The organism is Streptomyces sp. NPDC052396, assembly GCF_044593195.1.
Lineage (GTDB): Bacteria > Actinomycetota > Actinomycetes > Streptomycetales > Streptomycetaceae > Streptomyces.
The window spans coordinates 1-112,590 of sequence record NZ_JBIUAW010000015.1 but is presented as its reverse complement, the minus strand read 5'-3'; the positions used below and the strand labels follow the sequence as shown (position 1 = coordinate 112,590).

The following is a 112,590-nucleotide window of genomic DNA, read 5'->3' as shown; positions in this document are numbered from 1 at the left end:
CCTGCCAGCCTGACGGGTGCCGAGGGTCGCGGGGTCGTTGCTGCTCTCGCCCCAGTAGTGGGCGTGGACGAACTTGGACCGATCGGCGAGTTGAAGATCAAAAGGATCGTGGCCATCCACTTCGGCAAGCACGCCTGGTCAGGTCTGAGCTGCATGCGATCTCGCATAGGTCAGCGTGACTTTGCACCGAGGGGTGACCTGGAAACGTGAGCGATGCTACTGACCCCAGAAACAAGGTGGCCCGGACCGGAGTCCGGGCCGTGGGTCGGGACTACTGCCCTGACCACCAGTGCAGCAGGATGCCCGCAAGCATCTTGCCGACGAAGGAGCCGGCAACCTGCTTGAAGAACCCGCTACGGCAGTTCTGGGACTTATTCATGTAGTTAACCTTGGAGATCGGTGGCTACACGGGTGCCGGCTCGGGCCCGCTGGGCGGTGTCACTGAGCCGTGGGGACACGTCCCCTGGGTATAGCCGCTGGATCTCCTCGACCCACACATGACTGTACGCCAAGTGCACTTCGTGCACAGCCGGATGTCCTATGCCGCTGCTACAACACTCGCATGGAGATCAGTACCGTAGCCGGGCCCGGCGACGAGAGCGGCCTCTGCCGCCACGGCAACCCCCGGCTCCTGGATACCCGCTTATGGGGCAAGGAACGCGGCCTGAAGCACCCGTACCCGGTGGTGTGCCACCTCGTGGACACCGGCGCGTACTTCGCGGAACTATGGGGGTCGGTTGTCGGGCCGCGCATGCGTGCCCATGCCGCTCTGGCGTTGGGGTTGTCGGAGACCGATGCCGCCCGAGAGCTGGCCTTCTGGGCCGCATTGCACGACTTGGGGAAGATTTCACCGTCGTACCAGCACTCCATCTCCAACGACATGGGCGCGCGGAAGAAGTACCCGGGGCGCTTCGAGCAGTTACTCGCTGATGGCCGTTACCGGCACGGCACGGGCGGCACCGACAACGGTGCGGGTCCACATAGCCAGATCACACACTGGACCCTGCCTGGGATTCTTGAGCAGCTGGGCTATCCGCCGGGCGCTCCCCATGGGCCGGTCGGCGACCGGGTCGGTCACGCCATCGGGCAGTTGCTCGGCGGGCACCACGGGGTCTTCCACCCGCGGATGGAGCGTCCGCAGCTGAAGCATCCGGCGACGTTCCTGCCGCAGGCCGGGAAGGGCGAATGGCAGGAACAACGCTTCCACCACGTCCGCATGTTGCGCACCCTGATCACGAACGACGGCCCTGTACCGACCGGGACTCTCCCGGCCGAGCTCTCGGTTGTGGTGCTCGGCATGGTGATGGTGGCGGACTGGACGGCCAGCGAGAAGCAGTCGATCGAGACGGTGGAACATCCCGAGGGCGAAGAGTGCTGCTGCCGCGTGGCCCTTGCACAGCACTGGAAGCGCGCCCGGGAGGTGGCCAGGCACGGAGTAGGGCAGCGAGCTCTGGGGCGGTGCGGCTTCGCCGCCCCGCCAGCGGAGGAACTGCTGCGGGCTGCCGGGTTCCCGGACGGCTCCGTGCACGGTCGGCTCGCGCAACGGCTGCTCACAGCGGTCGAGCCCGACCATGCCGGCATGCTGTTGATGAGTGCTCCAGCGGGATCCGCCCGCCGACGGCTCGGGCTGGTCGCGGCCTCGAAGTTGGGCCGGGCGACCGAGGCCCGGGGTATTGCTCTCGCGCTGCCGGGAGAGCTATACCTCGATGAGGGCTCGGAAGACCTGGCGTCCTTGGCGGGCATGCTTCTGGAGGGCTCCGGCGCGCTCGCCCGTCTTCACCCGATGTCCTTGGACGGCGATCCGGAGACGGCCTTCGAGGAAATCCCTGAACTCAGCCTCGACCCGCATGACCAGGCAACCGCGCAGCAGTGGCTCTCACAGCGGCGCCGCGGGCTGTTGGCTCCCCTCGGGGTAGGCGTGCTCGACCAGTTCCTGCCGGCCGTCCTGCCCGTGCCGGACAATGCGGTACGGCTCTTCGCGCTCAGCGAGAAGGTTCTCGTGGTGGACGACGTACGTCCGCAGGAGCCACGGCTGCATCAGCTTCTGTGCCTGCTGGTGGAGTGGCTGGCGGCGCTCGGGGCATCCATGGTCCTGCTGACCGACACTCTGGCCGGGGCGAGTGCCGACCGCCTGGTTCAGGCCTATCAGAGGGGCGCGCGAGCGGCTCGGGGGATGCGGGGCAGAAAAGAGGGAACGTCACCGTCGGGAAAGCTGCCGCAGCCGGGTTGGCTGTACGTCGATGGGCTGGACGGCTCAGTCACCCAGTCCGCGGTCGATCCTCCCGTGGACTCGGTTCGGCGCGTCTCCTTGCTCGAAGTCCGGCCGCGGCCCGGCGGCGCGGGCCCGTACGTGGACGCCGTCATGGACCGGGCCGAGGACAGCGGCTCGACCCTCGTGTGCTGCGACAGCGTGGAGGAGGCCCAGCAGACCTTCACTGCGCTCGCACATCACCGTCGCCGACACGCGATCCCCGGCACAGTCCGGCTACTGCACCAGCGCTTCCCCCGGTATCGCGTCCGCGAACTGGTGGCCGAGTGCACGGCAGCCCACAAGAACCCGGCGCAGGACGGTTCGGTGCTCGTGACGACTCCTCCCTTCGCCGAACATCTCCCGTTCCTCTTCGACCAGGTCGTCACCCTCCTGGCCCCGCTGCCGTCGCTGCTGGCCCGTGTCTCCCGCGGCAGGAATCTGATGCTCCTGGAAAGCGAGGAACGGGTCGGTTCGCCGATGGACCAGGCGCTGAGACAGCGCACGGTCCAGGCGCTCCGATCCCACGGTCCGCAGCTTCGTCTCCCCGGTGACACCGAGCAGTTGATCCGCCAGGTATACGACTCCGACAGCTACCTGGCCGCTCTGGACGACGCATCGGCTGTGCAGCAGCGCCGTCTGGTCGCCGCAGCTGAGGGGCACGAGGCCGGGTTGCTGCACGACGCCAGGATCACCGGCATCCCGAGCCCGGTGAACGTTCACGACGACCTGTACGAGCTGACCCGGGCCGAGCGCGGCCTGACCGAGAAGCGCCTCGCAGCCACGATGGGTTTTGAACAGGCGTATGTCCTGTTCGTCTACCTCCGGGGCAGGACCGCCTTCCTGGATCCCGCGGGAAAGGAGGAGGTGCCGTTCGTCGGGCCCAAGAGGGAGCGCAGTCCGGTCATCGCCGCTCTGGCCCGGCATACGATTGCGGTTCCGCCGCAGTGGGCGCCCGAAGGAGGCATCTCCACGCAGATCGGCCGTGGGCGATTCGACAACATCAAGTACAAGTACTGGGTGGAGCGGACGTGGCTGAACCGGGTGTACCCGGTGGTGCTCAGCAAAACCGGCGATTCCTGTACCGGCCTCCTCGGGAGCATGCGGCTCGAACTCACCGAGACCGGTCTCGTCAGGCTCAGTTGATTCCCCGAAAGGCCCGCGCTGTGGATCGTGACCGCTTACGATCGCTGACAGCCCAGGGTTCCCTCGGTGGGCGCGCCGTTCTGACAGGACGGACCCGCCGTACAGCCCCGCGGAACGGAAGCGAACGGGAGACGGGGAGAACTGTGGAACCGCCACGGGCGATGAATCTCTTCGACGAGCCGTGGATACCCGTGCGCTGGCTCCACGGCCAGGACGGCCCCGCATCCGTGGGCCTGCGGGACCTTCTGGGACGATGCCAGGACATCGAAGCCTTGGACATTCCGCTCGCCGCCGCCCAGTCGGCGCTCCTGCGGGTGCTGTACGCGCTCACCGCACGGGTCACCGGGCTCGACCAGGATCCGGACGGCGACTGGATGCGCCGGCGCGCGGGCATCCTGGAGGACCGCGCGCTGCCGCAGGACGGCATCGAGGGCTACGCATCCCGGTGTCACGACCGGTTCTTTCTCTTCGACGACGTCACCGGCCGCCCGTGGCTGCAGGACCCGCGTCTGGCGGACGAGTGCACCGAGACCAGCGGCGTGAACAAGCTGGTGATGACCCGGCCTTCGGGAAACAACCACTCCTGGTTCGGCCACTTTCGCGACAGCGCCCCGCACTCGCCCCCTGCGGCCACGGCAGTGCTGTACCTGCTCATGTGGCACTACTACGGCGCTCCCGGCAAGTGCACCGCCCGCGCGCTCCACGGGGAGCGGATCTCCGAGGCCAAGCGCGGACCGTTGCGCAGCTCGCTCTCCTACCACCCGGAAGGGGACTCGTTACTGGTCACCCTGCTTGCCGGGCTCGTGCGCCCCGGGGTGGAGGTGCGGCCCGAGGAAGATCTCTGCCCCTGGGAGCGGGACGAGCCAGCAGACCCGGCGGGCGCTCCGCCGGTGCCGGTCGGCCCCTGCGGCTGGTGGACGGACACCTCGCGGCACGCTCTCCTGCTCCAGCCAGATGCTCGCGGAGAGCGCGTCACGGATGCCCGCATTACCTGGGCGTACCGTCTCCCCGGAGTCTTCGACGATCCGTACCTCATATGGGAACGCAGGCTCGTCAAGAAGGAGGAGGGGGAGGAGAGTCGCACCGCCCGGCCGGCGAAGGCGAACCGAGCCCTGTGGAGGGATCTGGACGGCCTGCTGCGGCACCAGCCTCCGGAGGCCCAGGGCGAGGAGACCACGGTGGAGCCGCCGAAAGTGTTCGCGACAGCGGCTGAGCTCACCGACCAACTGCGCGTCCGGGCCCTCGGCTTCGACCAGGTCAAGGCCAAGGACACCCAGTTCGTCAGCGGTCTCACTCCCGCAACCGTGGGCCACCTGACCGATCGGCTCCCTGACACCCAGGTCGCGGTCGGACGACTGCGCAGGCTCGGCGAACGGTACGGGGAGAACCTCACCGCAGCAGTGCGCAAGGCCTGGGCGCTGTACACGAGGGGCGACCCCAAGCAAGCGGGCAAACTCGTTCCACAGGCCGAGGCCCTGTACTGGCCGGCTGCCGAGCGCGAGTTCTGGGCCCGCTTCGACCGCCTCGACCGCACCGGCGAGGACCCCGACGGCGGCTTGGACATCCGCGCCGCGCGCGACGCCTTTCTGCGACTGGCCCGCGAGGCCTACGCGCGCACGACCGACCCGCTCACGCGCACCGTCCGCGGCAACCAGGCCGTGCTCGACGCCCGTGGCTTGTTGTGGATGACGCGCCCCGCGCGCAAGAACAAGTAGTCACCATGCCGACCGGAAGGTGCCCCATGGCAGAGGACCGCGATGCCACAGCGCGAGCGCGCCGCACCGAACATGTGCGTTTCGTGCGGGAGATCCGGCAGCTGTGTGCCGATAGCCCGGGGGCGCACGCACGCCTGCGCCGCGGTCTGGGCAAGGACATCGACCAGGTGGCCGGGATGCACGAGTTCATCGCGCACTGGCTGCCCGAGAAACGGAACCGGGAGCGGGACCGTGCCTACTACGCGGTCGCCGCGCTCATCGCCGACCAGCCTCGGCACGTTGTCCGCAGCCGGTCGGCGAGTGACACGGAGGCGGAGCAGCCGGTCGGCACCTACGGCCCCAGCTTCGGCCGCACCCTCGCCGACTCCGTTCTCAAATCTCCCGCGCAGGAGCGCTCGCGTCGGCGCGACAGCACCCGCAGGCGCCTGGACCTTCTCGTCCGCCAGAGCCCTACCGGGCTGCACCGCTACCTTCCCTCGGTCACCCGCCTCCTGCGCCAGTACGAGACCGAACCCGACTGGGCCCAGTTGCTGAACGACTTGACCCGCTGGCCGTGGAACGCAGCCGACATCGGAAGCCGGTGGCAGCAGGACTACTTCCGCACCCTCCACCACGACGAGTGGAGGAAGCGGGACGAAGCCGACGCCGCCCAGGCCGTGCCCGAGCCTGGATCGCCCGCCGCCTGACCGCCACCCCCGCCCACCACTCCAGAAGGAGTCCTCCGTGCCGACCGCGCACCTGCCTGCCTGCTTCGTGGACGTACACATCCTTCAGAGCATCCCCGTATCCACGCTGAACCGCGACGACCTCAACGCCGTCAAGACGGTGGATTACGGTGGCGTGCGGCGCACCCGCGTCAGCAGCCAGTCGTGGAAGAGGGCGCTGCGCGAGGAGTTCCAGAAGGAGATCGGTCAATTCGCCACCCGAACCCGGCGGATCGGCAAGGCCGTTGCCGACGTCCTCGAGGAGAAGCACGCCTGGGATCATCAGAAGGCACGCCTGGCCGGCGCCCACATCGTGGCGGCCTCCGGCATCAAGTTCGGCATCGAGGGGAAGCCGGATCAAGAGGGATACGAGGCCATCACCAACGGGCTCGTGTACCTGTCCTCTGAGTCGATCGAGGAACTCGCCGACCTCGCTGCCGAGCACCCCGACAAGATCAAGAAAAAGAAGATCGAAAAGGCAACCGACAAGTCGCAGCTCCCCGCGGCCGATGTTCAAGAGATCATCCGTCGAGGCAACGTGGTCATCCACACTTTCGGCCGCATGCTCGCCGAAGTCGACGGCGCGGATGCTGATGGCGCAGTCCAGGTCGCGCACGCTTTTACCACCCACCGCAGCGATGTCCAGGTCGACTACTTCACCGCCGTCGACGATCTGACCGCTGCATGGGGTGAGACCGGCAGCGGCCACCTCAACGAGGCCGAGTTCTCCGCGGGCACCTTCTACCGCTTCGCCACCATCGACTTGCGCGAACTCGTCACCAACATGGGCAAGGTCCATGCTTCCGCAGGTCCCCGCGACATCTCCGAGGACGCCCGTAACGTCGCCGGGGCCTTCCTCTCCTCCTTCATCCGTTCCCTGCCGCAGGCCAAGAAGAACTCCACCGCTCCGCATACCGCACCGGACCTCGTCCACATCAGTGTCCGCAGCGACCGCCCGCTGTCCTTCGCCGCCGCCTTCGAGACCCCCGTGCGCTCCGCGCAGGGCGGCGGACACGGCACCGCCTCCCGCGACCAGCTCGTCGAGTACGCGCAGACCGCCACCACGCTCATGGGCAGCGACCGTATCCTCGCTGCTCATTGGGCCGGTATCGGCCAGGACATCGAAGGTCTGGGTACCCGTGTCAACACCTTCGACTCACTGGTCAAAGCCGGCGTCGAGGCCGCTTTCGCCCCGCTGGAGGGCGGCGCGTGACCGCACCACAGCCGTCACAGGAGCCCGGGCTGCTGCTGCGCCTCGCCGCGCCGCTGCAATCCTGGGGAGAACGTAGTCACTTCACCGAAGAGCGTGACACCGCCGCCTTCCCCACCAAGTCCGGTGTGCTCGGCCTGTTGTCCTGCGCGCTCGGCCGACACCGTGGGCAGGACACCGCCGACCTGCGCCGACTGAAGCTCACCGTGCGCATCGACCGCCCCGGCTACGTGCTGCGCGACCTGCACACCGTCGGCGGCGGCCTCGACCCGAAGGACACCGTCCGAACGGCCAAGGGCGGCACCCGCGGCGCGAAAAGGTCCACCGTCTACGGGCATCGTCTCTACCTTGCCGACGCCGCCTTCGTCTGTGCGCTCACCGGTGAGGAAGAGGCGGTCCTTGACCGCTGCGCCGACGCACTGACCGCCCCGCGCTGGCCCCTGTATCTGGGCCGCCGCGGCTGCCCACCCGAGGGCCCCGTTCTGCTGTCCCACGGCCCGGATGCCTTGGGCAGCCTCCTCCGACTCCCTTTGCCCGCGCAGGCCCCGGCCCCCGCCGTGACGCTGCTCGCGGACCGCCCCCTCGGCTGGCTCCCACGCCATCCCGAAGATCCTGACGATGGCACCCGCCCCAGCTCCGAGGTCCAGGACGAACCAATTGACACCGCCCCTCACCGGCGCACCTTCCGTACTCGCCGGCTCTACCGAGGCTGCTGGCATCCACCTGAGCACCTCTACACCGGTGAACTCGGCACCAACTACCTCAAAGCCCTCGCCGCGCATCTGCACGTCGCCACCGTGACCTCGCCCAATGGCCCGGAGGCCACTGTATGACCACCCGGCTCACCCTCCTGACTCTCGACGCTTCCCGGACCGACGTACGCGAGGAACTGCGCAACGCCGTCGCCATGCACCGGCGCGTGATGTCCCTCTTCCCCGACCTCTCCGAACTCGAAGAGACACGCAAACACTTCGGAGTACTGCACCGGGTCGAGCAGGTCGGGCGACGCGCCGTACTCATGGTCCAGAGCAACAGAGAGGCCGCTCCTGAGCAGTTGCCGGACGGGTACGCGGTTGAGCCTCCCGCAACATTGAGCCGCTCCTGGACGCCCTTGGGCATGGCCGCCGCCTGTCCTACTGCTGCGACGCCAACCCCGTCCGCCGCCCCACGCGGGAGTACAGGAACCTGCCTCCCGTTGTCGCCCTCCATGGCCGCCACGCCGACGACTGGTGGCACCGCCGGGCGGACCTCGCCGGTCTCAAGATTCACACCCATCTCTCCCACCCGCTAGACCGCCGCTGTCGGCCGCCGCGGCAAGGGCAGCGGCGCCCAGAAAGTGCGCCGCCACCGGGTCCGTTTCGAGGGCACTGCGGAAATCGTCGATCTTGCCGAAGCCGCGACGAGGACGGCTGGTAGGCGTCCAAGCGGGGGTGTTCCGCAAAGGGCGGAAACCGAGGCCGCCGTCGCCGTGTCCGTCCCGCAGGCACGAGGGTGTTCCGCCTTCTCGGCTTCCCGGCCCCGCGGAGGGCGTGGTTGCGGCGTCGGTGACGGCATGTTCAGGCAGGTGTGGCAGTTCTGCAGTCTGGGTGGCCCCATCCCTGCGGGCCCTTGGCGATGGGGTCCTTGGCGGCGTAGGAGCGTCCGCAGTGGCACTGGCCGGGGAACTTCGCCTTGATGACGCCGCCTGTGGCGCGCCGGGGTTTTGGTGTCCTGGTCGTGGTCCGGGCCGCAGACTGGGCTGTCCGGTCGGGGACAGGCAGGTCCTGGTCACCGTGTGCCGTGCCGGCCGCCTGCTGGAGGGCAGCGGCGTCGCTGGCGGCCTGGTCCGCGAGCGCGTTGAGGAGGTCGCCGTCTGCGCGGTGCGCCGGAACATATACGAAGTCCACGGTCCGGCCGCTCAGGAGGGCATCGATGCGCATAACGAGCTCCTGATTGGCTACGGGTTTGCCCGCCGCCGTCTTCCATCCGTTGCGCTTCCAGCCAGGCAGCCACTTGGTGACCGCGTTCATGGCGTACTGCGAGTCCATCCGCACTTCGATCGGTCGGGTGGGATCGATGGCCTCCAACAGGCGCTCAAGGGCGGTCAGTTCGGCGACGTTGTTGGTTGCCTTCCCCAAAGGGCCGGACTCCCAGCGCTGCGGCACCTCTTGGGCGTCGGCAACCACGTAGGCCCAGCCGGCCGGCCCGGGGTTCCCTTTACTCGCGCCGTCACACGCGGCGATGATGCGATCAGACATCCTTCGATCATGCCAGCGCCGACCGCACCCCTGGCACCTGGCAGCGGACCGCCCCTCTCCCGCGCAAGGCACGGCTCTGACCCACATGTCGCTGTTCCGCTTCACCCCCTGCCCTCTGCCGTGGCTTTTCTGGTTCCCCGACGCCTGGACACTAGGGAGTGTGCCGAGTTCAGATCTTCATTGGAGGCTGCGGAGCCAGATAACGGCGCCGCGTAAGTGGAGTCCGGCGAGGTAGCTGGTCGGGGTCTTGTCATAGCGGGTGGCGAGGCCCCGCCACTCCTTGATCTTGTTGATGCAGCGTTCCACGGTGTTGCGGTCACGGTAGAGCTCGGTGTCGTGGGAGACGGGCCGCCCGCCCTGGCGTCCCTTCTTCTTACGGTTGGCGGCTTGGTCGGTCTTCTCCGGGATCACCGCCCGGATGTGGCGTCTGCGCAGGTAAGCGCGGTTGGCGCGGGACGAATAGGCCTTGTCGGCGGCGACGGCGTCGGGCCGGGTGCGGGGCCGTCCCACCGGCCCGCGCACCTTGATGCCTTCCAGGACTGCGGTGAAGCGTGGGCTGTCGGCGGCCTGTCCGGGCGTGAGGACGAAGGACAACGGACGGCAGCGGCGGTCCGCCGACAGGTGCACCTTGCTGGTCAACCCGCCACGGGAACGGCCCAGTTCGGCGGCGCGGAGACGGGCCTTGTGGCACCGGCGAAGGCGCCGGCGCTCCTCACGGGCCTCGTCAGGCGCCTCGCCCTGGTCGGCTACCGGCGCGTTTTGCCCCTTCGGAGAAGCCCCTTTTCCTCGGCGACGGCCTTCTCCAGCGTCTCCAGCAGCTCCGGGTCCAGGACCATCCCGGCAGCGTGCTGATGAGCGCGGGCCGACGTGGAGTCCACGCTCACCAGGCCGAGATCCGCCTGCCCGCGCGCGGCGGTCTCGGCGATCACCGCTTCCAGCAGCACCTGGAAGACCCCCGCCCGGGCCCATAGGTGGAACCGCCCATAGACGGTGGACCAAGGCCCGTACCGCTCCGGCATGTCCCGCCACGGACAGCCCGCACGGAACCGCCACATCACACCATTCACCAGCCGCCGCAAGTCAGGAATCGGACCGCGCTCGCCCAGCGGCAGCAACGGCTCAATCACCGCCCACTCGTCATCTGTGAGATCACCCCGGGCCATCCCGCCTGTCTACCGTCCCGGACCCAGCCGGGACAGCAGAACAACCAAACGCGTGATCTCAACTCGGCACACGCCCTAACGGGCCGCTCTTGACCAGCCCGCAGACGGGTTGCCGGTCTGTTCCACGGCGGTCCACACGGTCGGTGACTCGGGCCTGGTCGACGTGCTTGGGCACGGGGTCGACGAGGTGCACGGCGTACCCGCCGCAGGTGAGCCATCGGACGTAGGCACCCGGTCCTCCTGCCACGTCCAGGATGGCAACGGGTAGCGGGAGCAAGCGGGCGCGCAACAGTTCCTGGGCACGCGTGAATTCGAGCATGCTCGCACCGCTGGCTGTGCCTGGTGCGAACCGGTCGGCTTCCTCGTAGCTGTTGGTGTAGTAGGTGATGACCTCCGAGCTGATGGTGGGGATTTCATCTGGGGGCAACAGGTCTGTCCTCTCACTCGGGAGCCGATGGAGGAGGGTTAGAAGGTCGGTGGCCTGCCCGCGTCGGTGAGCCGGGCGACCGTTCGCCAGCTCATCGGCGACCGAGGTCCAGGGTCCTCGCGAAGGCCCTGGCGGAAGCCGGCGAGCGAAGTGCGCAGAGCGTTGTGGTCACGGAAGCGCCACAGGGTGATCAAGGCCCAGGTGGCGAGGTTGAGGGGGATCAGGGGCGTGGGGAGGCTGCGGCGGGCGAGCCAGACGCGGTTGCGTGAGTTAAGCCGGTAAAAGCGTTCGTGGCGTGCCGGGTCCGTTGCGGGGTGATGGACGATGATGTCGGGCTTGTAGAGGCCGGTGCGCCCGTGGTTCCACAGTTGCCAGGCGATGTCGATGCCCCCGTGGAAGAGGAAGAAGTCGCCCGGCCAGCCCCCGGCGAGTTCGAAATCGCGGCGGCGCACCATGACGACGCCTTCGGTCATGACGGTCACGGTGCCCGGCCGTGTGGCGCCAGCAGATCGCAGGCGGGGTACCCAGCGGCGCAGGGTGACGCCTGTGTCGGGGTCGGCGATACGGGGCTGTACGTACGAGAGGTGAGGATCGCGGTCCAGTTCTGCAGTGATCCAGAGCCAGGATTCACGCGTCGCCGACGGGCGAGTAGCCGCTCGGCTTCAGCGCTGAGTAGCACGACGCTTTCCTTGCCCGGTGCCAGTTGGGTGACGACGAGGCGACCGCTGTGTGAGTCGAGGAGGCCCGGTGAAGGCCACTGTATCGGTCGCCACCTCCGCGTTGACGGGGATGCGGTCCAGCGAACTGATGGAGCTGACGGTCGGCTGCCGACGCATGGACGACGCCGTCGGCACCGGCCTGGCCCGGCACCGGCTGGTCAGCAAGGTCGTCAAAGGGCGGCACGAAGCTGATACTCACGCCCCCAGCATCACCACACACGCGTCAGGTACTGAGACAGGTGAGGAACTGCCCCGGTGAGAGACGGGGGTCTGAGTACGAGTACTCAGGCCCCCGTTGCCGTGTCGTGGAAGGGTGAAGTCCATGACGAGCAGCAAGACCCGATGCGCGAAGGGCGTTGTCGTGTCAGCGGTGGCTGCCCATGCCACCTACTGGGCCTGGGCGTCCCTGACAGACCGGGCGTGGAGGGTGAGCGAAGCCCACCCAGACGACGGCTTCGCCGCAGGCTTCGGGGAGTTGGTGGAGGCTCAGCTTGTCTGGGTGTTGCTGATGCCGTTGCTGCTGTGGGCGGGGATGCGGGTACTCGGTGAGAAGGGCAACAGTCGGATGCTTGCGGCTGGTTCAGCCATGTGGCTTCTCATAGGAGGGCGTGTCGAGACGAAGACGGACTGGCTGAACACTGAGGTGTCCCTGGTCCTGTTCGCTCTTCTCTGCGGTCTGCTGTCCCTGAGGCGCGCACCCCCAGCGAGTTGAGAAGAGCAGACAGCGGAGGGGAAGAGCCCGGAGCTCTTGCTGGCCTTCCTGGCCACCAGCGGCGGCTCTGTTCGCACGTTCTTCCAGAGCAACTCACCCTCTGCGTCACCGGCCTCAAGAGCCCACTCGATCCTTTCGTCTCCCGGCACGGTGACCGCCGGCGGCTGAACGGCTGCTCGACCTCGCCGACGCTCTGCTGCCTTCCGTGACATCACGGCAGGCGGTGCCTCTGCTGGCCCGGCTGGCCGGTGCCGACAAGGTACGCGCGGACAACCTCGCGGCCGAGGCCGCGACGATACGCCCGCTGCGCAACCAGACAGCACGTCGCGACGCGACACGGCAGAAGCGTATTGACCGTGCCACCTGGCGCTGAGCCGCGCTGGAGGCCGACGTGAACTGGTTCGGACCTCCAGGCCGAGCGCGGCCTGCTCGCCACCCGGCCGTACGGGGTCGGCACCGAGTACGAGGGGCGCGGCCCGACCGCGCTGCGCTGGCTGGTGCTCGACGACGCTCGGGTGTCGATCGGGTACCGCGTCTACCCCGACCGTGTCGAGGTGCAGGTCGTCTGGATCATCGGCCACCCCTAGCCTGCCGACGGGCAGCCGCCGAAGAGTAGCAAGAAGAAGCCCCCGGGCGCGCCATGGAGGAGCGCCCGGGGGGCTCATGTCGTTCACCGCCGGGAGGGGAGTGGGCGGTAAACGGGACAGTGGGGCTATGCGGTACGGGCGAGGTCGAGCCGGGCGGCGGGGTGCACGCGCAAGACCGGGCCACCGTCGCGGAACCGCAGCACGAGGCGGGGCGCCTCGGGGGCACAGTGGTCGGTGCGGACGGCCGCAACGAGGCGCCGGCGGCCGCCGACTTCGACGACATCGTTGCGGTGGACCGTGCACACGGCTCGCGACGTGATGGCCATGACGGTGCCCTACTCGGAGAGCAGGTTGACGATGTGCTCACACGTACGAGCGATCTCCTGCATGTGCTCCAGGGCCGACACCAGCCCGTCGCCTGCGCTGCGCTTGAGATCGGTGCGGGCCCGGTCCGACAAGGTGTTCCACTGGTGCCAGTCGTACGTGCGGCTCGTGAGCGCATCGCGCCGGGCCTCAACCTCGTCAACCATGACCGCCAGATGCCCGCGCAGCGTGCTGGCGAGCTCGAAGATCTCCTTGTGCGGGGGGATCGACGAACGGCGCACTTGAAGAGCACGGTCCACCGTCGCGCGGATCGTTACCAGATCCAGCGGGTGCGTGTCGCCCACCATCATCGACTCGATCTGCGTCAGGCGGTCGTCGGCGTTCACGTGGGTTCTCCTCGGCCTGGGTAACTGCGAACGGCGTCCAGGACCGTACGGGGGAAGCACCGCCCTGGCCGCCAGCGCCCCCGCAGGCCCGTGCATGCCCCGGGGATACTGACCCCTAGGTAACGGCCGCCGGCCGCGCGGTGGACGCCGTCAACCAGGGCTTAGGGCTCGCAGAGAATCAACGTGTTGCTTCCCGCTCCGACGCTCGTTGATGTGGTATGGACATACCGGAGTCGACGTGTGAACAACTCGCCGTGAAGTTCGCGGTGTTGTTCCCGCATCTGAATGAACGGCAGCGTCGTCTGGTGATGGGGGCCGAGGCCCGCATTCTGGGGCACGGCGGGGTCCGAGCTGTCGCCCTGGCAGCTCAGGCCAGCGAGACCACGGTCCGCAAGGGCGTCGACGAGCTGGAGGCGGGCGAGGCCCCGCTGGGCCGGGTCCGGCGGCCGGGCGGAGGCCGGAAGAAAGCTGCCGAGCTGGACCCGGGCCTGAGACCCGCGCTGCTGGCCCTGGTCGAGCCCGACATGCGGGGCGATCCGATGTCGCCGCTGCGCTGGACGGTGAAGTCCACGAGAACGCTCGCCGCCGAGCTCACCCGCCAGGGCCACCGTGTCTCAGCCGACACGGTCGGCGACCTGCTGCCCGAGGAAGGCTTCAGCCTGCAGGCCAACGCCAAGACCATCGAAGGCACGCAACACCCGGACCGAGACGCCCAGTTCCGCTACCTCAACGAGCAGGCGCGCGACCACAGGGACACCGGAGACCCGGTCATCAGCGTGGACACCAAGAAGAAAGAGCTGATCGGGCAGTACAAGAACGCCGGACGTTCGTGGCAGCCGACTGGCGAGCCAGTGACGGTCAAGACCCACGACTTCCCTGGCCAGGCCGACAAGGCAATTCCATACGGAATCTACGACATGGCCGCGAACACCGGCTGGGTCAACGTCGGCACCGACCACGACACCGCCGCGTTCGCGGTCGCCTCCATCCGCCGATGGTGGCAGGCCCGCGGCCGGCACGACTACCCAGGCGCATGGCGCTTGCTGATCACCGCCGACGCCGGAGGCTCCAACGGCTACCGCACCCGCGGCTGGAAGACCGAACTCGCAGCACTCGCCACCGAGACCGGCCTGGACATCACCGTCTGCCACCTGCCTCCCGGCACATCGAAGTGGAACAAGATCGAGCACCGGCTCTTCTCCCACATCACCATGAACTGGCGCGGAAGACCGCTGACCAGCCACGAAGTCGTCCTCCAGAGCATCACCGCAACCACCACCCGCACTGGCTTGACCGTGCACGCCGAACTCGACACCAGCCAGTACCCCACCGGCATCCACATCAGCGACGAGGCCATCGCCGCCTTGTCGATCACACGCCACCGCTTCCACGGCGACTGGAACTACACCCTTCACTCTCAACTGCCCCTGAACACGACCCCGGTCAGCAGCACAGCGGACCAGGCCCGGCGAGCACACACCCTCGGCTGACGCTACATTCACTGCAGGACCCGGAACTGACTGGCATGCCCCGCCAACAGCTCAGCAAGCTGATCGACACCCTGACACCCCAGCTGGAACTGCAACGTGAGCGAACGCTCCGCATCCGCCGGGGACGCGAGCGCCTGGTGGCTCCCGGCACAGGCGCCAAAGCCAAGCTCACTCCAGCCGACCGGATCCTGGCCACCGTGCTCCACCTGCGCAAGCTCGCCACCATGGACCTCCTCGCTCAGCTCTTCGGCGTCACCGCCATGACCATCAGCCGCGCAAACCAGGAAGTCCGCCCCCTCCTGGACACGCACGGCCATCACATCAAGGCCTCCACAGCCCGGTTCCGCACACCCGCCGACACCGCAACATTCCTTGCCTCCAACCCCACCCAAAGCGAGATCAAGTCAGCATGTTGATTCTCTGCGAGCCCTTAATGTTCGAGCTACCGATATCCTCGCGGACGTGATCTACGAGGGAACGGCGGGCATGACCGAGGGCCCGCCAACGACGGCTCGGTTGCGGGATGTACTGAACCGTGCCGTGCGCGTCTTGATCGTCGAGGGACCGCCGGACCAGGCCGACTCCGCCGATCTGGCGCGGATCGTGGTGACCGGTGCCGAGATCGCCGACTTGGCGCGGGTGCTGGCCATTGTGGACGGTGGGACCGGAGACCAGTGCCGGTGCCACGGCTGGCCGACGATCATGGTTCACGACTCAAACAGCGAACTGATCGCCTGCTGGACGCTGCACCACCAATCCGGCCTCCGCGGGATTGGCAACTGCGATGCCGACCTGCGCGATGGTCCGGCACTCACCGCATGGCTGGCGGAACGAGGCCTGACCAGATCACGGGACATACAGGCAATGCGAGCTGCCCAACAAGCCGAGGCCGAGCGGCGCCGGATGCGCTGGATACAAGCTGCGCCGGCCGGACTGTCCGACGCAGCCGCAGACGTAGCCCAAGAGCGGGAGCGCGACCTTGACGCCTGGCCGCATCCAATGCCAGACGCCGAAGACCGGCTCGCCGCTCTCACACGGCACCACTATCCCGACGCGATCGAGCGCATTCGCCTCCTGCTGGCCTGGGCCGGGATCCCCTCCAGAGAGTCCACCGGCAGCCAGATGTGGTACGACACGGCGGTGCAACGCCAGCTCCTGGCCGAAGACCCTGACGTCGTTCTTGCCGCACTCACTGCGCGGCCTCCGGGCCCGGCTCAGCTCGACGGTGCCGCCGAACTGTTCAGCTCTTTCGAATGGACCAGCGCACACGGCAAGCACCTGCCCGAGCCGCTGCGGTCAGTACTGATCGCCCACATCCAAGCAGACGGCACCGACCCCATGAGGTTCCGGATGCACCACGGCTACTACGGGGCCGAACCAACCGGCTGACGGTATTTCTTGATGGCGCGTGGCCGGACGCTGGACTGTCCCCTGACACCTGCGGCCGAGGCATGACCCTGGCCAGGCTGACGACACCAACGGCCAAGCGGGGTGTTCACAAGTGGGGGGACCTGCAGGGCGGGACGGCTCGCAGAGATCGCTTCCCAGCGGATGAGAGATCGTTTCCCGGTCTTCCGGCCGCGGTGCGGCGGCAGGGCTGGGTCGGTGGAGGCAAACAGCCGGGTGAGAAGATGAGGCTCATGTCCGAGATATCCGCCCTGTGGCAGGTCGCGCCTTCCGCCGAGACCGAATGGCTCGTCGAGCTGTGCGAGGACGAGGGCACCACGGGGTTCCCTCCACCTGGCATGTCGGACGCGGCTTGGGTGCTGAACGCGATGTACGAGCAAGAGCAGGGGCCGGGCCCGGTGTCGCACCATGAGGCGCGGCAGGCCCGGCTGGCGGACGGCAGCATCGAGCCCGCCGTCTTCCACGGCATCGACCTCGAGGTGGGCACGGTCACGGGCGGTGGCCTGGGACGTGCGGAGCATCCGGGCCCTGGCTGGCGGCGGCTGCGCTGGGCGGAGCTTGCGCGCCGCACCGGCGATCCGATCGTCAAGGAGGGGCACTGGCCCTCGTACCGCAGCGCCCCGGACGGCCGCGTAGAGGACCGGAGCTGGCCGGCGGGCATTCAGCCGCCTACGGAGGGCAGCTTGGACAGGGAGACCTGGAACCGGCTGATTGAGATACTGCAGAAGTACAGCCCGGCCGGCCCGGACACTCGCTGCCTCGCTTATTACAACCCGCTGATGATGTGGACCTTCGACTTCGACAATCTGCACGTTCTCTCGGGGCGTCTGGGGGATGCGCAGGCGCTGTACGACGTTGATGAGCCGGACTTCAGTCCGTCCAACCTGTGGCCCGAAGACCGGTCATGGGTCGTCTACACCGACTACGACCTGTGGGGCACCAAGGTCGTCGGGCCCACGGCGCTGATCGACGCCCTGGTCGGTGATACGGAGATCGAAGCCGTGCGGCTGCCCTGGGCCTCCTGAGGGAACGGGAACGGCCCGTGGCCGGGGGATCCGGTACCGTTCCCGTCGGAATCGCCCTGCCGGGCCGGGGCACGGCTGCCATGACTGGCTGAACACCCGCTCGGGAGAGTCGACTTGAACGAATCCTGTGTCGTTGACGGAGGGGATGAAGCAGCTTCTCACTGGCATCCGCCCGGTCGATCATCCCGGCACATGGGCGTTCGCTTCCGGTTGGCTGTGGGCCAAGTGCCAGTCGTGTACTGACCGTTTGGCGCACTCGGGAATCTGGCATTCCCTACGATGTTGGCTGTTGCGCTGTTGCGCTGTTGCGCTGGTGTGAGGGTGGGGTTGGGGAGAGAACCATGGGTGCCATGCAGGCAGATGGGGCGGTTGCGGCACCAGGACTGCGGACCTGCCGCCGACTTCTATGCCGTCAAGGCCGAAAACTCCAGCAGCGTCACAGTGCGCTGGAAGGCGAACTCGCGCAAGTCCAGACGAACTGGCCAAGGCTCGGCGCATGCATGAATCTCTGTCCCGGGCCCTGGAAAAGATCCTGGCCGCAAGCGGAGCACGGTCGACCCATATGGGATCACCACTGCCTGGGCCATCAGCGCGCACAGCGACGCGTTCATCGAAGTGCTGGAGCCGCGCATGCGGCCGTTATCCGAGGCAGGCATAGCGACGCTGATCGCCTGCCTCGCTCGCCACTACGTGATCACGATCCCCGCTTGCCGCGCATGCAGTTCGGAGCGGACGAGTTCGAGGAGACGGCCCGTCCAGTTGCGGCCTCGGCCGGCGTTGTCGCCCCAGAAGGCGGAGTCCATGTCGTCGTAGATCACGGTGGCGTCGTCTGTCGCCAGCAGGATCTCGGCCAGCTCGGGGTGCTGGTCGTACTTGGCGCGCAGCAGGCTGGTCATGACGGCGGTGCGGGCCTGCTCCCAGCCTTCGCGGCGCGGTGTCCCGGCTGCGAGCTTGCGTGCTGCGTAAGCAGTCTCCGCCGTCACGATCGTTGCCCGGACCTCGGGCTGTGCGACCGACAGGGCCCAGTAGGCATGAGCGACGGAAGGGTAGCCGACCCCCTCTACGACGATCGGGGCGGGGTAGTCATTGCGCAGGCCACGCTTGCCGGGGTCGGCCTCCGGCTTGTCCGGATACGACTGGTAGAGGTGGACCGCCGGAGCGTGCGGCGCCGCCGGTCCGTCCGCGGGCACACGTGTGGGCCGCCTGGCGCTCCAACTGGCCCGCTCCTCGAAGTACGCGACCGCACTGTCGTAGGCCTCCTGCGTGATCGGTGGATCGTGCGGCAGATAGGTCTTGCCGCCGGGCCCCACCACCAACACCCGCAGCGGTCCGTCTTTGTAGTCCATGTCGCCCAGCGCGTAGCGGCGCCGCGACACCGGGATGGCCAGGAACGCGGCGCGGGCTGCGGCCCGGTTCTCCTCTGTCCGGTCGGCGAGGAAGGTGTCGACGGCGGCGAGGCAGCGGCCCGTCGAGTCGGGCCGCCCGTTCAACTGGTCGATGGTGTCCCGTATTTCGGCGACCAGCAGGTCAGGGGTGAGCCAGGTGCGTGGCTCACTGAACTTCCAGCCTGCCAGATCGTGCGCGGATGCCTCCGCGCCGTCCGGGAGGCTGGTGGCCACCCAGCCACTGCGGAGCTTCTCCTGGAACTCCTCGATGGTGACCAGGCCCCAGCAGTCGATGAGCCCGTCGGCATAAATGAAGAGGTCGGTCAGGTGGTAGCAGCCGTTGTGAATGAAGGCGTGCCGCCAGGTTCCGGGTATGCGGACGCCGTCCGCGGTGCGATGGATAAGCCGGTTGCCGATCATCCTGTGATTGTGTCGCAGCGGCCGCCGCGGAGACCTTGGTTTTCTCCCGGGCCGACCGCCGGGATGGTCCACGCTGACCAGCGAGCGGCTGGCGCCCGCTGACGACGTGCTTGGCCGTCCAGTGATCGGCTGGCGCCTCAGGATGACCGACACCGAAGTCTGGGAGATCGGGCGGCGCGCTCAACCGCCTTCTGGTCACCACGGTCATACCGCAGTGCGCTGACGGCATTTATGAAGCTCGCGCTGATGCCGTCGTGGATGCGGCATATCGCGGACTTCAATCCGCGCAGCTGAGCCCTGGGGGCGGGACGTTCGGCGACGTCCACCGTCCCGCACCGGGGCGAGGTGGCCGGCCGGGGCGGGGGCGCTGCGGCTGGCCGCGGTGGTGGCGGTCTGGCTGTCCACCTAGTGGGCGGAATCGGCCCGCTGGGCGCGCCGGCGCCATGCCATCAGCCCGGCGCCGCCCGCCGCGCCCAGCAGGGTCGAACCCGCGGCGATCCCGGCCACGGCGCCGGTGCCCAGGCCTTTGGTCGGCGGGGGGTCTTCCTGCGGATCTTCCTCGCTGGTGCGCTCCATGGGCTCGGGGTACTTCCGGGGTTTGGCGCAGTAGTCGCGGTGGGACTGGTCCATCCGCTCCGGCACTGTGAATACGGTGGCGGCCAGCGGTTTGCCGCCGTCGTTGCCGCGCATCACCTCCACCGGGTAATCGCCCGGCTTGGTAGCGCAGTTCACCAGTGCCTCGATCGAGCTGATATCTCCATCCGGTGTGGGCTGGAAGCCGGGCGTCTTGCGTCGCACCGGCCTGACGAAGGCGGGTGACCGCAGGATGAGGTAGTGCTCCCGCTGCCGGGTGCGCAGGTCGGCTCTGATGGTGAATGCCACCCAGGATCCACGCTGTGGATCCTGGGGAGCCTTGTGGGAGAGCTCCACCGCCGCGCCGGGGGCGAGGCGTTCGGTGTCCGAGGCCGTCCTGTCCTTGCAGCGGGGCGCGATGTCGGAGCTCACCTGGAACTTGCCCGGGTCGGTGGGTCTTTTGCGGCCGCTGGTCCGCACGGTCACCGGATAGGTGCCCGGCCTGATGTCGCAGGGCAGATGAACCAGCACATCCGTGCCCTCGTCGCCGTCCTTGTGCTCCTCACCGAAGTACTTATGGTCAACCGGGTAGCCGTGGGGCAGGGCCGGTGACTCGAAGACGACGCGGTGGGGCTTGTCCACTGCCCACGGGATGTCCACACTGAACTGGATGTCACCGCCCCGAGGCACCGTCTGGTCGTCGGCATGAACCTCGATGTGTTCGCCGTCGTCGTCGACCGGAGCGCCGGACGCTAAACCGGCACAGCCCAGCGTGAGGGCGGTGGTAACGGCCAGAGCGGCCACGGGTATTCGGACAGGACGCATGCCGTGACGATACCGGCCGCCTGCCCGGGGGCCCGCTGGCTGGGAGAGTCTCGAACAGTTCGACTGCCCGGGCAGGGCCTTTGTCGAGTGTGGTCATGACCGCGCAGGGAAGTACGGGTACGCGGACGTGACCTTGCTGGGCACCATCTCCATGACCTGGTCGAGCGGTAGTTCGCCGAACTCGCCAACAAGAAGTTCCGCCGCGGTGTCCACCGCTCCATCCAAGCCCTCGAACGGGACATACGGGCCTGGATCGCCAACCGGAACGACAATCCCCGCCCCTGTGTCTGGACCAAGACCGCCGACGAGATCCGCGAATCCCGCGCCGCACAGCCGACGGATCAATGACTCAGGACACTTAGATGCCCATCACGTACCACTGCCTGGGCGATGTGCCACGCAGGTACAAGTGCCGGCCTCGCCCGACAGGGCGTGTGTACCGCTTGAGGGGTGCGCCGTTGGGGAGGGTGAGACAAGCTTCCTCGATCAGCAGGGCCTCGTGCTCTGTCATGCGGCAACGGTGCAGGCGGTCTGGTTGCCGGTTGCCACCGAGCATGATGATCTCGTCTTTGTGGACAGCCATGCCCGCGGGAGCGGTCACGGGGGTCTTCCGGAGCCGAACGTGTCCGTTGGTCCGGGCCTCGAGCAGTGGGAAGGTCGGGTAGTAGTTGGCCCACGCGACGCCATCGTCAACGTTGAAGGCATAGACCGTATCGATGTGTTCGATGCCCTCCAAAGGCTGGTACCCCCATTGGTGGTTGCCGCCGCTGTCCCAGCGCACCAGGCCGGCGGCGCTGATCGGGTCGGTGTAGGTGCCTTCGTCGAAGTAGGCACTCCATAGATGGTGCCGCCGGTCCGCCACCAGGTACTCGACCGCACGCCCCATCACGAAGCTGTGGCGGCGCCGGCCGTCCGGGCCGTAGATCTGCGCGTTCTGATCCACTGTGGCACTGTGGCCCTGCAGGACGAACCGGCCATTGGGCAGTGCATCCAGGTGGGTCACCCGCAAGCTCACTTCGTGCAAGGGCTGTTCCCGGACTGCGCCGTCGCTGTTGATGACGAGAAGCGCGTCGTAAGGACGGGTGCGGGGCTGAGGGTAGGGCCTGCCGTACGAACTGGGCTGGAGTTCCGCATCGGGGCAGATCAACCAGAGGGCTCGTCCCCAGGCGTCCACTGTGGTCGCCAGGACCTTCCGGTGATCGTACTGCCGAGGCAACAGTGCGTGGGGACGCAGTGCCACCTTCCTCAAGAAATCACCTCACGGGCGAATGAACAGGACTCGCCCATGATCGCATCCCTCCAAACCCATCGCCCAGCCGCGCCAACGTTCGGTCGGGCTGTGGACGTTGCACCACCAGGAGCAGCGACTCGCACGCCAGCTCATCGCCGACGAGTGCGCCGTTGCCCTGGCTGTGGACGTCGCGGCGGACGCGCTGCCGTTTGGCAGTCTTGTCCATGAATCGGTAGCGCGCCCACGGGCCCCCTGCACCGCCTACGAACAAACCCGCGTGGGACTCTCGAGACTTCCTGACGGTCTCCCGGGGCGGCGTGGTCAGGCGGGCCATCAGATACCAGTCATGGTCGGGTCATCGGTGCCACGCCCGCCGTAGCGTCCGGTGGCCGCGTTTGAATCACGGCCCGTCGAACTGCCCGGCCCGTAGCCGGTGAATGTCTCCACCCCTACTCGTTCGGCCCGCAACGCCCCACCCTTACACGGCAGATGCTCACTGACCGGGTTGCGGAACTGGCTTTACGGCATGGTTCGCTGGGCCTGAGCGGCGGTAGAGGCCGGAGGGGGCGGATTCAGTGAAATGAAGGGATGGCAGGGCATGGGCGGGGCGAAGCCGGGGGCCATAGGGCTGGCCAAGGCAATTCTTCTTGCTGTGGCCGGGTGTTGGATGCTGGTCGCCGGCCTGCTCGGGCTGGCCGGGAGCATCTTCGCCTTCAGCCCTCTGGTCATGCTGCTCACCTTCCCCAGCTTCATGCTGAGCGGCATCGCGCTCTTCCAGGGCTGGCACCATCCACGGCTGGCCGGGTGGCTCATCGCCTGGGCCATGTGGACTCCCAGCGCCGTGTTCGCCTTCTTTACGCTGTTGTTCTTCAGGGAGGACAGCCTCACCCTGTGTCTCGGCGGCATCGCCGCGGCGCTCGGCACGCTGGGCGCACTGATCGCAGTCTGGGGCTGCTCCATCCAGAACCGGATGCGGCACCTTCCGTAGGGCACGTTCCGCAAGCACCGGCGTGTAGGTCAACCGGGAGTGTGCGGGTAGCGGCTAGCCTCAGTGCGGGCTCGTCGTGCCAAGTGAGCCCGCTTTACTGGTGTCGCGGCTCCTGGTTTCCAGCAGGAGCCGTCACCGTTTCCGGGGATGAGTACGGCTTCGGCAAAGCGGGCCCGGTGGGCTGGGCAAGGGGCTGGCTTCCCCCGGGGTGCAGTGGAGCGAGGACTATGCCCTGGACAACCAGCCGCAGCACGGTGCGGCGGTGGATGTGTCCAGAGTGCGGCAGACGAAGACGCCGCTGGGGCCGTACACCAAGACGCCTCCCGCCCGCAGCTGGACGCCAACGGCAACGGGAGCCCCGTCCACAGCCTCGTGAACTGCTGACCCGGCAGCACTCAGACCAGCTCCGCCCCGGCCACCGCAGGAGCGGACCTTCCTCCACGACGCCGCGATGGCCGGCTCGCCCTGTGGGTGGCTGGTTCGGCCGGGGCCCTACTGTTCATCGGTGATCGCTCACGCTGGTCGAGTCGCGGTCGGCCCACGCCGATGGAGTCCCAGGCCAGCTTGGCTGCGTAGGTTTCAAGCGGGTTCTGGCACAGATCTTGGGGAGCGGTCGCGGAGAGTCATGGCGGTGTTCGATTGCGAGGAGACAGGGTCGCGTGAGACCGCGTACGCCCTGTCGTCCAGCGATCGGGATTGACGCTCCCTCAGGTCCCCGCCGCCCGCTGCTGCAGCTGGTTATGGCCGGTGATGGTGCTGGTCATGCAGACCGATGCAGCGTTCTGGGACTCGCTGGTGTTCGACGGAATCGACGATGTGGATGTCGAGGCGGTCACAGCCGCGTTCGGCACGGTCGAGGTGGCGGCGAGAGGCCGCGCGGTGGGAGCGGCATGTCCGGACTGTGGTCGCTTCTCGGACCGAGTCCACGACCGCTATCAGCGCAGGCTGAAGGATCTTCCGCTCGCTGAACTGGGCTTCGTGATCCGGTTGACGGTCCGGCGCTTCATCTGCGGAGTGACGGACTGCCCGCGCCGGACGTTCGCCGAGCCCTTCTCCCGGCTGGCCGTCCCGCACGCACGGTTCACCACGCGGCTCAACCACGCCCTGGAGCGAGTGGGGCTCGCGCTGGCCCGGCGGGCCGGTGCCCGGCTGGCTGCCCAGCTGGGCTTCGGCGCGGGACGGATGACCTTGTTACGTAGGGTCATGGCATTGCCCGATCCCGCGTTCAGCACGCCGCGGGTGCTGGGCGTGGACGACTTCGCGATCCGTCGCGGCCAGAGCTACTCCACCGTCTTGACCAGCGTCGAAGACTATCGCGTGCTCGATGTGCTCCCGACCCGCGAAGCCGGGCCGCTGGCCGCCTGGCTGATCCAGCACCCAGGCGTGGAGATCATTTGCCGGGACCGAGCCGGCGCATACGCTGAGGGCGCCCGCCGCGGTGCCCCCAACGCTCTGCAGGTCGCCGACCGGTTCCACCTGTGGCAGGGCCTCGGCCGGGCCGTGGAGACCTGCGTCGCCGCCCACCGCGAGTGCCTGCGCAACCCGTCGCCCACCGGCACGCTGCCAGGCGCGACCCGTCCCGACCCCGGTCGGCCGCAGGACGACTCGGCGCCCGTCGGTCGGCGGGCCGAACGGAAGAAGGCAGCACACGCCCTGGTTCACGAGCTCCTTGCCCAAGGCCACTCACGCCGGGCGATTGCCCGGCACCTGGGCTGGGGCCTCAACACCGTGCTCCGGTACGCGAACGCCGCACGCTAGCAGGACACCTTCCGCGAGAACCGGCCCCGATCCAGCAGGCTGGACCCATACAAGCACTACCTGGAGCGGCGATTCGCCGAGGGATGCACCAGCGTCACCCGACTGCACCGCGAAACTCCTTGCCGACAACGCGCCCGTCACCTACCAGATGGTTCGCGCCCACATCGCCACCCTCCGCAGGACTCCGGCCGACGCGGCACCGCGGCCGCCGTCGGTGCGGCAGGTGACCGGCTGGCTCACCCGGCATCCCATGGCCCTGACCGAGGAAGACCGGGCCGGCCTGAAGGATGTCCTGGCCCGTTGCCCCGAACTGGACACGGCCGCCGGACACGTCCGCGACTTCGGCGAGATACTCACCGACCGCCTCGGCTCGACACTCACCACCTGGATCGACGCCGTCGACGCCAGCCAGCTACCCGGCCTCACTGGCTTCGCACTCCACCTGCACCGAGACTTCGACGCTGTGACAGCCGGGCTCACCCTGGACTGGAACTCGGGCAGCACTGAGGGTGCCGTGAACCGCATCAAGAAGATCAAGAGGCAGCTCTACGGCCGAGCCGGATTCGAACTCCTCCGCAAAATGATCTTGCTTCAGTAGTTTTCGCGACGGTGTCGGTCTATCGCTGGTCGGCACGTGAGAGGTCAGAGTTCGGTCGTCCAGATCCCGACAGGGTGCTCACTCGGGGGCAGCCACAACTGAGGCTGAGAATCCCGATGCCTCGCCTCAGCCTGTTCTTCCCAGTGAAAGCGGTCATCCGCGTCAGGCCACACGACTTGCAGCACAGGGAAAGGAGGCCGCCGGTAGAACCCGATGGCCCGCCCGAAGAAGGTCCGGTACCAACGAAGATCGACCTGCCTGAGCGCGACTTGCTGACCATCGACAACGTCAGCATGGCTCTGGCCTCCAGCCAGTACAGCGCCCGCGGCGGACTTCGCTCCGAGCCTGTTGAGCATGCGGTGCATGTCATGGATATCGAGTCCGAACATGGCCAGCTCAGGTGCGCCATGAGTGTGTGACAGGCCGATCGTGTAGGCGAATCCAGGACCGATCTCGTCCTCGGGAACCATCACGACGTGCCATCCGTGCCGCTGCACATTCTCGATGATCGTCAGATCCATGCGGTCCGCTTCGGCTCGGTCGCCGTAGTCATGGCAGAGGACGCAGCGGCACTGGAACGGATCAGCAGTCATACGCGGAGGCTACGAGGTGAGCCTTTGAGCCGGACAGCCGGGCTCGCGACCACCCTTTCAATCGAACGACACTGTCACCCTCTGCGACCGGGCCCCAAGATCTGTGCCAGAACCCGGAACTCGCCTACACAGCCACCAGCTCGATCACGGGGCCTGGCTATGGAGGTTGAATCAACTGTGTGAACGGAAGTCGTTGAGTCTCTGACAGACAAGGCCGTCTTTCAGTCGCCTGCATCGGAGTCCTCACTGATCCGGTGCGCCGCGGTCCTCGGCCACCCACTGCCTGCGGACCTCGCTGCCCTCCTTCGTGAGAGCGACGGCATCGAGGGCGAGTACGGCGATGGGCTCATCTGGTCTGCTGAGCGCATCGCCTCCGAGAATCAGAACCTCCGCGAGACCACTGAACTCGCCACTTTGTATATGCCTTTCGATCCGCTGATCTTCTTCGCGGACGCGGGCAATGGAGACCTGTTCGCGTTTCTCGCCAGGATCGACCGGCCCGATGTCTTCGTCTGGAACCACGAGAACGACAGCCGCACCTGGGCGGCACTGAGCCTGGCCAAGTACGTCGAGTGGTGGCTGGCAGGGCAGATCAAGCTGTAGCACCACGCCTTGTGGCCCGCCGGGTCAGGACGAGACGCTTCGCCGATGCCCGAGCGTTGACGGCTCGCGCCGGTACGGTTTCCGTTACGCGGGCCTCAGGCCGCAGCCGCAGGCTTGGGATCCGTCGCATTGCCGAGGAGCTGATGACGGGTGCTTCTCTCATCGGCCACTCACCCCAGCGGGTGGTGGCCGGCTACTTCGACCACCACGGCGTGCCCGGATCTGGTCGGTGTGGGGGGCCTGGCGCAGGAGTCGGGACAGGATCGAGGCCATCGGGCCCGCGCGGGAAGGGAACCCGCGCGCGGCGACACCCGGGTCGGCCTGGACCACCGTCACTCCGCACCCGTTCCGCAACCCGGCGAACGCCGAGCCCATTCGCCACCCACGGCAAAAGCGAGCCGCTCCGCCCCGCACACAGCCCTGGTCGGCGTCCTCTCGGCCCAGCCCTTCCGTGCCGCCTGGGGGCACTGTCAGTGGTCTGGTGCACGATCAACGTGCCACATCATTTGCCCGGGCAAGAGCGGGGGCAGCATGCCGATCAGGAATCAGCACATAGCCGCGTATTCCTTTCTCCAAGGACTGTACGAAGACGACTACTACCCCGATCATGTGGTGGACCGGGCAAAGATGATCCTGCTCCGGCTGTGCGAGCACATCGAGGCGCACTCACCCGCCGATCTGAGCACGCTCTACACTCTGGCCCAGGCGGCCACCGAGGAATTCAACGACTTGGAGGCCGAGTTCGAGGCCGCCGGCAGCGAGATCGAGACCGTGGCCCGCGACGAGATAGCCAAGGATTTCTGGTTCGTCGCCTGCTCCTACGGCTTCACGAATGCAGACGTGGAAGAGCTGATCGCCACGCGCGAGTGGTGAGCCGGACCACAGACATCAGCGCTTCCGCCACACAAAGGCCCCGTTGCAGAGGGCGCAGCTGCGGGACTGACGCAGCCATAGCGGACGCTGCCACATGGAGCGGCACCTCCGTAAGATCACGGCATGCCCACCGACAAACGCCTGACCCGGTCCTCGTTCTCCGGCCACATCCAGCCGATCTCCACCCGCCGACTGATGCCGCTCCTGCCACGCCGGATCTGGTCAGACAGCGACTGGCAACGCATCCAGCTCGGCTACCGGGCCCCGAGCATGGACCAGAAGTGGGACGTCTTTACCGAGGACAACGTAGCCTTCCTGCACCGGAGTTGGACAGGATTCGGGATCTTCGAAGCGACCTTCTCCCCAGTGGATGGCGGTGGCCGGCAGATCACCGAGGGCGTAGTGGAACGCGACCCCGAGCGCTATCGCGGCCAGGATGACGAGTACGACTGCCTCATAATGGAACTGGTGCTCAGCGCAGTCGTGCTCGGTGAACCAGCGGAAGATCTCCGGGCGACATTTAGGGAGTTCGTCCGCCAAGGCAGAGGCCGCTGATACCCCATCCGCGCTCGTCCAACAGAGCACCGTAGCCCTGCGTTCGGAGTCCTAGCGACTGGTCAGCCCCGCTCGTGCGGGATGGTTTCGCCCGCTGCTCCGGTGTGCAGCATAGCGCTGGCCCCGCGCAGTGGACATGGTCCTGTGGCTTCGCTGCTCCTACCACACGACGATTCCGCCGTCCTCGGCCTTGGCCCGCTGCGCGGCGGCAACAACGTTGTCGAAGCGGGCGGTGATGTAGTCGGCGTCGTAGCCGCCCTGTTCGGCAAGCCGGTCGAGGTGTGGGCGGATGGCCTCACACTCGGTGAGGAAATCATCGATCTCCTCCCGCTCCACGTAGAGATTGCCACCGTCGAGCCGGGGGAAGAACCGGGAGCCCAGGGCCCGGATCGCCTCGGAGCCCCACAGCCGGGTCCGGGTACTTTCGAATCCAGCCAGGGTGTCGCTGTACTCCGGGTCCTCCAGCAAGTCGTGGCCACCGTCGGCACCGTAGACAAAGGTATGCACATTCAGACTCATGGGTCGACTCTGCGGGAGCTGGTACGCCCTGTCGAACGAATTGGCCAAGGTCTGATGCCCCGACAAGGTCTGAGGGCAGGCCACACACGGCGTACACCTGGCCGAGGACGCCGCCGTCGGTCCGGCCCTCCTGGATCGCCCCGGAGTCCGATCCACCACGGGCATCCCGGCCGGCCACGTACGCCGGTACTCCACGCACAGGCCGTCACCGGCCAAGCGGCGCTCGCCAATGACGAGGTACCCAACGTTCATAGAGCTCACCGCCAGCCGGAGTGCCCCCTCACCACTTGATCAAGAAGCCTCCTGGTGGAGAGACTGCACCCATGGAGCTCATAGGCGTGGTCGCCGGCGCACGGATGACCGGTGTTGACGTCGACATCCTGCTTGTGGGGCAGCAGTGAGCGTCGGTCTGCCCTTCTTCCGCTACCACCCCGACCCCGTCGCAAGCGGATCCATCCGCACGAGCGCAGAGACATGCGCTTGCTGCAACCGCAGCACGGGGTGGATCAACACCGCATCCTTCTACACCACCCAGGAGGTCGGCGGGAGGTTCTGCCCCTGGTGCATCGCCGACGGCAGCGCCGCTGAACGATTCGCCGGCGAATTCTCCGACACCTACGGCCTCGACGGCGTCAGCGAGGAGACCGTACGGGAAGTCACTCGCCACACCCCTGGCTTCCACGCCTGGCAGGATCCGCACTGGCTCGTCCACTGCCAGGACGCGGCCGCCTTCCTCGGCGAGGTCGGATACACCGAACTGGCGGCACACCCGGAGGCCCTCGACCAGCTCCGGCTCGACCTGCGTCTGGACGGCTGGCACGACCCATCCCAGCTTGAGCACTTCCTGACCCAGCTCGGCGAAGGGGCAACCGCCATGCTCTTCCGCTGCACGGCCTGCGGCACCCACCTCGCCTACGCCGACGCCTCCTGAGCCACCGGTCAGCCCGTCAGCCGTGATCCTGCGCCGCCCAGCCATCCGGTCTCGCACCGGTATGCCGAAGAGACCGTGCGCTGGTCAGGCCTCGCCGGCAGCAGACGCAGGCCAACGGCCCAGCGTGACCGGGGCGGAGCCGTAAGGCAGTAGCCGTACGGCCACTGCCACCGCCTCAGGCGCCGTGGTGAACCGGGCGGCGTCCTTGCTCGCCATGGTCTCGGCGACCGTGAACCGACCGACGGCTTGGGCGACCAGCACCGGCCCCACGACGGACAGGCGCGGCCGCGTCGTGACCGAGAAACGCAGCGCCCAATGGCTGGTGAAAGGGTAGAGCCCCCGCAGCGCCGGTTCGGCATAGGCCGCCTCGACCAAGGCCTGATACGCCGACCCCCAGGGATACTCCAGCTCGCTGGCCTCGGTGCGCAGGTGCTGCCACTCGCTTTCGGCCAGGCGCGCGGGGTCGTGGTCGGGCACCTCGAAGCGGCCGGACAGGTGCATGAACGGCGCGGCCCGGCAAAGATCGCTCAGCGCTGCCCCGGCGTGCCACGCCCGCGCGGCCTCGGCGATCTCTGCCAGATCGTCCGTCGTACCGTCAACGAGTGCCATGTCCGCGAACGAGTCGGTACCACTGATCGACCACCGCCGCTTGTGGCGCCATGCGCTGACCTGCAAGGGCCCGCGATGAGGAAGCGTGCCGCCGGCTGTGGCTTCGAGCAGCGGATCGGACTCCAAGCTCGTGACAGGAACGGAGGCGAGACGGCCTTTCGCCACGGCCTTGGAGTGCGGCGCCGAGGTTGCCGTGGGCCGCGACGTCGGGATACAAATCGCTCGGATCGGGATGCGTGACCACGGCTGCTGATTATGCCCGCCCGCCGTACCGCCTTCCGCTGAGCGATCACGTCCACGGCGAGGTCCCGCAGGTGTGCGGGCGTGCCGAGCGGCCCGATCACACACCGCTCCAGCGCATACCGCCCCGCATCCTCCCAGGCGTCCTCTACCGGGCCCTCGCGTGCTGACCGTCCACGCAGCCGCTCCTCATCGTGCTTCTTCAACAGCCAGGCGTAGACGGTGTGTTGCCGCGAGGTTCTGCTACGCTCCCGCGCTGGCTGGTCATGTACCCGCCGGGGCCCGGGCCGCCACTATATGGCGTTGCCGCCGCCCTTTCGGCCGTCCGCCTCCCCAGCGCAATGGCCGCCGATCCAATCAATCATCCCTCGCCCCGCTCAGCCTGGCAGAATTCCGCAGGCTCCTGGCAGCTCGGCACCCCGGGACGGCCCACCATCAGCGTCGCCGAGTCGATCGGACACTGAGGTGGTCCTGCTCGCGCCGCCGGCACCAAGCCACCGCCAGGCGCTGCCACTACAAACGCCGCACCGCCGGTCACGAACTCCCGCCACCTGACGGACAGCCAGTCGACTATCACTTAAAAACAGGCCCCTGACCAGCCGCGATAGCGAACTGCAACTGGAGTAAAGTCCTTTCAGCCCCGCCAGTTCCCGCCTGCCCAGCCGTCATCTCGACCTGTCACCATGCCCCCTCCAGCATCGACCCGGGACGGCTCCGTGCACCAACCCGCACACACCATCGCAGACAGGTCGGACAACGCCCCGTTCCCCATGATGCCCCGGAGCCTCACCCGCTCCTCGCGAGGCGGTCGGTGATAGGCAGATGGTGCCCTGGATCGCTCCCGCGGGCGATCGGCCACCCCTTCGCCTGGGCGGGGTCGTTGTGGCGTTGGCCGAGGCAGCTGGTCAGTAGCGGTGGCAGGTGTCGACCGCTTCGCGCCGAGCAGCACAAGGGCGTGGCCGGCAGCGGAGGTTGGCGGGCGAAACTGCCGGTGGTGGGCCGACGAGTCTCTGCCTCACGCCGGGGGCTCGACCTCCAGCCAGCGCTGCCCACGAGCCCCGCGGTACTCCAAGGCCTGCCAACCCATCCGCTTCAGAGCGTCGGCACACCGCTGAAGCGCATCGTGCTGGGCATAGCGCGCCCCGCTGCCCGGCGGGCCCAGCCATTCGACGCGCACCACTGCCCCACACGCGCGCACACAGTATCCGGTGGCCAGGCGCCGGCCGTCGGACCCGACCGCCGACGGCGGGAGTCCAGCGGCTTCGAGAACCAGAGCGACCGCGCGCACCGGCTGGAGTCGCTCCCAGGGAGCCGGCACGCCTTCTGGTTCGGCACGGCCGGTGTTGGTAACACGGCGGATCTGCCTGAGCCCCGCCAAGGCCTGCTTCACGTCGGCCGCACGTTCCTCGGCGTCCCCGGCCCAAGGCCCGTCAGCTCCGGCGGCTACCTGGAAGCCCGTCATGTCACCGATCATTGCGCCCCTCTCTGCCACCAACGGTAGACCGCCGCCACACGCGGCGGGCGGCCGGACCGCATGCTCGCCGGCAGTCCGCACTGCCACGGCATCCTGGCCAAGGCGCCCCACACCCCCAGCCGTTCATCCCGAAGCAGGCATGCTCGCGCGGCGGGGGAGCGGGAGCCTTGATGAAAACTCTCATTCCGCTGGCCATGCCCAGTGTGCGGAACGTCCGGGGAACGCCGAGGCCTGCCTGGAGAAACGAGTTGACCGGCGGGGAGCGTACGAGGGCGACAGCAGCGACCGCACCGTCATCACCCCAGTGGAAACGGCGCGGGTTACGCGGGTCAGATCATCGTGTCGAGTGCGCATTCGAGGCGAGCGAGGGTGCCGAGATCGGGCAGGACCTGGCCGCATAGCACGCGGCTGATCGTCGTATGGGCCGCACCGGCGTCTTCGCCGAGCTGGCGGAGCCCAACTCCACTGCGCTGCATGGCCTTCGCCAGATTGATGGCACCTCCCGAGCGTAAAGAGCACTCACCGGCGCCTCGTCGGCCCGGATCGCCCGCGGCCACTCTCCGGCTACCGTATTCGCGCATCGCACCTGATCGTTGCTGCTCCGAGGCATGGAGCGATCGTCCCACGAGCGAATGCACAGTGGCTTCGGCTCCGTGCCCACAGCAGCTCCCCTTCAGACAGCGGCCGGATTTTCAGCCACGTGCTCATCAAAGCCCGGGGAGCGGCCACAGCGTAAGCGGCCTGACGCGCAGGGAGCAGTCACCAGTTACCCCGAGGTGCCGCGCCCTGGGGTGATCCGTCGGCGCATGGCACCCTGGCTGGTCCTGGACCGATCACGCCGGATACACCGCCCTGCATGCGTGCGGTGCGCAGTTAGGGAGAGACAGTGACCTACTCTTTAGCAACAGCTTCCTCGGGACCTCAGCCGATGTGGTCCCCGCTGGACGAGTACTTGTGGCACTCGTGCGACATCCTCGCCGACGTGCTCGAAGGCCGGCTGAGCCAGCGTCCCTTGGTCGCAACCACCGCCCCGCTCGATCGTGGCGAGCAGGCGCTCGCGGTGGGGCCCGGACAACGTCTGACCTGGCGGGCCGCGGGCGACGGCAGCTACAGCCACAGCGGCGTCGTCGCGTTCGGCAGTCCGGCCTTCGTCATCGGCAGTCTGGTCGGCTCTGCGCTCGGTAACTCCGCCCGACGCCGGCAGGCGGCCCTCGACGCCCAACCGCGGTGGGTATGGGAGGGAGCAGGGGAGGTCACCCTCACAACGCGCGGCGCATACTTCGCACATCCCCAGGCACGGCTCGTCCTGTACTGGCACAGCCTGGATGCAATCGATCTCGCGGCCGCCGATGTCTTCCAGACGAGCTTCGTCAGTACGCGCGAACACTATTGCAGCGTCCGTCTCCACACGCCGTGGGCTTCCTTGATGTTCGCCCTGGCAGCAGTCACCGCGTTTCCCGCCCATCCTCGGCTGCTGAGCCGTGGATGGCTCCCGCCGGACTTCGAGCACAGATGCGCGGCCATAGGGCGCCCATGCCGCCCCGCAGCTCAGCTCGCCGTGGAGGCCGCTGCCCAGTGAAGCTCCAGCCAGGCGACAAGACTTCGTCATGTACAACTACCGTTATTTCAAAGAGAATTGATTGTGGTAACCCGCGAGACGTGGACGGCCCTCCGCTCGTGCGCTGGCACGGTGCGGCACGGCGAGCCCCCCGGCACGGCACAGATGGAGGCTGGGCAGGCGTGCACACCCTTGAAGCCATCGCTCACAATCCCGGACCGTTTCATAAGCCCGTTGCAGACGCCCAGTCACTCGCAACAACCATGAGGCCGTCCAAGCGGCTGGTGGCCGCGTCCTGCCCGGTCGTTACGCTTGGGCGGTCGCGACGTGGCGTGTTGTGGACGGTCTACCGGGTGGTCAGTTGCCAGTCGTAGGAAGCGTGGAGCTCGCTGGGCTGGTAACTGATGTTCATGTGCGAGGGCAGGGTCTGGGCGGTGAATACCGTCTCCAGGCGGGTCGAGCTGCCTTCGGGCACGGTGGCCGGGCCGCCCGGCAAGAGTGAGTAGCCGGGAAGCCATCTGACGCCCGGGTTCGCACCTTTGCGGGCGCCGATGCCGTCGCGCAGTTCCACGGGGGCACCGCTGCGGTTGGTGACGATGACCGGCAGGAGGTAGGTGTGCCCGTCGGCCGCGCCCTCGTCCTTCATACCCGGGTTGGGGGTGATGGCCTGGATGGGGCCGATGGTGACCTGGACGCCATCGTCGTAGGTGATGGCGCCTTCCCGGGCCGGTTGCTCGCCGGCGCCGGTGCGTTTGCGTGCGGTGACACCGTCGTCGCGGTCGTAGCGGATGCAGCCGCCGCTGGTCGACAGCGTGGGGGTGTGCGTGTACTCGTCTAGGTAGATCGCGATGGTGATGCCGTGGTCATCGGTGGTGCTCAGGCCCGGCCAGTTCGGCACCGGACGGCCGGGGGTTGAGCCCTCCGGCGGCGGCGTGTCGTGCACCTTCCAGCCGCGGTGTCCCCAGGCGGTGCGGAGTTTGCCAAGGCCGGCCAGATAGTCGGCTTTGCCGGCGTAGTGGAGATCCCACTCATAGTGGGGCTCATGACGGGTCACGCCATGGCGGTCGCTCCCAAGGTCGTCAACGCACGCGGTACTGCCTTCTGCCCGTACCTGGTCTGCGACGCCGGCCCCCGGGCCTAGACCGATGATGGTCTGTCTCCCGGCCTCCAGGGTGGCGATGTCCCGCTTGCGGAAGTCCGCTGCCGATCGCACGGAGCCCCCGCCGAGGATTCCGAAGAAGCCGGATACGGCCGAGCAAGCCCACACGATGACCCCGGCTGCGGCCAGCGCGATGAGGGAGCGCCGCACGAGTATCGTGCGGCTGGTCCCAGTGGCCGGGGTGGCTGCCGTGGCGATATCCGGTTCCTGGGGCGGGTGTGTGTCCATGAGGTGATCCCACCGCGCCGACCTGGCACACGGTCAGGGGTGAAGTACTCATTCGGAGCTGAGTATGCCTACCCAGGGCGTGCGTCGGCTCTTCCGCGGGAGGCCGCCTGGGACGCTACCGGCGATGACGAGTACCGTCTTGGCAGTTCGGAGAGCTCCGTCTACCTGGCCACCATCATGCCCCTACTCCACCGAGCCGCAGTAGAGCGCACCTCTGAACGGGGCTTCTCAGACACCTAGTGCCGTATCAGGCAACGTTTGCCCTGTAACCGGCTGGGGTGTCATGTGGTGCTGAGTGGTGCGCTTTCCTCGGCGTCGAGCTGGTGGTCCGCCCAGACGTAGCTTTCGGGAAGCAGGTCGGTGACGGGCACCGTTCGGAGGCCGTCGTTTGTCCCGACGATGACCTTGAGGGCTGGGAAGTAGTCAAGAAGGACCTGGCGGCAGCGGCCACATGGGGGCACGACGCCTCGGTTGCGGTCACCCACGGCGACGATGGTGTCCAGGTCATAGGCGCCCTGGACGGCAGCAGCGCCGATGAGCACCAGCTCCGCGCAGGGGCCTCCGGTGAAGTGATAGGCGTTCACCGCGGTGACGATCCGGCCGTCTCGGGCGCGGGCTGCAGCCGCCATGGTGTGGTTGTCGCCCCGGCAGTGTGTGGCCGCGACGTGTGCCGCTGCCCGGATCAGTTCGTGGTCGACACGGTCGGTCTGTGTGGTCATCTTCTCTGCCTTCATGCGGCGTCAGGCCGCGTTGGCCCTGTCCACGACGGCGCGCAGGCGCCGGTCGTCGGCGTGGCGGTTTCGCCAGATGATGTAGCGGCGGATCATGCTGCCCTGCTCCTTGTGGCTGGCATGGTCGGTGCCATCGAGCGTGAAGTAGCGCAGGGCGGTGAACTGGGCTTCTATGCGGTTGAGCCAGGAGTTGTTCGTGGGGGTGTAGACGATCTCGACGTTGTTTGCTGCCGCCCAGGTGTCGACCCGTTGGCACTTCTTCGTGGTCAAATGCGGGGAGAAGTTGTCACAGACGATCGCGATGCGGACCTCAGGCGGATAGAGACCGGCAGAACTCCAGGTGGCGGGCTGATGGCTCCCGCTTTGCTCTTGGCCGGTATGGGGGTCGCGGCCTGCACTCTGGTCACCGGTCCGGCGGCTGCATTGTTGTCGGGGCGAGGCTGGGCCGGTGCCGACGCCGACCCGGCCACTACCGTCATCATCGCCGTCACTCACGGTCCGCAGCAGGCGTGGACGCCAGGCCCGCTGGCATGGCTGTTCTGGACGTTGACGGTGCTGATGTGGGTGCTGCTCGGCTGGGCCGCACTGTGGTTGTGGAAGCGATTCGGCGGCCCGCAGCACGGCGGGGCCCAGTGGGGCGGTGCCCGTGTCGAACGGAAGTTGAAAGTCGCCGAGGACCCTGAGAAACGGCGCAATCAGATCACGGCGGGCCGCGGCCTGCGGACCAAGAAGATCGTGGCGTCGCGCCCGAACATCTCCGCCACGGTCTTCGGGGTGCCCGGCAGCAGCAAAACCACCGGCTTGGTGCTGCCGAATGTCGGCGACGCGCGAATCGTGACCCACCACCGGCGCCGTTGCGTGAGACTGACGAAGAGGTCATCGAACCGGGCCGCGTACTCCTCCAGCGGTCCCGGCGCAGGCGGACACGGACGACGAGCGGTCATCTTCAGCCCCCAGCACGGCGGTTGACTCCCTACCACCGCCCTACGACCAGCCCGCCCGGCCGTCAACCCCAACTACCGCCGGGTTTAACGAACTACCAGTAGTCGTCCCGCATGGCGTTGACCTGCGTGGACTGGATTGGGTGAGACGCGTCGACTCGGTTCGTTGAGACAGACGGTCAGGGCGTTATTCACGCAGAAGCGTGTGTGCTCACGGTCGTTCAGGCTTCGAGCCAGAAAGGTGGCGATCGTCCTCTTCACTCCTTCAGCAGGCTCCTGCAGGAGACGCGCGGTGACGACGAGTCCGGCTTGGTCCAAGAGGGCAACAATCCGGTCCGGCGGCAGCAGATGGGACTCGTAAGACACCGGATGGCCCCCGTCTGCCTGCGTCTGACGCAGGAGCTCGTCGTCTCCCACGTAGTCGGTCATCATCAGGTGGCCGACGGTGTGTTGCCAGCACGTTTGCGGTTTTCGTTACGCCGACCATATGCGTCGGGAGGTAGGACGGGTGCGCAACGCAAAACCGGCTCGCGGGAAAGGTGTATCGCCATGGTGGAGCTCAACCGGCGGAGGGTTGTCTCGGGGATTGGCCTGGCAGCGGCCGCGGCCGCGGTGGCGCCGCTGCTGGGTGCCTCGACAAGCGCGGCGGCGGGGGGTAGCGACCCGGACGCGCTGTTGAAAGCCGGCCGGTTCGACGAGGCCGCCCGCGGTTATGAGGAGATCCTGCGCAAGGATCCGAACGACGCGCACGCGGCGCGGCAGCGCGGATATGTCGCGCTGTTGTCCAACCGGTTCGCTGAGGCGGAGAAGTATCTGCCCTTGGCGGTGCGGCTGGCACCGGATGACAAGCAGGCCAAGCAGTGGCTGGCCGACTGCTACCTGCGGCAGGACAAGTTATCGGCGGTGGTGCCGCTGCTGCGTGCCATCGGCAAGGAGCCGCAGGCCAAGTGGTATGAGGCGGTCCAGGGGCAGCCGTACCAGGTGTCGGTGGGCCCGTCCGGGCGGGTTCCGTGGCTGTCCATGGACCCGCTGCCGGTGGTTGAGGCGTCGGTGAACGGCGGGCCGCCGAAGAAGTTCCTGTGGGACACCGGCAACACCACGGGTGTGGGCTTGTCGGTACGGATGGCCGAGGAGGCCGGACTGCGGGCGGTTTCCCAGACCAAGGTCAACGGCGGCGGGCAGCAGAGCATGGACGTGTTTTTCGGTGTGCTGCCCTCGTTTCAGATGGGTGATGTGGAGGTCCGTAACGTCCCGGTGAGTTGGATGGACATGGAGTCGCCCCACGAGTTGGGTACCGAGCCGAACCCGGGGAGCATCGGCGCTCAGTTGTTCGCCCACTTCGTGACCACGTTGGATTGGGTGAACGAGGCGTTTATCTTTCGGCCACGTACGTCCGGGCAAGCGCGGGCGGTCCGCGCCGAGGCGGCCCGGGCCGGATCCCGGCCGCTGCCGCTGTGGATCGATCACGACATCCCCTACACCCGGGGCAGCGTCAACAACTCCGGTCCGCAGGTGGTGTCCATCAACACCGGCCAGGACGCTGGCAGGGCAGGTGTCATGGCGCTAGAGACCGCCAAGCGGCTGAAGGTGCGCACCGACCTGAGTCGCCCGATGTATGGCGCTACGCACGGGGAGATACACAAGGACTATCCGTGCTACCCAGACGAGACGCGTATCGGCCCGGCCATCGCCCGCGGGATCTACTGGGCGGCCGCGGAGCAGATGGTGGATCCAACGCCCTTCGACATGCTGGCCCACTTCGGGCACACATTCTTCAAGCCGTACGCGGTCACCCTCGACTTCGCTGAGATGAACGTCTACATCACCGGCGGCAAACCTTCCTCCTGAACCGTCCGCTGCAGGGGGTCGGCCCCGCCACATCCATGACGCGGTCGGCCCACGTTCACCGGCTATGCCCCGGCCGGTAGTGATGATGCGCTGCTTCAGCTCGACCAGCGCGCGTACCCATTGTCGACCTGGTGCAACGCCGCGCGGCCGGCCCGGCTCGCCGCTCATCGGCCCTGCCAACCACGCCCGGACCGGCCCCTGGCACCGAGTCCCTGATGTCTCATGAGACACCCGGATTCTGGAGAACACTCGTAGGCGAAGACCACGCGGCAGGAGCGGGAACGCTGACATTCTGGCTTTATTCACGAGTCGTGGTTCTGGTACAGCTTCCGGATGCTGTTGGTGATCTTTGTATCGTGGTCTGAACTCGACGCGGTGCCTGGCCAGTTCCAGTGGCGTGTGCTGTTGTGGAACAGGGGGCCGGGCGGGCATCGGAGCGTGATAGCGATGTCCATGGGAGAGAGTGCGGGACGGGTGATCCCGTCGTTGACGGTGCGGATGGCGAGGGCGAGCAATCCGCGTGGCACGGCGGCGATGTGGGTGCGGGACCGCCTGGACGGGTTGCTCACCGACGCTGACTTCGCCGACTGGTATCCGGCGGACGGGCGGCGGGGGCTCTCGCCGGCCTGGCTGGCTTTGGTGTCGGTCCTGCAGTATGCCGCGAACCTGACGGACCGGCAGGCCGCCGAGGCGGTCCGCTGCCGCCTGGACTGGAAATACTGTCTCGGGCTTGAGCTGGACGACCCGGGGTTCGATCACTCGGTGCTCAGTGAGTTCCGGGGCCGGATGGCCGAAGGCGACCGAGCGGACCGCCTGCTGGCCGTCATGGTCGACCACCTGGTGGCCGCCGGGCTGGTGAAGCGGCGGGGCCGGGTGCGGACGGACTCCACACACGTGCTGGCTGCGGTGCGCCGGCTCAACCGTGTGGAACTGGTCGCCGAAACCCTGCGACTGGCGCTGGAAGAACTCGCCCGCCATGGCGAGGACTGGCTGACAGGCCTGGTCACCGCGGACTGGGCGAACCGTTACGGACGTCCAATCCGCTACGACCGGCTGCCCCGGGGCGGAGAAGCCCTGGCCGAGTACGTGCTGCAGGCCGGCAACGACGGCATGCACATCCTGCACCGCCTCTACCGCGACGACACCCCTTGGCGATTGCGGGGGCTGAGGCAGGTGCAGATCCTCCGGCAGGTGTGGGTGCAGCAGTACTGGTATGACGAGAGGGGCGAGTTGAGGTGGCGGGGGCCGAAGTCCACCCGGGACCGCCAAAGTCGGCGCAAGACCGGACAGCGCAACACCGGCAAAACCTCGGCCGACGGGCGGCCCGATCCCGCAACAGCCCGGGTGCCGTGGTCCGGCATGGAGATCGTCACCCCGCACGACGCCGAAGCCCGCTACAGCCAGAAGATCACGGCATCCGGGCAACGCGACTGGATCGGATACCGGGACCATCAGACCGAAACGTGCGACACGGGGCCGAACGTGATCGTGCAGGTGACGACCAGGCCGGCCCCCGAGCAGGACATCGATGCGCTGGACCTCATCCACCACGGCCTGGCCGTCCAGGACTTCCATCCCGTCGAGCACCTCGTCGACGGCGGCTACGTCACCCCGGACTTCGTCCATCACACCGCCCAGCGGTGGGGCACCGCCCTCACCGGCCCGGTCCGCCAGGACCCGAAGGCCGACGCCCGCCCGGGGTTCGCGACGGAGGACTTCCGCCCCGACTGGGAAGCTCACACGCTCACTTGCCCCAACGGCGTCACCAGCCCGCCCTGGAAACCCACGGTCGGCGACGGACACCCCCGCCTGTCCGTGCTCTTCCCCCGCAAAGCCTGCAGGCAATGCGCCGACCGTCTCAAGTGCACCGGCAATGTCGACGGCAAGGGCCGTCACATCTTCCTGCTGCCTCAGCCCCAACAAGAGATCCAGAACCAAGCCCGGACCGAGCAGCGGACACCGCAATGGCAGCGGCGTTACGCGATGACCGCCGGCTGCGAGGCCACTGTCTCCGAGACAGTCCGGGCCCACGGCCTACGAAACTGCCGCTACCGAGGGCTCGCAAAGACCCATGTCCAGCACGTACTCACCGCCATGGGCGCCAACATCATCCGCCTCAGCGAGTGCTATCCACCAGGCACCGCACCGCCACGGCCCAGCAGGCCGGAGAGCACCTTCCGCCAGCTCTGCCAGACACTGCCAGCAAACCCAGCACCCTGACAGGCAAAGATCACCAACAGCATCACTTCCGTGGTCCGCGCACGCTGAGTGATGGCCGACGGCCGGAGTGGCTCCCGGGAAGTTGCCCGAAAGTGATCGGCAACCCGGCGGGTGTGGCCGAGGTTCGGGGCCGTGCGAGAGGACGTGCTCCGGCTGGAGCACAAGCGTCAGCTGCCCATCGCCCCCTGAGGGCGTGGGGGTACCGCTTCTTCATCGACCGCAACCGCGCGCTTGACGGGTCCTCGTCAAGCGCGCACGCTCGATTCGCACCGTCGAAACCGCACCACTCGTCTGCACGGCCCCCACCGCAGAAGGAGTACGCGTGAGACGTCACCCCCGTACAGCCGCCTTGGCGGCCGGCGCCCTGCTGGCCGTCTGCTCCCTCGCCGCCCCGGGCCTGACGGCCACCGCCGCCGTGCCCACCCCCGCCGAGCACACCGTGACGGCACAGGGCGCCGCGCGGACCGCGGCCTTCTGGACCCCCGAGCGCATGCGCGAGGCCACCCCGCTCGACCTGACCCCGGAGCGCGCGGACGCGGCGTCCGCGCCGGCGACCGGCGGCCGGCACACCGTCGTACCGCCCACCCCCGCCCCCGCGCACCCGGACGGCGCCACCCTCCGCTCCTTCCCCCAGTCCGGAGGCCCCTGGACGGGTGACGGCGCGATCGTGAAGACCTCCGGGCGGGTTTTCTTCACCATGCAGGGCCGCAAGGCCTCCTGCTCCGGCGACGCGGTCACCAGCGGCAACCACAGCACCGTGATCACGGCCGGGCACTGTGTGAAGTACCAGGGCAACTGGCACACCGACTGGACCTTCGTCCCCGGCTACCACGACGGCCAGGCGCCCTACGGCACGTGGTCCGCGACCAAGACGCTCTCCACCCCGCAGTGGACGGCCAGTGAGGACATGAACTACGACGTGGGCGCCGCGGTGGTCGCCCCGCTCGACGGGAAGAAGCTCACCGACGTGGTCGGCGGCCAGGGCCTGGACTTCAACGGCGCCTACGGGCAGGCGATGTACTCCTTCGGCTTCCCCGCGGCCTCCCCCTACGACGGCACCAGGCTCATCCACTGCAGCGGCACCGCCACGCAGGACTTCTTCCTCACCAAGGACCACGGTCTCAGCTGCAACATGACCGGCGGCTCCAGCGGCGGTCCCTGGTTCACCTCGTTCGACGAGTCGACGGGCACGGGCCTCCAGGCGTCCGTGAACAGCTTCGGCTACGTCTTCCTGCCGGACACCATGTTCGGCCCGTACTTCGGCGACGACGCGAAGGCGCTGTACGACAACGCGCAGAACACGTAAGCCCGTTGCTTGCCGGTGGTCAGGGCCCGCAGCGGTGGGACCTGACCACCGGATTGCCGAAAACCGCCTGGCCTACGACGGGTTGCACCGAGGAGTCTCGCTCGCATGAAGAAAATCGGCCGGATGTTCATGGTCGCCGCAACGGCGATGACCTCCGTCACCATCCTGAGCAGTCCCGCACACGCCAGCAACGGCAACTACGTACTTAGGAGCATCCGCACGAACCTGTGCGCCACCTACCAGACCTACGGTGGCGCCATGGTCGTCGACATGGAGACGTGCAACGGCTCCACGTCACAGATATGGCACTGGAACAGTCCCGACAACAACGCGTACGGAGAGTTCAACGCATATACCGCTCCCAGCACCTGCCTCGGCATCAACCCGAACAGCACTCCCCAGGACCCGTCGGTCGGCGCCTGGGTGTGCGGCACGATTCCCACTGATCAGTCTTCGGTGTGGATGCAGAGGGACTCCGCAGGCGGCGGGACAGAACTCTGGAACCAGAACGCCATGAATCAGGGCCGTGACAGATGGCCCAAGCAAATGCTCGCGTTCTGGAGTGCCGAAGACACTTTCCTGACGCTGGCGCCCGCCGACACGCGAGGGGGCCCCACGTCCTGGGATCTCATGGAGACGACGTGAGGTGAAGCCGACGGCACGGACCGGCTTTGTCAGCCTGAAGCCGGCTCCATTGCCTGTCAGTCGTCGCTGAGAGCCTCGTCCAGCAGTGCGCCGCCCACGAGGCCGGTCGCACCGGCGCCGACGACCGCGCCCATGCCGAAGCGGCGGCCCTGCTGCTGTTGCCCGGGGGCGGGCTGCTGCACGCGTGGCCGAACGGGTCGAGACTGCGGCGCGCGCCGGAAGTTCAGCGGCCGGGAAGCGAGGGACGGTCGTGGGTCTGATCACGACCGGGAGCCTTGCCGATGCACGCGGGCTGGCCGAGAACCTGGCCGCCAGCTGGGTGCTGGAGGGCGAGCGGGTCCTGGTCCTGGAGGAGGCCGCCCCCGTTTCCGGCTTCTTGCTCTAAACTCCGCTGCCACCGCGGTGGCGAAAAGCAATTCGCGTGGGCGGTGTTACCTGCTTCTCCTCCGGTTTCGCATCGGGGCCAACCGGGTTCCACAGAGTAGCTATTCGGTGGCCAGACCCGCCGCCTGGCCCATCTCCGTGTCCCGTTCTGCTGAGCTCGGGCGGGCGGGGAGGTCGTCGGTATCGCCGACGAGCCAGTGCAGGAAGGCGATGATGTGCGCGTTCATGTCGGAGCCGACGTCGGCGACGGCCGCCTTGGCCCGTTGCTGGAGGACGGGGTCCGGGCGGTAGACCACGGCCGGGTACCTGTGTTTGCTGGGCATAGGTTTCAGCATGTCACGGTGGCTAGCCACCCGTTCGAATCATCCATAAAATCAAGGTGACTTGCCATCCGGACGCGGGCATGCGCACTGCACGCACACTCGTCCTGCCCACCTCGGGGCCGGCGCCCCCGGAAAGGAGGAGCTCTGATGACTGCTCCCGATCAGGCTCCCGTACTGATCCTTGACGGGCTCGGAACACGGCGGGTGGCCCTGCTGCTGTTCTGGCCGCATCCGCTCGGCGGCCAAGCCCACTGCCTCGCCCGCCTGGTGCTCGGCACGCCCACCGCACCGGCGGTTGCGGTGCTCTCCGAACTCTCCAGCAATCCCGACAGCCGAGGGCTGGTAAGCGACATGCCCGGGGCAGCTCGGGCCTTCGTACAGCGCATGAGCCCCTACGGCGCGCCGGCGCCGGAAAAGGTGGTGTGGCTGGCCCACCACAGCTCGTTCTCCTCGCCGGACGATGACGGTGGACGCGAGACCTACACCCGCGTGCAACTCACCTACCGCGACGGCACCTTCCACGACGACCTCGCCGGGCACCACCTGCTCAGCCCTCAGCAGGTCCAAGAGCAGGTGGTTCCGTTGGGCCTCCACCCGGTGCCCGAAGTGCTCGCCGAGCTGCGCTCGGTGCGGATCTGAGAGGTACGCGCCGCGGCATGGCCCTGCCCCCGACCCGCAATCTGTCCGGTACCACCCTGCTGCGCTCGGTCCGCGAGCGAATAGCCCCCTACCGCGAGGTGATCCAACCACTGAACAAACAGGTGGCGATCATCCGGTTCGGCACCGCGGACGACGACCCTCCCGTGCGGCGCTTACGCATGGAGGCCGCCCGTATCTCCGCCGAGCAGAAGGTCAAAACCTTCTCCTATCTTGGCTTCGCAGTCGACCACCAAGTCCTCGACCCCGCCATCTCCAGCGCTCACTTCGCCGGGCTGCTGGAGCAGTTCAACCAGGACCCGCGCGTAGCCGCGGTGATCGTGCAGTTCCCCCCGCCGCCCCGGCTGACGCCGCTGGTGCAGCGGCTGGACCCGGCCAAGGACATCGACGCACTGCTGGAAGAACGCTCCCTCCAGCCGGCCTGTGCCACAGCCGACGGCGTCACTCGGCTGGTGCTGCCGTTCGCCCAGGACCGTCCCGCCATCGCGGTGGTGGGAGCGCGTGGATTCGTCGGCCGAGGCGTGGTCCGGCTCCTGGCCGCCGAGGGCCTGGCGGTGCGGGAACTCGACGCGGGCGACGATCTGCGGGCCGTGCGCGATGCCGATGTCGTCGTCTCCGCGACCGGGCAGCCGCACCTCCTGACGCCGGAGCACATCCGCCCGCACCACCGGGTGGTCGTCGACTCCGGCTTCATGCCCCGCGAAGACGGCACGGTCGCCGGGGACGTCCACCCCGCCGCCGCTGCCATCCCCCAGTGTCTCACCCCTGTTCCCGGCGGTGTCGGCCCGGTGGAGATGGCGGTACTCATGGACCGCATCGTCCGCCAGGAGGCTGCCCCCGCCCTCAAACCCTGGGCATCACCCGCGGTTTCCTATCTGACGCGCAGTCAGGTTGCCCAGGTCGCCCGCGCTCAGCCCGCCATCCCACGGCCGGCAGCAGCACCCGACGCCCGCCGGCCCTCTCCCCACCAGGACCGGAGCCACGGCAGGAGGTCCCTGTGACCACACACCCGGACGCCCTGGACGGGGCGACGTACAGCACGCTCTCCGCCCGTGCGATCGCCGCCGCCGTCCACGGCGGCCGTCTGTCGGCCCGGGAAATCACAACAGCGGCGCTGGAACGGATTGCCCAATACGACCCGGATGTCAGGGCTTTCCACTGGCCGCCGACACAAGCGCTTGCCGGCGTGCGCCAGCACATCGTCCCAACGGACCCTCTTCCCTCCCACCGTGATGGCGTGCAGGACCCAGCAGCGATCCGGGAAACCCTTCTGAGGCTCGTAGCCCAGGACAGACTCGCCCTGCTCCAAGAACGGACGGATACCACCCAGCGAATCGTCGTCCGGCACAAGTTCCAACGCTTCTCCAGACTTCGGCCATGCATATGACGCTCTGTAAATCAGCCGAGGTTAACAACAAGATCTGGCCCGCTCGGTCAGGCACCCGCTGCGTTGCTTACAGCTTCAGCTCCAGTAGGAGGGCCATGACGCCGGCCAGGGTCGCGCTGCTGACGATCTCTATCTGTCCTTTGAGCGTGATGTCTGCGACACCGTGACTCAATGGCCTGCGGCTCGCAGGAAACAGTTGGCGGCGAGACACCGGTTCTGTGCAGATTGACCTTGCGAGTTCGGCGAGAGGGGGGAACCGATGGCGTCCGGCGGGCATCAAGCTAGTGGCGTGGGCGAAGGTGCCGACGAGGTCCATGAGCGCTGGTTGCGGCTGCTGAATCGCTCCACTGGAGAGCCCGGATATCGGGATGAATGGTTCGACGAGCAGTGCGGCGGATGCCAGTTCTGGATCGCGTTGAGCGGCGAGTTGGGCCTGGACTGGGGGTCTGTGCTCGTGCCGACTCGCTGTTCGATGGGCGGGTGCGCTTCGAGCACGACGGTTGCGAGCGCTTCGCCGTTCGCGAGGATGGAACCTTCGGCTTAACGTCCTCTGGGGGACTGGCGGCCGCACCTCGCTGCTGGCGATCGCTCCGACAGGGCGACTTGGGTGGATGAAGTGCCTATGCTGTCGCTGTGCGCGCTTCTCTCATTGCTGCCCGTGGGCACGACCTCGATGTCTTGGTCAGACTTCTCGCGGATATGGGTGTTCATGACCTTTGGGTGATCAAAAATGTAGCTGGCGACGGGCTGATATTTGATCCCCATCCCGACATAGTCATTGGTGCCCTAGATGTGCAAGATGCGAGTGACTCGGCGAGCTCGCAAGAAGGATTCAATAATTTCGATGTTCTTCTGCGCCTAGGGCAAGCGGTCTCGCGCGGCATCCCCAGTCTCCTTATCGTGCCGCCACCTTTGAAGCCGCCCAGCTGGATCCGAGGGCTATCAGTTGCGCTTTGCGCCCCTGACAATCGCCCTGCGCTTGAGGATCACATTTGGGCGTTGACTGCGAATATCGCGAAAGGGATCGAGCGGAAGGATTCGCTCGATGAATTTACCCCGATTGACGTGCCGCGCTATCTATTGAGGCTTCAGGAGGTTGAGCGAACCTATCACGAGAGTCTGCCGCTCAGTGTTGGAGGCTCGGGAAGGATCGGGCAGGCCTATGCCGAATTTGAGCGTCTAATTTCCGAGTTGCTCGTTGCGTCTGGTGCGGCATTGGCCGAGCGGCCTGAAGGTGTTCGCCGTCATGATTATGCAGACTTCGCCTTTATTCCGTCAGGCGGGTCATCTGTCGTAGTCCTGGCTGAGTGCAAGTTGGTATCGCGCAAGAGGCGGCTTCATGAAGATGAGGCCACCTTGCATCAGAAGGTATCTGCGACCCACTCGCAGCTGGGGCTGCTCATTTATCACTCCATTGACGGAACGGAGCCGGCGCCTTCGCGTTATCCGACGGCCCTAGTTGAGCGCATTTCGGCGACGGCGCTCATCGAGAGGCTTGGGGAGAGCTCGCTCCCAAAGGTGATCTCAGATGCCGTTGCGCAAGCGGCGGCGAGGTACTGAGATGGGTGCTTACTCTAAGCCTGAGATCTCGCGCCTGATTGCCGTTGGCAAGGATAAGTCACTCAGTACGAAGGAGCGGGGGGATGCTCTAGAGTCTTTGGTCTGCTACCTACTCCAAGGGATTCCTGGGGTTCTGACGAGGACTAACGGGATAGATCCTTTTAGGGGTTCCGAAATCGACATATCTGTGGCCAATGCTCAGACCGGCATGTGGATGAATGTACTTCCTTCGCTGTTCTTGGTCGAGTGTAAGAACTGGGATGCACCAGTAGATGTGAAGGCTGTCGGTGCCTTTATTTTGAAACTGCATGAAAAGGGTGTCGAGTTGGGGGTTATGGTTGCGGCGAACGGGGTGACGGGCAACCAAGATAACCTCACTGCCGCCTATATGAAGATCAATCTTGCGCAGCAGGCCGGGCGGCGTGTACTTGTTGTGACGCTCGACGACCTCAAGGCTTTGGGTCATTCGGAGGAATTCTCTAAACTGCTCTGTGAGCGTATGCTGGAATGTGTTGCCGCAGGGCGATTCTAGGCAGTTTGGGGGAATTCTGGCGGTGTCTATCGATTAAGTGTGGGGCTGGAGGCCTCCCTTTGTCGAATGGTTTCTGCCTTCATCTGCTCGTCGATGCGTGCGCTATGCCAGATCACGCCTTCGAACTTCTCGTAGGCCGGGGTCCATGTGCGGGTGAGCACTGCTTTGAGATGGTTGTGGAATAAAAGGTTCCGTCCCGCGTTGCGACGGGTTCGGCTGAACCATAAGGCGCTTTTTTCGTGTCGCTGCTCATGGCCGCGGTGGCGTTCGGAGAGCCGGCCTTGGGTGCGGCCGGGCCTGAATGTCACGAGTGGCTTGGAGGGTGGGCGCCATGCGTCCGTGTCGGCCCAGTGAGCGATGGCGTCGCTATGGTCGTGACTGTCTCTGTAGGGGTAGTTGATGCGCTTGCTGATCTCCCCATAGAAGTGTTCGCGTTCAGCTGGTGTGCTGCTGGCCAAGCGTCTCCAGTGGGGTGAGGCGAGGAGGGCAGCGACGCTGACGGCTTCGGGATAGACGGCGGCGAACAGACGGGAGGCGCTGTACGACTTCTTGACCGTCTCGGGCGGAATGAGGACGTGGGCGCGTTCGTCCCAGGTGTGCCAGACGTGGTGCGGGTTCTCGGGAGGTTCCTTGCCCGTCCAGATGTGCCCGCAGAAGGTGAAAGCGGTCAGCAGCGCGTCGTAGGTGGCGGCCCAGCCGTGCTGGCGCAGGATGCGCAGGTGCTTGCGCTGGGCGCCGACGATTTCTGGCAGGCCGGCCAGACTGACGGAGGGCTGGTCGGCATCGGGCGGACCGATCCAGACGCTGTGGCGGGTGCAGACGTAGCGGTGGTGCGGCAGGAGTCTGGTGACTCTGCCGCCGGGGTGTTTGCTGTCGCAGTGGTGGCAGCCGGGTTGTGGCTGGTGGCGGAACATGGCCCAGTCGGGTTGTGGGGTGCGCAGTTCGGGCAGGGCGCTGGCGAGGGCGTGAACTGTCCGGCCGGTGACGGCGGCGAGCCGTTCGGGAACGACGACACGGCGCATGCCGCCGGAGGCTTCACGTTCGGTGACGTGGCGCCAGAGGGCGTTGATGTCGAGGCCGTGGATGGTCGCCAGGCGGCCGATGTAGGAGGCGGCGATTTCGTGCTGTGCGGGTGGGACGGGGTCCGGCAGGTGGGCGAGCATCAGGCGACGCGCCTCCGGCGCGAGCGGGGCCGTTCGGGGGCGGTGAGGGCCTCGGAGCGTTCGGCGGCGAAGTCGACGGGCACTGTCTCCAGAAGGTCTTCGGTGATGCGCTCGCTGCCGTCCTCGATGGCCAGCACAGCAGCCCCGCGGATGAGCTGTGACAGGCTGCCGATCATGCCGCCGGAGCGGTGGTAGAGGTACTCGCTCAGGCCCGACAGCGTTCCCGGCTGGTGGTCGTGGAGCCGCAGCATGGATTCCAGCGTGCCGACCAGGGACCGCCAGGCGTCCCGGTCCGTGCCGGGGGCGTAGGAGAACGGGACGGCTGGGATGACAGTGAACCGCCCGGCGATCTGGCGGCCGCGGGTGCCTGCAAACGGGCCTTGGTCCTCGACGTCGATGCCCGCGTAGGCGAAGGTGGCAGGCAGCCTTTCGGCGAAGTACTTCAGCTGGTCGGAGGCTTCGGCGCCGGTGCGGGTGGCCAGGTTCAGGTTGTGCAGTTCGTCGACCAGGACGAGATCGACGTGGACGTGTGCGGCGGTGGCGCAGACCGCGTTGACCACGTCGGCGATGTTGAAGCGGGCGGGGAAGTCCAGGCCGAAGAACCGGGCGAACTCCATGGCGAGCATCTTCGGCGTGGCGGTCGGCGGGACGGTGACGTAGATGACCGGGAGCCGGGAGTGGTCGTGCGGGTGGCGCTTGCGGACAGCGATCTCATGAGCCCGCCCGAGCTGGGACAGCGCGGTGGTCTTCCCCGTGCCTGAGGCGCCGCTGATGATCACGCCCCGGCGGGCTGAGATCTGTTGCCGGTTGAGCTGGACCAGGAGCCGTGAGGTGGCGACGACCTTTCGGATGGTCGGAGTGTTCACCAGCGGCAGGTCGGCGTGGTAGTTCCGGCGGTGTTCGTCGTCGTGCAGCTTCTCCTGCCGGGACAGTGCGGCCCGCTGGGCTGCGGTCAGCAGCGCGGGCGGGGGCGCTGCGTGCTTGACGAAGCGGCGCCACCCCTCCTTCGTGGTCAGATGATGATGATCTCCCGTCGGGCGATCATGGCGGGGATGTCGGCGAGCGGGATCCATTCGAGCCGGTCCGACTCGTTGCGTTCCGTGGGCTCACCGATGCGCCGGGCTTTGTCTGCGCGGAAGACGAAGTGCTGGGAGTCGGTGATCCCGGCGGCCGGCTGCGCGTAGATCAGCTCCCGCATGGTCTCCGGGCGCCATCCGGTCCCCTCCTCAAGCCCGCGGGCCGCCGCGTCGGCCGGGCTTTCACCGTCCGCGACCAGGCCCATGGGCAGCTCCCAGGCCCAGGTGTCGGTGACGAAGCGGTGCCGCCACATCATCAGGACGTGCTGCTGGTCGTCGACGGCCGTTGTGACGGCGATGTCCCGCAGCCGCACGACGTGGTAATCGGTGCGGGTGCCGTCCGGTTGCTCCACATCCAGCGAGCGCAGCCGTACCCAAGGGGTGTCGTGGAGAGCGCGTTCGCCGTGGACGGTCCATTGCTTGCCCAGTTTGCTTTCGGCTGTAGAGACAGAGAGTACGGAGACAAAGTGCTGGGCGAGCCGCGGCCTTGCTGCCGATAATGCGCGGTCCTGGTTGGTGAGTTTGGGGCTCGGCTCCGGCTTCGGCCCGTTGCCCTCGACGGCGGTCAACGGGCCGTGGGCGTCGCCGGCCAGTACGGGGAATGCCTGGCGGATCTTGGCGAACAGAGCGCGAAGGCGGGCGGGCCCGTAGGTGGTGGCGGCGGCGAAGAGGGCGTCCAGCGCGGCTTGGAGCGGATCGGGCTCCAGGGCGGCAAAGAGCGCCGGCAGAGCCATGCCCTGCTGTGACATGTCGGGCATGTCTTCGCCGAGCGACGGCACCGTGGTCATCGGTATGCGCTCGTCGTTCAAGAGTCGGTCCCAGACCTGGTCGTGGTCGTCACCGTCGAAGGGCGCCGGCAGGGGTGCGCCCTGCTCGGCTGCCGCCAGGGCCGGTGCGATCCAGTCGACTTCGGCGAGTTGGGCGAGGTCCAGGGCGCGGCGGGCTGCCCAATGGGCCACTTCCCGTTGGGTTTCGGAGGTGGCGTCCGCGATGGCGTCGACGAGGTCGCGGTTCAGCTGCGCCATGGTGCGCGCATTGCCCTCCAGCTGTCGCAGTCGTTCGGTGGGAAGGCGGCCGCCCCACTGTTCGCGCTCCCACTTCTCATCCCGCTCCCGGTTCTGGCGCTCCTCTTCGGCTGCCTGCGCGAGTTGTGCCCGGTACAGCATCTCGACCTGCTCCTCCGGCGAGGGCGGTGGAGGCAGCTTCCGGGCGACACCGTGCCAATAGGCGGCAGGGCCGCTGGTCTGCTTCACCACCTGGTCGGGGGCGGGCTGGGCGGGCCAGAACTGCAGGAGATACCGGTCCAACTGCGGTTCGCAGTCCATCCTGACACTGGCGGTGTCTGCTTCGTCCATGCCAGTGGCGCAGTACCGCACACGGTAGGAACCGGGTACCAGGTCGAGCGGCCAGGAGCCCTCGCCGCCCCACTGGACGAGCAGTGTCTCCTCCGTTGCCGGGGTGAAGGAGACCTCCACGATGTCCTCCCAGGAGTCGTCCAACGGCGGCTCGCTGTCGTGGACTTCGACGGTGAAGCCGACGCTCCCGGTGTGCAGCCCCGTGATGAGGTCGAGCCGGCCAGGCACAGCGGCACCGCAGAGCCCGTTGACTTGCCCGGCCCGTGGCTCGCCCAAGACGTGGTCGTCCGGAAGGTGGGCCGATAGCCGAGCTATCTCTCCACAGATGTCGTCTTCACCTTCGCTTTCCACGGTGAGCTGGTGATAGCAGACGTCCACCTCGCCATCGAAGACCGTTCGCATGACGCTTCCTCCCCGATCGTCGTCACCCGCCGAAGCGGCTCGGGGATCAGTGTGGACGGTGGGTCTGACAGCGAGGGTGCTGTTGGGGCCACCCTCTGCGGTCCGCGGACCATCCACGTGTGCGCGGGGCCGAAACGCTGCTATGAATCCGCATGCAGGCTGACGGCGACCACGGCGCCACTGATGCGCGGATTGTGGCGGCCCCACGGATGACGGTCCTTGCGTACGGGCAGCAGGGTGAGGAACCGGTCGCGGATCGGGTCGGGGATGGATAGTGGACGCCATACACGGATCCCCCGGTGATCATGAGCGTAGAGACCTCCATGACTGGGCGAACCGCGCCTGCCCCGCTGCGACCTCCCCCAACACCGCACCTATTGGCAGACGTCCTAAGCCATCTCCGTGTGGGCAGGGCGGCGCTGCGACGGCGCGGCCTGTCATTCGCCGTTCAGCCCCCAGTCATCGAGGCCGGAGAAGACGAGCGCTGTCCTGGCTATGGGCGCGTCCAGGCACTCGGCCTCCCCACGGTAGATCGCCACGAGTGAGTCTGTGCCACGCCACCATGTGTCGGCCAGGCCCGCTACTTCTGGCACCGGCTTGTAGCCCTCGAGAGCCAGCTCCTCGACCTCGTCACCGGTGCGTTTCGTGATCTGCTTCGCCCACATCGCCGCATGCCGGGCGAGCGCGACGGACTCGACCCATCCTTCTACGCTCCTGTGCAGAGGAACCCACCGATCGGCGTGTATGCCGAACTCGCCCTCGGGGCCGACCATGAAGCTGTAAGGGACAGCACTGCGTTGAGGGCCGGCCTCGAACCACCATCCTTCCGGTGCCGACCCCTCGGGAGCGTCTGGGCAGAAGAACCGGGGGCCCCCGTCGTACTGCGGGGCGGGTGGCAGGGCCAGCCCGCCCCAGCGTCGGCCGAAGGCAGCCGCACGATCGATCGCGAGCTCGTCGATTCCCAGGCCCAGCCAGCGGCTCCGGTACTGCTCGACCTCCACCGCCTGCACACGCAGGCCGTGCACGGCTATGAGGTTTTGAGCCCGTCGGGTAAGGCCGTCCGGCGCAACAGCGCGGTAGCTATCCACAACCCGGAAAGTACACCGGGCGCGGTTGTGGTTCGGAGGGGAGAGCGTGGTCAAGCGGTCGGGCTGTGGTCCCCGTGGCCGGCGTGGGGGCGAAGGTCGGGCAACTGACCACTTCCGCGTGGCGGTCAGCTCTTCCATGTCCGCGTCCGTGAAGCCGTAGGAGTGGGCGCCGGCTATCTCGTCGCCGAGCCATGGTCTCGATCTTGATTGACGGCGGCCGTGCGAAGCTCCTGGTGGGCGGCCAGTTGAGTCCCGGCTGATGGCCACCGGAATTCCCGGTGAGTGGCCAGCGGAGTGTTCCTGATCACGCCTGTACGAGTGCGGCCCCTCCGTCCGGTTTGCTGATATTTGCGTGTATTAGCAGAACCGTCCGGAGATGCCTCGTGACCAAGTCTGACAGAGAGATCATGGAAATCCTTGAGGCACACGACCTCACCCGGACGTTCTGGTCGGCGGCGGAGCCGGCCCGGTGCGACCCGAAGACCGTCCAGCGGTATGTCTACGCCCGAGACGTCGGGCGGAACCCGTTCGAGCGGGCTCCGAGGCCGAAACTGATCGACCCGTTCCTGGAGAAGATCGAGGAGTGGGCCGACCAGCCGAAGGCGAAGATCCGCGCCGATCTCGCCCACGACCGGTTGCCGGCGATGGGCTTCACCGGCCGTGCCCGCTCGACGCCGCGGGCTGTGAACGTGGCGAAGACCGTCTGGTGGGCGGGCAAGCGCCGCACCTACCGGCCCTGGATACCTTCTCTGAACTTGCCTGAGTGATGATCGAGTCCGTCGTCTCAGTACTCGCGGTGGAGTTCGTGGTAGGTACGGAAGTCGAAGAAGCGCAGGCCGTCGATCACGGTTCCGGACTGGATTTCCTGCAGAGTCCAGGGATGGGCGGAGTAGTCGTCGGTGGCCACGCCTCCATGCTCAAGCAGCAGCGCGACCAGTTGGTGAACCTCTGCGATGCCGTCGATCCGCCCGGAGACATCGATCTGCACTGCCCAGCTGGGGTGGTGTTCGACGGCCGCTTCGAGGACCGCGACGTCGTCGGGATCCCAGTCGGAGAAGAGGTAGCCGGTTTGCTCATCGTCGATGTCTATGTAGAGGTTGCCGGCCAGAGTCCACGGATTCCGCTGCTGGGGCAGATGCTGATCGAGTGAGGCGATGGTCTCAGCTCGCTCACCTGCGGGGAACACGAAAACGCTGCGCATGTGATGGAGCGTAGGCGGTGCGGCTTCGCGGCGACTACGGATATTCAGGGCTGGGGCGGGTCGGCCGATGTGGTGCGGACGGCGATGTCAGCGAAGGTGGGCATGCCGAGGTCGACGGCCGCGGTGCGTCGGGCGATGAGGTTGTCGAGCTGGGCGAGTTTGGCGTTCGCTGCGGCCAGGCTGACCTTGAGCCCTTCGGCCTCACCGCCCCAGCCTTCGCGTTCGGCCTCGGCGATGCGGGCGATCAGGTTGTCGCGGATTTCGATCAGCCGTGGCCGTTGGGCCGGGTCGGCCCGCAGTAGCGGGCATCGGATGCAGCTGTGCTCGTGAATGCAGCTGGTGCCGTAGGCTCGCCCGCAGTCGCCGAGCGCGACCTTGCGCCGTTCGAAGTGGCCGAGGAACTCCTCCCACTCTTCCTCGGTGGGGCTGCGGCATTCCTCGCTCGGGCGTAGTTCCCGGCGGCGGGCGATGAAGGCGCGGTGTCCGTTGATGGCCTCTTCGGGATAGACCGCTTTGTAGCCCATGGTCGTGTTGATGTCGCGATGTCCGAGGATCAGCTGGGCGATGTGGGGCGGCATGCCGTTCATGACGGCGTCGGTGGTGAAGATCCTCCGGAAGTCGTGCGGCGCGAAGTGCAGCGGCTTGCCGCTCGTGTCGGTCAGCCCGGTGCAGGCCAGCGCGTCCTGCAGGAGGTCACGGAGGCCGGCGATGGGGATCGGCCGATCCTCCAGGCCGATCTTGCGCTGGAACAGCAGCGGCATAGGCGGATTCCAGACCTTCTCGTGGTGGTCGTAGGCGATCACAAGGGGGACGGCGCCGTCAGCAGTGCGAACACGGCAGATGATCGCGGAGAGGACATCGGCGAGTTCCGGCGAGATGACCAGCAGCCGTTCCTCGTCGGTCTTGGACGGGGCGATCTGCAGGAGCGGAGCGAGTTCGCCGGTGCTCGGCAGCCGGTATTGGACCAGGCTGTGGTGCGAGATCTCGCTCAGTTCCTCGATCCGGATGCCGGTCATGCGCAGGACCTCGATCGCGGCCCAGCCCCAGAAAGCGTTGCTCTCCTCCCGCGCCAGGTTCCGGCGCTGGCCGGTGGCGGGTTCTTCAGCCCATAGGTGCGGCGAGTGCCGCTTGAGGATCGCGCGCCGCAGCGTCTGCCCGTCGGCGGTGAACAACTCGCCGGGGCGGGCCCGTCCGCCGGCCTCCAAGCGGGCGGCGGCGGCCTTGCGGTTCCGGTCGACCGCTTCGCTTAGGGACGGCAGGACGGGAAGTCGCTCGCGGGTGCGCTGATCCATGCGGGCCTTCTGCCGGGACCTCATCTTGCGATGCTGGACGTCGTCGGCGCGGACCGGGCAGGGGACGGCCCACGGGCCCCAGCGGGAGGGTTCGTCGAGCGCCCACTGAGCGAGGTCCAGGTAGAACGCCCGCACCGTCATCAGGGTGTCAGAGGCGGTGGCCCGTTCCACCGTGGTCTCCACGACCTGGTCGTGCTCGTCGGAGGTGCGGACGGTCCGGGTCTGCAGGCGCCGCTTCCAGGCGGCGGCGACGTCCGGTGCGAGCCGGAGCGAGTCGATGCCAGGGTGGTGCTTCTCCAGGTCCTTCCAAAACCACAGCCCCAGCGCGGTCGCCAGACCGGTCAGGGTGTTGTAGTCGACGGACGGCTGACGTTCTCGCAGGTAGTCGACCAGCAGGTCGCGGACGGGGCGGCAGGCCAGGTCGTAGCGGTCGACGAGTTGCTCGACCGCGAGCTGGCCAGGGAAGCGTGTGCTGAACATGCGGACCGAAGACGGCGCGTCGGCGGGGAAGACGCCGAGGGAGTGCAGCAGTTGGTAGAAGAACGGGCTGTGTCGGGTGGACTTGGCTGGCCCTGGGAAGACTTCCCGGCTGGTCTTGAGCAGTTCCAGGCAGTCGTTAGGGGTGACGTGCAGGACCGTGCCGCCCTTGGCCGCCATGATGAGCGCAATCTTCTCGATCGCGGGCAGCACAGTGGAGTCGCCGACCGTGCTCGCGGTCCGCAGGGCCCGGAGCTTTGCGATGGCCTCGCCGTCGCGGACGCGCTCCATCTCGTTCGCGATCCGAAGTGGTGAGCTGGTGGCCATCAGCCAGCCCAGATCCGGCCGTAGGACATCGCCACCGATCAGCTGGACCAGGCCCATGCCGAGGATGCTGAAGATCCGCTCGCCGCGAGGGCCAAGGTTGTCGACACCCTTCAGGTCGCTGATGAGGCGGATCCGCCAGTCCACGTGTCCGTCGATGCCCGCCCCGCTGGCGTTCCACCGTTCCTGCCAGGTGCTGCCGGGCTGCATCTCCAGCCAGTCGAGCACCTTGAGCAGGGTCAGCTTCCGATTGCAGCGCGTCTTGGAATCGTGTCCCACGAACGGCGGCCTAAGCATCCGGGCCACCACGGCGGCCCGGGATTGTCGGGTCGCGGGCCAGCTCTTCGGGTTGGTGCGAGGCGGGAACCTCTTCCAGAGGGCCACGGCCTCCGCGCTGAGCTGCCATGGCCGAGTGGCCACCGCGGCGGTGATCGTGGGGGTGGTCACGGCCGCCCCCGGCCGAACAGGACGTCCAGACTCTCCGGGCGGTAGTGCAGCGACGGCGCTGTGGGTTCTGTCTGCTTTTCTGTCTGACGGCGGTGGTGGGCCAGGACTCCTTCGATGACGTCCTCGGCGGTGGGCGTGACATACCGTTGAGTCGTGGACAAACGGGCATGTCCGAGGACCCATTGGATGTCTGTGATCGGCATGAGCGGGTCGCGGGCCAGCCGGTAGGCCGCGGTGTGCCGAAGGTCGTGCAGCGACCAGTTCGACCCGAGCGCAGCGTTCGCGCGGACGAACATCGCCCGCGCGGCGTGGTAGTTGAGTGCGCGGAACGGCCGTCGCAGCGTCCACCACAGCGGGACATCCGGGCCGGTGGGCACCCGCCCGTGTATCTGTTGCTGGTAGAGCCGCAGCCAGACGAACGCGTCTGGCGAGGCCGGCATCTGCTGCATCGCGCGTGACCCTTTGCGCACCACCGTGACCAGCTGCCGCCCCGGATCCGTGCCCGAGGACACGACGCCGAGCAGTTCCGAGGCCCTGGCTCCGGTCGAGATCCAGAAGGCGACCAGAGCCCGGTCGCGGTCCGAGGACAGCCTCGCGAACAGTTCGTTGAAGACCTCATCGGGGATCTGCCGGGGAATTCTCTGAGGCTGCCGCGGCCGGAACAGCCCCGACCGCTGCGGGCGCCACGTCTCCATCGGGTTGTGGTGCGAGTTCACCCGAGGCGCCCTGGCCAGTGGAAACGGGTTCACCAGCGGGCCGGTTCCGGCCTCCAGGTGGTGGGCGTAGAAGCTGCGGAGCACCGTCTCGCTGTGCGCGACCGTCGAGGAGGCATAGGCCGTCCCGATCGGCCGCTTCCCGGGGATCGGATTCACGGCCCGGTCTGTACGCGGTTGTGCACGTTGGGCTGTACGTCGGCGTCGGGGAGGCTTGGCGGTGATCTGGATCCACCGCGAGAAGTCGCGGGCCTCGATCCTCGTCGCCTCGTTCCACGGCACCTCGATCGCCCACAAGAAACGGAACCACCGCAGCAGATCCATGCCGTAGGAACGCTGCGTCGTTGCGGGCCGACCCGCCGCCTGCAACTCGTGCAGATACGCGGTCACCGCACCCACCGGGAACCCCGCGGGGTCAACCAGCTGATACGGCTCCCATAGATCGCCAGCCTCCACGAGCGAGCCCACCCGAGGAACCACCAGCGAGTTCAAGTTCCTTGGAACATCCTCACCTTCAGCCATGGCAGGGGACCGTAACCACCCCGCTTCCCGCCTGCCCGAAGAACAAGAAGAGAACGTCCCGTAGTTCAGTCAACACGCCCGAGCCCGGGATGTGGCTGCAGTTCGACTGGGGCGAGGGTCCGAGATCGACGGACGGCGGACCTGGCCGTTCTGCGCGTGGCTGGCCTGGTCTCGTTTCCGCGTGGTGATCCCGGTCTGGGACTGCACCCTCGGCACGCTGGTGTCCTGCCTGGACACCACACTCCGCCGACTGGGCGGGGCACCCACCTACGTGCTCACGGACAACGTGAAGACGGTCACCGTCGAGCGCATCGCCGGGATCGCGGTCCGCCATCCGCAGACCGTCGCCGCAGGCCGCTACTACGGCTGCCAAGTGGAGAGTTGCGTCCCCTACGACCCGGAGTCCAACGGCGGGGCGGAGGCCACAGCCCGGATCGCAAAGGCGGACCTGGTGCCGACGGAGGCGAACCTGCGCGGCCAGTACGCCAGCTTCGCCGAACTCGCCGCCGCCTGCGAGACGTGGTGCGAGCAGGTCAACAACCGGCGCCACCGTTCGACCGGGCAGATCCCCGTCGACCGGCTCCACGTCGAACGCCGTCTGCTGCACCGGCTCCCAGACGAGCCGCTCGCGCTCGCGCTCGGTGAGGAACGCCTGGTCGGCGACGACCAGACGGTCAGCCTCGCGTCCGTGCACTACTCGACCCAGCCCGGCCACGTCGGCACGAAGGTCTGGTGCCGCGTGGTCGGCGACAAGCTGGTGGTGACCGCCCGTCAGGGCACTGACCTGGTCGAAGTAGTCCGCCACCAGGTCTCCACCCCGGGGCTCCGCGGATCCTGGACGAGCACTACCCGCACCATCCCGGAGGCCGAAGCATCCACAAGCCCCGTCCGAAGCCGCGGACCGAGGCCGAGGTCGCGTTCCTCGCGATCGGTCCGGGCGCCGAGCGGTGGCTGCTGGAGACCGGACCGGCCGGAGCCGTCCGGATCCGCGCGAAGATGGCCCGCGCGGTCGAGCTCGCGACCGTGGTCGGAGCCGACCTGGTCGACCGGGCCCTTGGCCCGGCGGCCGTCAACGGCCGCTTCAACGACGACGACCTCCCGGCCATTTGGACGCGACCACCGCGGTCGGCGTCACCGTCCGTGCGGACGAGGCCCACTCCGTCCAGCCCGGTACCGGCGGCTGGGAGGCCCTGGGACAACCCCCGGGCTGACGGCGGTCAGTCGCCGATGAACCACAAGTAGCGGTGCGGTTTCTGCAGCACGGTCCGGCCCAGGGCACGGACCTCGTCCACCCACTGCCCCTGGCACCCGTCAGGGAGCCGGTCCAACTCCTTAAGCAGCACCGACATTTGGCGCTGATTGAAGGCCGCGTCGCCATACGGATCCAGTCCGCCCAGCATCGGGAACTGATCCCGGTCGAGGTCACCCACGGTCTCGAACCACGACAGGCCGCAGCCCGCCCTGGCGACGACGACGTCGTTCTCTTCTCTCACCACCATGCTGATCACCCGCTGACGCTATCCGGCCGACGCGATCACGAACAGGAATTATCCGGATGACGTTTCCCCAGGACCCGGCCCTGCCGAAGGAACTGGACCGGTTGATCCGCCGCATGCGGCTCCCTTGCCTGCGCAAGACCGCCCCCGACGTCCTGGCCACCGCCCGGGCCCAACGCTGGGACCCAGCCAGGTCCGCGCGTCCTGATCCACGAGGAAGTCACCGGCCGCGACGCGGCCACCCGTCGGTTCCGCCGGTCCTCCGCGAACATCATCGGCCGCACGGCCGAGAACATCGGCCCCGTCGATGAGATGCTCATCGAGCCGGAGACAAGCTGGTACGAAGCATGCGCCGCATCCACGCACCCCCTGCTGCGCCGAGTCGCCGCGGCCTGTCCCGGCTGCCGGAGAAGCTGGTGCACCGCCTGGCCGACGACCCCGACGCGGACGTCCGCCACGTGCTGGCCTGCAACCACCCGCTGGCGCCGCCCACGATCACCCTCGACGCCTTCATCACCACGCCAGGCCAACGCCCCTACCTGCTCACGCTTCCCCGCCTGCCCCGCACTGGGCTACACCACCTCATTGACCACGGTGATCCCGACCTCCGCGCCCTGGCCGCCTCTGATACCAGCCTGGTCCAGCCACCCGTCCACCTGCTGACCGACCCGGAGCCGCGCGTTCGCCGAGCCGCGGCCGCCAGCCCGCTCCTTCCCCTCGACCTGATCTCATCACTCCTGAACGACCCAGGCCTCGCCAGAGGAGCCGCAGCCAACCCGAACCTGCCCGCTGAACGCCTTCACGAACTGCTCGACCTCAGCGGGCTGCCCCGCGCGGCAGCACAGTGAGCCTGCGGATCCCTCAAGGTCATTCGCGGAACTCCGGCCAGAGCCACGGATTTCCCCCAGGGGCGGCGGGTGGGAGTTCATCCCAGCGCTGTCTCATGGTCGTCACGAGGAAGGACTGTGGGAGTGTGTGAGGCCGCCCGCGTGGAGGGTGCCTCTACGGGGTTGGCCAAGGAAATCGGCTGCGCTCGGGTGGACTGGCCAGGCAGCATGGCGGGATGCCGGATCTGCTGTGGGACGACGTCAAGGACTTCTTCAACCCTGAGCTGATGGGGTCGCTGCCGGACGTGCGTGTCGCAGACACCTCGGTCGAGGACTGGCAGGCCGTGCTTGACCTGGTGCGGTCGCAGGGGTGGCCGTGTGAGTACTCCGAGGACGGTGCCGCGGTTCGGCTGCCGCGAGCTGCGGACATGATGGCCCGCAGCGAGAGCACCGACGCATTGTTGCGGGTCTGGCCCGCCACGGGATTCCTGGCGATCTTTCGGGCGTATGAGGCCGGCTCGATCGACTTCGATGTTGATCTGCGGGAATTGCATGGACAGGACGGCGTCAATGTGCTGTGTCGTCTGCTGCGGGCGATCGGGCGCCGGCTCGGCAAACCGGTGGTGTTGGCTCCGGAGTCCGATCCGCTTCACCCGGTTCTGCGATTCGATGTTGCGGCCGACCGCGTGGTGCTGCTGGCGGATCCGCACCTCAGCTGACCGCTGCGGGCGGCGAGATCGCGGATCTGGCGCGGGCAGCTTCGGGGAAGCGCCGAAGTCGGGCTCCTCCAGGGATGGCCTGCTGCTCGGACTTCGCCTCCTGCAGGCGCCGTTGGAAGGCCACGGTCTCGACGGGTCCACCAGAGTCCCGTAATAGGTGACGAGTTCGGCGTACGACTTGTTGATCTTCGGGGCGTGAAGGTCCGGCCGGTCGACGCCGGTTCGCAGGTTATCCGGGATCAGTTGGCGCGGGACACCGCCGAAAAGCTGGAACGCCTCCGCGTGGGCCTCTGTCCAGGCGTTCTGGCCCACATGCACCACGGGCTGGACGAGCATGTGCCGTGAGCAGGGCAGCACCATCACGAACGCCCAGATCCGGCGCCGCTTGCCGGTGCTCGGATATCCGCTGGCCCAGAAAGCGTAATCGATCCAGGCCTCCGAGCCCAGCTCGACGTCGTCCCGCGGCACGGTGACCTTCGACCTGGCCGTCATCTCCGGCGGATTCTCGTGCACCCGCCGGCAAAACGAGGACAGCGATGCCTTCAACTTGTTTTCGTCGGGAAGCGGTTGGTGGATCGTGATAACAGTCGGGGTCTCCAGCAGGCTCTTGATGTGCTCGTGGTGCTGTTCGATCTCGCCCCAGGTGACTTGGTTAAGGGGCGGCTGGTCAGTTCCGGGCACCAGCTCTTGATCAGCTTGGCCAGTCCGCCTCGCTCATCGGCGGCCCGCCTGGGGTGATCCCGGCCGCCTCCGCCGACCTCAGATACTTCCTGTTTGTTGGGCGTCACTCGGAAGCCGTTGCCGCCCGACGGCTCCGACGCGACAGGGCAAGCCATGCACCGGCTGCCAGGACGGCGGCCCCGGCACCGCCGACGAAGACCCACGGCTGCCACGAGTTGGCCTTCGTCTCGTCCCCTGCCACGGCAAGGAGTTTCCTTGAGATCTGCTGTCCGTGATGACCGGTGGCCGTGACCGTGTATGTGCCTGCAGGTGTTCTTTCGGGGACGGTGACCCACGTCGCATAGACCGTGGATCCGTCGTCACACTTGCAGCCCGGATTATTCGGGTTGTCAGGTCCTGTTTCTTTGACGTTGTGAGAGCCGCCGAACGCACCGGAGTTCACAGCCACTGTATGTTCGTCCGGCGCGGCGTGATCGTCAGAGAGGACGATCAGTACCTTCCCGCCGGGACGGACTTCCCGACCCTTGTGCTCCAGGTCGAAACGTCGGATCTCGGCCGGCCCCTGTGGCAGGGCTTTCAGCTGCGCGGCCGCCATGGTGCGTCCGTTGAGTTCGGCAGTGATCGGGTATGTACCCGGCCTGATGCCGCTGCGGACGGGTACTTGCGCATTCCGGTATGAAGGGGTTCGGCGGAGTGTGTGGCCTCTTTTGTTCCGGGGTCTGGCGCAGCGGGGTGGTCAGAGCGGGGGAAGTAACGGTCACAGCGTCCCATGGCTGCGGCAGCCCCTCGATGGCGACACCGAACCTGTCTCCGACCTCGACTGGCACATGAGCGAACGTCAGATGTGGCCCGGCTGGGACCGTGGCGCCGGAGGATGCCACAGCTGTGCCGGTCATCGTCAGCAAGGACACGAGCAGGGCCATCAGGGGCACAGGCTACGGCATAGCTTGATCTTTAACCTCGATGGTCAAATGCGTCCTCGAACTTAATCACTCGTGAGGGTAACTCCCGTACGTGCGGGCGGCCTTCGGCTGATCATGTGCTCCGACCAAGGACACACATGCTCAGCACGAAGGCCGTGGGATGAGTCTGTAGCACAACGCTGCTCTGGTAGAGCCGTTCGCGGAACTGTCACGCTTCCGGGGCGAGTTCTACTCGTGCCTGACCTCGCGTGCGGACGCGCTGTTCGAGCTGACGGATGCGGTGTTGTGTGCGGACGGCCCGGTCAGGTCGCTGGTCGAGCTGTCGCTGGTGGGCGAACACCGCCGTGGGCACGGCAGCCTGTACTCCGCCCTGTCGACGGGGCGGGTGGACGTCTCCCGGCTGCGTCGGGCCCTGGCGGGGGTGCCGTTGCCGCGGGCGGCTGACGGCCGGCTGGTGTTGGCCGCCGACATCACCTGCTGGCTGCGGCCCGATGCGCATACCTCGCCCGAGCGGATTCTGTGCCACACCTACGGTCGCGGTAAGGACCAGCACATTCCCGTTCCAGGCTGGCCGTACTCGGTGATCTGTGCGCTGGAGACGGGCCGCAGCTCCGGGCCGTGATCCCGGTGCGACATGGATGTCCGTCGTGATCGCGGAGCGCTGCAGGGCGGGTCATGATCTCGCGGCGCAACCGGCCCCTATGAGCGGCGGTAAAGAGTCCTCGATGACTGGGACAGTCAGCCTCTGGTGACGGATATCCAGTGAGCCACCACCGGTGACCAGTGTCAGCTGCCGGCGTACTTGTGCAAGTGCCCAGGAAAGTACGGATGAATGGGCTCTGCCGGATGTTGGTCTGAACGCTTTGTGAGGCGGGCCCATGGGACGATCGTGTTGTGGAGAGCCCTGATCCTTCGTTCCGCCGACGCCTTCTGATCGAGTCGCTGAGCGTGCTGGCGGCTGATGCTCAGACTCAGGTGGCCTGGCTGGTCAAGCACGGTGTGATGACGGACGAGATCGCATTGGATTTCGAGCATACCTTCCGCATGGCCGAGGTCCTGGTGGAGGAGGAGCAACTGGATCGTCGCGTCTTGCCTGATCTGCACGGGATCGAGGCCGTACTCAGCGAGATGAGCGGTAGCGAGAACGCTGATCGATGGTCAAGGGATGCACTTTCCAGCGATGAAGGGTGGAGCCGGAGCCGGCGGTTGGCCCGTCGGGTACTCGTCAAGGAACTTGGTGAGTGGGATCAGCCCCTCCCGGAAGTCTCTGTCATCCGGTGACGGGCTCGATCGTTCTTACCGGTCGGGCTGCGCCGGTCTGTAGCCCGATGGCCTTGTGGCGGTTCGGAACAGCCCCACCCCTGCGGGACGGACGCTTCCCGACCTGCGCCTTGTTGGGGCATTTGCCGTTTCTTTACCGGGGTTGCTGGGGTTCTGACCTTTGCAGGAGGGGAGAGACACGTGCCCAGGCGATGCAGAAGCCGTCGTTGAGCAGGACGAACTCGGTGACCTCTTCGCCGGCTGTGTGGGCCGGGCGCATGAACTGATCAGTGCGGCCGTCCGGTGTGACCCCCTCCAAGGCCTGGCCGGCCTCGTCCGGGTATGCAATCCAGAGAGTGCCGTCCGCTGACAAACGGGAGCACGGATGTCCCGTGCCCGCATATTCCCGCCGCCATGCCACGGCCCCTGAGAGGTCGACCATCGTCAGTACCGTCTCAAGGGGATTGGTCCCATAACTGGATACGTACAACGGACCGTACGAGTCCTGTGTGGCCACAGAGCAGATCTGGCCTGGCAGGGTGATGCGAGCCGAGAGTGTCATGGCCCCGCATCATGCCGCATACCACCGGCCTTGGCCGGGGACGGTGCAACTGTTCCGCTCACCACCGTCCAGCCGTTCACGATGGCTGTCGCAGCGATCAGTGCGTCCGGCGGACCGGGCGAACGACACGCCAGCCGCTACAGCCTGCAGCGTGCCAGAACAATGCAGTTGAGGCTGGAGGATCAGCCCGGCACACTCGCCCGGTGAGCCACAACGAACAAGCGGGCAGATGGGACGGACCCTGGTACAGGGTCTGCACGGAGCACTTCGAGGCGGCGTTCCTGCCGAATGCCGGCGAGGACTTGGAATCGGTGGACAACATCGACGTCTTCGTGGACCTCAACGACGGAACTCGGTGGAGTGCGACCGTCATCACCTTGGCTCAGGTGGAGACCACTATGGAGCGGTGGGCGGCGACCGGGGAGGCCCTCGGCGGCGCCTACTTCTCGTGCTCGGACGGCCTCATCGTCCGCGACGCCGGCATCAGCAATATGACCCAGGTCCTCGTCGGCCTGGTGGAGACCGGCGACTTCACGCACATCCTTCAACGCATCGACGAATGACCGCAGCCCCGGTCCACGATGGGAGCCACACCGCCGCCTGCTCGTTCCGGGCCGGTACCGGCCACTTCTCCGTCAGCACCGTCGTACCGCTCAGGCCATCTCCCCAGTCCGTGGTTGCACCGGGGAGACATGATCACCCTGGACAGATTCCATGTAACTTTTAAGATGCTCAAGCGCCAGATTTTCGGCCGAGCAGGCTTCCAACTCCTTCGGAAACGCATCCTGTTGTCGTGACGGAGAGTGGCGGCACCACAGAAGTCGAGCCAGAACCGGTTCTCGGTTACGAAGCCACTCGTCAACTTCCGGGCCAGGGAACCTATGTCATCACTGCGGATCACGCCCTCATTGCTATCAGCCGACGACCGGGCAGCCCCCGGCGGACCGTCACCTCCGGTGGTTCTGCCACGACCTGAAGTGGCAAGGCGCCGAACCTGCGAACTGCACACACCCGCAGACTCTGAGCCGGATGGGTTGTCAGGTGTCGTCAGTTTTGCCGTACAGCGGCACCTGCTTGAGGGGGTCGCGCCGTCCGGCGCCGTGGCGGCGGTCGTAGACGGTGTCGGCGGTGTGCGAGCCGTCCGCCCAGCGGCCGGCGAAGTTGCGCTCGGCGAGAGGAACTCCGGCCTCGGCCATGTCGGTGTTGCCGCCGGCGCGCCAGGAGTGACTGGTGACCTTCTTGCCGTCGATGTAGGGGACGCCCGCGCGCTCGGCGAGATACTGCAGACGTTCGTTGAGGGAGCCGGGGCGCATGCGGTTGCCGCGCTTTCGGCCCGGGGGGTAGGTGACGAGGTTGCCGCCGCGGGTGAGGGCGCGGAAGAGCGGCTCGTCGGGGCCTGCGCCGCCGAGTTGTTCGAGCACGGTGCGCCAGGCGCGGGCGCGGCGGACCAGTTGCAGGTCGGCGCGGTCTTCGATGAACCGGCTTGATCCTTTGGCGACTTGGTCGGTCTTGGAGGCGGCGACGGTGACGTGCAGTCCGGTGTCGTAGATCTTCACGCGCTTGTTGAGCTGGTCGGCGAGTTCCATCTCCCGGTGCAGATTGGAGTAGGCCAGGGCGGCCAGGAACGCGTCGCGCTTGCCTATGACGGTGGACTCGTCGACGGCGGCGATGATGCGCAGGTTGTACTCGAGGGTGACCGCCGCCGAGCGTTCGACGGCGCCGCCGGCCTGGACCCATGCCTTCTTCCACGCGCGGATACGGCCCTTGACCCGGCTGGGGTCGGGGCGGTAGTCCACCGGCTGCCAGTTGTAGATCCGGGACATGTACTGGCTGACACTGTCCGGCTTGAACTCGCCGGCCTTGCCGCGCCGGATCAGGTGCAGTCCATAGGCGGTGTAGGTGGCCGTGGTGCACGGATACGGCAGTCGGGGCGGGTCTTGCGCTGCGCACCAGGCTTCGAAGGCTCGGATGGTCGAGTCGCGGTTGGCCAGGGTGTTTTCGGCGAGGTCTTCTTCCTGGAGGTCGTCGATGTCTTCCTGGGAGAGGCGGAAGTCGGCGTCGGTCCAGGCGGGGCGCCAGTCGGCGCGCGGCGGGAGCTGGCCGGGCCCGAGCATGGTGTGCTGGTTGACGAGGTAGGCAGGCCCGGACCGCACGGGGGGCAACTGCCCCTGGCGCGGGAGGAGTTCGGCCTCGATTACCTCGGCCTCGGCGCCCGTCCGTCTGCTGTCGCCGGTCATCGGCGGGTCCCGGCGAGCGGGAGTTGGACGTCAGTCCCGGTCCTGGGCGGGACAGGGCAGTCGGGGTAGCCGGAGTGCTCTTCCGAGGTGGTGGTGATGCGGGCGACCGCCTCGCGGACGTCGGCGACGAACCCGGCGTCGTGCGCGCCGAGCATGTCGGCCGGAAAGCCGTCGACGACGTCGACGAGGCGGAGGGTCGTAGCGGGGGAGTGCCCGGCGAGGTGTGTGCTTACAAACCGGATGAGAAGCTCAATTTCCGCATCAGCGCTCATACTTCTCGCCGTCTCGTTCGTGTGTTCGCAGTCGCCGGGGTTGGCGGCTATTCCAGGGAGAATACCCGGCTACTCGATAGTAACAGGTGAGAGGCGGTCGGTTCGGAGGGTGGATTCCGCAGGCGCCTCTCTGGCGGCCTCTCGCGGGTGCCGGGATCCGATCACACCGACCCTCGCGCGTTCGGCCGCTAGAGAGGTCGTTCTGTCGGTCGATTTTTCTGACGTTTAGTGAAGAAAGTTACAACGTGACTGCTCTGTCTGATCTGGCGACAGCCGGAGGAGCAGACTGTGCGGCATCGCCGACCGACCGGGTTGCCGCTCGCCGGACGTCTCCTGGGCGGACGGCATGGGCACGACTGACGCCTGGCAGCCGGTCTGTCGGCGGCGAGTGGGAGGATGAAGTCTTGTTGCCCAGTACTGATCTTGGGGGGATCCCGGTATGCCGCTCGTGGTCATCCAGCCGTCTTATGGCAGCGCTGCTGCCAGACGTCACTGGCGTGAAACTCTGGACCAAGAAGTGCCGTTCGCTTCGGCGCCGCACGCATCTGCGCTCACCGCTGCAGAGCAGGAAATGCTGAGAGAGCTTCACCCGGCAGGCCAGGCTCGTTTCTGGGGGGCCACGGGCGCGCAGGACAGGAACATGCGACGCCTGCGGTTGGGCGATGTGGTGCTGTTCACGGGCGGGAAGCTTGTGCGCGGAATTGGCGAAGTAGGGGTCACGCTGACGAACGCGGATTTCGCCGACACCATGTGGACGCCGGACCCGATAAAGGGAAGCTGGCACAACGTCTACAGCCTGCTGTCCTTTCAGTCCACGGAGATTCCCTACGAGGAAATCTGGGCCCTGCCCAGCTTCAATGTCAACGACAACTTCATGGGGCTGCGGATACTCGACGGAGAGAAAGCTGACGAGATTCTGCAGGGGCTGGGCATTGACACCATTACCGGTGAACAGCGGGAGATTGCCCGTGACATCGAGGTGGCCAAGGCCATCATGACGGGCACCCAGGTCGTACCCGTCGAAGGCGTGCACACCACGGCCGCCACCTATCAGCGTGACGCACGCCAGATACACGTGAACAGGGCCGAGTCACTTCTCACACAGGAATACGCCGACACCCTGAGTGGTGTTGAGGTCGAGCGGCTCCGGACTCCGGCCGGAATCACCGACCTCCACGTTTCCGGGCCGGACGGCACCGAGATCATCGAGGCCAAGCGCAGCGGCGACCACAAATATGTGCGTGCAGCGCTGGGACAGCTCCTCGACTACGCCCCCCACAGCCCCCAGCCCGCGGACCGGCTGACTGGCCTGTTCCCCGACCGGCCCGCAAGCCCTGACATTGCCCTGCTCCACCGCTACGGCATCGACTGCCTCTATCGCACGGCGCCTGGAGTATTCGAGCGTGTCGAGGCACCCGCTGCCGTACGGGAGTACATGCGACGAGTGTGGACCAGAGCCTGAACTCGTGCTGATTTCCTCAGTGTTGGGACCGTGTTGACTGGGCTGCGTAGGGTCGGCAAGTTCTTCTCTGCTGCTCTGGACCCTTGCCGTCAGGGGGCCAGTCATCCTCTCTGGCTTACAGCGCCGCACTCCAGGACGGTTTCTGCCCCGCACAGGCGGGGCAGAAACCAGGACGGCCCTACCCCCGGACGAGGCGCAATTGTGGACGCGGCATGTCGGTACTTATACCATCGCCGTCCACGCTGACCGGTACCAGGCCGAAAACGTAGTCGTTGAGTTCCCTTGGATAGATGTCCAGCTGGCGGGCGACGTCGGCCGGTGAGATGCCCTTGGTCCTGAGGGTTTCGAAAACCTTGGCCAGGAGCTGGCTGCTTTCGCGCACCATGGGAGCTGTGTCGGGCTCCGCGTGCCGGTAACCCATGCTGGCGAGCTGTTTGGTTGCCTGGTTGTAGCGCCATTCGGACAGCAGGCCCAGGCGGCGGAGCCGGTAGGCCAGGGCCATGGCGGAGACGCTCCATTTGCGTTTTGCGCTCAGGATCCGTTCGGCGGAGGCGTTATGGAGTTGCTGAGCCATGATGCCGGCACGGGGCATAAGGAATGCTGAGGCGAAGTCGTTTGCCTCGGTCTCCGAGTTACGCCCGTGTGGGATGCGGTGTTCGCAGTGCAGTGTGAGATGTCCGAGTTCATGGGCAGCGTCGAAACGGCCGCGTTCGCCGGATTTACGTGTGTTGAGGAAGACGAAAGGAGTTCCTGCTTTGATGGTGGAAAAGGCGTCCGCGTCCAGACAGTCGGGGGCGAGAGAAAAGACTCTGACGCCGTGGGCCTCCAGCAGGTGTACCAGGTTGGGCACGGGCGCTTCTCCGAGTCCCCAATGGGCCCTTACTTGTTCTGCCGCTTCTTCAGGAGACAAATGGGGATAGGTGGGCACATCCGGCTTGGGCAGGCGGAACCGCGTCTCCATCCATGAGTTCAAGGATGCGGCCACAGCGCCGGAGCTGAGTGCGCCGTCCCGTTCCAGGGCGGTCATCTTCGAGGGGGCCCGGAAGCTGACCGCATCCGGGGTCATTTCCACTGGTGCCGGCGCAGCGAAGAAGGTCACCGGATAGCCCAGGGCATCGGCGAGCGAGGAAAGTGTCTCCACCGTGGGAACCTTGCGGTGGTTCTCAAACGCGGTGATGCTCTGGGCCGAAACACCGGACTCACGGGCGAGCGCCGCCAGCGTCATACGCCGGCGCTTGCGCGCGAGAACCAACCGCTCGGGCGTGAACACTTTCCTCAACTCCGACTCTTGCTTCGATGTACGGCTCGGTCAGCCTCCTACGAACTCCACCACAACCTCCGGACCGTCGTCGTCACCGGGGTCATCCAGCAGGGTGACATCGAAGCCGGGGTCGCTGAGGCCGGGCAGATCCAGCGGTATGCGTTCCTGCCACTCATCGACGAACTTCCCGTGCATTCTGACCGGGAGGGACAGCTCGGCCGTCATCACGCCGTGACTGCGCTGGTACAGCAGGCACCAGGTGGGGATTTCATCCAGCTCGCGTCCGAAGAGCACCTCGTCGTGAGTGCCCAGTGCGAGCTGGCCGTTCAACTCCACCAGGCGGGCCATCTTGCGCCCCTTGGGGTTCTTGGACCGCACGGATGCGTTCAAGTTGCCGACGCCGCCCGAGGCGCTGATGGCCGTGACGGCGTGCGTGCGGTTGGGATGGATGGCTCGGAGGATGCTGTCACGGGAGGTCCATGCCCACCCTTCCGGGATGAGGGACTCCGCGAGGTACCGGTTGGTGCGGCTCCAGAAGGTGATGCCCGGCATGGCGGGGGCATCAAAGTTGGTGCACTTGCGGGCATCCTCCGCGGCCAGGTCCAGGGCGCGGAGGAAGAGGTCGTTCGAGAAGTCGAGTTCCGCCAGGCGCTGTGCGCACCGCTGCGGATCCTGGTTCTGCAAGTCCCCTCCTCACAACGTAGGTTTCAAAAACTCTACCTCGCGCGAGGGGCGATTTTTGAAACCAATGCCATAATGGCACGTCAGTTCGAAATTATCACTCAGGTTTGTCACGACGCGACGCCCCGCGCCGAGGCCAGACCCAAGCTGGCATCTGATCGCCGTCTCCGATGAGTTCCAACGCAGCCTTCAGCTCGTCCACCAGCTGATCCTGCCGAAGAAGCATCCGGTCGCGCACGGCCATGTCGGACTGGTCGTCCAGAACTAGCCCGAGCGCGTTCGTGATGGTCAGCAGGCTGATGGCGGTCTGCACCGGAGAGTTCGGTCTAACGTCTTCGCGTAGGGCCTTCCTGGCTCGGCGAGCACGGTGTGAGGCGACGTGACAGGCAGGCCCGCAGAACCTATATATGAATGCGCTGGCGCTTCGGGGCTGGAGAAGGGGTCCGAGGCAGCTCGTTGTCAGTGTGCCCAGGGCAGTCGCACCGCCTCGATCTCAGAGTCGTTCAGCAAGGTGTTGATGAGGGCTGGGGGCCCGGCGACCTTGGTGGCCCACAGGTCGTAGTCGGTGCACAGGACCCATGAGCGGTCATCGGCCCAGAGGTTGGACGGGCTGAAGTCGGCCTCGGAGTGGTCGTAGAGGGCCTCGGTGTCGCCGAGCCGGCCCGCACGCACGTGGAGGTTGTCGAAGTCGGTGGCTCCGAGCATCAGCGGGTTGTAGTAGGCCAGGCAGCGGGTGTCCGGGCCCGCGGGGCTGTACTGGGTGAGGAGGGCGATCAGCCGGTTCCAGGTCTCACGGTCCAGGCTCCCCTCGGTCGGCGGGACCATGCCGAGCGGCCAGCTGCCCTCCTTCTTGGCTGAGGGAAAGCAGCGGTGGGAGGGCATCAGTCCGTCGGGCACGGCGGGGTCGCCGGTCCGCCGGGCGAGCTCGGCCCAGCGCAGCCGTCGCCAGCCGGGGCCCGGGTGCCGGGAGCGGCCCAGCCCTCCTCCCGTGGCCACGCCCACGGCATCGAGGTCGATGCCCGCGACGATGTCGTGCGGGATGCTCCCGTCTGCCAGTCGTGCCTGGTGGTACTCGTGGTACGACACCTCGGCCGGCCCCTGCTCGTGCTCATACATGGCGTTGAGCACCCACACCGCGTCAGGCATCGCCGGAGGCATGAATCCGGTTATGCCGTCGCCGCACAGCTCCAGCAGCCAGTCGGTGGCCCCGGACGGCACGAGCGGCCACAGGCTTGACATCAAGTTCGACTCCTCGGACATGCGTTCATGATCCCAGGAGTGGACCCGCCCTCCCGCGAGGGTTGGCATTACGCCGCCCCGTCACCCAGCCGCCCGAGCACGTATCCGTGTGCCTGGTTGGGATGGCGAGGCGTACCTCAACAGCTGGCGAGCCGACCGCTGACAGATGATCTACGCGTCAGACAACCGCCCACGACCAGCGCGAGCACTCCGAGAACCGGTCACACCAGCCCTTTGACCAGCGACTCCAAGTTGGCAGAGGCTCAGTAGTGATCACTAATGTGAGGGGTGACTACCTACTGCACCTGCGGGACAACATCCCAGGCATTTGCGATCCGGGAGCCCGGTCTCTCCTGGGCGGAGGTCGTGACAGCGCCCAGGCGTGACTACACGTCGACGGTGCAGAACGAAGCCGGGTATGACGCCGCTGCCCTCGCACGCAATGAGAGGGCAGCGGTTTTCCCCGGGCGCGGAACCTGCTCTCACCTGGGCCGCGCCCTACAGGGTCAGGGAGCTACTTGACGCTCCAGTCGTGGAGCTGACGGGCGACCTGGGCGACGCCGGCCGTGCCCGCGGCGGCGTCGCGGACCAGTACGACCGCATCCTTCGGCACGTACTCGAGCCGGTATCCGTTCAAGGCCAGGAAGGCCTCGGCGGCGTGCCACGCGAACCGGTCGTTGGAGTGTTCCAGGCACGGAATCCGCACAAGAGTGACCAGCAGCGCGCCGGCCTTCAGATGCAGGGAGCCATAGATGTCCTGGTCCATCGCCCTGGCGTACATGCGGGCGATCGCACCGAACAGCGGTCCGTAGTCGTCGACCTGAGGATCCCCGGGAAGCAACTCGGCGGCATGAAGCAGGAACGGGACGTCGATCCGCAGCGGCGGTTGGTCACTGTTCACGCGGCGCGGCCCTGCCCCTGCCGTTCGAGGCCGGCCCGGGCCTGCTGCTCCGCAGCGCGGTGCTGGGGGGACGGGTCGGACGCGCTGGGCTCGGCGCCGAAGGCATCACCGCTGCGGGCCATGGATTCCCTGAACGCGTCGAGGTACTTCACCTCGACGGCTGTGGCCCGCTCGTAGGCGGCCGAGAGGATGTACTCCTGCATGCTGACGCCGGCTTCCTTGGCGGCCGCCTCGATGGCCCTGCGCTGTTCCGGGTCGGGGAATCGCAGGCTCATGGCTTTGGGATCAGGCATGGTATCGACGGTATCAGCGATACCGCACTGCGGCCAGCAGGGGTCTACGGGCTGTGAGCCGCAAGGCGGCTGCTGGATGGCGGGGTGGGCGTCCACCGACAGGCCTGACTGCGGTGTGGGTGCCGGCCTCGCCGAGGGCAGCCCCCGCCACCGACTGGTGGGCGATGGGCGTCACGCGCATGCCGGAGGCTTCCGTCGGGGCCGTAGCCGGGCGCACTGCAAGGAACCAGACGGCGGCCGGTGCGGGGTGGCGTCTCGGGGAGCACGTGGTTGAGGACGAGCGGTGGGAGACCGCCGTCAGCGAAGGCGACGGCCTGTGAATCGCCAACTGGCCTCACTCGTCAGTCATCGCTGCCAGACTGGCCGCCTCGAAGACTTGGGGGAACAAGTGGCAGCCGTCTTCATCATCATGATGGTCGTCATGTTGGCCGTGGCGGTCGGGCAGGTCCGCTCGGCCCGAGCCGACGCTCAGGCACAGCAGATGCGTGCCGATGAGGCCCACCGAAAGCTCCTCATAGCCACGCAGAATCACGAGAAGGCATTGGCGGAACGAGGCAGGACGGCTGCCCGGAGCTCGCGCAGCACGTTCGAAGGCCACATTGCCGAGAACGCGTTTCCGTACGCCGCGGATCACGGCTACCACCCCAAGGACATTGTCCATGTTGGCGGAACCATCGACTTCCTCGTCCTCGACGGCCTCTTCGAGATCCGGCAAGGCGTCCGTAGCCCAGACGAACTGACGGTGGTCCTGGCCGACGTCAAGTACGGCGCCAGCGCACTCAGCCGGGAGCAGCGCGCGGTCATCGCGGCGATGAACGAGGGCCGTACCCGCGGGGAGTACTGGAAGACGGGCCGGGAGGAGGACGGGAAGCTGGAATACCGTCCCGGAGGCGAGGTGAAGCTCTGGCGGTCGAAGGAGCTCCTGGAGGTACGGCGGATCTCCGCAGGCAGCGGTGAGGGACTCCGTGACTCGGCGGGGGCCGTGCCGGACGTGGAGGTTTAGGCGGATTACGGGGAGCTGGTACCGAGGTCACGGATCAGTGGATGGTGATGCGGTAGGTGACCGTGTTCTGGAGGGTGGGGGAGTAGCAGCCGGTGTTTTTGTGCGTGCCGCAGTAGTTGGTGAAGACGATACGGGCGGTGCCGGGCTTCGTGCCCTGGAAGGTGAAGTACAGGGTGTAACCCCCGCCTACGGCGTGCTTGTTCCCGGAGGTGTCCTCGGTACTGGTCCCCGCTGCTTTGAGGTATCCGGCGGGCTGGGGATCGGAGGCGCTCCACTCCAGGCGGGCTGAGGCGTTCTCAAGCATGGCGATGGAGAAGCGTTTGCCGTGCTCGGTCTCGATGGGGCCTTCGGTGCGGTTCTGCGGCGTCGGGTGGTTGGGATCGTTGGTGAAAATCCGGTCGCGATGGACGGTGCCGAGGGACTGGGTGTTCCCCGAGGTGGCGTCGTCGCTGTCGCAGCCGGTCACCATCAGCAGCACGGCCGCGCAAGCGAGGAGTCGGGACGGGGTGGATATGGATCGCATGAAGGGCGTTCGGCTCATTGTGGCAGTCGGTATTCGTAGGCTTCGGGCAGCTGTGCGTCCGATGCTTTGTCCAAGTGGTTGTTGATGAAGTCGTCTTCGGTGACCCAGACGGTGTGACCCCAGGGGTTGTAGATCTGCAGCTTGTCCCCGTCGTGCGCCACGATGAGCATCGCGTGGCCGACCCACTTCCCTTTCTCGTCATGGCCCTGCACATTGACCGGGACCGGCCTGCCCTCGTCCACCGCGGCCTCGATGTCCGGCAGGGCGTCGTGACGGTCCTGCGTACTGGATGGTGAGAACGTCCGGTAGTTGCTGGCGGAGTACGGCGAGACCTCTTTGCGCAGGATTGTGTCCTCGCCCTTGCCGTCCATGCTTCCTTCGGGGAGTTCGCCTCCGTGGCCTTCTTCGTGTACTCGGTGCTGTTCATCCAGCAGGCGTTTGCGAAACGCCTCCGGGCTGTCGCTTTTCGGGTCTCCCGGGCGTCCGCCCGTGGTCAGGCGCAGCGCGTACAACGGGTCCGCCATGGCACGGGCCGTGATGGTGGAGGAGGCCACGCACGTGCCCTCGTGATCGTCCTGTTTCCAGGCGGCGCCGGAGAAGTCGGCGGGCGTGTTGACACCGAGGGTGGTGCTGTCGGTGTGGAGCGGTGAGAGGTGCTGGGCCAGCCAGTAGCGGTTATGGCCGCGGATGGCCTGGGCGTAGGGGCGGATGTCGGCCATGTCATGGCCGGCGGCCAGGGCCTTCATCAGGTAGGCCCGTTCCTCGGGGGACTGGGCCTGGGCCAGCAGATGGTCGAATTCCTCTCGGTCGGTGTCGATGAGCCGGTCGCGGAACTGGGAGGAGCGCTGAAGGTCGCTGGCGGAGAGAATGGTGTTGAGGTCGTGAGGGCCGGTGGGGTTGGCGGCGTCGGCGAGTACCAGGCGGTCGGTGTCCGTCAGTCCGGGGCCGCCCAGCTTTCCCGCGCGGGCTTGGGAGGCCATTTTGTGGAGCGTCTTCTCGGCACGCTGCCCGGCTTCTTCCGCACAGATGGCCGCCTGCAGGAGCTGGCCGATGCCGTCGAGGGCGATGCTGCGGACGCGGACCAGGTCGTCCGGTCTGGCATCGGAGTGCTCGGCGAGAAGGGAAAGGGCACTGTCCAGGGCGAGGCGGCCGTTGGTGTGCTGGGCCTGGGCCTGGCGGATGCCGTCGGCAAGGTGGAACAGAACCGGGGCCACCTCCTGGAAGGTTGTGGCCATGCGTTCCGCATCGCGGGCCGCCGCACCTATCGCTTCAGCGGCGCTTTCCCCGGCGTGACCGGTCCAGGAAGCCGGCAGACCTGCCGTGGCGATTCCGCTCACGCCGACGGACACGGTATCGACCGTGACAGCGGCCTGTCGGTAGCTGCTGGAGACGGTCTCGATGTGCTCGGGGTTTCCCATAGGGGCCTTGTACTGCTGTGCCTTGGCAATGGCGTCGGCCAGCTCCACTTGGATTTCCAGCAGGTTCCAACCGGAGAGTTTCGCCACGTGCTCGTGCAGCTTCGTCAGTTCCTGTACAGGGCTCTTCGTCATACTCGCCCGCCCGCCCTGGCCGCACGGTCCGGCCGTAAGGAATCACCTGTGCCGAGGCCGGTTACCATCCACTCTCCAAGGCAGGACTTGACGTGACACGTTCACGCCGGGATGAGCGTACCGGAGGGGGATCGAGCGCACTCATCCGCGTTGTCGGCCGCCTGGGTTGCAGCGGCGGCGGCCATGGCGTGGTTACGGGCGGGGCCCAGAGCTTCGAGCCCGCAGTGCAAGCACTATGGCGACGGCCTCCAACCAGCGGGCCATGGTCTCGTCGTCATCGATGCCCTTGGCCACCGAGGCAGCGGTGACCAGCCACTCCCGGGCTATCGCGGCCGCCTCGATCCCCGGTAGCGGCTCGGGCAGACCGGATGCCGCCCGCAGCCCTGCACGGCGCACCACCTCACCGAGATAGCTCAGCGATCGGGGCAGCACCTGTTCGCGCTCAGCCATCAAAGCGGCGGCAACGGCCCCGTCACCGAACAGCGCGGTGCGGTGTACTGCACCGAGACGGAGCCCATAACGAATCATCAGGGGAACATCGAGGGCGATGAGTTCGGCGTCGGTCAGGTTCTGGTGGGTCACTTCAGGACTGTCCCTGTCGGGTATAGGCCACGGTCTCCAGATCGCCCTTGATCTTGACGTCGGTATGGCGGTAGTCACGGCTGCTGACGCTGAGCGCCCCGTGCAGTTCGCGCAGCGCACCTTCGAGGGCGGCGCACTCGGCGTTCCATGCCTTGGCGAAAGCATGAAACGCAGCGCCCGCGTACTCCCCGAACTGCATAGACGCAACGGCCCCTTCGACCATGCCGGTCACATCCAGGATGCCGCCGCCATGGTCGCCTCCCAGGGCCTTCTTGACCCCCGCCAGGTCCTCGGCTGCGTGGTGCAACTGGTCGCCCTGGTCGCGCACCCCGCCGTGGTCGACCCTCAAGCTCGGCACCAGGCCGCCACCCTCGCCCATATCAAGTCCCTTTGCCTGGTCGATTTGATCGATTCACGTCAAGCAGTGAGCGTACCGAAGGGGTCGCCAGGCCGAGTGAGCCGTTGGCAGCCGGCCTGGCTCAGCTTGCGTGGGGGACGGGGTACGAATGGCAGCGGGTTGCCATGCTCCGGAGCTGATCAACCCCCAGGCCTGCCGAGCACGGACATCCGCGTCGGCCATGCCCGCCTCTGCGTGCATCAGCGCCGTCCTCCGGGCAGTTGGCGCCTCGAACAAAGACAGCGGCAGACAACTTGGCCTTTCGCTTGCCGTTTCGACCGCGCCTTTGCTGATGCCAAACAGCCATCCCGGCAGACTGCGTGGATGAGTCACCTCACCGCTCAGTCATCGTTCGCGGTGGTACCCGCTCGACACCGTCAGCCGCGACGCTCTCGCCCGCACGCGCAGCACGTGGTTCAGGTTCCGTTCCCGTCCACCCGGGCGCTGCTGGAGCTCCCCACGCTGGGCCGTGAGAGCCAGGCCGAGCTCTGTGATGCGCTCCGCCCGGCCACCGGCCGTCCAATGGCCTCGGGTGTCACCCGGTCGAAATCGTCGTTGCTCAGGTGCACCACATCGAACAATTGCCGTTCTCTGCTTCGTCGTTTGCCGCAGCCGGGGGGCCGGGTCAGTGGATCGTCAGTGAGATGCCGCACAGGCCAAGGCCTGTGCGGGCTGCCTGCCGCCATTGCCGTATAGGCCCGTCCAGCACACTCTCGTCGTCCGGGCTGTCATCGAGCCAGATCTGGCGCATCGTCGCTGCCCGTTCCTCGTCGGTGAAGGCCAGCGCCTGTTCCACCCGTGAGAGGGTGTCGCGTACTTCGGCGGATGTGAGCAGGAAGCTGCCGCACCAGCCGGGGAAAAGTGCTGCGCGGTGCGGTCCGATGGCGTGGAAGAAGGCCGACAGAGCATATGTCTTGGACTGTATGGACAGGAACATCTCCTCGGGGTCACGGGTCGCTTGCCAGACGTCTTCGACGATCCAGAAGTCGTCGTCACGGCCGCTGCCGTTGTACATGTCCTGGATGTACCGCCCGGAGGCGGTCAGCTCCAGGAAGGAGTTGATGGCGTTGGCGTCTGGTGATCCGGCTTCGATGGTCCGCCAGGTGTGGTAGTCCGGCAACGGCTCTTTCTGCCAGCGCTGCCACCGCTCGCGCGCCACCGGGTCACCACGCTCTGCCTCGAGCAACGGCCGCATGCGCGGCGCCAGCTCTTCGATGAACGCGTCGCTGTGCGCGCTGATGGCCCAGGCGGTGGTGATCCCCATACGGGCCAAGCTAGTGCTGTGACCGCAGGTTGGTCAGGCTGCGATCTTGAGAGGGCGCCCGCCTCAGCGGATGCCCTTCTCGCTACGGATGCGGGCGCGTTCCCGCCGTTGTTTTGCCAGCACGTCAAGGTGGCGAGTGTTGGTGTTGCGCCAGCGCAGGTAGGCGTGCAGGGCCCGGGTCTGCGTGGTGTGGTTGCGGTGGTTGGAGTTGGCGATGGTGAACTGCCGCAGCGGCCCGAAGTGGGCCTCGATCGGGTTGGCCCATAACGCGTAGGTCGGGGTGAAGCACAGCTCGACCCGCATCCTCTTTGCCCAGCGCCGGATGGCGTCGCCCTTGTGGGCGGACAGGTTGTCCAAGATGACGTAGATCGGGGCGCCGTCCGGGTGAGCGGCCCGGATCGACTTCAGCGCGGCCAGAGTGTTGCCGGCGTGCCCTTCTTGCGGCGGTTGACGCCCCACAGCTTGTCGTCGCCGATCGAGTAGCAGCCGGGGAAGTAGCGCACCCAGTGAGTGCGGTGGTAAGTGGCAGGGTGCCGCTTCGGATGGCCCTGCCCGGCCCAGCACGACCCGGCCGTGGGCCGGATGCTGAGGAGCCCGAACTCGTCGAACGCGAACACGCGGTCCGGGAAGCGGTCCAGAACTTCCTCGATGCGGTCGAGCTTGGCGTCGCGGTTGGGGTCGGGGGATTCTTTCCAGGTCTTGGTGCGCTGGAAGGTGATGCCACCGCGGGCGAGCAGGCAGCGTAACGCCCCGCGGCCGATGCGGATCACGCGGCCGTGCACTTTCCGCAGGCAGGCGGCGAGTTTACGGATGGACCAGCAGGTGCAGGGCCGGCCGGGCTTGATCGGGCGGGTGTTGACCGTCTGGATGACGAAGTCCTCGTCGTCAGGGCTGAGCAGGTGGGGACGGCCTCTCGCCCACTGAAGGTCAAGGCAGGCCAGGCCGATCTCGTTGAAGCGGTGGATCACGCCGCGGACGGTGTCCTCGTCGGCCTGCACGAGCTTCGCGATCACCGGGACCCGGTTCCCGCCGGCCGAGGCCAGCAGCATCATCGCGCGCCGGAACCGCACCGAACTGGTGCTGCCCCGGCGCGCGATCTGCTGCGGTTTCTGCCCTTCCTGGTCGGTCAACCTGTGCACAGGGACAGGCTCGGCCACCGCGCCTCCAGCGGGTCGGATTGGACGTCACCGCACATCCAACCGCCGCGACCTCGAGCCGGGCGAACCTTCAGAGGCCTACTTCTCGCGCAGAGCCTCGACTTCGGCGGCCAGCACAGCCATGTCGAGCACGTGCGTGTAGTACCTGGTCGCGTACTCGTCGCCGATCGCCGGGAGAACCTTCTCGAACACCGCCGTCAGCCGGATCAAACCTTTACCGCGCTGTTCGTCGAGCGGGCCTTTGAGAACGCCCAAGGCGTAGCCGTAGACGTCTGCATCAAGCATCACCATGTCTTGGTCCTCGATGTCCAGGCTGCGGAAGCCTGGCGGGAACGGCATGGCCTTGTGCTCGGCCATCATCTGCAAGAGCGTGTCAAGCTTCTCTTCGAACATGCGCGAGATCCTGCCGGATCCCACCCGGGCGAACCAATGCAGTCACAGCACTGGACAACGCCGCCCTTGGAGCACCGCGCCCCGTACCGGGCATGGGCGGGGGCCGGGCGGCACAATGATCACCGTGATGGAGATACCCGGGTACGGCGGCCGTCCGCTTGTCCACCGGCCGGAACTGCTGGACGAACCTCTCTTCTGGGCCGGCCACCTGTCCTCCTCCGCCCGTGGCGAGGACACGCAGAAACTGCTCTTCGGGGCGGACTACGAGGCAGCCGAGGCGTTCCACCGTGAGCTGATAGAGCGGGGGGAGTGGCCCGTCTTCACGGTGCCGGTGGCCGCGGGGCACCTCCTTCATGTCGTCTGCCGCATGTGGGAGGACGACCCGGGCGTCGACTATCTCCTGCACGGCCCCAGTGGTGACGGCGTGCTGCTGGCCACGGACGACGGGCACTTCACGGGGCCCGCGCTGTCCTGGCCCGAATTGCTGGCCGCGTCCTACAACGCTCTGCCCGGCGGCAGTACCACCGACTCCCACAGCCGGCTCCTGCTGATGTTGCCGGCTCTGGGAGACCATGCCGTCCCGGACAGCGGGGTCCCCCGTCTCGCGGCCGCCCTCAGCGCCCTCACCTTCGCCGAGGCCCCCGAGGAACTCGCCACTGCCCTCCTTGAGGACCAGGGCCCAACCGGGCCGTCCAACTGGACCACCCTGAACGGTATTCGGGTGGATGACGGCCCGCACTCCTGCCGGAACCCAGGCAACGCCTTCGCCCTCACTTTCCAGGACCAGGCCCGCGTGACAGCAGCCTTCACAGCCTGACCAGAGGCGCCGGGCCACTCCGGCGTGCGCTGTTCGCGGCGGGGGCGGTCAGCGGAGCAGGAGGCCCGCGGCCGGCTCGGGGACCGGGGATGGCGGCTCGCCGAGCCGTAGCAGCACGAGGCAGTTGTCGTTGATGACGTCGTCGATGGTGAGCCGGACGACGCGGCTGAGCGCTTGCGCGTAGAGCAGGACGAGGGCTCCGGTGATCCGGGTCTGCACGGGAAGGCCGTGGTCGGCGAGGAGGCCCTGCACTCCCGAATCTGCCGCGAAGTGACAAATAGCTCTCCGTGGCCGATCTGACGACCTGTTTCACGGCTGCCCGCGTTCTGCTCCCGGGTTAGGAGTAGAAGCCCCGGCCGTAGTCCTCACGTGACACCGTGAAGTCGTCCGGGCGATCCCGGCGGAGCTCTTCGTAGCGTTCGGCGAAGACATCCAGCGCTTCGTGGAGGGTGCAGGCGCGTGCCTCACGGGTCGCCTTGATGGCGAAGATGATCCGGTGGTTCACGATGTCGCGATCGACGCTTTCGGGCAGCTGTTCCATAAGCCCGACAGAGTATCGACCCGAACTCGGGGTCAGCGGCCTGCGATCTCCCGACGGGCAGCATCCCAGACTTCCTCGAACTCTTGCGAGGTCAGCTGGTCAGGTTCGTAGTTCTCCCACTGCGACACAGGGAGTTCTGCGGTGACTCCGTACTTCTTCTCGTACTCGGCCAGGTCACCTGCCTGCTGGGCTCGCTGCCACTCTTCCAGGGAGGCAGCCACGATCGGGGCCAGCTCAGAACCGTGGAGCTCGACCTGCCGGGTCACCCAGCCTTCGGCATCGACCTCGAAGTAGAACCAGGTGGTTTCTTCGTCCCAGTAGCAGCGCATCCACGTCATCACCGGTCCATGATGACTGCCGCGGGCCAGGCGGCGATATCGCCCGGAGCTGGCATGGGGGCATCGCCGTCTGCTCCTCAACTATCGCCGGACTCCGGGGTCGTGCCCGGCTCGCGGAGGACGTCGGCGTAGTAGCGGCGGCGTTGCGCGAGGAGCGTGGTGACGTCGTCGTCGGTCGCCTCGGCGAGTCCCTGAAGGTGTCCCAGTAGGTTGACCTGTTGTTCGTGGCCGGAGCTGACGACGTAGTCGATCGTGCGGGTCGTTCCTCCCCCGGCGAACAAGAGCCGGTGGGGCAGACCGTACCAAGTGTCGAAGCTGGTGGTGATCGCTTGCCACAGGCGCCAGATGTCATCGGGCCGGCGGTGCTCGGCGAGCAGGAGCGCGGCGGCCTCGATGGTGTGGCTGAAGCCCCGGCAGTGGCGGTGGAACCGCATCTCCTGGTCCAGCAGGAAGCGGGCGAAGTCGTGGTCGACCGGACCCGGGCAGAGGATGAGCGCGTCCAGGACGTCCCTGCGGTCCTTCCACCACCGGTCCAGGGGCAGGCCAGCCTCGTCGTAGGCTGCTTCGAACTGCAGGAGGTCCCAGCGCTCGGGGTCCTCTGTCCACCACGCGGGTCCAAGGGTGTCGTCCTTGGGCGTGTGGGCAGCCGTTTCGTCAGGAATGGCGATCTCCCTGATGGCGGGGTGTGCGGGCCTGCGTCTGAGACAAGGCGATGCGACGCCGGGCGAGATCGACATCGACGATCTTTACGGTAAGGGCGTCGCCGACCTCGACGACACCTCCGGTCGATTCATCCAACTCGCTGGTGTGCACGAGCCCTTCGAAGCCGTCCTCTCGGCCTTCGATGCGTACGAAGACGCCGAACGGCACGACCTTGGTCACCGGTCCGGTGACCACCTGCCCGATCCGCTGCGCTACCTGCGGCCACGGGTTTTCCTGCACTGCTCGGAGAGACAGCGGCACCCGTTCCTGGACCATGTCGACGTCGAGGACCTCGGCCGTGATCGCCTGGCCGACGCTGACGACGTCGGACGGGTGGTTGATCGGCCGCCAGGACAGCTCCGGAATGTTGATCATCGCGGTGAAGCCGCCGATGTCCACAAAGGTGACGCCGAAGCTGGCGATGGACGTCACCGTGCCGGTGACGACCTGGCCGCGCCGCAGGGTCTTCAGGAACGCCCAGTTCCGGTCGCTGGGCGTCGGCTCGGTCTGCCAGCGTGCGCGGAGAACGCCGTCGCTGTCGGGCAGCACGGCGGTGAACAGCGGGTGCCGCTCATCAGTAGCCAGGGATACGACGCCCGCGGCATGCGCACCCCTGATCTGGGTCCTCACTGCCTCGAACTGGGTCTCGTCCGCGATCACGCCGTTGATCCGTCCGTCAGCGTCCTCCCAGAGGACTTCCACCAGTCCCTCCTCGGGCAGCGAGGCCATGGCCGCGTCGACGTCGGTGAGCAGGTCCGGCCAGACCGCCAGCTGGGCGCGAGGGGTCAGCTGGGAGCGCACTGCCTCGATGTTGTCGCGGGTGAGTTGGTGCCAACGGGAGGCGTTCGCGGCGTAGGTCTCCTCCAGGAACGTGGCGCGGTGGGCGCTGACCGTCCAGTTCAGGCGGGCCCAGAAGTCAGCGTCGGCCGGGCGCTGCACGTGCTGTGGGTCGTCGGGGACGAAGTCGTACGGCGACGCGTCCAGGTGTTCCGGGAACAGTCCCAGCGAGCGAGTGCGGGCCAACGCCGCTTCGCAGGGCAGGCAGCTGCCGACATAGAGGTACTGGTCCCAGCCGACGTGCACGGCGAACGCTCCGTCCGTCTCAAGGCGGCACCAGGCGCCGTTGTCGCGGAGCATGGCCCGAACGAGTTCCAGGCCGACGGCGATCGGCACCAGCGCACCGTCGTGGAACCCGCTGAGGCCAGCCGGGAACAGGCCTGCCAGGCCGCAGCCGTCCACCGGTGGCTCCAAGCTGAAGTGGGCGAAACCGCCGATCTGCGGCTCGCGGATGGCCAATCGATCGACGCCGGTTTCCTCGGCGAAGGCGGCGATGGCCTGAAGGTAGGCGGCTTCGACCGGTCCGTGGTCGCTGATCGTGGACTCGGTGCCGGTGTAGTGGCCGTGTTGATTGCGGTCGGCGGGGTCGTACTTGGTGACCCGGTAGACGTAGGGCAGCACGGTCACTGCCTGCCGGACGTCGAAGGCGCTGCTGCCGGGGTCTGGTGGCGTTCAAGGACGCGGTAGACCGTGGCGCGGCTGACGGAGAAGAGCTCGGCGAGGTCGGCGATGGTGTGCTCGCCGGACTGGTGCTGCTGAACCAGGTGGGTCTGCTGACGGGCGGTGAGCTTGGGCTGCTTCCCCTTGAGTTTGCCCTTGGCCCGCGCTACTGCCATGCCTTCGCGGGTGCGCATGCGCAGCAGGTCGACCTCGAACTCGGCGAACGTGGCCAGGATGTTGAAGAACATCTTGCCCATCGGGTCGGCAGGGTCGTAGAGGGTGCCGCCGAGCGAGAGCTTTACGCCTCGGGCGGTGAGCGAGTCGCCGATGTCCCGCGCGTCAGGAACCGAGCGTGCGAGACGGTCGAGCTTCGGGACGACGAGAGTGTCGCCGGCGCGCACCGCCGCGAGGGCCTGAGCCAGGCCGGGCCGGTCGCGGTTGGTTCCGGTCAGTCCGTGGTCCAGGTAGATCCGGTCCTCCGGGACGTCCAAGTTGAGGAGGATCTCGCGCTGGGCGGTGAGGTCCTGCTTGTCCAAGCTGCATCTCGCGTAGCCGACGCGTTCACTCATGCCCGGAGCGTACGGTAAGCCTCCGCTCAGCGTACCGATCACCGGACACCCTAAATGACTGCGGCAGCTCTACCCCTTCACCAGCCATTTCAGCCTGTACTTCAGCAGCTACACGAGCTACCCGTGGTCGGTCCAGGCACCCTCGGTCGAACCTCTCCATGACGGACGCTTCCGCGTCCGCAAACCTCGAGGCTCCGAGGTCATTGGGTATGCCCACACCGCGGACGCCGCGGTGGCCCTCGTCGTCGACAACCTCCCGGCAGGGCTCGACCCGGCTGTCGCCCACGATCAGGTCAGCTGCTGACCACCCCATTTGACCTGTAGGGCCCGGCCTCGACGGCTGCGAGGGCGGGCCGTCCGTACAGGTCTCCACTTCAAGATCACGTCATGGCCCTTTTGTGCACGTACCTTTGCTGGCCCCCTGGACCGGCTGCCGGCCGGGTGGGCGACCGAGGCCCGCACCATCGTCACGCGCTGGCGCCCGCCTGCCGCGAACACCCGCCGGTAGGCGGCGCTGGTCGGCGAGAATGGAGGCCGAGACCCGGCCGAGAGGGGGAGAGGTGGACGTGACGGCACGCGAGCCGCTGGCGGTGTTGCTGGTGGGCATCACCGGCTCCGGCAAGACCGCCCTCGCCCAGGCCCTCGCCGACCGCGGCATGGTCCGGCTGTCGATCGATGAGGAGGTCCACCGCCTTCACGGCCGCTACGGCGTCGACTACCTCGAATACACCTACTTCGAGCGCGAACGCCCCGCCGTCGACGCCATCCGCCGGCGGCTCGCCGAGCACCTGGCCGCCGGGGACGAAGTCGTCCTGGACCACGGCCTGTGGCTTCAGGCGGACCGGCGACGCCTGGAAGAGGGGTGCCGTTAACGAGCGGCGAACCAACCGACAAGTAACCCGCCAGTAGCTTTCGAACCGAAGGCGCACTGCGCGAGAGAGGAACCGGGCCGTCGCGGCCGGGGTCCTCTGGCGTTGAGGGGGCTGCCGTTACGCGGCGGCGGATCCCGGGCGGGAGCTCGGTGTCGAGCCAGGTGGTGAAGGCGAGGGCGGAGCCGCCGAAGTGTTCGCGGACGCGGGCCTGGATGGCGCGGAGTTCGTGGCCGGGGACGAAGTCGTAGGTGGTGATTTCGCCGCAGCCGCACGCGCAGTCGCGGGTGCGGAAGGGCGCCTCCTCGGGGAGGTCTCCGTAGGCGATGCTGTTGCGGGAGTCGTTGGCGAGCGGGTCGGGCTGGTTGATGTACCGGTCGTACACCGGGTGTCCAGGCCCGAGCAACTCCGCCTCCAGAGCCTTGGGGGGTCCGGTAGGGACGGACCAGAGAACCGGCGTTGCTGTCAGAAGTTTTGACAGTGCGTGATCTCAGTTGGCGGCCCCGAACGCGCTGACGCGGTTCTCGTACTCGCGGCGGGCCTTGCGCTGGGCCGGGACCGCCGCGGTGCCGTCGAGGGGCAGGCAGTGGTCGAGGAGCTGGCGGTGGACCGCTGGCACGGCGGTGACGCGGAGGGTGTAGCCCTGGCCTCGCCGTACGGCCTGGCCGTGGTCGAGCGCGGCTCGCTCGGCGTCGTCCAGCTCGGCGGCGCGGAGGAAGTCGGCGACCTTGCCGGGCATGTCGAGGGTGACGAGCAGCTCCGGGGCTGGGGCAACTTCGTCGGCGGCGTGCTCGGCCAGAAGATCGGCGACTGCGGTGCGCACGGCGCCGCGGCTGACGTTGTGCTCGCGGGCCAGGGCGGCGATGGACTGGCCCTCCAGGTAGGCGGTGCGCACGTCGGCGATCGTCTCGCCGGTAAGGGTGGGGCGGCGTCCGCCCTTGTTGCCCTTGGCCTCGGCGGCCCGCAGGCCGTCGTAGGTCAGCTCGCGCTGGAGGTCGCGCTGGAGTTCGCCGGCGGCGGCGAGGGTCTGGACCATGAACTTCACGGTGGACAGCAGTTCTCCGGTGCGCGGGTGGCGGGCGGTGAGGTCCATCGCGGAGAACGCGCCGCCGTGGATGCGCAGCGCGAGACGGTCGCGGTGCAGCACTTCGAGGACATCGAGGATGTGCTGGTTGCCGCGCACCAGGCGGAACATCTCCGAGATGTGCACGGTGTCGCCCGGCCGCGCGTAGTCGAGCAGCTTGCCGAACCTCGGGCGCTCCAGTGGGTGGAGGCGGCTGGAGGTGCCGGGCTCCTCCTCGAAGACGACCGGGTCCTCGATCCCGGCCTCGGCCAGGACGAGGTCCTGGCGGGCGGTCGACTGCTGGTCGGTCGAGACCCTCTTGTAGACCAGGTTCGCCACCGAGGGCCCGTTTCTGACGGAGGACAGAACCTACCCGTCATCAAACCCTGTCACCAAGGGCCATCGGATCCGATTGGATCGGCGGCGTCCCGAGCCCCGAGAATCCGCGGTCCATTGGACGCACACGGGCCCTGTCGTCATTCGATCGAATGACGACAGGTGGGCGGTCAGGGGCACCGGTTGTACCCCCGTACGGGTGCGCGAGATGGAGGTGGGCTGCCGGTCCGGGCGCTTCTGCGTCCGAAACGGCGTTTGGCCGGCCGGTCGCCGGTGGCGGCCCGGCGACTCCTGCCAGGCCCTCGCATATCAGGGCAGCCGGGCTTCGATGGCGTCGACGGCTGCGGGTGCGCCGCCTGCCCTGCGGACCTCTTCTTGCATGGCGGTGTGCCGCTGCCGGGTGACGGTGTCGTCGAGGAGGTCGGCGACGATGGTGCGGAGTTGGTCGGCGGTGGCGTCGGTGGGGGTGAGGGTGTGGCCGAGGCCGAGCTCGGCGATGCGTTCGGCGGTGGTCTGCTGTTCGGGGGTGTAGGGGAGGGCGAGCATTGGCACGCCCGCGGCGAGGGCTTCCATGGTGGAGTTCATGCCGGCGTGGGTGACGAAGGCGTCGGCATGCGCGAGAACGGAGGTCTGGGGTACGAACTGGTGCGCCTCGATATTGTCGGGCAGCGGGCCCAGCACGGCCGGATCGATGGCGCGGCCGACGGACAGCACGACGTGGTAGGGCTGGCCGGCGAAGGCTTGGACGCAGGTGTGGAAGAAGTCCGGATCGCTGATGATGGTGCCCAGCGCGGCATAGACCAGCGGGCGGCCCGGCGGCGTGTAGTCCTGGGGCTCGGGCAGGTTGGTGGGGCCGACGAAGGCGTAGCGGTCGTCGAAGGTCTCGTTGTGCACGTGAAATGCCTTGGGCTGGTAGACCAGGTTGAAATCGGCCGGCTTGTAGAAGTCGTGCAGCTCCATCGATGGGATGCCGTGGCGTTCAAGGATGGCGGTGAGCAGAGTGTCGAACTCCGCCTTGGAGGAGCTGCCGGCGAACATGTCGACGATGAATTTTCCGAAGTCGTAGCCCTCGCTGGCGGCGAAGGACGACCAGGACTGGATGCGGGGGGTGTGCCACTTGGCGGCGAGCATCGGCCCGTCCCAGGCGAGCCAGTCGTTGACGATCAGATCGGGGTGGTCGCCGGCGTAGCCGGCCTCGATCTGCGGCAGGGCGTGTTCGAGTTGCTTGAGCATGTTGAGGGTGGCGCGGGCGGCGGCGTCCATGCTGTCGATCACGATGGTCTCGGCCGGCGCGGGCACGTAGGGGATGGTCTGGGCGCCGGTGGCGCGGATACGCGCGGCCATCGCGTCGTCGGCGGGGAAGGTGACGCGGTGGCCGCAGGCGACCAGCTCTGCCGCGATCGGCAGGGTGGGGTTGAGGTGGCCGGACTCGGCCAGGCTGATGAAGGCGATGTGCGCCATGATGCTCGTTCCTTGATTGTCGGGTGGTCTGGCAGTTGGGCTCAGTGGGCCATGTCGTCGTGGCGGACGAGCCGAGTGCGGGGCAGGGCCAGGCAGAGCAGGGCGCAGCCGATGAAGGCGCCGATGGCCCAGGGGCCGGCGTGGGTGATGGCGTTGGTGAGGCCCTTGCCGGCGTGGGAGAAGAAGACGTTGCCGATGATGGCGACGCCGAGGGCACTGCCGAACTGCTGGGCGGTGGAGAAGATGCCGGAGGCCCCGCCGGCGAGGTGGCCGGGCACGGCGGTCAGCACGATGTTGACCAGGGAAACGATCACGAAGCCGAGGCCGATACCCGCCACCAGCAGGCCGGGCACCAGGGGCCAGGCCCCGGTGTGCTGGGCGCCCGTGTGGTCCAGGGTGCGGGTGAGCAGCCACAGGCCGCCGGCCATCGCCAGGCTGCCGCCGACCAGCACGTAGCGGCCGAACCGCGCAGCCAGGGGGTCGACCAGGGGCGCCGAGATGAACGCGCCGGCGCTCATGGCGACCATGAGCAGCCCGGCCTGGGCGGGGGTGTAGCCCTGCCCGGACTGCAGCCAGATCGTGAAGATCAGAAAGAATCCGGCCATGCCCTGCGCCCAGCAGCAACTGGGCCAGCAGGCCCGCGCTGAAGGCCCGGTTCGTGAAGAGCGCCACCGGCAGGAGCGGCTGATCCACGCGGCGCATGCCCTGCCAGCCGACCACGGCGGCCAGAGCGAGCACGCCGGCGGCGAGGCAGATCCAGCCCCACAGCGGCCAGCCGTTGGAGCGGCCCTCCACCAGCGGCAGCACGATCGCCACCAGGGGATGCGGCCAGCACCAGGCTGCCGCCCGCATTCAAGGGTCCGTCGGCACGCTTGCGCAGGTCGGGGACCCACTTGGCGCCCAGCAGCAGTACCAGGGCGGCGACGGGGACATTCACGGCGAAGACGGTGCGCCAGCCCCAGCCGAACACATCCCAGTCGGTCAGTACGCCGCCCAGCAGCACCCCGACAGCATTGGCGACGCCGGCGGTGATCCCGTAGACGGCGAAGACCTTGCCGCGTTCGGCGCCGTCGAACATCGTCCGCAGCGAGCCGAGCACCTGCGGCAGCATGATCGCTGCGGCCACGCCCTGCACCGCCCTGGTAGCGATGAGCTGGCCCGGGTCGGTGGCCACGGCGCTGCCCAGGGACGCCAGGGTGAAGGCGGCGACACCGGCCAGGAACAGCCGCTTGCGGCCGAACCGGTCTCCCAGGTGCCCCGCGGCAATCAGCGCGGAGGCGAAGCCGAGCATGTAGGCGGACACCGTCCACTCCAGCTGCGCCGCTGTAGCGGACAGGCCACGGCCAATGGACGGCAGCGCGGTGTTCACGATCGAGGCGTCGATCAGGTCCAGCAATGCCGCAACGATCATGACGATGGCCGCAGCCCACCGCTTGGGACATGGCTGCGGCACCGCCGGCGCTGCGGGAATGACCCCCCGGTCGGTCGCACTGGACATGAGTCGCTCCTTCAACATGCGCTCGGTGACGGAGGTCACCGCGGGCGCTCTGGCCGGTCCGGACATGAATCCGAACCGTCTTCCACCACCAGAGTCACCCAGACACATGCAACTGTCAAACAGATGGATGATTAATCCACTCGGGTGTGTGACAGCATGGGGTTCATGAGCACCCACCGCAGGACGCAGGGCGAGGCCGCACCCGGCCGACCACGACCGGCCCGCCGAACCCCGGCCCCGCACAAACGCCAGCGCGATCCCGAGCGCACCAAGGGGCGCATTCTCGACGCGGCGATGACGGAGTTCTCCGCCAACGGCTTCGCCGGCGCCCGGGTATCCGAGATCGCCCGCCGCGCCGGGGTGAACCAGCAGCTCATCTCCTACTACTTCGGCGGCAAGCAAGGCCTGTACACCGAACTCGGCCGCCGCTGGCGCGCCCACGAGGCCGAGGCGATCCCCGCAGGCACGCCCTTCGCCGAGATGATCAAGCGGTATGTGCGGGCGAGCGCCGACCCGCGCCTCGGCGGACGCCTGCTCGCCTGGGAGGGCCTCACCGACAGCGGCGAGGACGGCGAAGAGGCGCAGGAACGCAACGCCGGACTGCACCAGGAAATGGAACGAATTCGGGCGCGCCAGCAAAGCGGCGAACTCGACGACCAGATTGATGCGGCCACGTTGCTGCTCACCATCATGAGCGCGGCCAACGCTCTGGCGGTCTACCCGCAGATGGCCCGCGGCCTGTTCGGCGCCGACGCCACCTCCCCCGAGGTCATCGAACGCTACGCCACCGAACTCGCCCGACTACTCGAACGCCTCAGCACGCAGCAATCCGGCAGCCACGACGACCACGGGTGACGCCCAAAGCCGCCGACCAGCCCAGCACCGTCATCCGCGTCAGCCACCCGCACCGCTGGACAGGCCCGTGCCCTGATGACGCCGTTCTTCGATGGCGCCACCGCGCAACCGCCCAGCGGATCAAGCCGCCTGGCGATAGCCGTCCGCGCCGGGCGGATCACCTCGCAGCGGGCTGAAGTCGACGTCCAGGTGCGGGTCGTACGCCTCGGGCTCAAGATCGAGTTCGTGGGTGGAGTACTCGCCGAAGCGGCGACCTGCCGGGCCGCTGGGTGGACTGGGAGAACCGCGTCCCCGCCTCCTCCTGGATCTCCATCCCCTGGCGCGAGCGCGACGGCTGGCGGCACACCGGCGCCCGCACCGCCCTCAACCTGCTCCTCAAGAACGCGCACACCGAGCCGTACAACGGACCGGAGGTCGACTGGCCGTCCTGGCGGACCTTCGCCGCCGCCACCGGCGACCCGCAGCTGACCATGGCCGGGCTCAGCCCCCGACCTGTGGGCCATCGGGCACACCACCCCCACCACAGCCGCCGTCCTCCAGCAGGACGGCACCATCCACGCGGACGCCCCCGACTCCCCGTCCCTCACCACCCTGCGCGGCTGGCTGGACGCATGGGAGAAGGCGGGGCGCCCGGCCCCGAGACCTACACCCCGGCCCTCGTCCGCTACGACGACAGCCAGGGCACCAGCGGCTGGAACCTGCGCCTGGCCCCGTGAATCTCACCTGACTACGGTTCGACACCGGCGCGGGCATCCGGCGCGGTGCGCAGGCCGGTCCTTTTATCAGGTCTGTCCGCCGTGCCGGGGCGGTTCCCGGATTCCCGCGTCCGCTGTACAGCGCCGCCTCTACCGTCCAGCCCGTATGCCGATCACGGGGGTGACGGAAGGGGCTGGTGTGGGGCGGGATCTGGGTCTGGACGGGGTGGTAGACCACTTCACCCTGTCCGGCGACGAGGCGGGATGGTTACGGGCCACGCGCCTGGGCTTCGCCGTCCAGCTCAAGTTCCTGAGCTGGCGCGGACGGGTTCCCCAAGACCCGTCTGGAGCTGCCGCCCGACGCGGTCGAGCACGTCGCCAAGCAGGCCGGGGTCGCGGCCTCTCAACTGGGGTTCTACGACTTCACCGACCGCACCGCCCAGCGCCACCGCACCGAGCTACGGAAGCTGACCGGCTGGCACGAGTGCACCATGACCGATCACCTCAAGCTCGTCTCCCACCTGGTGGACGCGATCTGGCACGACGAACGGCGGGAGGAGCAGGTACGGGCCGAGCTGTTCCGGCAGATGCGGCATGAGCTGATCGAGCCCCCGACCCCGGACCAGGTCACCTCAATCATCCGATCCGCGATGCACCAGGCCGACGAGCGGGCCGTCGCCGAGGTCGCCGCGCGCCTCGCCCGGGAAGAGGAGTGTCCCCGCCGGCTGGACGCGCTGGTCTTCACCGACCCGACCACCGACGGCGACGCCACCAGGCAGGATGAGGCCGCGGCCGTGGACGGCGAGAGCGCCGAGGAGGATGACGACGAGATCGAGTCGGTGCTCTCGGACATCAAGGCCCATCCGGGCAACGTCAGCCTCAGCTCGGTGCTGGACGAGGTCTCCAAGCTCAAGCAGGTCCGCGCCGTCGGCGTCCCGGCCAGCGCGTTCACCGGCATCGGCGTGCAGGTCATCAACGCCTGGCGGGCCCGCGCCTCCGCGTCCTCGCCCAGCCACCTGCGACGCTTCGACCCGCCGGTGCGGCACGTGCTGCTGGCCGCCCTGCTGTTCCAGCGACAGCGGGAGATCACCGACACCCTGGTGGAGCTGCTGAACTCCACCGTGCACCGCATCAACGCGCGGGCGGAGAAGAAGGTGACCGAGGCGTTCGTCGCCGAGTTCACCAAGGTCCGCGGCAAGTCCGGGCTTCTCGGGAAGATCGCCGAAGCCTCCCTCAAGGCCCCCGAGGGCTCGGTCCGCTCCGTGGTGTTCCCGGCGGCCGGCGGGGAGAAGACGCTGAAGGACCTGGTCGCGGAGATGAAGGCGACCAACGCCGCCTTCGCCAAGTCCAAGCGGGAGGTGTTCAAGTCCTCCTACTCCAACCACTACCGCAGCGGCCTGATGAAGCTCCTGGAGGTCCTCGCCTTCCACTCCTCCAACGACCAGCACAAGCCCGTCATTGAGGCCCTGAAGCTGATCGAGCGGCACAAGGACTCCTCCACCACCTACCTGCCGCTCGGCGAGACCATTCCGCTCGACGGCGTCGTGCGCAAGGACTGGATGGAGTTTGCGATCTTCACCCCGGACAAGGGGCCCCAGCGCGTCATGCACACCGTGTACGAGGCGTGCGTCTTCCAGGCCCTGCGCGACCGGCTGCGCTGCAAGGAGATCTGGGTGGACGGCGCCGACAAGTGGCGCAACCCCGACGAGGACCTGCCGCCCATGGAGGCGAGGTAGGCCGTGCTCTCCGAGGCCGGATCCTTCGGGGCGCCAGCCAGTTCGGCGGCGTCCGCGGAGTCCAGCTGGCCGGTGACGTCACGGAAGGCGAAGCCGTCGATCCCGGTTGCGGTGATGGCGTGCGTGGCGGCGGCCGAGCGGGTGATGGAGCGTGCCTCGCGGTCGCAGGCCCCCTCCATCACGACCCCGATGTTCCGGGTGGTGGGCGATGCTCCGCAGTCCGGGGCCGAATAGCTTCGCCCGTCGTGGCGCCGGAAGTTGAGGCCGTACTGGGTACGGACCACCTCACCGCCATGCAGCTGGTAGCTGCGGTAGGAGCCGTAGTGCAGGCAGTCGTGCGCGTAGGCCCTCAGCAGGTCCAGGACGGCGAGTGCGGGGACCTCGGGGGCGTCCGCGTTCATGCCGCCGTACATGGTGATCACGGCCTGCATCTGCAAGTGCCGGTAGCCCTGGTTGGGGTGGTGGAAGCCGCCGAAGGCCCCAGGGCGGGTTGAGCGGACGGCGACCAGGACCCGGTCGAGCGGCAGGAGATGGCGCAGGCCGAGCTCGGCGTACCGCTCGCACAGTAAGTCGCGGCCGTCGTTGAACGGAGAGACGTCCACTCCCGCCTCCTGCCACCGGCTCAGGGCCCGCGGCAAGGGCAGGAAGGTGTGTTCGGGGTGCTGCCCGGTGAGGTCGTCGGAGGTGCGCAGCCGCGTCAGGGCTGTCAGCAGCGGCGCGGTTTCGGGGCCGGCCAGGTGCTCGTTGGGGGCGAGGAGACGGCCGGTCAGGCCGTCGTCTTCCCGTGGATCAGAGCCCGGTGCGACTCCTGGAGTCCCTCGGGTAGGGAGTCCGGGGAGAACCATGATGCCTCCAAGATTTCGAAGGAGTCGATCTTGAGGGTTCCTCCGACCAGCTGGGCCTCGTAGGCCACTTCGAGCCGGAGCTTGTAGCCGCTCTTGAGGTGCACGAGCCGACCGGCCTTGACGTCGAGACCGGTCTCTTCCTTCACCTCGCGAGCGATGGTGAGCGGAAACTCCTCGCTCTTGATCGCATAGCCCGTGGGCAGCCCCCAGGGCCGGTCCGCAGGCCACATACGGTGACGCAGGAGCAGGACATTGCCCTGGTCATCGCGTACGACGCCGGTCACGCCGACCATGAACTTGGCGTGCGCGAGCCACAGGACGCGCCACTGCATCGGGCCTCGGATGATCCGCCACAGCCGGGCGACGATCCGCTTCATCTGGAACCTGCTTTCGGTGAGCTGATGGGCCGTGAGCTAGGCGGATCACAATGACGCATCCCGGGTAATCGTCCAAATGCGCACCGTGAGGCTCAATGTGGCCTAGGCCACACTCCACTGTCAAGAGTGCATGGTGGACTAGGGCACCAGCCAATGGGGTGAGTCTGCGCTACGCTGCGAAGTGGCCTAGTGCACTGCCTGAAGGAGAGTCAGAATGCCTCCCGAGATCGCACATTCACTGCCGCCGTACATGCAGGTGCTCAACTACCTGCGCGACCAGATCGTCAGCGGCCAGCTGGCCGAGGGCGACACCGTCCCCTCCGAGCGCCAACTCGCAGCGGACTGGGGCATCTCGCGCGCAACCGCGGCCAAGGTGCTCAACGAGCTACGCCACGAGAACCTCGTGACCCCCAAGCAGGGCGCCGGCACCATCGTCAGCGCCCGAGCGACCTTGCATCACTCGCCCTCTGACCGTTTCCACGCCGCTCAGGCCACGGGACGCATCTATCCGCCCGGTCACTACGCCAAGATCCTTTCCGCTGAAGTTCAGCCTGCCCCGGCTCGCGTAGCGCTCGCCCTCGGGGTCGAGGAGGGCGCGGACGTGATCCGGCGCCAGCGGGTGACGTACGGCGAGGACGACGCCCCGGTCTCGTCCTCCACCTCGTGGTTCATGGCCGAACTCGCCGATCGTGTCCCTCAGTTGCTCCAGACCGAGCGCGTCGTCGGCGGCACTCCGAAGGCCATCGAGGAGCACGCGGGCTGGTCCTGGCAGGACGGCCAGGACCTGGTCGGTGCCCGGGTGGCAACGGACGAGGAAGCTGACCTTCTCGGGATCACCGAGCGGCCGGCTGCCCTGCTCGTCGGGTACAACAGCCTCTTCGACGCCGAGAGGACGGTCATCGAGTACGGCGAGTACATCAGCCACGGCGACCGGTACACCTGCTACACCTACCAGCGCCCCCGCGACTGACGACATCCTCGGAGACGATCGGTGATCACGTGCGGGCATAGCCGGGGAGCGTCCAGTGCATGAGGACAGTCCTGAAGGTGAGGGCCCAGTCGTCTATCTGCTGGTCGGATTGACCGGGGCGGGAAAGACGACGTACGCCCAGCGGAAGCTGGAACCCGCAGGCGTCGTGCGCCTTTCGATCGATGAGACCGTGGCCCGCGATCACGGCCGCTACGGCGTGGACTACCCGGAGAACGAGTACTTCGAGCGGGAAGCCCCTGCTGTCGCCGAGGTCCGCAAACGGTTGGTCGACCTCGTCGGCCAGGGCCGCGATGTCGTTGTGGACCATGGTCTATGGACCCGGCAGGCCCGTGAGGAGTGGCGGAAGCTCGTCGAAGACGCCGGCGGCAGGCCGCGGCTGCTGTACTTCCCCGTTAATCAGGAGGAGTTGCTGCGGCGGCTTGCCGTGCGGAATCTCCGGGCGGACGCCAACGCGCTCGCCGTAACAGAAAGTGCCTTGTCGGACTTCGTCGCGCGCTTCGAGCCGCCCCGGGGCGAGGGCGAGGAGATCGTCGAACCAGGTTCGTTTTGAGCATCGGCAGCCCGCGTAGGGGACTGAGCCGGGCGGCGGGACCATTGTCCTGCCGCCCGGAGGCACGGTGGGCTCCTCAAAACGGCGAGACGATTCTGCTGCCGCCGGTTCGCCTTCTTCTTCAACTCGATGTTCTCGTGGTAGAGGTTCGCGGTCACGGCGGCGAGAGCATCGAGTTTGTCCTGCAACTCGCTGGCCTTCGCATTTGCCTTGCGGAGGCGGCTCCTCAGCTCGGCGATCGTCTCGTCACGTTGAACCTCCCCGGGCGTGCGGAGGACGGGTCTGGCCACCTGGGCGTTCCATTCAGCCAGGATGTCGTCGGCGCGGTGGACGGTGGCATGGCTGACCTGAGCCTCCCGAGCCAGGTTTTCCTTGGTCAGGGCGCCGTCGCAGCGCAGGGGCTGGCCGGCCAGGAGCCGGGCCATGGCCTCGCGGAGCTTGGCCGCTGTGGCTTCGGATACCGGCATCAGGCGCTCACCTTCAACTTCTCGATCTGTGTGATGCCCGTACGCACCTCGGCGAGCCGGCTCTCGACCAGTTCGCGTCGGGGCTTGGACAGCTTCGTGTTCAGCAGGGCCATCAGTTGGTCCTTGTCGAGGCGCCATATGCGCTCGTGGGCCAGGGTGAGTACCGAGTTGCGGCACCGGGACGGCTGGCAGGCTCCGAGCAGTGGCTCCTGGCCCCGCTGCTCGGGAGGGAGCTGGTTCTGGCACTCCGCGGTGGGTGCGTTCCACAGACAGTGGTTGATTGCGCCGAGGTGGAGGTTGGCGAACTCATCCCGTAGGAGGGTGATCTGCAGCCGCTCGTCGGCGACCTGGGCCCGCAGTTCCGGGTTCTGGTTGATGACGTCGTTGACCTGGTCGAGGGCGGCATGGAATCGGGCCGCACCGGGGCCAGCCGCCACGATCTCCCCGCGGTGGCGGGCTTTGAGGAGCGAGACGAGTTTCTGCGCGGCAGCGGTCTGCAGCTGGGTGTCGAACTCCTTCGCCCACTTGGCGTCAAGTCGGCCGTAGGCACCGGTGAGGCCGTTGGCCCGAGCTCGGCGGGCGGCGTGCTTCAGCTGGATCCCCAGCGCGATCTCGCCGTCCGGCTGCTGGCTGGCGATGATCGACATCGTGCGGGACGCTGTCGATCAAGAGCGTGGCGCCGTCGCACTGCCCGTCGCGCCAGGCAGCGAGCGTGACGTCCACCCGTCACAAAATCGCGCTCTACCAGCGCGTACGACGGCTCTGCGTCACGCTACACCGAGCCTCCAGCGTCCAAGATCATCCCGTGGCGGCTTTTGGGCTCACCTTGGCTGGACCCCCTGTTCAGCCAGTGCTTCCATGATCGCCACAACGTCCAATGCATGTGCGGCACCTCGGCATGCGAGTCCACCAGTTCCAGGGGCCAGGCCGACGCGGCTGGGGGGTGAATTTTGGGGCGTTGAGACAGCGGACTTCGCTTCTGACTCCCGTGATTGGCGGTCTGGCTCGGCGCGCTTGCCTGTCGCCTCCGTCGCTGTGCCCGGACCTGTGAGAGCTGCGCTGGTGGGGGCGTCGAGGAGCCGGGGCCGGTGGTGGCTGAAGAGGGCTGGGTCGGGGGACCGTAGGTGGTCGTCCTTGCGGCGGATGAGGATGCGGCCGAGGGCTCACATGTCGGCGGGAAGGAACCGATGGTCTGGGTGGTTGCCTGCATGTGCTGTGGGCGGGTGCCCTGCCGCCAGGGGAGACTTCCGGCTTCCTGCACCGACTGGCTCAAGAGGTGAAGACACCGCGACCTGCCACCGCAAGGAACTTGGTGTTGCCCTCGAGCCCGGCCTGGTTCAAGTCCTCCTGCAGCCAGGAGAACGGTTCCTCAAGTATCGGGGTCGCCAGCCTCACCGGTGCCGGTCAGCTCGTGAGTCGCACTGGCAGGATCTCCTGTAGCCAGTGGAATAACAGCAAAAAGCTGTGTCGTCCGACAAACGGCGTCAGCCCGGAGTGGTGGCGCGTGTGCAGGGGGCCGGAGGGCCGCATTGTCCGCATCGAATCTGCGCGTTCCGAATCGGCTCGACACGAACCGAAACGAATGGCCTGCTGGACGACGGGGGCTGGCGGGCTTCTGGCTTCTTGCTGTTATTTGAGCTCGGCGGGCTGCATACTGCAAGCCGAGAGATCGAGGGGAAGGAGCGCCATGCCGGCCACCACGACGATCCCTTCCCGGGCGGCAGCCGCCCGGGAAGCGTTCCTCAGCACCTTCGCCACCGAGGCCACCCGCCGCCAGCGCCGCACCTACCTCGACGAATACATCACCCACCTCGCCGCCCGACAGCAGTGCACACCCGCCCAACTGCCCACCGCCGACCTGCTCGACGAGGACAACGCCCGCACCTGGCTCACCGCAGCCCACCGCGGCGCCACCCGCCGCCGCCCCGGCCCGAACGGCCCCCACACCAGCGCCCGCACCAACTCCATGGCCGCACGCACCGCCACCCTCAACACCTTCACCCGGTTCTGCGGCCAGCCGCTCAATCTCAAGCCCCCCACCCCCGAATTCGCCGGCCGCCTCACCCCCCTCGAAGCCCACCGCACCCTGCGCCTGCTCGCCGCCCACCAGCCCGACGGCATGCTCACCCCCACCTGGCAGCGCTCCGTCGCCATCGTCGCCACCGCCGTGTGCACCCACGCCGGCTTCGCCGACCTGCACCCCATGCGCCTGGCCGACCTCGACCTCGACCACACCCCGCCCCGGGCCCGCATCAACCGCCAGTGGTACCCCCTCGACACCACCAGCCGCGACGCCCTCGCCCGCTGGCACACCACCCACCAGGCCATCACCGCCGGCCACCTCAAAACCCTGCAAGGCGGCAACGTCGAAGAACTATGGGTGACCACCGCCCCCGGCCGCCCCCGCAACGGCCGCTCAGCCCCGCCCCCCGGACTGCCCGCCGCCATCCGCACCCTGGCCGCCGCCCACCGCAAACTCACCGCCTCCGTACTGGGCACACCCCTGCTCCTGGAACAGTTCTGCAACACCGACCACCAGGAGGAGCCGAACCCTACGAGCGGCCGCCGCCCGGCAGCAGCACCAGCGCCCGGCCCAGCTGCGCGGCACTGACCGGACCGCGCTCGGGCAGCCCAGCCTCCTGCCAAGCGGCAAGCGCAGCGTCCTTGTCCCCGTCAGCCGCCTGCAGCACATGCCCCTTGGCCTCGTCCTCACCGACACTCTCGGTCTCCGGACCCAGATCCATCAGATGCGCCACCACCCGCGCCTTGTGCCGCGGATTGGAAGCCAAAGGCTCCATCTCCTTGTAAACCAGCACCCGCCGCCCCACCAGCTGCCTGGCCCGCTCGATCATCGCAGCACCCGACTCACTGTCCCCACGATCCGTACGGATCGGCTGCTCAAGCTCACCCGAGACATTACGCAGCAACAACACACCCCGCGTACTGGACTCCTCCACCGTGACACCCAACAACGTGGCAGGAAAACGCGTGGCCTGAGACAAACGCTGGATATCACGGCCGATCACGTCACCCAGAACAAACAGGTCGACGGCCAGAGCACGCACACGCGTCTGCCACACCTGCTCCTGACCCGGCGGACAAGGACCCGCAGCCTGAGCGGCGGCGACAACAAGAGGCTGATGACTGCTCACCCACACATCATCGCGCGCCTCAAACACCATGACACCAAGGGGACCGGCAGCCGTCAGCCTGCCGCCGAGACCGGAGAGCGTAACAGCCAACGACCATACGAGAGTGCCAGCCCAGGCCCCTCACGAAGAAACCGAGATGACCCGGAACGACGCCGAGTGTGGATCCGTGCTGCCGTATGAGCCCGTCCCTACGCCCGTGGCGCGCAGGGACGAGGAGGCCAGCGTCCGGTCTGCAGATTCACGTGGTGTCACCTCCGGAGTCGGTCAGGTGGGTGGGCAGCCAGGTGGCCGCTGTCTGCTGGAGTTCAGTGCTGCCTAGGGTGTGCAGGGCCTGGGTGAGGGCGCGCAGGAACACCTCGCGTTGCTGAGGGGTGCGCATGTCGGTGAGCAGTTGGTCGACGAAGCGGACGACCTCGCCGCGGAGGACGTCGTGGTCCGAGTCGCGCGGGGGCTTGAGGTCTTTTGTCTCCTTGACCAGCTGAGGGAGATCGCTGATGCGGTCGGGGTGCTGGTCGATCCACCACACGAGACGAAGATCAGAGTCGGCGAGGAGACGCTGGAGGAAGACGAGGCGACGATGAGCGTCGCGCTGTTCCAGCTCGGTTGACCGCTCACGGTGCAGGTGCTCTTCGGCCAGGTCTCGGTCTGCATCGTCGACGGTCAGACGGGCGGTGCCGTACGCCGTGAACCTGCCGGTGGGGCGGAGCGGCCGGGCGATGGCCAGATTCACGGCGTATTGCGCCGCGGTCAGTTCGAACACGCTGTAACCGGAGAGCGTGTGACGGGCGCATTCGCGAAGGTCATGACGGGCGCGGGCCGCGTGGCACTCCGAGTCCGGCGCATACCAGAACCCGTCGATGTGCGTGGTGAAGAAGACACTGCGAATACAGCTGGGGAGGCGCTCGTCATGGAGCTCGACGGTTCCCTTCGGTCCTGCTGCCTCCGGGGCCGCCGCCGGGCCGGGTGCGGCTGGCGGCGGCCCCGAACGCGGCCGTCGTCGGGCGAAGAGGGTCATGTCTGCGTCGCGTCAGACGCTCCGGTGCCGTCGGCCGCGGGAGCGGGCATATCTGCCGACGGCACTGCGGGGGCTACCTCATCGGGCCGCTCGGGTACCGGAGCAGGCAGGAGCCGATCGATCAGAACACGGCGCCGCTCTCGCCCGGTCCTCGTGGTGACACCCTCTTCTCCCACCAGCAGGAAGGAGACGCCCTCATCGCGGAGATTGCCTCTCAGTACGGCGTCAGCGATGTTGACACACTGGCTGTCCGGGACCGCGGGAGAGTCCAGCCAGGCGGCCAGCGAGTACATGGCGCTGTCGGGGGCATGGCGCCAGGCTGCGCGCCAGCCGCGGACGAACAGGCCCTCTTCGAGAGGACCATCGACTTCGTCCGGTTTGGAAACGAGTGACGGGCCGACGGGGTCCTCGTCGGTCAGGTTGGTCAGGGCGAGGAAGGCCATGGCTCCAGCCTGCTGGACCGTGGTGTTGTCGTCCTCAGCCCAGGCGACGATCTCGCCGAGAACCAGGTCGCTCAGGTCGTCCTCGGCGGCCAGTGTGCGGATGGCGCGGGCAACTGCGGTGGCACCGCTGCGGTCGGCGCGTGAAGCGAGGAGACGGAGCCTGGTGAGCGCAACGCGGGGGTAGGTGCGTCCCAGGCTGCCGGCGCAGACCTCGGCAACCGTGGTGGCCAGTTCCTCACTGAGATTCTTTTGCTTGGCAGCGTCGTAGAGGTATTTGCGGACTGCCACGCCTATGCCGGGGTGGGTCGCCGTGCTCTCCAGCACGCCGGAGGCGAGCCTGCGGTGGGCGGGACTGTCCATGCTGGTCCACTTGGTGACGACACGTAGCACTGCCTGGCCTCCGGGCCCCGCGGCCAGACGTGTGATCGCATTGGCTACGTGCTCCCGGTACTTTCCAGCGATGCCGCCCGGTGCGGCGATGTCCGAGGCCCAGCGCAGGAGCACGTCGCGCAGAGGGGGGCGCTGCTTCCATACGTGGGACAGCACGGCTTCGTGCAGTCCGTGGCGGCTCGTACTCAGAGACAGGGCATCGTCGCCGACGCGCTGTGCGCCGATGCTGTCCAGGCGGACTTGCAGATCCGGGCCGGCCAGGGGGCCGCCGGGTGGCAGGACCCCCTGCACCAGGGCGAAGAGCTTGTCGGCGGCGGCCATGACGACTTCCGCCGGTAGGCCCTCCAAGAGAGCGGTGGCGATCAGCAGCGCCCGATCGCGAAGGTGTTCCAGCTCCTCGTGTTTCTTGAACCAGTCCAGGAGATCGTCGTGCCAGTTCTCGAATTCAGCCTTGACGTCCTCCTCACCGTCAGGGGCAGCTTCGGCGGCGATCCCGGCGAGCCGCACTGCGTCGGCTGGAGCCGTCGCGGGGGTGAGCAGCTTGGCGAGCGTCCTGCCTTCGTCGAACCAGTCGAGTCGGTCCGACTTCGCGAACCGAAGGTGAGCCCGGGTGACCTCGACGGCCGAGGGCTTCACGTGGTCGACCCGGGGGATCGACACCAAAGTGCGCGGCCTCCACGTGCCCGGGGTGGCCAGGATGGTCAGGTACGCCCGGGCAGTTGCGCTTTCTTTCTGATAGCCGCTCAGGCCTTGGTAGAAATCCTGCGGCAGGGAGCTGTACGCCGACAAGTCGAGGATGAAGCCGTGGCCGGGAGTGCAGGGGATCTGCTCGGCCGTTGGGCGGTCCCAGTCAAGGACGAGGCCGTGGATGTCCTCGCCCTTGACGCCCAGGTCCCGCAGGATGCGCAGAGCCGTCGTGCGCCGCCCTGTGCCGACCGCACCGGTCAGCACCACGATGTTGTGCAGTCCGGTCGGGCGCCTGAGCAGGCTGGTCGCCCGCGCAACCTGGCCTTCCTGATGGGCCTCGGACTCCACGTGAACGTACTCGTCGTCGACAAGGGCGATCTCCTCCTCGTCGACTTCCACCGTCCTCAGGTACTGCCAGCCGCGGACGTACGTGTGGTGATGCTCCTCGTAGTCACCGGCCACCTGGGTGACCCGGGCGTGGTCCGTTGCCTCCGCCTCCAGGTGGACGCCCTCCTCCGGAACGGATGCGGTGCCGCTCATGGCCGCCTCGGCTTGATGACGGTCTGGTTGCCCCCGACCTGGTTGATCCGAGCCTTACCGCTGGCCTTGGCGTGCTGTCGGATCACCGTCGCCTTCTGCGCGGCCTCAGGGTTCTCCGCCTGCCACTGGGCGACGAACTTCAGCAGCTCGCGGGCCGCTTCCGGATCATCGTCGGCCAGGTCTTGCAGCCGCACCGCCCAGGAGTCCATTACGTCCCTGGACCGGTCCTCCGCTTCCGGAGCGGCCAGTAGCAGCTCCCTGTCGCGGTCGAGACGGGCAGCCTGTCGGGCCTCCACCTCGGTCCGTCCGCGCCCAAGCAAGCCCGCGATCCAGTCCCTGACGCCGTGCCACCCGTCCGTCGTCATGGATGCAACCAGCGCCGATGCGCCTGTCGCCCCTATCGTCGCCAGCTCTGCGGATACGTCCAACGCCGTCCCCTCCCGTGCGGCAGCAGTGACGAGCCCCATCCGTTCCCCATCAGTCCCACCCTACGAACGCGAAGAGGAACACGGCGGATTCGCAGTGTTACACGACCGAAAAGACGGGCTTGCCCGAGCCGAGGTGGACTGCAACTCGGCCGTTCCTCTTCACCGCACGTGGTACCAGGCGCCGAGGAACACGAGCACGGCGGCCCGCCGGCTGGTGCCCGGCGGCGTACTGGCTTTCTCAGCACCCCACCCGGCACAGGCTGGACGCCTTTCCCGACAGCCGACGGCAGCACCCCCTCCACCCACGACGAGACCGCTGGTGAGGATGCCCGTCAGCAGCGGGCCGTGGGCGGAGTTGAGCCAGCGCCCTCGACCTCGTCGCCCAGGCCGAACTCCAAGCCGACCAAGGCGCCATCGAGCGGGCATGCGCCACCCGGGGACGGGCCATGGACCCCTCGCCGCAGTGTCGATCGTGTCCCAGCCGATCGAGAATTCGTCGAACTTCGAGTGGGAGACCTCCACCTGGACTCCGTCGAAGTCCAGCACCACCGGGCAGTCGGCGAAGTGTTGGCACTGTCAGCCGGTTACCTGGGGGACGGTCGCAACTTCGACGAGCGGCGTCTTGGTGTCCTTCGGCATCCCCGCGTTCTGTACGGACATGACGACGACCGCCCGGTACTGCTCGGGGTGCTCCTTGACGTCCTTGAACGTCGTCCCCTGACACGGGAGGTCGACGGTGAGGGTCTTCTCGTAGGGCTTCTGCCCGACCGGGTACCCCAAGGCGGGCCCGCCGTCGATGCCAGGCGTTGCCGGGGGCTGGGTTGCGACGATGATGCCGCCTTTGAGCAGTATGGCCGTGGGGGGGACTTCACCGATCGGCAGAGACAGCATCGTCTTGGGGTCTCTGCCGGTGATCCGGTAGGAAACGGCGATCCCGGCGGCGGGGCTGAGCTTGGCAGAGATGATGGCTATCTTCACCGAGTCGCTGTCGCGGGACTGCGCGAGCGGCGGGGCAATCGTCGCCCCGCAAGCCAGGGTTCGCCGCTGCCGCTCGATCGGCGGAAGGGTGCGGGTCGGATCGGTTGTCGTGCTGCTCTTGGCGGTGCCAGCACTGCTGCCGCAGGCGGTCAGCAGGATCAGCAAGGGGGTGGCGATCAGGGCCTTCTTCATAGGGGCTCCTTCGCGAGCATGTCCGGCCGCCATTGGACGCGCAAAGGGGCGTACCGGTTCCGGTACGCCCCTTCGGGAGTGGCCTTCGGGTTAGCTGTGGGGGTTCAGGCTGAGGTCAGAATTCCTGAGAATATCTGGGGCCTCGGTCCAGTAAATCGTCTGGTTCTCGGTCGTGGACCCGGCAGAGACGATGCCGCGGGCCTGGCGGTCAGTGCTGTTGGTGACACTGAAGACCAGCGCGCCGGAATCACCCTGGGTTACGGCCCAGTTCGGCTGGTAGCCCTTGACGCCGCGCACTGAGTGCACGGTGCCGTTACTCCAGGGGAGGTTGTAGGTGACGTCTTCGTTCTGGACGGTGATGCCGCACGGGACACCGTGGCCGGTGTAGTAGGAGCGGGCACCGTCCTGGCAGACCGTCTGGCCGTTGTAGGAGTTGGCCGTTCCCTTGACGGCGTACCACTTGCCGGCGGGATCGTCGGCCTCGTCGGAGTTCGAACCGGCGCCGTTGTAACGGCCGGTATCGATGAGCTGGGCGTCCCAGTGATCGTTAGTGTTGACTACCTTGCCGATCCAATCGCCCAGGCGGTAGCCGAAGTGGCCCTCGTTATCACCTTCACCATAGATGTTGGACACCCCGTCGAAGCAGTGTGCGGCGGTAATCAGGTAGTCGCGGCCGGCGGAGTTCTCTACTGCCATACCGGCTGTGCACTGGGCGGTGCCGACGGTGTGGGCAGCGCCAAGAAGGACGTCGCCGCCGATCTGTGGAGCACCGTCGTTCCATCTCCACGAGGCGGGGCGTAACGGGTCACCGGCGACGACGGAAACTGGAGCGGCCGAGCCGGGAGCCACCGAATGGGGGCCGACGATAGCGGCGTTGACCTTGCTCTTGATCGATGCGAGCTTGCCACTCTTGCCGGTCACAGTGATGCCGGAGCTATCCGGGTTGACCGACACGGTGTAGACCTCAAGGTTGGATGCCTTGCCAGCGGCGGTGGCCTTGACGATTTGCTGGGCCTGCGCGTCTAGGTCCTTCTTCGCATACTTGGCGATCGTGATCTTGATCAGGCCAGTGTCGATACCCGGGTGGGCGGCCTTGGCCGAATCGATGAGTTTCTGGCCCCGCTGGGCGTCGGTCACGTACAAGGTGACCTTTCCGCCGTTCTCGTCCACGTACAGGTTGCCGTAGACGCCAGAATAGGCTCCCCGGCCCTGCTCACCCAAGGCGTTGGCTACCGCGTTCAGCGGAGCGACCTTCTTTGCATGGGCCAGGATAGCGGGGTCGGTGACCCTCCCCGCCCCTTTGCCGTCCTTGGCCTGCGCCGTTCCATCGCCGGCAACTAGGATGGCGGCGGTAACCAGTGCGATGGCTAAGCCTGTCGCCAACGGCTTCTTACGTATCCCCGTCAAGGAATCCTCCGCGTAAGAGAGTTCGCGCTTCGATGCAGTACACAGGGAACCTACGCGAGTTGGACCTGACGGCACAAGAGGTTTATGACCTCCCGAGCGAGCACCATGGCAGAAAGCGTCCGCTGTGAGCTGGCAGAGGCCAAGAAGGCGAACGAGGTCCTGGTAAAAGCCGCGGCCTTCTTCGCGCCAATGTCGGGCTATTGATAGTTCGTCAAACCGGCCCCAGGGGGGAATCAATGGAACCGTGGTTGGCACTGAGATTGATCTTGATCGTCTAGGCACTGCTTCTCGGATCATGATTCGGAGCCAATGAGAAGGGCTGCAACGGCGGTGCCGCGGTAGACGTATCTGCGCTTGCCGTACCGGGTCACGACGGCTCTGAACCGCTTCGGTTTGTTCACCGCCTGTTCAAGGAGCGAGCCTCACTGCGGACATGAATGAGGCCAGGGCTGGGAGGGCCCCGGTCGTAGGGATTGACGGCCTTCTCGCCGTGGTCGCTGCTGTTCGGCGGCTGCGCGAGCGGCAGGCTGGTGATGCGGAGGGCGGTGAGCCGCAGTGGACGGTCCTGGTCCGCTGAGCTCCCCAGATCCCGGGGTGGGACACCGTTCCGGAGCTGAACCGTCAGCTAGTGGTGCGGCTGCTGGCCGCGCGGATGGTGGATACCGTGGACGCGGCCGGTCGGGGCGGGGGTGAGTCCGTGGTCCCGAGGGCGTCGGCTCCGTGAGAACGGGTTGAAGGCAAGGTCCAGCCCTGGGACCGTGATCGCCTCGCAGTGGTCTATGTCCGCGCGCCAGGCCAGGTACCAGTTCACCGGCCGCGTCCGACGCCCGCGCATCCCGGTCTCCGCCTCCCAGAGGAGGCTCAAGCCTGGCGACTCCCTGAGTGGCAAGGCCAAGAAGGCCCAGGCCCTCCTGGAAACCGGCCAGGACATCGAAGCCCTGGACGAAGACGAGTTCCTGCGTCGCCTGGGCGGCTGATCCCAGCTGCGCACCGCTGTCGCCACAGCCAGGGATCACCGCTGCGTTCAAACGTGTCTATTTCCAGGCATTTCGGCGATTTCATGCCGACCGCACCGCAATGAGGCGGCCACAAGCCGCAGATGCCTGCCAAGAGAGACCTGCCCGCATACGGCCCCCGCGGATCACGGGGATACGCCATCCTTGTACCCGGCGCCAGGGCTCCGGCCCCGCTGCAACGCTTTCTGGTCTGACGAGGTGCACCCGCATGAAGTCCCAATCAACGCTGGCGACCTGGCTGGGCAGCCTCGACGGCTCTCGTCTGGCACGCGTGCTCGGGACGCGAAAGGACACCGTGTCCCCTCCGGAGCCGCGCTCGGTGGGGGAACTGGCGGATCGTCTTCAACGCCCGGGATCGGTGGCACTGGTCCTGCCGCGGCTCGCGCTGCCGCACCTGCAAGTGGCCGAGGCGCTGGCGACGTTGGGTGTGCCCGCACGGCGCGATGCCCTGGCAGAACGGCTGGGAGCGGCGGACGAGGAGAAAACCCGTGAACTGGAAGCCGTCCTGGAGACGCTGGCCGATCATGCTCTGGTCTGGCCGGACGGCGCGGGGAAACTCCGCATGGCCACACCGCTGAGGCGGGCATGGGACACGCCCCTGGGACTGGATGCCCCACTGGAGGAACTCCTCACGAACACGACCTCCGACGAACTGCGCAGCATGCTGGCGACACTGGGCCTCAAGCCGCCGGGCACCAAGGCGCAGCGGCTGGCTGCCCTGGTGGAACACCATAGCGACGCGAAGCGGATCGCCTCAGTGGTCGCCAAGGCCCCCGCGGCGACCCGCGAGATGCTCGAACGCCGAGCAGGGGCCGGGCTGGAGGAGTTCTCACGGGTCATCATGCGCGGGCATCCGAGCCCCGGTCTGGAACCGGGCGCCCAATGGGCACTGGAACGGGGACTCCTGCTCCGGGACCGTCACCGCTTCGGTCCGGCCCGTATGCCTGCCGAGGTGGCGCTCGCGCTGCGCGGGCCCGGCTGGCACGCCCCGTTCCAACCCCTCCCGCCTTCCGCGGGATTGGTGGCTGTCACCGCGGCGGAGGTGGACCGCGAGGCGTCAGCCGCGGCCGCGGCGTTCGCTGCCCGTGCCGCCTCGGTCCTGTCGGTCTGCTCGGCGGCCGCGCCGGCCCGGCTGAAGTCCGGCGGGATCGGCGCGCGTGAACTGGCCCGGATCGGCAAGGCCGCCCAGGCCGATGACGCCGTGGTACGCCTGACCCTGGAGACCTCGTACGTCGCCGACCTGCTGGGCCGGGACGGCGACCGCATGGCACCCAGTGAGGCATACGACGCCTGGGCAGAACAGGAACCCGCGGAGCAGTTCGCCGTACTGCTTCAGGTATGGCGCAATCTGCCGTTCGCCCCGACCCAGGCGCGTGACGAGGACAACAAGGCTCTCCCCGCCCTCGCCGGCGCACCGCCCTGCAACGGCTGTGTGCAGGCCCGCCACGGGCTGTTGGCCGCAGCCGCGCGGCTCCCGGCAGGGCAGGGCGTGAAGGTGACGTCGGATCTGGGGCCCCTGATCGCCTGGCACCGCCCGCTCGCCGACTCCTCGCCCCGGGACGGAGCTCCGTTCGCCACCGTGATCCGTGAGGCCGAGCTCCTCGGCGTACTTGCGCGCGGCGCCCTGTCCGCCCTTGGCATCCATCTGCGGACCGGCGACACGGAAGGGCTGAGCATCGAGTGCCGGCGGTTGCTGCCCTCGGCCACCGCGACGGCACGGATCGGCGCCGACCTCACCGCCGTCGTCACCGGCACGCCGTCCGCGCGGCTGGCCGCACTCCTGGACTCCGTTGCCGACCGGGAGGCCAGCGGTACGGCATCGGTGTGGCGGTTCAGCACCGGCAGCATCCGGCGGGCTCTGGACACCGGCCGTACCCCCGAGGACATCACCGCCGACCTGACTACTGTCGCCGCCGGGGCCCTGCCACAGCCGCTGTCGTACCTGATCACGGACACCGCACGCGCCCACGGGCGCGTACGCATTGCCCCCGCGGCCTGCGTCCTCCACAGCGACGAGCCCGCCCTCCTGGCCGAACTCGCCGCTCACCGCAGGCTCGCGAGGCTTGGACTGCGGCAGCTGGCGCCGACGGTGCTGATCAGCCGCAGCCCGCTCGACACCACTCTCGCCGCGCTGCGGGCCGAAGGGTACGCCCCTGTCGCCGAGACGGCTGAGGGCACGGTACGCATCGAAAAGGCCCCGCCCTGGCGGGCCGCCGCTCCCGTGCCGGCTCCGCGCGGCACCAGCACGGGGGACAGCCGCCGGATCGTTGCCACCAGCACCGCGAAGGCACCCGCCGCCATCGACCCGAACGCCCTGGCGGCCCGGCTGCTGGCCGCCCCGGCGACGCTTCCGGAACCGGCACCGTTCGACCAGGGAGTGCCCTTCGCCACCGACACCGAGGAGATCGTCGCGGGGTGGGCGAAATTGCTGCCGTACACCGATGTCCGCCAGCTCGCCCACGCCATCGACACCGGTCAGGCCATCACCGTCGAATACGTCGCCACCTCGGGCAACCGGACCGTGCGCACCCTCAGCCACCTCATGCTCGACCCGCCCTACCTCGAAGCCTGGTGCCACCTGAGGGACGCTGAGCGCGTTTTCACCCTCTCCCGGATCCACAGCGTCTTGGGTGTCATGCCCGGATGAGAAGAAGGGCGGTATCGACAGGGACAGCGTCTCTATCGGTACCACCTCCTAGGGAAGGCTCGCCCGTGCGTCGTTTTATCGGGCGGGACCACGAGCTGAACGTACTCGGCAACGCCTTGCAGGCGGTTCACGAGCCGTCGCGTCGGCGAATCCAGGTCAGTGCAGCCTCATGCGCCGGCGAAGGTGGGTCGGCAAGTCCAGCCTCATCGAGGAATCCCTCCGGCGCACCGAGACGCCGATCCTCTTCTTCACCGCAGCGGGAGGCACGGCGGAGGACGAACTGACGGAGCTGCTCGACGCCGTCGCCAGATCCACCCTGCCGGAGCGGGCACTGCTCTCAGTGGAGAGCCCGATGCAGTGGAATGCGGCATACCCGGCTGCTTGCGGAGGTCCTCCCCGACGACAGCCCGGGCGTTGCCGCCAGCCGGCTGACGTCGCGAACCCCGCACCGGAGGACAACACGATGTCAGTCATGTCAGCCCCGTCCCGGCCCCGGAAAGAGATTCCGCTGAACGACCGGCGTGCAGACCACCAGTCAGCACATCCAGGCGCTGGGGCACCAGTGAATGGCTGCGGCGCACGGCCGTTCCGGAGCTCCGGGAGACAGCACCTGGAAGTGTCCGAACGCGAAGGCAGCGGTACAGAACCAGCGAAGCACACCATACGGAAGAGTGCCCGTATGACTGAGGGTGGGGAATTCCAAGACGGTCTCGCGGAGCGGATCGCACGCTTCGACCGGGAAGAAGCCGGATGGTTCGCGGACAGGGCCGAGGAGGAACGGCGCCAGGTACACTGGAAGAGTTCCCGCTGGAGAAGTGGGGCGACCTGCCGTTGGAGCGTTACACACTGGGCCCTGATGCCGGTGCCCTCCCGGGGCGCTCCTTCTGCCGCCTGATGGAGTACGGGACCGACACCTTCGGCAGTATCCGGGGCGGCAGCGCGGCGAAGCATATCATCTTCCAGCACCGAGGGGGCGGCTGGCGGATCGTTCCCGCCTCTCTGCGCGACATCGAACCGCGCGAAGCGTGGAACCGAGTGCGCGGCGAGTTCGTGACGGCCTTCTCAGCGGCGAAGGAGCAGGCATACGGCCGCATCGACGAACTGGAGTCGCTGTCCTACGGACAGGCACTGACCACCAAGGCGTTGGCTGTCTACTTCCCCGACGAGTTCCTGCCGGTCTTCTCTTTCTCCCGTCTCCGCGACGCGGATAAGAAGTACGCAGCCCTCGAGTGGCCGACTGCGGGCTGGTGTCCGCAGTCGGCCCTCAGCTGGGCGGCGACGCAAAGTGCCACTCCCTGACGGCTCCAATGCTGAAGGTGAGCGGCGGTGCGCGGATCAGCTGCGAGGGATACGCGACCGGTGGCGCTGAGCCATGCGGCGGGAAGGGGACACCCGGATGCGCACAGGGCGCGTGAAGTGGGGGGCCCTGTGCGGCCGTGCCGTGCCTCGGTTGCCGATGGAAGGCCGATGCTGCGATCGCGGCCGGCCGGGGGCGAGTGCCACCGAGGCGATCATCAACAAAATGGCGGCGATTGACCAGGCCGGATAGATCTGGACGAGCGCCGGCGTGACGGAAGAGACCACGGCGACCAGCCAGCGCGCCGTACTCCTTGAGCGGGCTCCGAACGCCGACAACAGCTCTTTCCAAGCCAGCCTGATCATCGTCTGCCACCTCGCATCCTTGGGTGTCCTGCTCTGCCCTACCAGGGGACCAAGGCGGAAACGGACACACAGGGCTCACAAGGGGGGCTCATACATCACGATGCACGGACAGGCCAACTGCGGCCATTTACGCTGGAATTGGAGACAGGGGGGACAACGAAGGCGGTGGCAATGGGAGGATCTTTCCCGCGCGAAGCCAACGTGCAGTTAGAGAAGTTGATCGCTGAAGCCGGCATCAGCCACAAGAGACTGGCACACCGGTTGAACGAGATCTGTGTGACCGAGGGGATCGCCAGCGAGTACACGCACACTTCCGTGGTCAACTGGTCCCGGCGGGGCATGCTGCCACGGTGGCCGGTCCCACGGCACATCTGCACGGTGCTGGCCGAGAGGCTGGGGCGTCCAGTCAGCCTCGCGGACATCGGCATGGAATCGGCACGAGTCGACACCTCGGTCGGTCTCGCCTTTCACAGAGACCAACGGCAGGCGCTTGCCGAGGCAACCTCGTATTGGAGCACTGTGAACCGACGCAACTTCCTGGCAGCCGTGCCGTTCGCCGCCACCGCGTTCTCCGAACCGGTAACCCGATGGCTGGTCAGCCCCACCGAACCCATGACACCGCAAGGCGGAGCAATCACGCTCGGCCGTTCCCACATCGAGGAGCTCCGCGCCGCAGCCGATGCCGCGCGGACCTGGGACTCCCGGTTCGGCGGGGCAGCCTGGAAGTCCCACTCCCTGACCGAATACCTCCACCAGCGCGTCACGCCGATGCTCCGCGCCAAGTACTCGGAAGGGGACGGCCGCGATCTGTTATCCGTCGCCGCGGAGATGGCCCGGTTGGCCGGATGGACCGCGTTCGACGCCGGCCAGCACCAGACCGCGCAGCGCCACTTCATCCAGGCTCTGCGGCTGGCCAAAGCCGGCGGTGACATCCACCTGGGCTCATACATCCTGACCACGATGGCGATGCAGGCCCTGATGCGGGGGTTCGCCTCGCAGGCCATCGACATGGCGCAGGGGGCGTTCGAACGGGTACCGGCCGCCGATCCCCGGGTGCTGGGTTTCGCCAAGCTGATCGAAGCACGCGCGCATGCCCGGGAGAAGGATATGCGCGCGGCATGTGCCTGCCTTGCGACCGCCGAGCAACTTCAGGAACGCGGACAGGCTGAGGGCACTGGGGACCGACCCTGGATCGACTTCTTCACCCGGCAGCGGATCATCACGGATGCCGCGGAGATCTTCCGTGACCTCGGGCGTCCGAAGTCCACCTTCGCGTGGCACGCGCTGGGAGCGATGCCCGGGGACGCCTTCGCCAGGTCACGGGGGGTCCGGCTCTCCGTCCTGGCCACGGCACACGCCCAGCAGGGGGACTTGGACGCCGGTCTGCAGCTCGGAGGCGAGTCACTGCGGCTCTTCTCCCGGCTCCAAACCGTACGCGGCCTCGACTACCTCAAGATCTTCACGGATTCGCTCCGCCCCTGGCACTGCGAGAAGGCTGTTATGTCCTACATCGACCAGGTCAAGCAACTGGCCTCCACCTTGCCCACTGGCTGACGCTCAGCCTGTAGCCGACGGTGGCTGCAGGAGCCCCTCGAGCGAGGCTCAGCACCGGGCCGCTGCAGGATGTTGACACCAACGCCGAACAACCGGCCCGCACCTGCCCTGATCAGGCGGCCCGGTTGGGCTGTTCGCTCCTCGCTGGCATCGCGTCGGCGACAAGGGCGGCGAGGAAGGCCAGGCGAACATGGCCAAGGTGACATGCCGATGCTGACAAGCGGCCGAGGCAGTCACTCACTGGCCATCAGGCTGCACTCGCCACCACGGTGGGGCCGGGGCAAGCGCCTTGCCCAGATTCCTTGACTGCGGCAGGCCTTCCGCCATTCGTCCACCTGACCCAGACCTCTACGGCCGTGCGAAGGCGAGGAAGCCCGCCTCCGCCCGGACGCACTCTTCCGTGTCCGCGCCGGCTGCGCCAGACTGCGCCTCGTCCCTCGTCCTCACCGACACGAGCAGGGGTCACGTCGTGGCAGGCAGGCACTCCGGCGGAAACGCGCGGCAGGAAGGCTGAAACCCCGACAAGCACGGTGGCAGCGGCGAGCCGCCACCCACGGCAGCACCTTCCCGGCCCGGCACGCTCGTACTGACGCCAGACGTCATGCCGGGGAACGTACGAGGCGGGCAGTCGCCCGCTCGCCCTGCCCTGCCAGGCACGTTCACCACTCGGTGCAGATAAGAGAGAAGGGATCGGGTCATGCAAGTACGCAAGCGGCTCGCGCTCGCCGCGACGGCACTCACCGTGGTCGGCGGTCTTGCCGCAGCAGTCCCCGCCCAGGCGGGAACTCCCGCTTCCGTGACGGCACACGTAGTACGGACGACAGAAGACGCGCTGAGCTTCCCCGGCACCTACCAGTGGCTGCCGGAGCACTTCAGCGGCCCATGCATCACCGCCCACGGGGGCGTACGCAAGGGGGCGAAAATCGACCAATACCGTTGCGTCGGACAGTCGAACCAGAAGTGGTACATCGAAGCGTACGACTTACTTGTGTGCCAAATTCACCCAGCGGGCAACGCGAACCTCTGCGTCGACCTCCCCAACTACTGCAAGGGCACACAACCCATCCTCTGGAACCGCAACGGCCAAAGGAACCAGGAGTTCCTCATCCATTGCAGTGGCTCACAGCGCCACTGTCAGATGACACCGCAAGCGGGCGACCAACACGACAAGTGCCTGTCAGTGGAGGGCGGGAAGACAGCCAACAACACCCCTCTCATCTTGTGGCAGTGCAACGGGGCCCGTGACCAGAAATTCACCTTCCGCTGACGGGCCTCCATCCGAGCGTGTCTGAAAGATCGTGTAAGTCCGTGATGTGACAGGCTGGCCGGGGCCTTGACCTGGGCCTTTGCCAGCCGGGACGGACGGACATGAACG

Annotated in this window: 107 protein-coding genes and 10 pseudogenes; 57 read left to right on the top strand and 60 right to left on the bottom strand. The window is 67.4% G+C overall.

Features of this window, described 5'->3' with window-relative positions; all coding sequences use genetic code 11:
* The first annotated feature begins 562 nt into the window (after positions 1-562).
* The 7 genes and pseudogenes from ACIHFE_RS30225 to ACIHFE_RS30195 all read left to right on the top strand — a co-directional run bounded on the left by ACIHFE_RS30225 (position 563) and on the right by ACIHFE_RS30195 (position 8,439).
* Positions 563-3,394, top strand: coding sequence for a CRISPR-associated endonuclease Cas3'' (locus ACIHFE_RS30225; RefSeq protein ID WP_400111595.1), 2,832 nt, complete (start codon positions 563-565; stop codon positions 3,392-3,394).
* 161 nt (positions 3,395-3,555) lie between these two features.
* Positions 3,556-5,109 carry a type I-E CRISPR-associated protein Cse1/CasA gene (gene casA, locus ACIHFE_RS30220; protein WP_400111593.1) on the top strand — a complete coding sequence of 518 codons (1,554 nt, stop codon included), beginning with the start codon at positions 3,556-3,558 and terminating at the stop codon, positions 5,107-5,109.
* A gap of 26 nt (positions 5,110-5,135) precedes the next feature.
* Positions 5,136-5,795, top strand: coding sequence for a type I-E CRISPR-associated protein Cse2/CasB (gene casB / locus ACIHFE_RS30215; protein WP_400111591.1), 660 nt, complete (start codon positions 5,136-5,138; stop codon positions 5,793-5,795).
* Between the two features lie 37 nt (positions 5,796-5,832).
* Positions 5,833-7,026, top strand: coding sequence for a type I-E CRISPR-associated protein Cas7/Cse4/CasC (gene cas7e, locus ACIHFE_RS30210; RefSeq protein WP_400111589.1), 1,194 nt, complete (start codon positions 5,833-5,835; stop codon positions 7,024-7,026).
* The gene (gene cas5e / locus ACIHFE_RS30205; protein ID WP_400111587.1) at positions 7,023-7,856 is read left to right on the top strand and encodes a type I-E CRISPR-associated protein Cas5/CasD; all 834 of its coding nucleotides are present in this window, start codon (positions 7,023-7,025) and stop codon (positions 7,854-7,856) included. Before cas7e ends, cas5e begins: the two co-directional genes overlap by 4 nt.
* Positions 7,853-8,086, top strand: a pseudogene (locus ACIHFE_RS30200) (type I-E CRISPR-associated protein Cas6/Cse3/CasE); the annotation flags it as partial. The gene cas5e and the pseudogene ACIHFE_RS30200, both read left to right, overlap by 4 nt.
* Before the next feature lie 26 nt (positions 8,087-8,112).
* Positions 8,113-8,439 carry a type I-E CRISPR-associated protein Cas6/Cse3/CasE gene (locus tag ACIHFE_RS30195; protein ID WP_400111607.1) on the top strand — a complete coding sequence of 109 codons (327 nt, stop codon included), beginning with the start codon at positions 8,113-8,115 and terminating at the stop codon, positions 8,437-8,439.
* 140 nt (positions 8,440-8,579) lie between these two features.
* Here the strand turns inward: ACIHFE_RS30195 and ACIHFE_RS30190 are convergent, their stop codons facing one another.
* The 4 genes and pseudogenes from ACIHFE_RS30190 to ACIHFE_RS30175 all read right to left on the bottom strand — a co-directional run.
* Positions 8,580-9,260: a ribonuclease H gene (locus tag ACIHFE_RS30190; protein WP_400111585.1), complete on the bottom strand. Its 681-nt coding sequence runs from the start codon at positions 9,258-9,260 to the stop codon at positions 8,580-8,582.
* Between the two features lie 177 nt (positions 9,261-9,437).
* Positions 9,438-10,423, bottom strand: a pseudogene (locus ACIHFE_RS30185) (IS5 family transposase).
* Positions 10,424-10,481: 58 nt separating this feature from the next.
* The gene (locus ACIHFE_RS30180) at positions 10,482-10,850 is read right to left on the bottom strand and encodes a class I SAM-dependent methyltransferase (RefSeq protein ID WP_400111583.1); all 369 of its coding nucleotides are present in this window, start codon (positions 10,848-10,850) and stop codon (positions 10,482-10,484) included.
* Positions 10,851-10,888: 38 nt separating this feature from the next.
* Positions 10,889-11,464, bottom strand: a pseudogene (locus ACIHFE_RS30175) (glycosyltransferase family 2 protein); the annotation flags it as partial.
* Positions 11,465-11,597: 133 nt separating this feature from the next.
* Between ACIHFE_RS30175 and ACIHFE_RS30170 the strand changes: the two are divergent.
* The 3 genes from ACIHFE_RS30170 to ACIHFE_RS30160 all read left to right on the top strand — a co-directional run bounded on the left by ACIHFE_RS30170 (position 11,598) and on the right by ACIHFE_RS30160 (position 12,654).
* Positions 11,598-11,828, top strand: a complete 231-nt coding sequence (locus ACIHFE_RS30170) for a hypothetical protein (RefSeq protein ID WP_400111581.1) — start codon at positions 11,598-11,600, stop codon at positions 11,826-11,828.
* A gap of 63 nt (positions 11,829-11,891) precedes the next feature.
* Entirely contained in the window at positions 11,892-12,281 is a 390-nt protein-coding gene (locus ACIHFE_RS30165; protein WP_400111579.1) for a hypothetical protein, read from the top strand.
* Between the two features lie 205 nt (positions 12,282-12,486).
* Positions 12,487-12,654 (top strand): hypothetical protein, encoded by a 168-nt coding sequence (locus tag ACIHFE_RS30160; RefSeq protein WP_400111578.1) that lies wholly within the window; start codon positions 12,487-12,489, stop codon positions 12,652-12,654.
* Between the two features lie 339 nt (positions 12,655-12,993).
* Here the strand turns inward: ACIHFE_RS30160 and ACIHFE_RS30155 are convergent, their stop codons facing one another.
* Positions 12,994-13,194 (bottom strand): hypothetical protein, encoded by a 201-nt coding sequence (locus tag ACIHFE_RS30155; protein ID WP_400111577.1) that lies wholly within the window; start codon positions 13,192-13,194, stop codon positions 12,994-12,996.
* A gap of 9 nt (positions 13,195-13,203) precedes the next feature.
* Entirely contained in the window at positions 13,204-13,578 is a 375-nt protein-coding gene (locus ACIHFE_RS30150; protein ID WP_400111575.1) for a DUF6415 family natural product biosynthesis protein, read from the bottom strand.
* 218 nt (positions 13,579-13,796) lie between these two features.
* On the opposite strand from ACIHFE_RS30150, the pseudogene ACIHFE_RS30145 reads away from it, so the two are divergent.
* The 3 genes and pseudogenes from ACIHFE_RS30145 (at position 13,797) to ACIHFE_RS30135 (ending at position 17,500) form a co-directional block, all read left to right on the top strand.
* Positions 13,797-15,484 (top strand): annotated as a pseudogene (locus tag ACIHFE_RS30145) (ISAzo13 family transposase).
* A gap of 46 nt (positions 15,485-15,530) precedes the next feature.
* Positions 15,531-16,457: a hypothetical protein gene (locus tag ACIHFE_RS30140; protein ID WP_400111573.1), complete on the top strand. Its 927-nt coding sequence runs from the start codon at positions 15,531-15,533 to the stop codon at positions 16,455-16,457.
* Between the two features lie 251 nt (positions 16,458-16,708).
* Positions 16,709-17,500, top strand: coding sequence for a hypothetical protein (locus ACIHFE_RS30135; protein WP_400111571.1), 792 nt, complete (start codon positions 16,709-16,711; stop codon positions 17,498-17,500).
* Between the two features lie 686 nt (positions 17,501-18,186).
* On the opposite strand, the gene ACIHFE_RS30130 is transcribed toward ACIHFE_RS30135, so the two are convergent.
* On the bottom strand, positions 18,187-19,305 hold the full coding sequence (locus tag ACIHFE_RS30130) for an NADAR family protein (RefSeq protein ID WP_400111570.1): 1,119 nt from the start codon (positions 19,303-19,305) through the stop codon (positions 18,187-18,189).
* Between the two features lie 405 nt (positions 19,306-19,710).
* Entirely contained in the window at positions 19,711-20,703 is a 993-nt protein-coding gene (locus ACIHFE_RS30125) for a hypothetical protein (RefSeq protein WP_400111568.1), read from the bottom strand.
* A gap of 153 nt (positions 20,704-20,856) precedes the next feature.
* Between ACIHFE_RS30125 and ACIHFE_RS30120 the strand changes: the two are divergent.
* A pseudogene (locus ACIHFE_RS30120) lies at positions 20,857-21,061 on the top strand (IS630 family transposase); the annotation flags it as partial.
* Here ACIHFE_RS30120 and ACIHFE_RS30115 read toward each other — a convergent pair.
* Positions 21,062-21,943 (bottom strand): hypothetical protein, encoded by an 882-nt coding sequence (locus ACIHFE_RS30115; protein ID WP_400111605.1) that lies wholly within the window; start codon positions 21,941-21,943, stop codon positions 21,062-21,064.
* A gap of 589 nt (positions 21,944-22,532) precedes the next feature.
* Between ACIHFE_RS30115 and ACIHFE_RS30110 the strand changes: the two genes are divergently transcribed.
* The 3 genes from ACIHFE_RS30110 to ACIHFE_RS30100 all read left to right on the top strand — a co-directional run bounded on the left by ACIHFE_RS30110 (position 22,533) and on the right by ACIHFE_RS30100 (position 25,278).
* Positions 22,533-22,922, top strand: coding sequence for a hypothetical protein (locus ACIHFE_RS30110; RefSeq protein WP_400111566.1), 390 nt, complete (start codon positions 22,533-22,535; stop codon positions 22,920-22,922).
* Between the two features lie 762 nt (positions 22,923-23,684).
* Positions 23,685-24,680 carry an ISL3 family transposase gene (locus tag ACIHFE_RS30105; RefSeq protein ID WP_400111564.1) on the top strand — a complete coding sequence of 332 codons (996 nt, stop codon included), beginning with the start codon at positions 23,685-23,687 and terminating at the stop codon, positions 24,678-24,680.
* 148 nt (positions 24,681-24,828) lie between these two features.
* Positions 24,829-25,278 (top strand): transposase, encoded by a 450-nt coding sequence (locus tag ACIHFE_RS30100; RefSeq protein ID WP_400111563.1) that lies wholly within the window; start codon positions 24,829-24,831, stop codon positions 25,276-25,278.
* A 44-nt stretch (positions 25,279-25,322) separates the two neighbouring features.
* On the opposite strand, the gene ACIHFE_RS30095 is transcribed toward ACIHFE_RS30100, so the two are convergent.
* On the bottom strand, positions 25,323-25,871 hold the full coding sequence (locus tag ACIHFE_RS30095; protein WP_400111561.1) for a DUF4262 domain-containing protein: 549 nt from the start codon (positions 25,869-25,871) through the stop codon (positions 25,323-25,325).
* Between the two features lie 201 nt (positions 25,872-26,072).
* On the opposite strand from ACIHFE_RS30095, the gene ACIHFE_RS30090 reads away from it, so the two are divergent.
* The 3 genes from ACIHFE_RS30090 to ACIHFE_RS30080 all read left to right on the top strand — a co-directional run bounded on the left by ACIHFE_RS30090 (position 26,073) and on the right by ACIHFE_RS30080 (position 27,902).
* Entirely contained in the window at positions 26,073-26,474 is a 402-nt protein-coding gene (locus tag ACIHFE_RS30090) for an SMI1/KNR4 family protein (protein ID WP_400111604.1), read from the top strand.
* A 531-nt stretch (positions 26,475-27,005) separates the two neighbouring features.
* Positions 27,006-27,347, top strand: coding sequence for a DUF5713 family protein (locus ACIHFE_RS30085; protein ID WP_400111560.1), 342 nt, complete (start codon positions 27,006-27,008; stop codon positions 27,345-27,347).
* A gap of 123 nt (positions 27,348-27,470) precedes the next feature.
* A complete protein-coding gene (locus ACIHFE_RS30080; protein WP_400111559.1) occupies positions 27,471-27,902 on the top strand; it encodes a hypothetical protein in 432 nt (143 codons plus the stop codon).
* A 159-nt stretch (positions 27,903-28,061) separates the two neighbouring features.
* Here the strand turns inward: ACIHFE_RS30080 and ACIHFE_RS30075 are convergent, their stop codons facing one another.
* Positions 28,062-28,421 (bottom strand): hypothetical protein, encoded by a 360-nt coding sequence (locus ACIHFE_RS30075; RefSeq protein ID WP_400111558.1) that lies wholly within the window; start codon positions 28,419-28,421, stop codon positions 28,062-28,064.
* A gap of 397 nt (positions 28,422-28,818) precedes the next feature.
* Between ACIHFE_RS30075 and ACIHFE_RS30070 the strand changes: the two genes are divergently transcribed.
* Entirely contained in the window at positions 28,819-29,352 is a 534-nt protein-coding gene (locus ACIHFE_RS30070; protein ID WP_400111556.1) for a CbrC family protein, read from the top strand.
* 84 nt (positions 29,353-29,436) lie between these two features.
* On the opposite strand, the gene ACIHFE_RS30065 is transcribed toward ACIHFE_RS30070, so the two are convergent.
* Together ACIHFE_RS30065 and ACIHFE_RS30060 are read right to left on the bottom strand one after the other, a co-directional pair.
* The gene (locus ACIHFE_RS30065) at positions 29,437-30,087 is read right to left on the bottom strand and encodes a DUF6193 family natural product biosynthesis protein (RefSeq protein ID WP_400111555.1); all 651 of its coding nucleotides are present in this window, start codon (positions 30,085-30,087) and stop codon (positions 29,437-29,439) included.
* Between the two features lie 1,129 nt (positions 30,088-31,216).
* Entirely contained in the window at positions 31,217-31,675 is a 459-nt protein-coding gene (locus tag ACIHFE_RS30060) for a hypothetical protein (RefSeq protein WP_400111553.1), read from the bottom strand.
* Between the two features lie 928 nt (positions 31,676-32,603).
* Here ACIHFE_RS30060 and ACIHFE_RS30055 point away from each other — a divergent pair.
* A complete protein-coding gene (locus tag ACIHFE_RS30055; RefSeq protein WP_400111552.1) occupies positions 32,604-33,254 on the top strand; it encodes a hypothetical protein in 651 nt (216 codons plus the stop codon).
* Positions 33,255-33,579: 325 nt separating this feature from the next.
* Here the strand turns inward: ACIHFE_RS30055 and ACIHFE_RS30050 are convergent, their stop codons facing one another.
* From ACIHFE_RS30050 to ACIHFE_RS30040, 3 genes and pseudogenes are all read right to left on the bottom strand, one after another.
* Positions 33,580-34,287 (bottom strand): hypothetical protein, encoded by a 708-nt coding sequence (locus ACIHFE_RS30050; RefSeq protein WP_400111550.1) that lies wholly within the window; start codon positions 34,285-34,287, stop codon positions 33,580-33,582.
* 614 nt (positions 34,288-34,901) lie between these two features.
* On the bottom strand, positions 34,902-35,339 hold the full coding sequence (locus tag ACIHFE_RS30045) for a cytidine deaminase (RefSeq protein ID WP_400111603.1): 438 nt from the start codon (positions 35,337-35,339) through the stop codon (positions 34,902-34,904).
* A 21-nt stretch (positions 35,340-35,360) separates the two neighbouring features.
* Positions 35,361-35,675 (bottom strand): annotated as a pseudogene (locus ACIHFE_RS30040) (IS630 family transposase); the annotation flags it as partial.
* A gap of 27 nt (positions 35,676-35,702) precedes the next feature.
* On the opposite strand from ACIHFE_RS30040, the gene ACIHFE_RS30035 reads away from it, so the two are divergent.
* From ACIHFE_RS30035 to ACIHFE_RS30010, 6 genes are all read left to right on the top strand, one after another.
* Entirely contained in the window at positions 35,703-36,320 is a 618-nt protein-coding gene (locus tag ACIHFE_RS30035) for a hypothetical protein (RefSeq protein ID WP_400111609.1), read from the top strand.
* 521 nt (positions 36,321-36,841) lie between these two features.
* Entirely contained in the window at positions 36,842-38,140 is a 1,299-nt protein-coding gene (locus ACIHFE_RS30030) for an aspartyl protease family protein (RefSeq protein ID WP_400111548.1), read from the top strand.
* Positions 38,141-38,473: 333 nt separating this feature from the next.
* Positions 38,474-40,360: a transposase gene (locus ACIHFE_RS30025; protein ID WP_400111546.1), complete on the top strand. Its 1,887-nt coding sequence runs from the start codon at positions 38,474-38,476 to the stop codon at positions 40,358-40,360.
* A 322-nt stretch (positions 40,361-40,682) separates the two neighbouring features.
* Entirely contained in the window at positions 40,683-41,666 is a 984-nt protein-coding gene (locus ACIHFE_RS30020; protein ID WP_400111544.1) for a trypsin-like serine peptidase, read from the top strand.
* Positions 41,667-41,771: 105 nt separating this feature from the next.
* The gene (locus ACIHFE_RS30015) at positions 41,772-42,311 is read left to right on the top strand and encodes an RICIN domain-containing protein (protein ID WP_400111542.1); all 540 of its coding nucleotides are present in this window, start codon (positions 41,772-41,774) and stop codon (positions 42,309-42,311) included.
* A 250-nt stretch (positions 42,312-42,561) separates the two neighbouring features.
* Positions 42,562-42,696, top strand: coding sequence for a hypothetical protein (locus tag ACIHFE_RS30010; protein ID WP_400111540.1), 135 nt, complete (start codon positions 42,562-42,564; stop codon positions 42,694-42,696).
* A gap of 100 nt (positions 42,697-42,796) precedes the next feature.
* On the opposite strand, the gene ACIHFE_RS30005 is transcribed toward ACIHFE_RS30010, so the two are convergent.
* Complete coding sequence (locus ACIHFE_RS30005; protein WP_400111538.1) at positions 42,797-43,018, bottom strand: hypothetical protein; 222 nt, start codon at positions 43,016-43,018, stop codon at positions 42,797-42,799.
* A 147-nt stretch (positions 43,019-43,165) separates the two neighbouring features.
* Between ACIHFE_RS30005 and ACIHFE_RS30000 the strand changes: the two genes are divergently transcribed.
* The 5 genes from ACIHFE_RS30000 (at position 43,166) to ACIHFE_RS29980 (ending at position 47,154) form a co-directional block, all read left to right on the top strand.
* On the top strand, positions 43,166-43,657 hold the full coding sequence (locus tag ACIHFE_RS30000; RefSeq protein ID WP_400111536.1) for a hypothetical protein: 492 nt from the start codon (positions 43,166-43,168) through the stop codon (positions 43,655-43,657).
* 17 nt (positions 43,658-43,674) lie between these two features.
* Complete coding sequence (locus ACIHFE_RS29995; protein WP_400111534.1) at positions 43,675-44,676, top strand: tetrahydrofolate dehydrogenase/cyclohydrolase catalytic domain-containing protein; 1,002 nt, start codon at positions 43,675-43,677, stop codon at positions 44,674-44,676.
* Complete coding sequence (locus ACIHFE_RS29990) at positions 44,673-45,062, top strand: hypothetical protein (RefSeq protein WP_400111533.1); 390 nt, start codon at positions 44,673-44,675, stop codon at positions 45,060-45,062. The genes ACIHFE_RS29995 and ACIHFE_RS29990 overlap by 4 nt, the downstream gene beginning before the upstream one ends.
* A 633-nt stretch (positions 45,063-45,695) precedes the next feature.
* Complete coding sequence (locus ACIHFE_RS29985) at positions 45,696-46,622, top strand: hypothetical protein (protein ID WP_400111531.1); 927 nt, start codon at positions 45,696-45,698, stop codon at positions 46,620-46,622.
* A complete protein-coding gene (locus tag ACIHFE_RS29980) occupies positions 46,591-47,154 on the top strand; it encodes a restriction endonuclease (RefSeq protein ID WP_400111529.1) in 564 nt (187 codons plus the stop codon). The genes ACIHFE_RS29985 and ACIHFE_RS29980 overlap by 32 nt, the downstream gene beginning before the upstream one ends.
* Positions 47,155-47,180: 26 nt before the next feature.
* On the opposite strand, the gene ACIHFE_RS29975 is transcribed toward ACIHFE_RS29980, so the two are convergent.
* From ACIHFE_RS29975 to ACIHFE_RS29960, 4 genes are all read right to left on the bottom strand, one after another.
* On the bottom strand, positions 47,181-48,317 hold the full coding sequence (locus ACIHFE_RS29975; protein ID WP_400111527.1) for a hypothetical protein: 1,137 nt from the start codon (positions 48,315-48,317) through the stop codon (positions 47,181-47,183).
* Entirely contained in the window at positions 48,317-49,390 is a 1,074-nt protein-coding gene (locus ACIHFE_RS29970) for a TniB family NTP-binding protein (RefSeq protein ID WP_400111525.1), read from the bottom strand. Before ACIHFE_RS29970 ends, ACIHFE_RS29975 begins: the two co-directional genes overlap by 1 nt.
* Positions 49,330-49,821, bottom strand: coding sequence for an NUDIX hydrolase (locus tag ACIHFE_RS29965; protein WP_400111601.1), 492 nt, complete (start codon positions 49,819-49,821; stop codon positions 49,330-49,332). Before ACIHFE_RS29965 ends, ACIHFE_RS29970 begins: the two co-directional genes overlap by 61 nt.
* Positions 49,822-51,587: 1,766 nt before the next feature.
* Positions 51,588-52,238 carry a hypothetical protein gene (locus ACIHFE_RS29960; protein WP_400111523.1) on the bottom strand — a complete coding sequence of 217 codons (651 nt, stop codon included), beginning with the start codon at positions 52,236-52,238 and terminating at the stop codon, positions 51,588-51,590.
* A 383-nt stretch (positions 52,239-52,621) separates the two neighbouring features.
* On the opposite strand from ACIHFE_RS29960, the gene ACIHFE_RS29955 reads away from it, so the two are divergent.
* Positions 52,622-53,005: a hypothetical protein gene (locus ACIHFE_RS29955; RefSeq protein ID WP_400111521.1), complete on the top strand. Its 384-nt coding sequence runs from the start codon at positions 52,622-52,624 to the stop codon at positions 53,003-53,005.
* A 17-nt stretch (positions 53,006-53,022) separates the two neighbouring features.
* Here ACIHFE_RS29955 and ACIHFE_RS29950 read toward each other — a convergent pair whose 3' ends face one another.
* The 3 genes from ACIHFE_RS29950 to ACIHFE_RS29940 form a co-directional block, all read right to left on the bottom strand.
* Positions 53,023-53,439 (bottom strand): hypothetical protein, encoded by a 417-nt coding sequence (locus ACIHFE_RS29950; RefSeq protein WP_400111519.1) that lies wholly within the window; start codon positions 53,437-53,439, stop codon positions 53,023-53,025.
* Positions 53,440-53,483: 44 nt separating this feature from the next.
* The gene (locus tag ACIHFE_RS29945; RefSeq protein WP_400111517.1) at positions 53,484-55,811 is read right to left on the bottom strand and encodes a tyrosine-type recombinase/integrase; all 2,328 of its coding nucleotides are present in this window, start codon (positions 55,809-55,811) and stop codon (positions 53,484-53,486) included.
* Between the two features lie 164 nt (positions 55,812-55,975).
* Entirely contained in the window at positions 55,976-57,214 is a 1,239-nt protein-coding gene (locus tag ACIHFE_RS29940; protein WP_400111515.1) for a tyrosine-type recombinase/integrase, read from the bottom strand.
* A 181-nt stretch (positions 57,215-57,395) separates the two neighbouring features.
* Here ACIHFE_RS29940 and ACIHFE_RS29935 point away from each other — a divergent pair, with 181 nt between their 5' ends.
* Positions 57,396-58,445 (top strand): hypothetical protein, encoded by a 1,050-nt coding sequence (locus ACIHFE_RS29935; protein ID WP_400111513.1) that lies wholly within the window; start codon positions 57,396-57,398, stop codon positions 58,443-58,445.
* On the opposite strand, the gene ACIHFE_RS29930 is transcribed toward ACIHFE_RS29935, so the two are convergent.
* Positions 58,432-58,713 (bottom strand): hypothetical protein, encoded by a 282-nt coding sequence (locus ACIHFE_RS29930; protein ID WP_400111600.1) that lies wholly within the window; start codon positions 58,711-58,713, stop codon positions 58,432-58,434. The genes ACIHFE_RS29935 and ACIHFE_RS29930 overlap by 14 nt on opposite strands.
* A gap of 344 nt (positions 58,714-59,057) precedes the next feature.
* Between ACIHFE_RS29930 and ACIHFE_RS29925 the strand changes: the two genes are divergently transcribed.
* Both ACIHFE_RS29925 and ACIHFE_RS29920 read left to right on the top strand, forming a co-directional pair.
* Complete coding sequence (locus tag ACIHFE_RS29925; protein ID WP_400111512.1) at positions 59,058-59,558, top strand: hypothetical protein; 501 nt, start codon at positions 59,058-59,060, stop codon at positions 59,556-59,558.
* A 215-nt stretch (positions 59,559-59,773) separates the two neighbouring features.
* Positions 59,774-60,256, top strand: coding sequence for a hypothetical protein (locus ACIHFE_RS29920; protein ID WP_400111510.1), 483 nt, complete (start codon positions 59,774-59,776; stop codon positions 60,254-60,256).
* Positions 60,257-61,040: 784 nt separating this feature from the next.
* On the opposite strand, the gene ACIHFE_RS29915 is transcribed toward ACIHFE_RS29920, so the two are convergent.
* Positions 61,041-61,532, bottom strand: a complete 492-nt coding sequence (locus tag ACIHFE_RS29915; protein ID WP_400111509.1) for a hypothetical protein — start codon at positions 61,530-61,532, stop codon at positions 61,041-61,043.
* 512 nt (positions 61,533-62,044) lie between these two features.
* Here ACIHFE_RS29915 and ACIHFE_RS29910 point away from each other — a divergent pair.
* From ACIHFE_RS29910 to ACIHFE_RS29900, 3 genes and pseudogenes are all read left to right on the top strand, one after another.
* Positions 62,045-62,473, top strand: a pseudogene (locus ACIHFE_RS29910) (transposase); the annotation flags it as partial.
* A 281-nt stretch (positions 62,474-62,754) separates the two neighbouring features.
* Positions 62,755-63,141: a hypothetical protein gene (locus ACIHFE_RS29905; RefSeq protein ID WP_400111507.1), complete on the top strand. Its 387-nt coding sequence runs from the start codon at positions 62,755-62,757 to the stop codon at positions 63,139-63,141.
* A 744-nt stretch (positions 63,142-63,885) separates the two neighbouring features.
* Positions 63,886-64,245, top strand: a complete 360-nt coding sequence (locus tag ACIHFE_RS29900; protein ID WP_400111506.1) for a hypothetical protein — start codon at positions 63,886-63,888, stop codon at positions 64,243-64,245.
* A 474-nt stretch (positions 64,246-64,719) separates the two neighbouring features.
* Here ACIHFE_RS29900 and ACIHFE_RS29895 read toward each other — a convergent pair whose 3' ends face one another.
* A complete protein-coding gene (locus ACIHFE_RS29895) occupies positions 64,720-65,919 on the bottom strand; it encodes a hypothetical protein (protein WP_400111504.1) in 1,200 nt (399 codons plus the stop codon).
* Entirely contained in the window at positions 65,916-66,191 is a 276-nt protein-coding gene (locus ACIHFE_RS29890; protein WP_400111502.1) for a hypothetical protein, read from the bottom strand. The genes ACIHFE_RS29895 and ACIHFE_RS29890 overlap by 4 nt, the downstream gene beginning before the upstream one ends.
* Positions 66,192-66,630: 439 nt before the next feature.
* Here ACIHFE_RS29890 and ACIHFE_RS29885 point away from each other — a divergent pair, with 439 nt between their 5' ends.
* Positions 66,631-67,653 (top strand): hypothetical protein, encoded by a 1,023-nt coding sequence (locus ACIHFE_RS29885; RefSeq protein ID WP_400111500.1) that lies wholly within the window; start codon positions 66,631-66,633, stop codon positions 67,651-67,653.
* Positions 67,654-67,831: 178 nt separating this feature from the next.
* On the opposite strand, the gene ACIHFE_RS29880 is transcribed toward ACIHFE_RS29885, so the two are convergent.
* From ACIHFE_RS29880 to ACIHFE_RS29855, 6 genes are all read right to left on the bottom strand, one after another.
* The gene (locus tag ACIHFE_RS29880; RefSeq protein WP_400111498.1) at positions 67,832-68,923 is read right to left on the bottom strand and encodes a helix-turn-helix domain-containing protein; all 1,092 of its coding nucleotides are present in this window, start codon (positions 68,921-68,923) and stop codon (positions 67,832-67,834) included.
* A gap of 39 nt (positions 68,924-68,962) precedes the next feature.
* Positions 68,963-69,598 carry a hypothetical protein gene (locus ACIHFE_RS29875; RefSeq protein WP_400111496.1) on the bottom strand — a complete coding sequence of 212 codons (636 nt, stop codon included), beginning with the start codon at positions 69,596-69,598 and terminating at the stop codon, positions 68,963-68,965.
* A 94-nt stretch (positions 69,599-69,692) separates the two neighbouring features.
* Positions 69,693-69,908: a hypothetical protein gene (locus tag ACIHFE_RS29870; RefSeq protein ID WP_400111495.1), complete on the bottom strand. Its 216-nt coding sequence runs from the start codon at positions 69,906-69,908 to the stop codon at positions 69,693-69,695.
* A 146-nt stretch (positions 69,909-70,054) separates the two neighbouring features.
* Complete coding sequence (locus ACIHFE_RS29865; RefSeq protein WP_400111493.1) at positions 70,055-70,834, bottom strand: hypothetical protein; 780 nt, start codon at positions 70,832-70,834, stop codon at positions 70,055-70,057.
* A 514-nt stretch (positions 70,835-71,348) separates the two neighbouring features.
* A complete protein-coding gene (locus ACIHFE_RS29860; protein WP_400111491.1) occupies positions 71,349-71,735 on the bottom strand; it encodes a fic family toxin-antitoxin system, toxin component in 387 nt (128 codons plus the stop codon).
* Entirely contained in the window at positions 71,732-72,028 is a 297-nt protein-coding gene (locus ACIHFE_RS29855; protein WP_400111490.1) for a DUF1778 domain-containing protein, read from the bottom strand. The genes ACIHFE_RS29860 and ACIHFE_RS29855 overlap by 4 nt, the downstream gene beginning before the upstream one ends.
* Before the next feature lie 316 nt (positions 72,029-72,344).
* On the opposite strand from ACIHFE_RS29855, the gene ACIHFE_RS29850 reads away from it, so the two are divergent.
* Positions 72,345-73,031 carry a Holliday junction resolvase-like protein gene (locus ACIHFE_RS29850; RefSeq protein ID WP_400111488.1) on the top strand — a complete coding sequence of 229 codons (687 nt, stop codon included), beginning with the start codon at positions 72,345-72,347 and terminating at the stop codon, positions 73,029-73,031.
* A gap of 34 nt (positions 73,032-73,065) precedes the next feature.
* On the opposite strand, the gene ACIHFE_RS29845 is transcribed toward ACIHFE_RS29850, so the two are convergent.
* The 7 genes and pseudogenes from ACIHFE_RS29845 to ACIHFE_RS29815 form a co-directional block, all read right to left on the bottom strand.
* Positions 73,066-73,554 carry a protease inhibitor I42 family protein gene (locus ACIHFE_RS29845; RefSeq protein ID WP_400111486.1) on the bottom strand — a complete coding sequence of 163 codons (489 nt, stop codon included), beginning with the start codon at positions 73,552-73,554 and terminating at the stop codon, positions 73,066-73,068.
* Between the two features lie 14 nt (positions 73,555-73,568).
* Positions 73,569-75,104, bottom strand: coding sequence for a peptidoglycan-binding protein (locus tag ACIHFE_RS29840; RefSeq protein WP_400111484.1), 1,536 nt, complete (start codon positions 75,102-75,104; stop codon positions 73,569-73,571).
* Positions 75,105-75,296: 192 nt separating this feature from the next.
* A complete protein-coding gene (locus ACIHFE_RS29835; RefSeq protein WP_400111482.1) occupies positions 75,297-75,686 on the bottom strand; it encodes a hypothetical protein in 390 nt (129 codons plus the stop codon).
* A gap of 1 nt (position 75,687) precedes the next feature.
* Positions 75,688-76,044, bottom strand: coding sequence for a hypothetical protein (locus ACIHFE_RS29830; RefSeq protein ID WP_400111480.1), 357 nt, complete (start codon positions 76,042-76,044; stop codon positions 75,688-75,690).
* A gap of 664 nt (positions 76,045-76,708) precedes the next feature.
* Positions 76,709-77,347 carry a hypothetical protein gene (locus ACIHFE_RS29825; protein WP_400111478.1) on the bottom strand — a complete coding sequence of 213 codons (639 nt, stop codon included), beginning with the start codon at positions 77,345-77,347 and terminating at the stop codon, positions 76,709-76,711.
* A 63-nt stretch (positions 77,348-77,410) separates the two neighbouring features.
* Positions 77,411-78,504 (bottom strand): annotated as a pseudogene (locus tag ACIHFE_RS29820) (IS630 family transposase).
* Positions 78,505-78,582: 78 nt separating this feature from the next.
* A complete protein-coding gene (locus ACIHFE_RS29815) occupies positions 78,583-78,897 on the bottom strand; it encodes a hypothetical protein (RefSeq protein WP_400111476.1) in 315 nt (104 codons plus the stop codon).
* Positions 78,898-79,021: 124 nt separating this feature from the next.
* Between ACIHFE_RS29815 and ACIHFE_RS29810 the strand changes: the two genes are divergently transcribed.
* Positions 79,022-79,714, top strand: coding sequence for a hypothetical protein (locus ACIHFE_RS29810; RefSeq protein WP_400111475.1), 693 nt, complete (start codon positions 79,022-79,024; stop codon positions 79,712-79,714).
* Between the two features lie 48 nt (positions 79,715-79,762).
* Here the strand turns inward: ACIHFE_RS29810 and ACIHFE_RS29805 are convergent, their stop codons facing one another.
* The 6 genes from ACIHFE_RS29805 to ACIHFE_RS29780 form a co-directional block, all read right to left on the bottom strand.
* A complete protein-coding gene (locus ACIHFE_RS29805; RefSeq protein WP_400111473.1) occupies positions 79,763-79,933 on the bottom strand; it encodes a hypothetical protein in 171 nt (56 codons plus the stop codon).
* Between the two features lie 118 nt (positions 79,934-80,051).
* Positions 80,052-80,255, bottom strand: coding sequence for a hypothetical protein (locus tag ACIHFE_RS29800; RefSeq protein ID WP_400111471.1), 204 nt, complete (start codon positions 80,253-80,255; stop codon positions 80,052-80,054).
* A 32-nt stretch (positions 80,256-80,287) separates the two neighbouring features.
* Entirely contained in the window at positions 80,288-80,596 is a 309-nt protein-coding gene (locus ACIHFE_RS29795) for a hypothetical protein (protein WP_400111469.1), read from the bottom strand.
* A 74-nt stretch (positions 80,597-80,670) separates the two neighbouring features.
* On the bottom strand, positions 80,671-81,330 hold the full coding sequence (locus ACIHFE_RS29790; protein ID WP_400111467.1) for a hypothetical protein: 660 nt from the start codon (positions 81,328-81,330) through the stop codon (positions 80,671-80,673).
* Positions 81,248-82,753 (bottom strand): S1 RNA-binding domain-containing protein, encoded by a 1,506-nt coding sequence (locus tag ACIHFE_RS29785; RefSeq protein WP_400111466.1) that lies wholly within the window; start codon positions 82,751-82,753, stop codon positions 81,248-81,250. The genes ACIHFE_RS29790 and ACIHFE_RS29785 overlap by 83 nt, the downstream gene beginning before the upstream one ends.
* 2 nt (positions 82,754-82,755) lie before the next feature.
* Positions 82,756-83,361, bottom strand: a complete 606-nt coding sequence (locus ACIHFE_RS29780; RefSeq protein ID WP_400111464.1) for a recombinase family protein — start codon at positions 83,359-83,361, stop codon at positions 82,756-82,758.
* 58 nt (positions 83,362-83,419) lie between these two features.
* Here ACIHFE_RS29780 and ACIHFE_RS29775 point away from each other — a divergent pair, with 58 nt between their 5' ends.
* Positions 83,420-83,665: a DUF6193 family natural product biosynthesis protein gene (locus ACIHFE_RS29775; protein ID WP_400111598.1), complete on the top strand. Its 246-nt coding sequence runs from the start codon at positions 83,420-83,422 to the stop codon at positions 83,663-83,665.
* Between the two features lie 262 nt (positions 83,666-83,927).
* Complete coding sequence (locus ACIHFE_RS29770) at positions 83,928-84,233, top strand: AAA family ATPase (RefSeq protein WP_400111462.1); 306 nt, start codon at positions 83,928-83,930, stop codon at positions 84,231-84,233.
* A 487-nt stretch (positions 84,234-84,720) separates the two neighbouring features.
* Here ACIHFE_RS29770 and ACIHFE_RS29765 read toward each other — a convergent pair whose 3' ends face one another.
* The 4 genes from ACIHFE_RS29765 to ACIHFE_RS29750 all read right to left on the bottom strand — a co-directional run bounded on the left by ACIHFE_RS29765 (position 84,721) and on the right by ACIHFE_RS29750 (position 88,588).
* Entirely contained in the window at positions 84,721-85,632 is a 912-nt protein-coding gene (locus tag ACIHFE_RS29765; protein WP_400111460.1) for a recombinase family protein, read from the bottom strand.
* A gap of 306 nt (positions 85,633-85,938) precedes the next feature.
* The gene (locus ACIHFE_RS29760) at positions 85,939-87,090 is read right to left on the bottom strand and encodes a macrolide family glycosyltransferase (protein ID WP_400111458.1); all 1,152 of its coding nucleotides are present in this window, start codon (positions 87,088-87,090) and stop codon (positions 85,939-85,941) included.
* 41 nt (positions 87,091-87,131) lie between these two features.
* Positions 87,132-87,695 carry an MFS transporter gene (locus ACIHFE_RS29755; protein WP_400111456.1) on the bottom strand — a complete coding sequence of 188 codons (564 nt, stop codon included), beginning with the start codon at positions 87,693-87,695 and terminating at the stop codon, positions 87,132-87,134.
* The gene (locus ACIHFE_RS29750) at positions 87,677-88,588 is read right to left on the bottom strand and encodes an MFS transporter (RefSeq protein WP_400111455.1); all 912 of its coding nucleotides are present in this window, start codon (positions 88,586-88,588) and stop codon (positions 87,677-87,679) included. Before ACIHFE_RS29750 ends, ACIHFE_RS29755 begins: the two co-directional genes overlap by 19 nt.
* Before the next feature lie 165 nt (positions 88,589-88,753).
* Between ACIHFE_RS29750 and ACIHFE_RS29745 the strand changes: the two genes are divergently transcribed.
* From ACIHFE_RS29745 to ACIHFE_RS29735, 3 genes and pseudogenes are all read left to right on the top strand, one after another.
* The gene (locus ACIHFE_RS29745; RefSeq protein ID WP_400111453.1) at positions 88,754-89,443 is read left to right on the top strand and encodes a TetR/AcrR family transcriptional regulator; all 690 of its coding nucleotides are present in this window, start codon (positions 88,754-88,756) and stop codon (positions 89,441-89,443) included.
* 269 nt (positions 89,444-89,712) lie between these two features.
* Positions 89,713-90,159, top strand: coding sequence for a hypothetical protein (locus tag ACIHFE_RS29740; RefSeq protein ID WP_400111452.1), 447 nt, complete (start codon positions 89,713-89,715; stop codon positions 90,157-90,159).
* Between the two features lie 320 nt (positions 90,160-90,479).
* Positions 90,480-90,773 (top strand): annotated as a pseudogene (locus tag ACIHFE_RS29735) (DUF4158 domain-containing protein); the annotation flags it as partial.
* A gap of 869 nt (positions 90,774-91,642) precedes the next feature.
* On the opposite strand, the gene ACIHFE_RS29730 reads toward ACIHFE_RS29735, so the two are convergent.
* Together ACIHFE_RS29730 and ACIHFE_RS29725 are read right to left on the bottom strand one after the other, a co-directional pair.
* Entirely contained in the window at positions 91,643-92,719 is a 1,077-nt protein-coding gene (locus ACIHFE_RS29730; protein ID WP_400111450.1) for a hypothetical protein, read from the bottom strand.
* A complete protein-coding gene (locus ACIHFE_RS29725) occupies positions 92,641-93,096 on the bottom strand; it encodes an NUDIX domain-containing protein (protein WP_400111448.1) in 456 nt (151 codons plus the stop codon). The genes ACIHFE_RS29730 and ACIHFE_RS29725 overlap by 79 nt, the downstream gene beginning before the upstream one ends.
* A gap of 214 nt (positions 93,097-93,310) precedes the next feature.
* Here ACIHFE_RS29725 and ACIHFE_RS29720 point away from each other — a divergent pair, with 214 nt between their 5' ends.
* Complete coding sequence (locus ACIHFE_RS29720) at positions 93,311-94,066, top strand: GntR family transcriptional regulator (protein WP_400111446.1); 756 nt, start codon at positions 93,311-93,313, stop codon at positions 94,064-94,066.
* 55 nt (positions 94,067-94,121) lie between these two features.
* A complete protein-coding gene (locus ACIHFE_RS29715; protein ID WP_400111444.1) occupies positions 94,122-94,637 on the top strand; it encodes an AAA family ATPase in 516 nt (171 codons plus the stop codon).
* A 466-nt stretch (positions 94,638-95,103) separates the two neighbouring features.
* On the opposite strand, the gene ACIHFE_RS29710 is transcribed toward ACIHFE_RS29715, so the two are convergent.
* A complete protein-coding gene (locus ACIHFE_RS29710; RefSeq protein ID WP_400111443.1) occupies positions 95,104-95,751 on the bottom strand; it encodes a hypothetical protein in 648 nt (215 codons plus the stop codon).
* 1,040 nt (positions 95,752-96,791) lie between these two features.
* Between ACIHFE_RS29710 and ACIHFE_RS29705 the strand changes: the two genes are divergently transcribed.
* Positions 96,792-97,715 (top strand): hypothetical protein, encoded by a 924-nt coding sequence (locus ACIHFE_RS29705; protein WP_400111441.1) that lies wholly within the window; start codon positions 96,792-96,794, stop codon positions 97,713-97,715.
* Here ACIHFE_RS29705 and ACIHFE_RS29700 read toward each other — a convergent pair.
* The 6 genes from ACIHFE_RS29700 to ACIHFE_RS29675 all read right to left on the bottom strand — a co-directional run bounded on the left by ACIHFE_RS29700 (position 97,657) and on the right by ACIHFE_RS29675 (position 104,336).
* The gene (locus ACIHFE_RS29700) at positions 97,657-98,286 is read right to left on the bottom strand and encodes a hypothetical protein (RefSeq protein WP_400111439.1); all 630 of its coding nucleotides are present in this window, start codon (positions 98,284-98,286) and stop codon (positions 97,657-97,659) included. The genes ACIHFE_RS29705 and ACIHFE_RS29700 overlap by 59 nt on opposite strands.
* Before the next feature lie 208 nt (positions 98,287-98,494).
* The gene (locus ACIHFE_RS29695; RefSeq protein WP_400111437.1) at positions 98,495-99,271 is read right to left on the bottom strand and encodes a hypothetical protein; all 777 of its coding nucleotides are present in this window, start codon (positions 99,269-99,271) and stop codon (positions 98,495-98,497) included.
* Positions 99,268-101,331 (bottom strand): hypothetical protein, encoded by a 2,064-nt coding sequence (locus ACIHFE_RS29690; protein WP_400111435.1) that lies wholly within the window; start codon positions 101,329-101,331, stop codon positions 99,268-99,270. Before ACIHFE_RS29690 ends, ACIHFE_RS29695 begins: the two co-directional genes overlap by 4 nt.
* A complete protein-coding gene (locus tag ACIHFE_RS29685) occupies positions 101,328-101,798 on the bottom strand; it encodes a hypothetical protein (protein WP_400111433.1) in 471 nt (156 codons plus the stop codon). The genes ACIHFE_RS29690 and ACIHFE_RS29685 overlap by 4 nt, the downstream gene beginning before the upstream one ends.
* A gap of 537 nt (positions 101,799-102,335) precedes the next feature.
* The gene (locus ACIHFE_RS29680) at positions 102,336-102,929 is read right to left on the bottom strand and encodes a hypothetical protein (protein WP_400111431.1); all 594 of its coding nucleotides are present in this window, start codon (positions 102,927-102,929) and stop codon (positions 102,336-102,338) included.
* Between the two features lie 90 nt (positions 102,930-103,019).
* Positions 103,020-104,336, bottom strand: coding sequence for a hypothetical protein (locus ACIHFE_RS29675; RefSeq protein ID WP_400111429.1), 1,317 nt, complete (start codon positions 104,334-104,336; stop codon positions 103,020-103,022).
* A gap of 758 nt (positions 104,337-105,094) precedes the next feature.
* Here ACIHFE_RS29675 and ACIHFE_RS29670 point away from each other — a divergent pair.
* The 6 genes and pseudogenes from ACIHFE_RS29670 to ACIHFE_RS29645 all read left to right on the top strand — a co-directional run bounded on the left by ACIHFE_RS29670 (position 105,095) and on the right by ACIHFE_RS29645 (position 112,482).
* Entirely contained in the window at positions 105,095-105,313 is a 219-nt protein-coding gene (locus tag ACIHFE_RS29670) for a hypothetical protein (protein ID WP_400111427.1), read from the top strand.
* Positions 105,314-105,560: 247 nt separating this feature from the next.
* Entirely contained in the window at positions 105,561-107,999 is a 2,439-nt protein-coding gene (locus tag ACIHFE_RS29665) for a helicase C-terminal domain-containing protein (protein ID WP_400111426.1), read from the top strand.
* 65 nt (positions 108,000-108,064) lie between these two features.
* A pseudogene (locus tag ACIHFE_RS29660) lies at positions 108,065-108,415 on the top strand (ATP-binding protein); the annotation flags it as partial.
* A 334-nt stretch (positions 108,416-108,749) separates the two neighbouring features.
* Positions 108,750-109,298, top strand: a complete 549-nt coding sequence (locus ACIHFE_RS29655; RefSeq protein ID WP_400111424.1) for a hypothetical protein — start codon at positions 108,750-108,752, stop codon at positions 109,296-109,298.
* A 564-nt stretch (positions 109,299-109,862) separates the two neighbouring features.
* Entirely contained in the window at positions 109,863-111,215 is a 1,353-nt protein-coding gene (locus tag ACIHFE_RS29650) for a sporulation protein (protein WP_400111422.1), read from the top strand.
* 697 nt (positions 111,216-111,912) lie between these two features.
* Entirely contained in the window at positions 111,913-112,482 is a 570-nt protein-coding gene (locus tag ACIHFE_RS29645; RefSeq protein ID WP_400111421.1) for an RICIN domain-containing protein, read from the top strand.
* Positions 112,483-112,590: the final 108 nt, after the last annotated feature.

Coding starts and splice junctions, on each gene's coding strand:
- ACIHFE_RS30225 (WP_400111595.1), top strand. CDS start 563: ATGGAGATCAGTACCGTAGCCGGGCCCGGCGACGAGAGCGGCCTCTGC.
- casA (WP_400111593.1), top strand. CDS start 3,556: ATGAATCTCTTCGACGAGCCGTGGATACCCGTGCGCTGGCTCCACGGC.
- casB (WP_400111591.1), top strand. CDS start 5,136: ATGGCAGAGGACCGCGATGCCACAGCGCGAGCGCGCCGCACCGAACAT.
- ACIHFE_RS30190 (WP_400111585.1), bottom strand. CDS start 9,260: ATGTCTGATCGCATCATCGCCGCGTGTGACGGCGCGAGTAAAGGGAAC.
- ACIHFE_RS30165 (WP_400111579.1), top strand. CDS start 11,892: ATGACGAGCAGCAAGACCCGATGCGCGAAGGGCGTTGTCGTGTCAGCG.
- ACIHFE_RS30155 (WP_400111577.1), bottom strand. CDS start 13,194: ATGGCCATCACGTCGCGAGCCGTGTGCACGGTCCACCGCAACGATGTC.
- ACIHFE_RS30135 (WP_400111571.1), top strand. CDS start 16,709: ATGTCCGAGATATCCGCCCTGTGGCAGGTCGCGCCTTCCGCCGAGACC.
- ACIHFE_RS30130 (WP_400111570.1), bottom strand. CDS start 19,305: ATGATCGGCAACCGGCTTATCCATCGCACCGCGGACGGCGTCCGCATA.
- ACIHFE_RS30125 (WP_400111568.1), bottom strand. CDS start 20,703: ATGCGTCCTGTCCGAATACCCGTGGCCGCTCTGGCCGTTACCACCGCC.
- ACIHFE_RS30110 (WP_400111566.1), top strand. CDS start 22,533: ATGGGCGGGGCGAAGCCGGGGGCCATAGGGCTGGCCAAGGCAATTCTT.
- ACIHFE_RS30105 (WP_400111564.1), top strand. CDS start 23,685: ATGCAGACCGATGCAGCGTTCTGGGACTCGCTGGTGTTCGACGGAATC.
- ACIHFE_RS30100 (WP_400111563.1), top strand. CDS start 24,829: ATGGTTCGCGCCCACATCGCCACCCTCCGCAGGACTCCGGCCGACGCG.
- ACIHFE_RS30095 (WP_400111561.1), bottom strand. CDS start 25,871: ATGACTGCTGATCCGTTCCAGTGCCGCTGCGTCCTCTGCCATGACTAC.
- ACIHFE_RS30085 (WP_400111560.1), top strand. CDS start 27,006: ATGCCGATCAGGAATCAGCACATAGCCGCGTATTCCTTTCTCCAAGGA.
- ACIHFE_RS30080 (WP_400111559.1), top strand. CDS start 27,471: ATGCCCACCGACAAACGCCTGACCCGGTCCTCGTTCTCCGGCCACATC.
- ACIHFE_RS30075 (WP_400111558.1), bottom strand. CDS start 28,421: ATGAGTCTGAATGTGCATACCTTTGTCTACGGTGCCGACGGTGGCCAC.
- ACIHFE_RS30060 (WP_400111553.1), bottom strand. CDS start 31,675: ATGATCGGTGACATGACGGGCTTCCAGGTAGCCGCCGGAGCTGACGGG.
- ACIHFE_RS30055 (WP_400111552.1), top strand. CDS start 32,604: ATGTGGTCCCCGCTGGACGAGTACTTGTGGCACTCGTGCGACATCCTC.
- ACIHFE_RS30045 (WP_400111603.1), bottom strand. CDS start 35,339: ATGACCACACAGACCGACCGTGTCGACCACGAACTGATCCGGGCAGCG.
- ACIHFE_RS30035 (WP_400111609.1), top strand. CDS start 35,703: ATGGCTCCCGCTTTGCTCTTGGCCGGTATGGGGGTCGCGGCCTGCACT.
- ACIHFE_RS30030 (WP_400111548.1), top strand. CDS start 36,842: ATGGTGGAGCTCAACCGGCGGAGGGTTGTCTCGGGGATTGGCCTGGCA.
- ACIHFE_RS30025 (WP_400111546.1), top strand. CDS start 38,474: ATGCTGTTGGTGATCTTTGTATCGTGGTCTGAACTCGACGCGGTGCCT.
- ACIHFE_RS30015 (WP_400111542.1), top strand. CDS start 41,772: ATGAAGAAAATCGGCCGGATGTTCATGGTCGCCGCAACGGCGATGACC.
- ACIHFE_RS30005 (WP_400111538.1), bottom strand. CDS start 43,018: ATGCCCAGCAAACACAGGTACCCGGCCGTGGTCTACCGCCCGGACCCC.
- ACIHFE_RS30000 (WP_400111536.1), top strand. CDS start 43,166: ATGACTGCTCCCGATCAGGCTCCCGTACTGATCCTTGACGGGCTCGGA.
- ACIHFE_RS29995 (WP_400111534.1), top strand. CDS start 43,675: ATGGCCCTGCCCCCGACCCGCAATCTGTCCGGTACCACCCTGCTGCGC.
- ACIHFE_RS29980 (WP_400111529.1), top strand. CDS start 46,591: ATGCCGTTGCGCAAGCGGCGGCGAGGTACTGAGATGGGTGCTTACTCT.
- ACIHFE_RS29975 (WP_400111527.1), bottom strand. CDS start 48,317: ATGCTCGCCCACCTGCCGGACCCCGTCCCACCCGCACAGCACGAAATC.
- ACIHFE_RS29970 (WP_400111525.1), bottom strand. CDS start 49,390: ATGGATCCCGCTCGCCGACATCCCCGCCATGATCGCCCGACGGGAGAT.
- ACIHFE_RS29950 (WP_400111519.1), bottom strand. CDS start 53,439: ATGCGCAGCGTTTTCGTGTTCCCCGCAGGTGAGCGAGCTGAGACCATC.
- ACIHFE_RS29940 (WP_400111515.1), bottom strand. CDS start 57,214: ATGGCTGAAGGTGAGGATGTTCCAAGGAACTTGAACTCGCTGGTGGTT.
- ACIHFE_RS29930 (WP_400111600.1), bottom strand. CDS start 58,713: ATGGTGGTGAGAGAAGAGAACGACGTCGTCGTCGCCAGGGCGGGCTGC.
- ACIHFE_RS29925 (WP_400111512.1), top strand. CDS start 59,058: ATGCGCCGCATCCACGCACCCCCTGCTGCGCCGAGTCGCCGCGGCCTG.
- ACIHFE_RS29920 (WP_400111510.1), top strand. CDS start 59,774: ATGCCGGATCTGCTGTGGGACGACGTCAAGGACTTCTTCAACCCTGAG.
- ACIHFE_RS29915 (WP_400111509.1), bottom strand. CDS start 61,532: ATGGCGGCCGCGCAGCTGAAAGCCCTGCCACAGGGGCCGGCCGAGATC.
- ACIHFE_RS29895 (WP_400111504.1), bottom strand. CDS start 65,919: ATGACCGGCGACAGCAGACGGACGGGCGCCGAGGCCGAGGTAATCGAG.
- ACIHFE_RS29890 (WP_400111502.1), bottom strand. CDS start 66,191: ATGAGCGCTGATGCGGAAATTGAGCTTCTCATCCGGTTTGTAAGCACA.
- ACIHFE_RS29885 (WP_400111500.1), top strand. CDS start 66,631: ATGCCGCTCGTGGTCATCCAGCCGTCTTATGGCAGCGCTGCTGCCAGA.
- ACIHFE_RS29865 (WP_400111493.1), bottom strand. CDS start 70,834: ATGTCAAGCCTGTGGCCGCTCGTGCCGTCCGGGGCCACCGACTGGCTG.
- ACIHFE_RS29855 (WP_400111490.1), bottom strand. CDS start 72,028: ATGCCTGATCCCAAAGCCATGAGCCTGCGATTCCCCGACCCGGAACAG.
- ACIHFE_RS29845 (WP_400111486.1), bottom strand. CDS start 73,554: ATGCGATCCATATCCACCCCGTCCCGACTCCTCGCTTGCGCGGCCGTG.
- ACIHFE_RS29840 (WP_400111484.1), bottom strand. CDS start 75,104: ATGACGAAGAGCCCTGTACAGGAACTGACGAAGCTGCACGAGCACGTG.
- ACIHFE_RS29825 (WP_400111478.1), bottom strand. CDS start 77,347: ATGGGGATCACCACCGCCTGGGCCATCAGCGCGCACAGCGACGCGTTC.
- ACIHFE_RS29815 (WP_400111476.1), bottom strand. CDS start 78,897: ATGTTCGAAGAGAAGCTTGACACGCTCTTGCAGATGATGGCCGAGCAC.
- ACIHFE_RS29800 (WP_400111471.1), bottom strand. CDS start 80,255: ATGGAACAGCTGCCCGAAAGCGTCGATCGCGACATCGTGAACCACCGG.
- ACIHFE_RS29790 (WP_400111467.1), bottom strand. CDS start 81,330: ATGTCGATCTCGCCCGGCGTCGCATCGCCTTGTCTCAGACGCAGGCCC.
- ACIHFE_RS29780 (WP_400111464.1), bottom strand. CDS start 83,361: ATGAGTGAACGCGTCGGCTACGCGAGATGCAGCTTGGACAAGCAGGAC.
- ACIHFE_RS29760 (WP_400111458.1), bottom strand. CDS start 87,090: ATGGCGCACATCGCCTTCATCAGCCTGGCCGAGTCCGGCCACCTCAAC.
- ACIHFE_RS29755 (WP_400111456.1), bottom strand. CDS start 87,695: ATGGCCGGATTCTTTCTGATCTTCACGATCTGGCTGCAGTCCGGGCAG.
- ACIHFE_RS29750 (WP_400111455.1), bottom strand. CDS start 88,588: ATGTCCAGTGCGACCGACCGGGGGGTCATTCCCGCAGCGCCGGCGGTG.
- ACIHFE_RS29745 (WP_400111453.1), top strand. CDS start 88,754: ATGAGCACCCACCGCAGGACGCAGGGCGAGGCCGCACCCGGCCGACCA.
- ACIHFE_RS29730 (WP_400111450.1), bottom strand. CDS start 92,719: ATGGTTCTCCCCGGACTCCCTACCCGAGGGACTCCAGGAGTCGCACCG.
- ACIHFE_RS29725 (WP_400111448.1), bottom strand. CDS start 93,096: ATGAAGCGGATCGTCGCCCGGCTGTGGCGGATCATCCGAGGCCCGATG.
- ACIHFE_RS29720 (WP_400111446.1), top strand. CDS start 93,311: ATGCCTCCCGAGATCGCACATTCACTGCCGCCGTACATGCAGGTGCTC.
- ACIHFE_RS29710 (WP_400111443.1), bottom strand. CDS start 95,751: ATGTCGATCATCGCCAGCCAGCAGCCGGACGGCGAGATCGCGCTGGGG.
- ACIHFE_RS29705 (WP_400111441.1), top strand. CDS start 96,792: ATGCCGGCCACCACGACGATCCCTTCCCGGGCGGCAGCCGCCCGGGAA.
- ACIHFE_RS29700 (WP_400111439.1), bottom strand. CDS start 98,286: ATGGTGTTTGAGGCGCGCGATGATGTGTGGGTGAGCAGTCATCAGCCT.
- ACIHFE_RS29695 (WP_400111437.1), bottom strand. CDS start 99,271: ATGACCCTCTTCGCCCGACGACGGCCGCGTTCGGGGCCGCCGCCAGCC.
- ACIHFE_RS29690 (WP_400111435.1), bottom strand. CDS start 101,331: ATGAGCGGCACCGCATCCGTTCCGGAGGAGGGCGTCCACCTGGAGGCG.
- ACIHFE_RS29685 (WP_400111433.1), bottom strand. CDS start 101,798: ATGGGGCTCGTCACTGCTGCCGCACGGGAGGGGACGGCGTTGGACGTA.
- ACIHFE_RS29680 (WP_400111431.1), bottom strand. CDS start 102,929: ATGAAGAAGGCCCTGATCGCCACCCCCTTGCTGATCCTGCTGACCGCC.
- ACIHFE_RS29665 (WP_400111426.1), top strand. CDS start 105,561: ATGAAGTCCCAATCAACGCTGGCGACCTGGCTGGGCAGCCTCGACGGC.
- ACIHFE_RS29655 (WP_400111424.1), top strand. CDS start 108,750: ATGGTTCGCGGACAGGGCCGAGGAGGAACGGCGCCAGGTACACTGGAA.
- ACIHFE_RS29645 (WP_400111421.1), top strand. CDS start 111,913: ATGCAAGTACGCAAGCGGCTCGCGCTCGCCGCGACGGCACTCACCGTG.